This is a genomic window from Tenuifilum sp. (assembly GCF_037481895.1).
Lineage (GTDB): Bacteria > Bacteroidota > Bacteroidia > Bacteroidales > Tenuifilaceae > Tenuifilum > Tenuifilum osseticum.
Genome location: NZ_JBBFKU010000001.1, coordinates 36,330 through 147,653, shown reverse-complemented (window position 1 = coordinate 147,653; position 111,324 = coordinate 36,330). Strand labels below are relative to the sequence as shown.

The 111,324-nt window shown below is 41.2% G+C and carries 98 protein-coding genes, 1 tRNA gene and 1 riboswitch; of the genes, 46 read left to right on the top strand and 53 right to left on the bottom strand.

Annotation, left to right across the window (positions count from 1 at the left end; all coding sequences use genetic code 11):
- Positions 1 to 95 precede the first annotated feature (95 nt).
- The gene (locus tag WHS63_RS00645; protein WP_445203436.1) at positions 96 to 1,553 is read left to right on the top strand and encodes a lipopolysaccharide biosynthesis protein; all 1,458 of its coding nucleotides are present in this window, start codon (positions 96 to 98) and stop codon (positions 1,551 to 1,553) included.
- A gap of 17 nt (positions 1,554 to 1,570) precedes the next feature.
- Here WHS63_RS00645 and WHS63_RS00640 read toward each other — a convergent pair whose 3' ends face one another.
- The 11 genes from WHS63_RS00640 to WHS63_RS00590 form a co-directional block, all read right to left on the bottom strand.
- A complete protein-coding gene (locus WHS63_RS00640; protein WP_445203435.1) occupies positions 1,571 to 3,853 on the bottom strand; it encodes a PAS domain S-box protein in 2,283 nt (760 codons plus the stop codon).
- A 110-nt stretch (positions 3,854 to 3,963) separates the two neighbouring features.
- On the bottom strand, positions 3,964 to 5,049 hold the full coding sequence (locus tag WHS63_RS00635) for a protein-glutamate methylesterase/protein-glutamine glutaminase (RefSeq protein ID WP_445203434.1): 1,086 nt from the start codon (positions 5,047 to 5,049) through the stop codon (positions 3,964 to 3,966).
- 53 nt (positions 5,050 to 5,102) lie between these two features.
- On the bottom strand, positions 5,103 to 5,612 hold the full coding sequence (locus WHS63_RS00630; RefSeq protein ID WP_445203433.1) for a chemotaxis protein CheD: 510 nt from the start codon (positions 5,610 to 5,612) through the stop codon (positions 5,103 to 5,105).
- Between the two features lie 9 nt (positions 5,613 to 5,621).
- Positions 5,622 to 6,533, bottom strand: coding sequence for a sensor histidine kinase (locus tag WHS63_RS00625; RefSeq protein WP_445203432.1), 912 nt, complete (start codon positions 6,531 to 6,533; stop codon positions 5,622 to 5,624).
- 11 nt (positions 6,534 to 6,544) lie between these two features.
- Positions 6,545 to 7,399 (bottom strand): CheR family methyltransferase, encoded by an 855-nt coding sequence (locus WHS63_RS00620; RefSeq protein WP_445203431.1) that lies wholly within the window; start codon positions 7,397 to 7,399, stop codon positions 6,545 to 6,547.
- A gap of 11 nt (positions 7,400 to 7,410) precedes the next feature.
- Complete coding sequence (locus tag WHS63_RS00615) at positions 7,411 to 7,926, bottom strand: chemotaxis protein CheW (RefSeq protein WP_445203430.1); 516 nt, start codon at positions 7,924 to 7,926, stop codon at positions 7,411 to 7,413.
- A gap of 19 nt (positions 7,927 to 7,945) precedes the next feature.
- A complete protein-coding gene (locus tag WHS63_RS00610; protein WP_445203429.1) occupies positions 7,946 to 9,973 on the bottom strand; it encodes a chemotaxis protein CheA in 2,028 nt (675 codons plus the stop codon).
- The gene (locus WHS63_RS00605) at positions 9,973 to 10,338 is read right to left on the bottom strand and encodes a response regulator (protein ID WP_369488415.1); all 366 of its coding nucleotides are present in this window, start codon (positions 10,336 to 10,338) and stop codon (positions 9,973 to 9,975) included. The genes WHS63_RS00610 and WHS63_RS00605 overlap by 1 nt, the downstream gene beginning before the upstream one ends.
- A 21-nt stretch (positions 10,339 to 10,359) precedes the next feature.
- Positions 10,360 to 10,668 (bottom strand): hypothetical protein, encoded by a 309-nt coding sequence (locus WHS63_RS00600; RefSeq protein WP_445203428.1) that lies wholly within the window; start codon positions 10,666 to 10,668, stop codon positions 10,360 to 10,362.
- 13 nt (positions 10,669 to 10,681) lie between these two features.
- Positions 10,682 to 12,415 (bottom strand): hypothetical protein, encoded by a 1,734-nt coding sequence (locus WHS63_RS00595; RefSeq protein WP_445203427.1) that lies wholly within the window; start codon positions 12,413 to 12,415, stop codon positions 10,682 to 10,684.
- A gap of 11 nt (positions 12,416 to 12,426) precedes the next feature.
- The gene (locus WHS63_RS00590) at positions 12,427 to 12,804 is read right to left on the bottom strand and encodes a response regulator (protein WP_445203426.1); all 378 of its coding nucleotides are present in this window, start codon (positions 12,802 to 12,804) and stop codon (positions 12,427 to 12,429) included.
- 145 nt (positions 12,805 to 12,949) lie between these two features.
- Here WHS63_RS00590 and WHS63_RS00585 point away from each other — a divergent pair, with 145 nt between their 5' ends.
- The 4 genes from WHS63_RS00585 (at position 12,950) to WHS63_RS00570 (ending at position 16,007) form a co-directional block, all read left to right on the top strand.
- Positions 12,950 to 13,648, top strand: coding sequence for a Crp/Fnr family transcriptional regulator (locus WHS63_RS00585; RefSeq protein ID WP_445203425.1), 699 nt, complete (start codon positions 12,950 to 12,952; stop codon positions 13,646 to 13,648).
- A gap of 20 nt (positions 13,649 to 13,668) precedes the next feature.
- Positions 13,669 to 14,043: a response regulator gene (locus WHS63_RS00580; RefSeq protein ID WP_369488410.1), complete on the top strand. Its 375-nt coding sequence runs from the start codon at positions 13,669 to 13,671 to the stop codon at positions 14,041 to 14,043.
- Positions 14,044 to 14,112: 69 nt separating this feature from the next.
- Positions 14,113 to 15,297: an SPOR domain-containing protein gene (locus tag WHS63_RS00575; protein ID WP_445203424.1), complete on the top strand. Its 1,185-nt coding sequence runs from the start codon at positions 14,113 to 14,115 to the stop codon at positions 15,295 to 15,297.
- 2 nt (positions 15,298 to 15,299) lie between these two features.
- A complete protein-coding gene (locus tag WHS63_RS00570; RefSeq protein ID WP_445203423.1) occupies positions 15,300 to 16,007 on the top strand; it encodes a M48 family metallopeptidase in 708 nt (235 codons plus the stop codon).
- Positions 16,008 to 16,036: 29 nt separating this feature from the next.
- Here WHS63_RS00570 and WHS63_RS00565 read toward each other — a convergent pair whose 3' ends face one another.
- The 3 genes from WHS63_RS00565 to WHS63_RS00555 all read right to left on the bottom strand — a co-directional run bounded on the left by WHS63_RS00565 (position 16,037) and on the right by WHS63_RS00555 (position 19,784).
- Positions 16,037 to 16,318: a hypothetical protein gene (locus WHS63_RS00565; RefSeq protein ID WP_445203422.1), complete on the bottom strand. Its 282-nt coding sequence runs from the start codon at positions 16,316 to 16,318 to the stop codon at positions 16,037 to 16,039.
- A gap of 113 nt (positions 16,319 to 16,431) precedes the next feature.
- A complete protein-coding gene (locus WHS63_RS00560; RefSeq protein ID WP_445203421.1) occupies positions 16,432 to 16,896 on the bottom strand; it encodes a pyridoxamine 5'-phosphate oxidase family protein in 465 nt (154 codons plus the stop codon).
- A 71-nt stretch (positions 16,897 to 16,967) separates the two neighbouring features.
- Positions 16,968 to 19,784, bottom strand: coding sequence for a calcium-translocating P-type ATPase, PMCA-type (locus WHS63_RS00555; protein WP_445203420.1), 2,817 nt, complete (start codon positions 19,782 to 19,784; stop codon positions 16,968 to 16,970).
- 111 nt (positions 19,785 to 19,895) lie between these two features.
- Here WHS63_RS00555 and WHS63_RS00550 point away from each other — a divergent pair, with 111 nt between their 5' ends.
- A complete protein-coding gene (locus WHS63_RS00550) occupies positions 19,896 to 20,612 on the top strand; it encodes a YebC/PmpR family DNA-binding transcriptional regulator (RefSeq protein ID WP_445203419.1) in 717 nt (238 codons plus the stop codon).
- 47 nt (positions 20,613 to 20,659) lie between these two features.
- On the opposite strand, the gene WHS63_RS00545 is transcribed toward WHS63_RS00550, so the two are convergent.
- Positions 20,660 to 21,763 (bottom strand): universal stress protein, encoded by a 1,104-nt coding sequence (locus WHS63_RS00545; RefSeq protein WP_445203418.1) that lies wholly within the window; start codon positions 21,761 to 21,763, stop codon positions 20,660 to 20,662.
- 109 nt (positions 21,764 to 21,872) lie between these two features.
- Positions 21,873 to 22,958, bottom strand: coding sequence for a hypothetical protein (locus WHS63_RS00540; RefSeq protein WP_445203417.1), 1,086 nt, complete (start codon positions 22,956 to 22,958; stop codon positions 21,873 to 21,875).
- A gap of 217 nt (positions 22,959 to 23,175) precedes the next feature.
- Here WHS63_RS00540 and WHS63_RS00535 point away from each other — a divergent pair, with 217 nt between their 5' ends.
- Complete coding sequence (locus WHS63_RS00535; protein ID WP_445203416.1) at positions 23,176 to 24,918, top strand: dipeptidase; 1,743 nt, start codon at positions 23,176 to 23,178, stop codon at positions 24,916 to 24,918.
- 17 nt (positions 24,919 to 24,935) lie between these two features.
- Complete coding sequence (locus WHS63_RS00530) at positions 24,936 to 27,593, top strand: C10 family peptidase (protein ID WP_445203415.1); 2,658 nt, start codon at positions 24,936 to 24,938, stop codon at positions 27,591 to 27,593.
- Positions 27,594 to 27,652: 59 nt separating this feature from the next.
- Here the strand turns inward: WHS63_RS00530 and WHS63_RS00525 are convergent, their stop codons facing one another.
- The 3 genes from WHS63_RS00525 to WHS63_RS00515 all read right to left on the bottom strand — a co-directional run bounded on the left by WHS63_RS00525 (position 27,653) and on the right by WHS63_RS00515 (position 29,931).
- Positions 27,653 to 28,195, bottom strand: a complete 543-nt coding sequence (locus tag WHS63_RS00525; protein ID WP_445203414.1) for a nicotinamidase — start codon at positions 28,193 to 28,195, stop codon at positions 27,653 to 27,655.
- Positions 28,196 to 28,200: 5 nt separating this feature from the next.
- Positions 28,201 to 29,418, bottom strand: a complete 1,218-nt coding sequence (locus WHS63_RS00520; RefSeq protein ID WP_445203413.1) for a hypothetical protein — start codon at positions 29,416 to 29,418, stop codon at positions 28,201 to 28,203.
- Between the two features lie 66 nt (positions 29,419 to 29,484).
- A complete protein-coding gene (locus tag WHS63_RS00515) occupies positions 29,485 to 29,931 on the bottom strand; it encodes a DUF1573 domain-containing protein (RefSeq protein ID WP_445203412.1) in 447 nt (148 codons plus the stop codon).
- Between the two features lie 124 nt (positions 29,932 to 30,055).
- Here WHS63_RS00515 and WHS63_RS00510 point away from each other — a divergent pair, with 124 nt between their 5' ends.
- Both WHS63_RS00510 and WHS63_RS00505 read left to right on the top strand, forming a co-directional pair.
- Positions 30,056 to 30,700 carry an HAD family hydrolase gene (locus WHS63_RS00510; RefSeq protein WP_445203411.1) on the top strand — a complete coding sequence of 215 codons (645 nt, stop codon included), beginning with the start codon at positions 30,056 to 30,058 and terminating at the stop codon, positions 30,698 to 30,700.
- Between the two features lie 47 nt (positions 30,701 to 30,747).
- A complete protein-coding gene (locus tag WHS63_RS00505; RefSeq protein ID WP_445203410.1) occupies positions 30,748 to 32,721 on the top strand; it encodes a TonB-dependent receptor plug domain-containing protein in 1,974 nt (657 codons plus the stop codon).
- Positions 32,722 to 32,770: 49 nt separating this feature from the next.
- Here the strand turns inward: WHS63_RS00505 and WHS63_RS00500 are convergent, their stop codons facing one another.
- From WHS63_RS00500 to nusB, 8 genes are all read right to left on the bottom strand, one after another.
- Positions 32,771 to 33,202 (bottom strand): DUF5606 family protein, encoded by a 432-nt coding sequence (locus tag WHS63_RS00500; protein ID WP_445203409.1) that lies wholly within the window; start codon positions 33,200 to 33,202, stop codon positions 32,771 to 32,773.
- Positions 33,203 to 33,252: 50 nt separating this feature from the next.
- Entirely contained in the window at positions 33,253 to 33,549 is a 297-nt protein-coding gene (locus WHS63_RS00495; protein WP_445203408.1) for a PQ-loop domain-containing transporter, read from the bottom strand.
- 12 nt (positions 33,550 to 33,561) lie between these two features.
- Positions 33,562 to 34,278: a TerB family tellurite resistance protein gene (locus WHS63_RS00490; protein ID WP_445198441.1), complete on the bottom strand. Its 717-nt coding sequence runs from the start codon at positions 34,276 to 34,278 to the stop codon at positions 33,562 to 33,564.
- Positions 34,271 to 34,867 (bottom strand): dephospho-CoA kinase, encoded by a 597-nt coding sequence (gene coaE, locus WHS63_RS00485; protein WP_445203407.1) that lies wholly within the window; start codon positions 34,865 to 34,867, stop codon positions 34,271 to 34,273. Before coaE ends, WHS63_RS00490 begins: the two co-directional genes overlap by 8 nt.
- On the bottom strand, positions 34,867 to 35,799 hold the full coding sequence (locus WHS63_RS00480) for a CdaR family protein (RefSeq protein ID WP_445203406.1): 933 nt from the start codon (positions 35,797 to 35,799) through the stop codon (positions 34,867 to 34,869). Before WHS63_RS00480 ends, coaE begins: the two co-directional genes overlap by 1 nt.
- A 209-nt stretch (positions 35,800 to 36,008) precedes the next feature.
- Complete coding sequence (gene yajC / locus WHS63_RS00475; RefSeq protein ID WP_445198444.1) at positions 36,009 to 36,323, bottom strand: preprotein translocase subunit YajC; 315 nt, start codon at positions 36,321 to 36,323, stop codon at positions 36,009 to 36,011.
- A gap of 72 nt (positions 36,324 to 36,395) precedes the next feature.
- Positions 36,396 to 36,809, bottom strand: a complete 414-nt coding sequence (locus WHS63_RS00470) for a DUF1573 domain-containing protein (protein WP_445203405.1) — start codon at positions 36,807 to 36,809, stop codon at positions 36,396 to 36,398.
- The gene (nusB, locus tag WHS63_RS00465) at positions 36,796 to 37,794 is read right to left on the bottom strand and encodes a transcription antitermination factor NusB (protein ID WP_445203404.1); all 999 of its coding nucleotides are present in this window, start codon (positions 37,792 to 37,794) and stop codon (positions 36,796 to 36,798) included. Before nusB ends, WHS63_RS00470 begins: the two co-directional genes overlap by 14 nt.
- A gap of 199 nt (positions 37,795 to 37,993) precedes the next feature.
- Between nusB and WHS63_RS00460 the strand changes: the two genes are divergently transcribed.
- The 11 genes from WHS63_RS00460 to thiD all read left to right on the top strand — a co-directional run bounded on the left by WHS63_RS00460 (position 37,994) and on the right by thiD (position 48,286).
- Positions 37,994 to 38,365 carry a DUF3276 family protein gene (locus WHS63_RS00460; RefSeq protein ID WP_445203403.1) on the top strand — a complete coding sequence of 124 codons (372 nt, stop codon included), beginning with the start codon at positions 37,994 to 37,996 and terminating at the stop codon, positions 38,363 to 38,365.
- A 162-nt stretch (positions 38,366 to 38,527) separates the two neighbouring features.
- Positions 38,528 to 41,029, top strand: coding sequence for a ferrous iron transport protein B (gene feoB / locus WHS63_RS00455; protein WP_445203402.1), 2,502 nt, complete (start codon positions 38,528 to 38,530; stop codon positions 41,027 to 41,029).
- Position 41,030: 1 nt separating this feature from the next.
- Positions 41,031 to 41,198 carry a FeoB-associated Cys-rich membrane protein gene (locus WHS63_RS00450; protein ID WP_445203401.1) on the top strand — a complete coding sequence of 56 codons (168 nt, stop codon included), beginning with the start codon at positions 41,031 to 41,033 and terminating at the stop codon, positions 41,196 to 41,198.
- 46 nt (positions 41,199 to 41,244) lie between these two features.
- Positions 41,245 to 41,706, top strand: a complete 462-nt coding sequence (locus WHS63_RS00445; protein ID WP_445203400.1) for a hypothetical protein — start codon at positions 41,245 to 41,247, stop codon at positions 41,704 to 41,706.
- 98 nt (positions 41,707 to 41,804) lie between these two features.
- Entirely contained in the window at positions 41,805 to 44,009 is a 2,205-nt protein-coding gene (locus tag WHS63_RS00440; protein ID WP_445203399.1) for a TonB-dependent receptor, read from the top strand.
- Between the two features lie 23 nt (positions 44,010 to 44,032).
- Positions 44,033 to 44,248, top strand: a complete 216-nt coding sequence (locus WHS63_RS00435) for a heavy-metal-associated domain-containing protein (RefSeq protein WP_445203398.1) — start codon at positions 44,033 to 44,035, stop codon at positions 44,246 to 44,248.
- A gap of 15 nt (positions 44,249 to 44,263) precedes the next feature.
- Entirely contained in the window at positions 44,264 to 44,566 is a 303-nt protein-coding gene (locus WHS63_RS00430) for a heavy-metal-associated domain-containing protein (RefSeq protein WP_445203397.1), read from the top strand.
- Between the two features lie 69 nt (positions 44,567 to 44,635).
- A riboswitch (TPP riboswitch) is annotated at positions 44,636 to 44,728 on the top strand.
- A gap of 63 nt (positions 44,729 to 44,791) precedes the next feature.
- Positions 44,792 to 45,568, top strand: a complete 777-nt coding sequence (locus WHS63_RS00425) for a sulfide-dependent adenosine diphosphate thiazole synthase (RefSeq protein ID WP_445203396.1) — start codon at positions 44,792 to 44,794, stop codon at positions 45,566 to 45,568.
- 22 nt (positions 45,569 to 45,590) lie between these two features.
- Complete coding sequence (gene thiE, locus WHS63_RS00420) at positions 45,591 to 46,217, top strand: thiamine phosphate synthase (protein WP_445203395.1); 627 nt, start codon at positions 45,591 to 45,593, stop codon at positions 46,215 to 46,217.
- Positions 46,189 to 47,472, top strand: a complete 1,284-nt coding sequence (gene thiC, locus WHS63_RS00415; protein ID WP_445203394.1) for a phosphomethylpyrimidine synthase ThiC — start codon at positions 46,189 to 46,191, stop codon at positions 47,470 to 47,472. The genes thiE and thiC overlap by 29 nt, the downstream gene beginning before the upstream one ends.
- 61 nt (positions 47,473 to 47,533) lie before the next feature.
- A complete protein-coding gene (gene thiD, locus WHS63_RS00410; protein ID WP_445203393.1) occupies positions 47,534 to 48,286 on the top strand; it encodes a bifunctional hydroxymethylpyrimidine kinase/phosphomethylpyrimidine kinase in 753 nt (250 codons plus the stop codon).
- Between the two features lie 209 nt (positions 48,287 to 48,495).
- Here the strand turns inward: thiD and mgtE are convergent, their stop codons facing one another.
- The 7 genes from mgtE to crtD form a co-directional block, all read right to left on the bottom strand.
- Entirely contained in the window at positions 48,496 to 49,887 is a 1,392-nt protein-coding gene (gene mgtE / locus WHS63_RS00405; RefSeq protein ID WP_445203392.1) for a magnesium transporter, read from the bottom strand.
- A 314-nt stretch (positions 49,888 to 50,201) separates the two neighbouring features.
- A complete protein-coding gene (locus tag WHS63_RS00400; protein ID WP_445203391.1) occupies positions 50,202 to 51,242 on the bottom strand; it encodes a hypothetical protein in 1,041 nt (346 codons plus the stop codon).
- A 193-nt stretch (positions 51,243 to 51,435) separates the two neighbouring features.
- Positions 51,436 to 52,179 carry a tetratricopeptide repeat protein gene (locus tag WHS63_RS00395; protein WP_445203390.1) on the bottom strand — a complete coding sequence of 248 codons (744 nt, stop codon included), beginning with the start codon at positions 52,177 to 52,179 and terminating at the stop codon, positions 51,436 to 51,438.
- Positions 52,180 to 52,189: 10 nt separating this feature from the next.
- Positions 52,190 to 53,287 (bottom strand): glycosyltransferase, encoded by a 1,098-nt coding sequence (locus WHS63_RS00390; RefSeq protein WP_445203389.1) that lies wholly within the window; start codon positions 53,285 to 53,287, stop codon positions 52,190 to 52,192.
- On the bottom strand, positions 53,284 to 53,907 hold the full coding sequence (locus WHS63_RS00385) for a lysophospholipid acyltransferase family protein (RefSeq protein ID WP_445203388.1): 624 nt from the start codon (positions 53,905 to 53,907) through the stop codon (positions 53,284 to 53,286). Before WHS63_RS00385 ends, WHS63_RS00390 begins: the two co-directional genes overlap by 4 nt.
- Positions 53,908 to 53,921: 14 nt before the next feature.
- Positions 53,922 to 54,560: a carotenoid biosynthesis protein gene (locus tag WHS63_RS00380; RefSeq protein ID WP_445203387.1), complete on the bottom strand. Its 639-nt coding sequence runs from the start codon at positions 54,558 to 54,560 to the stop codon at positions 53,922 to 53,924.
- A 1-nt stretch (position 54,561) separates the two neighbouring features.
- Positions 54,562 to 56,016 (bottom strand): 1-hydroxycarotenoid 3,4-desaturase CrtD, encoded by a 1,455-nt coding sequence (gene crtD, locus WHS63_RS00375; RefSeq protein WP_445203386.1) that lies wholly within the window; start codon positions 56,014 to 56,016, stop codon positions 54,562 to 54,564.
- Positions 56,017 to 56,123: 107 nt separating this feature from the next.
- On the opposite strand from crtD, the gene WHS63_RS00370 reads away from it, so the two are divergent.
- The 6 genes from WHS63_RS00370 to WHS63_RS00345 all read left to right on the top strand — a co-directional run bounded on the left by WHS63_RS00370 (position 56,124) and on the right by WHS63_RS00345 (position 62,596).
- Complete coding sequence (locus tag WHS63_RS00370; protein ID WP_445203385.1) at positions 56,124 to 57,611, top strand: phytoene desaturase family protein; 1,488 nt, start codon at positions 56,124 to 56,126, stop codon at positions 57,609 to 57,611.
- Positions 57,592 to 58,440, top strand: coding sequence for a phytoene/squalene synthase family protein (locus WHS63_RS00365; RefSeq protein WP_445203384.1), 849 nt, complete (start codon positions 57,592 to 57,594; stop codon positions 58,438 to 58,440). Before WHS63_RS00370 ends, WHS63_RS00365 begins: the two co-directional genes overlap by 20 nt.
- Before the next feature lie 405 nt (positions 58,441 to 58,845).
- Positions 58,846 to 60,114 (top strand): KamA family radical SAM protein, encoded by a 1,269-nt coding sequence (locus tag WHS63_RS00360; RefSeq protein ID WP_445203383.1) that lies wholly within the window; start codon positions 58,846 to 58,848, stop codon positions 60,112 to 60,114.
- Between the two features lie 20 nt (positions 60,115 to 60,134).
- Entirely contained in the window at positions 60,135 to 61,121 is a 987-nt protein-coding gene (locus WHS63_RS00355) for a D-alanine--D-alanine ligase family protein (protein WP_445203382.1), read from the top strand.
- On the top strand, positions 61,118 to 62,107 hold the full coding sequence (locus WHS63_RS00350) for a D-alanine--D-alanine ligase family protein (RefSeq protein WP_445203381.1): 990 nt from the start codon (positions 61,118 to 61,120) through the stop codon (positions 62,105 to 62,107). The genes WHS63_RS00355 and WHS63_RS00350 overlap by 4 nt, the downstream gene beginning before the upstream one ends.
- A gap of 3 nt (positions 62,108 to 62,110) precedes the next feature.
- A complete protein-coding gene (locus WHS63_RS00345) occupies positions 62,111 to 62,596 on the top strand; it encodes a GNAT family N-acetyltransferase (RefSeq protein WP_445203380.1) in 486 nt (161 codons plus the stop codon).
- Positions 62,597 to 62,659: 63 nt separating this feature from the next.
- On the opposite strand, the gene WHS63_RS00340 is transcribed toward WHS63_RS00345, so the two are convergent.
- From WHS63_RS00340 to WHS63_RS00330, 3 genes are read right to left on the bottom strand one after another with little or no spacing between them, the layout of a single operon-like run.
- Positions 62,660 to 64,768, bottom strand: a complete 2,109-nt coding sequence (locus WHS63_RS00340) for a fibronectin type III domain-containing protein (RefSeq protein WP_445203379.1) — start codon at positions 64,766 to 64,768, stop codon at positions 62,660 to 62,662.
- A gap of 11 nt (positions 64,769 to 64,779) precedes the next feature.
- Positions 64,780 to 66,420, bottom strand: a complete 1,641-nt coding sequence (locus WHS63_RS00335; protein ID WP_445203378.1) for a hypothetical protein — start codon at positions 66,418 to 66,420, stop codon at positions 64,780 to 64,782.
- 20 nt (positions 66,421 to 66,440) lie between these two features.
- Entirely contained in the window at positions 66,441 to 73,376 is a 6,936-nt protein-coding gene (locus WHS63_RS00330; RefSeq protein WP_445203377.1) for a hypothetical protein, read from the bottom strand.
- A gap of 196 nt (positions 73,377 to 73,572) precedes the next feature.
- On the opposite strand from WHS63_RS00330, the gene WHS63_RS00325 reads away from it, so the two are divergent.
- Genes WHS63_RS00325 through WHS63_RS00315 form a run of 3 tightly spaced genes read left to right on the top strand, consistent with a single transcriptional unit; the run spans position 73,573 to position 79,049 of the window.
- A complete protein-coding gene (locus tag WHS63_RS00325) occupies positions 73,573 to 74,631 on the top strand; it encodes an efflux RND transporter periplasmic adaptor subunit (protein ID WP_445203376.1) in 1,059 nt (352 codons plus the stop codon).
- Between the two features lie 28 nt (positions 74,632 to 74,659).
- Positions 74,660 to 77,722 carry an efflux RND transporter permease subunit gene (locus WHS63_RS00320; RefSeq protein WP_445203375.1) on the top strand — a complete coding sequence of 1,021 codons (3,063 nt, stop codon included), beginning with the start codon at positions 74,660 to 74,662 and terminating at the stop codon, positions 77,720 to 77,722.
- Positions 77,709 to 79,049 carry a TolC family protein gene (locus WHS63_RS00315; RefSeq protein ID WP_445203374.1) on the top strand — a complete coding sequence of 447 codons (1,341 nt, stop codon included), beginning with the start codon at positions 77,709 to 77,711 and terminating at the stop codon, positions 79,047 to 79,049. The genes WHS63_RS00320 and WHS63_RS00315 overlap by 14 nt, the downstream gene beginning before the upstream one ends.
- Here WHS63_RS00315 and WHS63_RS00310 read toward each other — a convergent pair.
- The 4 genes from WHS63_RS00310 to WHS63_RS00295 are packed head-to-tail and all read right to left on the bottom strand — an operon-like array spanning position 79,046 to position 81,358.
- Positions 79,046 to 79,303, bottom strand: a complete 258-nt coding sequence (locus WHS63_RS00310) for a tetratricopeptide repeat protein (RefSeq protein ID WP_445203373.1) — start codon at positions 79,301 to 79,303, stop codon at positions 79,046 to 79,048. The two genes, WHS63_RS00315 and WHS63_RS00310, sit on opposite strands and share 4 nt — an antisense overlap.
- Before the next feature lies 1 nt (position 79,304).
- Positions 79,305 to 79,907, bottom strand: a complete 603-nt coding sequence (nadD, locus tag WHS63_RS00305) for a nicotinate (nicotinamide) nucleotide adenylyltransferase (RefSeq protein WP_445203372.1) — start codon at positions 79,905 to 79,907, stop codon at positions 79,305 to 79,307.
- Positions 79,904 to 80,476, bottom strand: a complete 573-nt coding sequence (gene gmk, locus WHS63_RS00300; protein ID WP_445199807.1) for a guanylate kinase — start codon at positions 80,474 to 80,476, stop codon at positions 79,904 to 79,906. The genes nadD and gmk overlap by 4 nt, the downstream gene beginning before the upstream one ends.
- A 3-nt stretch (positions 80,477 to 80,479) precedes the next feature.
- On the bottom strand, positions 80,480 to 81,358 hold the full coding sequence (locus WHS63_RS00295; protein ID WP_445203371.1) for a YicC/YloC family endoribonuclease: 879 nt from the start codon (positions 81,356 to 81,358) through the stop codon (positions 80,480 to 80,482).
- 151 nt (positions 81,359 to 81,509) lie between these two features.
- On the opposite strand from WHS63_RS00295, the gene WHS63_RS00290 reads away from it, so the two are divergent.
- Positions 81,510 to 81,881 (top strand): DMT family protein, encoded by a 372-nt coding sequence (locus tag WHS63_RS00290; RefSeq protein WP_445200816.1) that lies wholly within the window; start codon positions 81,510 to 81,512, stop codon positions 81,879 to 81,881.
- Positions 81,882 to 82,201: 320 nt separating this feature from the next.
- Complete coding sequence (locus tag WHS63_RS00285) at positions 82,202 to 82,597, top strand: DUF1987 domain-containing protein (RefSeq protein WP_369488355.1); 396 nt, start codon at positions 82,202 to 82,204, stop codon at positions 82,595 to 82,597.
- On the opposite strand, the gene WHS63_RS00280 is transcribed toward WHS63_RS00285, so the two are convergent.
- Entirely contained in the window at positions 82,594 to 83,286 is a 693-nt protein-coding gene (locus tag WHS63_RS00280) for a hypothetical protein (protein ID WP_445203370.1), read from the bottom strand. The two genes, WHS63_RS00285 and WHS63_RS00280, sit on opposite strands and share 4 nt — an antisense overlap.
- Before the next feature lie 81 nt (positions 83,287 to 83,367).
- Between WHS63_RS00280 and hydE the strand changes: the two genes are divergently transcribed.
- The 3 genes from hydE to WHS63_RS00265 all read left to right on the top strand — a co-directional run bounded on the left by hydE (position 83,368) and on the right by WHS63_RS00265 (position 85,159).
- Entirely contained in the window at positions 83,368 to 84,462 is a 1,095-nt protein-coding gene (gene hydE, locus WHS63_RS00275) for a [FeFe] hydrogenase H-cluster radical SAM maturase HydE (protein ID WP_445203369.1), read from the top strand.
- Between the two features lie 170 nt (positions 84,463 to 84,632).
- Entirely contained in the window at positions 84,633 to 85,001 is a 369-nt protein-coding gene (gene rplS / locus WHS63_RS00270; RefSeq protein WP_445203368.1) for a 50S ribosomal protein L19, read from the top strand.
- A gap of 84 nt (positions 85,002 to 85,085) precedes the next feature.
- A tRNA-Arg gene (locus tag WHS63_RS00265) sits at positions 85,086 to 85,159 on the top strand.
- A 235-nt stretch (positions 85,160 to 85,394) separates the two neighbouring features.
- Here WHS63_RS00265 and ndk read toward each other — a convergent pair.
- Positions 85,395 to 85,814, bottom strand: coding sequence for a nucleoside-diphosphate kinase (gene ndk / locus WHS63_RS00260; protein ID WP_445200815.1), 420 nt, complete (start codon positions 85,812 to 85,814; stop codon positions 85,395 to 85,397).
- Between the two features lie 90 nt (positions 85,815 to 85,904).
- Between ndk and WHS63_RS00255 the strand changes: the two genes are divergently transcribed.
- The 5 genes from WHS63_RS00255 to WHS63_RS00235 all read left to right on the top strand — a co-directional run bounded on the left by WHS63_RS00255 (position 85,905) and on the right by WHS63_RS00235 (position 90,350).
- On the top strand, positions 85,905 to 86,927 hold the full coding sequence (locus WHS63_RS00255) for a DHH family phosphoesterase (RefSeq protein WP_445203367.1): 1,023 nt from the start codon (positions 85,905 to 85,907) through the stop codon (positions 86,925 to 86,927).
- Between the two features lie 3 nt (positions 86,928 to 86,930).
- Positions 86,931 to 87,461, top strand: a complete 531-nt coding sequence (locus WHS63_RS00250; protein ID WP_445203366.1) for an FKBP-type peptidyl-prolyl cis-trans isomerase — start codon at positions 86,931 to 86,933, stop codon at positions 87,459 to 87,461.
- A gap of 61 nt (positions 87,462 to 87,522) precedes the next feature.
- Positions 87,523 to 88,413: an FKBP-type peptidyl-prolyl cis-trans isomerase gene (locus WHS63_RS00245; RefSeq protein ID WP_445203365.1), complete on the top strand. Its 891-nt coding sequence runs from the start codon at positions 87,523 to 87,525 to the stop codon at positions 88,411 to 88,413.
- Positions 88,410 to 89,306: an FKBP-type peptidyl-prolyl cis-trans isomerase gene (locus tag WHS63_RS00240; protein ID WP_445203364.1), complete on the top strand. Its 897-nt coding sequence runs from the start codon at positions 88,410 to 88,412 to the stop codon at positions 89,304 to 89,306. The genes WHS63_RS00245 and WHS63_RS00240 overlap by 4 nt, the downstream gene beginning before the upstream one ends.
- A 51-nt stretch (positions 89,307 to 89,357) precedes the next feature.
- The gene (locus tag WHS63_RS00235) at positions 89,358 to 90,350 is read left to right on the top strand and encodes an FKBP-type peptidyl-prolyl cis-trans isomerase (protein ID WP_445203363.1); all 993 of its coding nucleotides are present in this window, start codon (positions 89,358 to 89,360) and stop codon (positions 90,348 to 90,350) included.
- A gap of 2 nt (positions 90,351 to 90,352) precedes the next feature.
- On the opposite strand, the gene WHS63_RS00230 is transcribed toward WHS63_RS00235, so the two are convergent.
- Positions 90,353 to 91,069, bottom strand: a complete 717-nt coding sequence (locus WHS63_RS00230) for an SAM-dependent methyltransferase (protein ID WP_445203362.1) — start codon at positions 91,067 to 91,069, stop codon at positions 90,353 to 90,355.
- Positions 91,070 to 91,115: 46 nt separating this feature from the next.
- Between WHS63_RS00230 and WHS63_RS00225 the strand changes: the two genes are divergently transcribed.
- Complete coding sequence (locus WHS63_RS00225) at positions 91,116 to 92,033, top strand: bile acid:sodium symporter family protein (RefSeq protein ID WP_445203361.1); 918 nt, start codon at positions 91,116 to 91,118, stop codon at positions 92,031 to 92,033.
- Positions 92,034 to 92,795 carry an MBL fold metallo-hydrolase gene (locus WHS63_RS00220; RefSeq protein ID WP_445203360.1) on the top strand — a complete coding sequence of 254 codons (762 nt, stop codon included), beginning with the start codon at positions 92,034 to 92,036 and terminating at the stop codon, positions 92,793 to 92,795.
- Here the strand turns inward: WHS63_RS00220 and WHS63_RS00215 are convergent.
- The 7 genes from WHS63_RS00215 to WHS63_RS00185 form a co-directional block, all read right to left on the bottom strand.
- Positions 92,792 to 94,009 carry an MFS transporter gene (locus WHS63_RS00215; protein WP_445203359.1) on the bottom strand — a complete coding sequence of 406 codons (1,218 nt, stop codon included), beginning with the start codon at positions 94,007 to 94,009 and terminating at the stop codon, positions 92,792 to 92,794. The genes WHS63_RS00220 and WHS63_RS00215 overlap by 4 nt on opposite strands.
- Positions 94,010 to 94,054: 45 nt before the next feature.
- Positions 94,055 to 95,584, bottom strand: a complete 1,530-nt coding sequence (locus WHS63_RS00210; protein WP_445203358.1) for a KamA family radical SAM protein — start codon at positions 95,582 to 95,584, stop codon at positions 94,055 to 94,057.
- Between the two features lie 58 nt (positions 95,585 to 95,642).
- Entirely contained in the window at positions 95,643 to 96,893 is a 1,251-nt protein-coding gene (locus WHS63_RS00205; RefSeq protein WP_445203357.1) for an amidohydrolase family protein, read from the bottom strand.
- Between the two features lie 128 nt (positions 96,894 to 97,021).
- Positions 97,022 to 99,118: a M3 family metallopeptidase gene (locus WHS63_RS00200; RefSeq protein WP_445203356.1), complete on the bottom strand. Its 2,097-nt coding sequence runs from the start codon at positions 99,116 to 99,118 to the stop codon at positions 97,022 to 97,024.
- Positions 99,119 to 99,418: 300 nt separating this feature from the next.
- The gene (msrA, locus tag WHS63_RS00195; protein ID WP_445203355.1) at positions 99,419 to 100,048 is read right to left on the bottom strand and encodes a peptide-methionine (S)-S-oxide reductase MsrA; all 630 of its coding nucleotides are present in this window, start codon (positions 100,046 to 100,048) and stop codon (positions 99,419 to 99,421) included.
- Positions 100,049 to 100,365: 317 nt separating this feature from the next.
- Positions 100,366 to 103,011, bottom strand: coding sequence for a DUF5916 domain-containing protein (locus WHS63_RS00190; RefSeq protein WP_445203354.1), 2,646 nt, complete (start codon positions 103,009 to 103,011; stop codon positions 100,366 to 100,368).
- Positions 103,012 to 103,279: 268 nt separating this feature from the next.
- Positions 103,280 to 103,768 (bottom strand): PaaI family thioesterase, encoded by a 489-nt coding sequence (locus tag WHS63_RS00185; RefSeq protein ID WP_445203353.1) that lies wholly within the window; start codon positions 103,766 to 103,768, stop codon positions 103,280 to 103,282.
- Between the two features lie 113 nt (positions 103,769 to 103,881).
- Here WHS63_RS00185 and WHS63_RS00180 point away from each other — a divergent pair, with 113 nt between their 5' ends.
- Positions 103,882 to 104,493, top strand: a complete 612-nt coding sequence (locus tag WHS63_RS00180) for a TetR/AcrR family transcriptional regulator (protein WP_445203352.1) — start codon at positions 103,882 to 103,884, stop codon at positions 104,491 to 104,493.
- Between the two features lie 31 nt (positions 104,494 to 104,524).
- On the opposite strand, the gene WHS63_RS00175 is transcribed toward WHS63_RS00180, so the two are convergent.
- A complete protein-coding gene (locus WHS63_RS00175; RefSeq protein WP_369488333.1) occupies positions 104,525 to 104,815 on the bottom strand; it encodes a DUF721 domain-containing protein in 291 nt (96 codons plus the stop codon).
- Positions 104,816 to 104,817: 2 nt separating this feature from the next.
- A complete protein-coding gene (gene recF / locus WHS63_RS00170; protein WP_445203351.1) occupies positions 104,818 to 105,927 on the bottom strand; it encodes a DNA replication/repair protein RecF in 1,110 nt (369 codons plus the stop codon).
- A 121-nt stretch (positions 105,928 to 106,048) separates the two neighbouring features.
- Here recF and WHS63_RS00165 point away from each other — a divergent pair, with 121 nt between their 5' ends.
- The 3 genes from WHS63_RS00165 to WHS63_RS00155 all read left to right on the top strand — a co-directional run bounded on the left by WHS63_RS00165 (position 106,049) and on the right by WHS63_RS00155 (position 110,649).
- Positions 106,049 to 106,741: a tetratricopeptide repeat protein gene (locus tag WHS63_RS00165; protein ID WP_445203350.1), complete on the top strand. Its 693-nt coding sequence runs from the start codon at positions 106,049 to 106,051 to the stop codon at positions 106,739 to 106,741.
- Between the two features lie 84 nt (positions 106,742 to 106,825).
- Positions 106,826 to 107,329: a 6,7-dimethyl-8-ribityllumazine synthase gene (ribH, locus tag WHS63_RS00160; RefSeq protein ID WP_445203349.1), complete on the top strand. Its 504-nt coding sequence runs from the start codon at positions 106,826 to 106,828 to the stop codon at positions 107,327 to 107,329.
- A gap of 287 nt (positions 107,330 to 107,616) precedes the next feature.
- Positions 107,617 to 110,649, top strand: a complete 3,033-nt coding sequence (locus WHS63_RS00155) for a glycoside hydrolase family 3 N-terminal domain-containing protein (protein ID WP_445203348.1) — start codon at positions 107,617 to 107,619, stop codon at positions 110,647 to 110,649.
- The last annotated feature ends 675 nt before the right edge of the window (positions 110,650 to 111,324 follow it).

Below are 111,324 nucleotides of genomic sequence, written 5' to 3'. Positions count from 1 at the left end.
ATTGCTTTCTCATTCCCAAATAGTGAATAACTTCAGTGAAAACGAGAGATTTAGTAAATTAGAGCGAATAATTGAGGAGTATAAATATAAATAGAATGATATCAAAATCGTTCATAAAATCTTCAGTTACCTACACCATTATTGGTGCGCTTCCTTTTGCTTCGAGCATTCTCCTGCTTCCATTTTACGGTAACAAAAATTTACTTAGTACTGACGATTTTGGTTTATTAGCCATTTTTATCATATTAAGCGAACTTGCCCGAATACTTTTTTCATTTTCCGCCGAAAGCTTTCTGGGTAATACATATATCCATTACCGAAACGACAAGAAGAACGAGAAAAAATTTTTAGGAACATCGTTTCTTTTTTTGATACTTTACGGATCCCTATTCACTTTCATTCTGAGCATTGCCGGTAATTTACTGTTTGGGTTATTTTACCCTGCAAAATCGATTGAATTTATGCCCTATGGGCTCATTTCTGTTATTACAGGTTTTTTCAATGGTGTTTTTAAAGCTTACACCAGCCACCTAATTTTCCGGGAAAAACCAAAGCCTTACTTTTGGTCCAATATTTTACATTTCACATTAATAATTGTGGTCTCTGTTGGGGGATTATACCTTTTCCCCCTATCGCTTGCCGGTCCCATTTGGGGTCGATTCACAGGCGCATTTGCCACTTTTATTTGGGCCACGGTTTTCTTTGTAAGACATGGGAACTTAAGCTGGGACCGCAACGTATTTAAACACCTTGTCAGGTATAGTGCACCTATTTACTTCCATAATATCCTGTACTGGATTATATCAAACATTGATAGGTATATTATTCTGGGTTTGCTAAACCAATCGTCAGTGGCTGTTTTCGATTTCGCTATAAAAATAACCTTAGCTATTGAATTTCTTCAGAATGGTCTATCTGCGGCAATTTTACCAAAAGTTTTTGAGCTTTGGAAGAATAAAAACAACGAATCCTCTGGTAGCATTGAGGTAAACAAGTATTTTCACGTTTTCACTCTCATCAACCTAATCTTAATACCGCTATATTTAATCCTAATCCCATACCTTGTTCCAGTAGTAGTAAATAACAGCGATTTATACCAATCGTTTCCGCTATTACCACTACTATTTGCTGGCATGGTAGCGAGAATTTGGTACTACGTACTTGTGGCTCCTGTTTACTACTTTCAGAAGACCACTATTCTCCCAAAAGTTTTTGTAGTAACTGCAGTTTTTCAAATTACTGCAACATATTTAATGGTAAATCTAAACGGTGTAAATGGAGCAGTTGTAGCTAATTTTATTACAAAGATTTTGCAGGTTTCACTTATGTTCTTTTTTGTCAAAGGGTTTTACCAATTTAGGGCAAATAAAGCCAAACTTCTATATTATCCATTAACCATAATTGTATTGCTAATTCTTGCTACACTTTTAGTTGGCCAATATAGTACGATTGTGGTTTACTCCTTGATTTTTATTTTTTCTGTAGCCTTTGCTTTCCACACTTATCGAAAAGAAATAAGCATCTCCTGGATTAAAGAGATGCTTACCAAATAAAGAAGTTATTGATAATTTTAGAATAAATCCACTGAGATATTCTGAATAAATGCAGTATAGGTGATTTCCCTACCAACCTTAGCTTCTGTTATAAGCATAAGTACTGGTAGTTCTTTACCGCTTTTAGTGAGAATGGTTATTTCCTTGCGTTGTCCAGTAATTTTTTCCTTATTGGGGTCAAGGTAGGCATCAAGGAATTCATCATTTTCGGCTGCATTATCGGGGAAAAGAATTCTTACACTTTGTCCAATCACCTGTTCGCGTTTAACCTCAAAAAGCTCTTCGGCTGCCTTGTTGAAGAACTGAACAATACCATCGTGGTCGGTGGTTATGATGGCGTCCAGAAAACCCTCCAGGGTTTTCTCGTTCCGTATTTTTACCTTTTCAATTTCTTTAAATTGGTTGCGCACCTCCTCCTTAGCCTCCCGTAGCTTTTTATTAAGCTCAACTTCATTCTGGCGCAATTGCTCTTCCTGTTTCTTAAGCTGTTCTGTTTGACGTTGAGTTTCGAACTCCATGTTTTTCTCACGGGTAATGTCGTTGGCAATTAGGACAACCTTTGCCACCTCTTCGTACATATCGTTAACAGCAGTAAAGGTACAACGGAACCAACGCTCATCGCCATTGCTAGTAAGCATTCGGAATTGTCCCTCATATGGAATTCCATGTATCACATCGTCCCATACGCGCTCAATATTCTTCCGTTCCGATGAAGGTACAAACTCAAAAATTGATTTTTCCTTAGCAGCATTAAGGTTATATGAAAGGGTGAGCAGGAACTTCTCATTAGCTTCGGTCAAATCGCCTGTAGGCGAGAATTCTGCTTTAATTGATGAACGGTTAAGTGCACTAATTTGCCCTTCGTAGTCAAGGCTCAACTTCTTTTGGTCAGTTGTGTCAATTCCAAGGAATAGGATCTTATCCACACCTCCGGCCTCATTTCGTACACAGGTGAATGTAGCAATTGTCCAAAGGTCGTTGCCATTGCGGGTAAGCAACTTCATATCTCCCTCAAAGTGTTTACCACCCTTGCTTAGTGTGCTCCAGATATCGTCGAACCACGTCCTATCCTTCTTGTTAATAAACATGGAGATATGCTTACCTTCAACCTCGCTGTTGGAGGAATACTCCAATTTCTGTAAAAACTTGGTGTTTGCATACAGCAATGTTCCATCCACATCGAAATCGGCACGAATCATGGTGTGGTTTACGGAGTTGGAGAAGCTGATAAACTTTGCCGACTGGCGGCTTGCCTCTTCCTGTGTGGCCTGGAGCTCTTCCATGTTCTGGCGCATCTGTTCCTCCTTAAGCGCTAACTCCTCGGCCTGCTCACGCGATTCCTTTAAAAGCTTTGCAGTTCGTATATTTATTTTAACAGTAGCAATAGTTGTTGCCACGCTCTCAGAAACCTTATCGATAAACTCCTCCTGGTACTTTTCAAATGGATTAAACGATGCTAGCTCTATGACACCATGAACCACATCGTTCATTTTAAGGGGGATAAGCATTAAAAATTTGGGATTAGCTTTACCAAGGCCACTTGTAATATTCAAATACCCATCAGGTACTTTTTTCAGGATGATTTTTTCCTTTTCCAGAGCACATGCCCCCACAAGACCATCGCCCCAGGGTATAACTCTATCGGCATACTTTCTACGCTCATAGGCGTAACAGGCGGTCATTCGGAAATGAATATCGGACTCATCGTCATCCTCTAAAAGGTAAAAGGCGGCCTGATTTGCCCCAACGTAATTTACTAAATTGCGGATAACCTGAAAGGTTAACTCCTCTATGTTATCGTTGTTCTGACGTAGAATTTCACCAAAGAGAGCCATACCCTCTGCGGCCCAGCGCCGCTGCTCGTCCTCCTTTTTTCTTTTCTCCTCTTCTAACCTGCTCTGGCGAATATCGTTTCGTAAGCTGACTATTGCCTTCCCTAGTGCATCGGTATCATCGGGGGTGTATTCGGCTTCAACATCACCTTCACGTAACTTTTCCACAAACCTGTAAAGCTTACGCTCCCTACTTATGTTCTCCTGTAAAGTGGTTTCAAAATCGTTTATTCTAACCGAAATTTTCTGGTAAACAAAAAAACCAACGGCGCCAAGAATGATAGGTAAAAAATCAAATATATAGAACAATGGTATAATGCGATGTAGGTCCAGAATGCCTCCTGGGGTTAATGCAAGGTCGTTGGTTAGCACACCTATAACATATGCAATGGCAAGAAATACAAGCCCTACGGTAAGTCCAAGGAGACTCCCTTGAACAATGTATTTCAATGAGTACTTAGATTTCATGTACGACTCAATTTTTGATGCTTAAAAATAAGCATTTTTTCAACTTATATGCAAATCTATTGATTCGAATTCAAATGAAATAATAATGTTATTATAAAAGAACTGGTTTATCAGCTTAATCGTGTTTTTACTCTTTGGATAATATGATTCGCAATATCCTGTAAAGGCAGTATGGTAGATGCTGCATCAAGTTTTACGGCCTCACGGGGCATGCCGTAAACCACGCACGATTTTTCGTCCTGTGCTATTGTGTAAGCACCAGCGTCCTTCATTTCAAGTAGTCCTTTTGCTCCATCGTCGCCCATGCCGGTCATAATTACACCTATTGCGTTTTGCCCAGCAAAACGAGCAACGCTTCGGAAAAGAACATCAACCGAGGGTCTATGCCTGTTAACCAGAGGGCCTTGAACCACCTCAACAAAGTATCGAGCACCACTTCGCTTTAAAAGCATATGGTAATTACCGGGTGCAATCAACGCTTGACCCGGCAGAACAGCATCGCCATTCTGTGCTTCCTTAACCGTGATCTTACAAATATCGTTTAGGCGATTGGCAAACGAGGTTGTAAATTTTTCGGGCATATGCTGAACAATAACAATTCCAGGGCAATCAACAGGCATTGCTTGTAAGAATGTTGCAATGGCCTCTGTTCCACCTGTAGAGGCTCCCACGGCAATAATTTTCTCGGTAGTTGTAAGGGGTGTAGATGAAACAACCTGTTTTGGGATAATAACATCGGCTGAAAGTTTTGGCTCAACAATAGGAGGTGTGAGAATTTTACGCCTTGCTATTCTACTGCGAGCGGCTGCTTTAATTGCATCGCAAATGATAACCTTTGACTCTTCGAGAAAAGCTTTGGTGTTAACCTGGGGTTTAGTGATCAATTCAACGGCTCCAAGTTCAAGGGCACGCATACCCATTTCAGTTGCCCTGCTTGTGAGGCTCGAAATTATTACAACCGGAATGGGGTGCTGTGTCATTATTTTACGAAGAAAGGTTAGCCCATCCATCCGGGGCATTTCAATATCGAGGGTTATTACGTCGGGGGTTACCTCAGCCATCTTACGGGCTGCAAAGTATGGGTCAGCAGCAGTTCCAATAACCTCCAGCTCAGAATCGGATGAGATGATCTCCATCAACGTTTGCCTCACTAATGCAGAATCGTCAACAATTAGCACTTTTATTCTATTCAGCATATCAGCCATTTACATCAACTTTAAAATTAAGGACAATAAAAATATTCTGCAATTTACTCGGTCTTTTTTGTACTAATACTTTTTACCTCGTTGGGGTTTAATGTCTTTTGAATAAACTTATGGCGAACCTCTCCTGTAGCGGTATTATATTCAATCTTTCTTCCCTGGTTACCACCTACACTTTTAGCTATTATTGGTATTCCGTGTTCAGCCAATAGTTCTAAGGCAATTGCAATGTTACGTTGACCGATATGGAAGTTGTCCAGATTTGTTTCAAGCACCTCGCCTCCCCCAAATACCTTGGCCTTAAGGTTTTCCTTTTTTGAGCCAAGTGAAACCATTCTTTCAATCAATCGCTCAATGGCAATGTTACCATACCTTGGGCTTGCAAGCCCCTGTCCATTCCACAATGGCAACATGTAATGGTTAATTCCACCTTGATTTAATACCGAATCGTAAAGGCATACTGCCACACATGAGCCCAGAATTGTGGTAACAACATGAGGCTCCTTATCGGCAAATAGCGATGCAGGGTATAGGTAATGTGACTTAAGGTGGTCCATCAACCGGCTTTAAAAAATTTCTGCATCCTGATCAAAAAACATCTCGTTAGCATCGGTTGCTAAATCGTCAACGTCAACATTGGGCTCGGGTATTGAAATAGTAAAACAAGCACCTTTCCCAAGTTCACTTTCTATTTCAATACTACCATTGAGCATATCAATAATGGCCTTGTTTACCGATAATCCTAATCCATGACCCCTGTTTAAGGAATTTATTCCAGTATCGAGCCTTTTAAACCTATCAAAGATTATTTTGTGGTTTTCCTTTGAGATACCAATACCATGATCCTTAACACAAATAGATAACTTGTTAACGCCTCTATTGGCAATTATCTCAATTACTCCACCCTCAAAGCTAAAGTTTACAGCATTGCTGAGCAAATTTGCTATGATCAGCTTCAGCTTTTCAGGGTCGGTTTTAAAAATTTTTGGATTAACCAAATTGGTGCTGCTGTTATAGGAATATTCAACCTTTAAGTTCTTCTTGCGTAGCTCATACTTAAACGATTCTATAACGCTTTCAAGCAGGTTGTTAACATCAACCTGCATGATCTCGGGTTGTATTTCGCCAGCCTCAATCTTGGCAGCCACAAAGATATTCCGGAGCTGAAAATCGAGGTTGAATGCCTCGGAGTGGATTAGAGCCACCATGGAGATAACCTTTTTCCAGTTCTCCTTATCAACTGAGAGTATTGCCTTGGAAAGTCCTATTATTGATGTAAATGGGTTAATAATCTCATTGGTGATGTTTGAAATAAAGTGCGATTTGAGGGCTTCGGACTCCTCTAGCTTCTTGTTTACTTGCTTTAGTTCGGCGTTTAGAACTTTCAGTTCATCAAGCGCTTTTTTATTGAGTTCAAACCTGCGCTGCAATTCAGCAAGTAGCTCATTATCGGTAAGTTCTTCAGGCTTTTTAGTCATAGCAGAATGTATTATACTTTCCTGTATATTGTTGGTTTAACCTGTTTAAGCGGAACATCCATATTTAGTATTGATTCTGAATGCCCAAGTATTAGGTAGCCATTGGGCTTAATACGTTGGCATAGCTTATTAATAACGGCTTCCTGTGTGTTCCTATCAAAGTAAATAAGTACGTTGCGGCAAAAAACAATATCAAATAAATCCTTTGTATCATAGCTGGAATCCATCAGGTTTAAACGTGCAAATGTTACCTTGGAGCGAACATGTGGTGCCATTTTGATGGTAGGGTTAGTTCTATCCTTGCTCCTTAGCATGTATTTCCGCTTAAGGGTTAACGGTACACCCTCAACCTTCTCCTCCTTATACACTGCATCTATCGCCGTTTGAAGAATTCTGGTTGAAATATCGGTTGCATATATGGTAAAGTTAAAACCTGGGTGCGACTCAGCGAATTCAAAAAGCACCATGGCAAGGGTGTAAGGTTCCTCACCACTTGAACAACCTGCGCTCCAAACCTTAAGCGTTCCTGACTTATTGGCTCTATAATATTCAGGCAGTAATTCTTCGGTTAAGAACTCAAAATGGGCTGGCTCACGGAAAAAATCAGTTTTGTTGGTGCTAACTACATCCAACATATGAATAATCTCGCTATCAAAGCCTTCGCGGCTGAAAAGGTAATCGATGTAAGCCTTAAAAGAGCCAATGTTTAAGTGCTTTAACCTCTTTTGAAGGCGGCATTGGAGCATTACCTTTTTTATAGGCGGTAGTTTAATGCCGCTCTCCTTGTAGATTAATGCGCTAAGACGTTTAAACTCATCGTCGGTAAGCTGTAGCTTGTAGTAATCCACAAACTCATTAGCCTGCATAAAATATTCAATTACTGTTGTGCATCGGTTCCCTCGGCAACTGACTGGTTGGAATCAACAATCGAGGTGATTTCATCTACTGAGAAAATGGCATCCATGTTAAGTATGATGATAAAACGTTCCTCAACCTTTGCCATGCCAATTATAAACTCAGATTTATAACGGCTGCCAAGGGTGGGCAATGGCATTATCTGGCTATTATCAATCTCCAGAACCGCCTGCACGGAATCGACAATGGCACCAACATGCACCGATTCGCCATCAACGTCAATATCCAGAACTATGATACAGGTGTTATTGGTGTACTCGGTTTCAGGCATTCCAAACTTGGTACGTGTATCAATTACAGGCAATACAGCCCCCCTAAGGTTAATAACACCTTTCAGGTAATCAGGTGCCTTAGGAACCTTTGTTATTGGAGTCATCTCCAAAATATTCAACACCTTGCTTACATGTGCAGCAAACTCCTCGTTACCTAGCTTGAAGGTAAGATATGATTTAATTTGATTTTTGTTCTCGGTATCCATTGTAAAACATTTTTGGTTGTTACTTACTTGTTGCAAACATTTTGATAATCTTATTGGTGTCCATTACAAGGGCAACTGTTCCGTCGCCTAGTATTGTCGCACCTGAGAAAATATCGTGGCTCTTGTAGTGTTTCCCTAAAGGTTTAAGTACTGCCTGGTATTCACCAATTACATAGTCAACCACTAGGCCAACCCTGTTGTCCTCAAAGTTTACTACTACAACCTGTTCTAGTTCCTCGTTACTTGGCTGCAGGTTAAACTCTTTCCGTAAGCTAAAGAATGGGATTTGAGTTCCATCGAGGGTTACAAGATTGTTGAAAGAGCTATAGATGCTTTCCTTGTCCACCGCATAAATCTTGTCGATTGATGAAAGAGGGATAACAAAAGGAGAACTATCAATGCTAACCAGCAAGCCATCGATAATTGAAAGGGTTAAGGGCAGTTTTATTGTAATAGTTGTTCCCTTGCCAACTTCCGATTCAACCTCAACCTCGCCTCTGATATCGGAAATTTTCTTTTTAACCACATCCATACCCACTCCCCTGCCCGACACATCGGTTACCTTTTTGGCTGTAGAGAATCCGGGCAAAAAGATAAGGTCAAGAATCTCCTTTTTGCTCATCTTTTTATCGGATGGTACCAAACCCTTTGAAATTGCCTTGGCATGTATGATCTCAGGATCAATACCAGCACCATCATCGCTAACCTGGATTATTACACTTGCCCCGGAGTAGAATGCTTTCAGGTGAATTTTTCCCTTTGCCGGCTTTCCGTTTGCAATACGAACCCGAGTATCCTCAATTCCATGATCCATGCTGTTCCTGATAATGTGCATCAGGGGGTCGGACAGGTTTTCGATGATGGTTTTATCAAGCTCCGTATCGGCTCCCTCTACAATGAAATCGACCTCCTTATGCAGTTCAGCCGATAAATCCCTGACAAGCCTCTGAAAACGACCAAAAAGGTTTTCAATGGGTATCAGAACGATACTGAAGGCAATATCGCGAAGCTGGCGGGTTAACTTGTGAACGTTTTCAACTATGGGCGCCAAACCTGGCACATTGGTTTGCTCGGCAAATAGGCTTAAACGGGCTTGTGTGGTCACTAGCTCTGACACAAGGTTCATTAGGTGGTCAAGCTTGTCGGACGACACGCGAATGCTTGCAGCCGCTTTGTCCTTTGTGGCTATTCGCTCTTTAGTGAACTGCTTTGCCTTTTCCTTATTGATTCGAGCAGCAGCTTTTGTTGCCAGGCGTTGTATGGTTACCAATCCAACATCCTTCTGAATCTCTGCCAATTGAGATACTTCTTCAACAAATAATTTGTCGGCTAGCAAGTTTTCCTCTGCCAACTTTTGTATTTCAAGCTTTGAATCGGTTTCAACAAAGATGAACACGTCATGAATGGCATTTACATCCTGGTCGGTTGTCAGCAACACTTCCCAGTAGGTATAGCAAAGGTTTGGGGTAATTTCCTTTATTCCAGGCAGCCTGTTGAAATGCGCAAAAACCTTGTGCTCACCTAATGAGCAAAGCTCATCAAGAAGGTAAAGGGGGTTTGTTCCGTTCTTAAAAATATTCTCATTGGGTTCAAAAAGAATGTAGTAGGTAGATAGTGATTCCGATTTTTCCTTACTTGTTTTAGTAATTTCGGCTTCTGTTTCAGCATTACTTGGGTTAATTATTCTGTTAATTTTCCCCATTAAGCCATTGTGAACCGTTTTAAAGTCGGGATCCTCATAGTTTTGCTCATCGAGCATCGCCTTGAGGTGATCCACCGATGAAAAGGTTATATTCAATATATCCTTGCTTACCTCGAGCTGTCCATTACGAATCATGTCGTAAATGGTCTCAAGGTTGTGCGTAAAGCTATCGATAAGGTCAAACCCAAACATGGCGCTGTTACCCTTAAGGGTGTGCATGACCCTAAAGACCTGTTGAATCAGAGCCTCATCGTTAGGGCTTTTTTCAAGCTCTAAAAGCGACACTTCAAGCTTATCAATTAGCTCCGCAGCTTCCTCTACAAACTTTTTCCTAAAGCTATCCATTACCTAATCACTTTATTGATTGCCGAAATTAGCTTAGCTGGAACAAACGGTTTAATAATCCACCCCGTAGCACCGGCATCTTTAGCTTCCATTTTTTTTGAGGTTTGCGATTCGGTAGTCAGAAATAGGATTGGAATACGTTCGTACTCCGGCATAGCCCTAATATGCTTAATAAGCTCAATGCCATCCATTTCAGGCATATGAAGATCGGTGATCACCAAATCGATTGTTTTACCGTCAAGGTGTTTTAAGGCATCTTTGCCATCAACACCAACAAGCACATTGTACCCTTCGTTCTCAAGGGTAAATCGAACAACTTCGCGAATACTATCGGAATCGTCTACAATTAGTATTGTTTTTGCCATAGTAACGGATAATTTATTTTGTTAATATTCTAATTTTATGCCTGAACGTTCAAGGATTGTGCTCTGGTCAGCAGTTAATTCAAACTTAACTGTCGATTTTATGCCTCGTTCTTTCATGGAGAAGTTAAAAGAGCGTACGAGTTGTATAAAGCCAAGGTCAATTACCTCAGCGTTTTTAATTAGCAAGTCAGCAGGTTTAGCCTCATTAAACAGCTTAATCAGTTCACTTTTGATATCACTGATATTATTAAGGCTTAAATCGCCACTCAGGATGACCAGCGATGAACCCTTCTGCCTTTCGATGGAAAAATTTTTTTCTTGCTTTGACATATTCTTGGTTTGTTTAAAAGAACTCAATGTTTGACTCATCCTGATCGGTTTCTGACAGGTCATCGAAACCCGCATTTCCTTTAATTACCATGTTGTGTATCCTATGTTCCGATTCCATGGTATATAGTCTTCGCATAAACTCCAAATCATCTCTATCAAACTGGCTCTCCTCCTTGCCAGTTAACGTGGAATATATGTGGTTTAGTAGTTTTATTACCTCAAGAATTTTAAGCTCAAAAACTTCATAGTACTTAACCTGGCTTACAGCCCTATGGATGATATCACCTAAATCATTACTAGCTTGCAGCTTTTCCCTGAGTAAAATGCTTACCTTCTCGTCACATTCAAGCAGGTTGCTAGCAATCTCCTTAAGGGTTGTTGGAATTGACTCCCATTCCTGCGATTTAGTATTTTCTGAAATTAACTCCGATAATCGCTCAATTTCAGTTATTTTGGATTCAAGGTGCATGTACAGCGTACCAATTTGGTTTCGGGAGGTAATTATGTCAAAGGTTACTGTTTCAATCTGTTGAATTAGATTCGACTGAAGCATTAGTTCCGGCTGTTTGATTCTTTTCAACAACAATTCGCCAAATCGGTTAGCCTCATCATCAATAGCAGAGGTTTCAACCATTAAGTTAACGTTATGCTTAATTGATTGAAGCAGATTGTTTACCCTTGCCAGTAACGAAAGAAATTTGCTAACAGGTAACGTAGTATTGGTAAGCTTATGTGCAACACTTGTAAAAGGTTGCTCCAAATCCGATTCCTGTATTCTTTTTAAATCCTTGCACTGGTTTAGTATGCTTTGCGCAATGTTTCCAATAATCTTGAACTTGTCAATTATCTGCTCAATGGCTCTTTGATACTCCTTGTTTGCCCTAACAAGTAGCGCCGACTGAATGTTAACAAGTTCTCCTATCTGATTTAAATAGTTTTTCTGCTCACTTTCATCTTCAGAGGATAGATTATTTAGTATTTCCTTATGCGATACCTGTACGTGTTCAATTTTTTGGCGAATAATATCGTGGTACTGGAGGTTAGTAATAATGCTGTCAATTGAATCGCGGAGTTTTGCGTTATTTTCTTGTAGTTTTGGTATATTGAGGCTAAGGTCTTGCTTTTTTTCAGAAAAAATTTGAATGGATTCGTTAATAATATCAATGGCAATCCCTATTTGTTGGTTGGCATTTCGCATGTTCTTTTTAACCCTATCAACACCTTCGCGTAAAAGTTTCATGTTGCCATGGAGCGACTTAGCAAGCTCAAGTTCAGCTAGCTTTGACTTGTTTACTAACCTGTTAAACTCAATAAAAAGTTCATCCTTTTCCTCGGTAACTTCAACTGAGTGGGACTCAATGCCTGTTATCTTAAGGTTGGCTAGTAAAAATTTGAGGGTTAGGAGATTTTGGTTAATGTTTTTGCTATGTAGGTCAATGGAATCGAGAATATCATAAACCTCATCAATGCTTTTTACAATGGAATCGGCGTATTTATTGGTTTCTTTTTTGGCCTGACTGAACTTTTTAAAAAGGAGCTTGAGGTTCAGTAACGATTCACTAGTATAGCTGGAAGCATATACGGTAAACACCTCTTCTGCATTTGCTGAAATTGAGGTTGACTTTGAGTATGCTTCCTTGAACCTTTCGTTAAGACCTAAAAAATCCTCAGCGGCGCAATTTAGTATCTCAACTATAAGACTATCAATTACAGCAAACTGTTCAGATATCTCCTTGAATTTTTTCATAATAATTTATGTTACAACCCAGCTAAAACCTCTTTCACCCTCTTAACCAGTAATGGTATATCAACTGGTTTTGGAAAGAATTCCTGTACTCCTAGCACTTCGCATTGATGACGGTAAAACTCAGTATTAGCAGCGGTTACTATGAAAACTGGAATGGTATTTACGCGCTCATTCTGCTTGATGGTTTTAAGAAAATCAATTCCAGTAATATTAGGCATAAGTAAATCCAAGAGAATTAGGCTTGGTGGTTCTCTATCAATCAGCCTATAGGCGTCAGCGGCATTGCTTACTGTTACCACCCTAATTCCCTCTTCGCCAAGCAGAGCTTCCACTAGTACCTGATTCGTAACCGAATCGTCAATTACTAGAACATATCCTTTAAAATCCATAGTATTTCTAAATCTTTTCAAATCTATAAAAACGAAACCACAGAACAACAAACCGTATGATGATATAAATTACCGGAACAAGTGATTTATATCACTTTTTTATTTGATAGAAATTATTTATCTTTAAGAGTGTTTAAATGAAATTATGGCCGATGTAATAACCATATCGTTTGAAAAGACATTTGAAAAATGCAAATTGCCTGTTAACCAGCTTCTAACAGCAGAACAGCAGGCTATCATTATGGATAGTATCAATATTGTAAACTATAACCGGAAGGATATTATTGTTAAACAGTTCTCGGCATCAAGCCATGTTTACTATATTATTAAAGGTATTATTAAGGTAAGTAGCGAACAAAGGAAAGGCAAGAATTTGGTCATGAAGATTGATACCACCGGAAGTTTAGTAGGCCTAATCTCGCTTCTTGGTGGTGATTCATACAATTTTACGGTAACAGCAATTGAAAATTGCACCTTGGCTCAAATCCCAATTTCTACACTGAAATCGGTTATGCTTCAAAATGCACAATTTGCTTTAGAAATTAGCCAGCTAATAAGCAGACACAGTTTATTTCTTATAAACAGGCTAGCCGGATTGCTTTACAAGCAGCTACCCGGCCGAGTAGCCGATTTGATTCTTTACTTTGCCGATGATATATTCTGCAACAACCAGTTTGAATTTCCCGTAAACAGAACAGAGCTAGCAGAGCTTTGTGGAACAACTAAAGAAAGTTTGATTAGAACCTTATCGGAATTTAACCACGATAGAATAATTGAACTGGAACGGAATAGAATCAGAATTATTAGTTACGATATATTAAAAACATTGAGCAGATTCGGTTAACGTAATAAAAGTAAAAATATATGCCAAAAATTCTTATTGTCGATGACATTTTTGTTAACAGGCTTCTTCTAAAAGAAGTGATGAAAAACTTAAATGTCACTTGCCTTGAGGCCCAAAACGGTAAGGAAGCTATTGATATTATTACTAAGGAGAAAGTTGACCTGGTTTTCATGGACATTGAAATGCCTGTGATGAATGGGCTGGAAACCACCAAGTACGTTCGAGAAAAACTACCTTCGCCCAAAAAGTACACCCCCATTGTAGCGTTAACCGCACATAATCCGGCAAACTTTTTTGAAGATTTCAGGGATGCTGGCTTTGATTTTCTGATGACTAAACCATACTCTATTGAAAAAATTAAACAGGCCATTGAAAAGGTTCTAACTCCCACATAAAAAGGTACAACTAATAGGATAATAATTTACCTTTGCTGGTATTGAGCTAACCATAAAACATCTCGCGCGATGGACAGGTCAATTCTGGCAGAGCTAATTCGCAAAAACAAACGACTAATAATACCTAACGTGGGTGCCTTCCTTCATCGTGATACTGAAAGCAACACCCAGCTTAGCATTACTTTTAGCCCATTCCTAAAGTATAACGATGGGCAACTCGAAGATTTACTGATAAGTAATTATGGGCTTTCAAAGATTGAGGCAGCCGAGCAAATAAAAAAAATATCGATTGAAATTATTGAAGAAATAAAAGAAAGTGGTTCATACGCAATACCCGGTATCGGAATACTAATAAATGATTCAAAGGGTTCCATTAGTTTGACATCGGAGGAATTATCAAGCCAAAGAAAGTCAACCGACCCTAGCGATGGTAAAAATATTCAAACCACCAACATTGATTCCCCCCTTGAGGTAGACGTGAGTACCAGTGACAAAAACCAAACCACCAATGATTCAGCTGTAAAAGAAGAGATAGTTCAAGAAGAGAACACCATTACAAAACATTACACTGAGGTTAGCCCGGGGGTTGAGCGTGTTAACACCAATGCCCTCGATAGCATAATAGTTGAAAAGTCGTCAACGGAAAATAGCAATCAATTTGAATTCAATGATTTGGAACAAGTCAACATGAAAAGCTCTAGTAAAAAAAAGTCACCATCACTCCTACGTGTTTTTGTTTTTATAGCAGTGTCGCTAATTGTAATACTTACATTTGCATTCATTTTGAGGGAGTTAGCCTTTGCCCCCGATGAGGCCGACTGGGAAAACATTAAAAACAAACCGGAAAAGGTAGAACCTATTAAGTTACCAACCGACAATGCTTCAAAATCCGATGATTTTGACAAGAAATTTGAAGCCACAAACCCTGCCGACGAGGAGAGCGAAACCGTAACAGGTAATGAGCAACCAGCACAAACAACGGAAGAAGTAATTGAAAAATCATTAACCCAAAGTACTCCTGTAAGCAACCCATCAACAATTTACAGCCTTGTGGTTGGAAGTTTTGCCGAAAAGGCAAATGCCCAAAAGTTCGTGAACGATCTTAAGGCAAAGGGGTTTAGCGCTGAGGTTTATAGCAAACCTAACGGGAAGTATCTTGCTGTAATTGGCCGATATAGTAAAAAAGACGAAGCCAATCAACAGAAGGAAAAGCTCAAGAACCAATTTCAGGGAATATGGATTATTAGCCGATAGCGATGAACAGAACTAAGCAATGCACCTACCCGCACATTGGAACTGTAACCTACACGTATAGAACCGGAAGTAAACGAATCACTTTAAGAGTAAAAAAAGATAGTTCAATCCATGTTACCATCCCCTACTTTGTAAGATTCTCATTGGCAGAGGATTTTGTGCTATCAAAAACAGACTGGATAAGAAAGAAAATCCAAGAAAATGCGGAGCGTATAAAGCCTATTACTGAGTTTAAAAGTAAGTATCACTTAGTTCGCCTGCAAGCCGAAAATAGCCTATCTAAATGTAAGGTTTTAAAAAAAGGAACTGATGTGCTGTTACTTTATCCGTCAACCGCTGACCCGGCAAGTTACAATATACAGTCGCTAACAAAAAAAGTTATAACCGAAGTATTACGCGCCGAGGCTAAATATTATCTGCCCCAAAAGCTAAAGGAATTAGCCACTAAGCATAATTTCAACTATGGTAAGGTTTCCATTCGTAACTCAAAATCGCGATGGGGAAGTTGTAGCGGGAAGAACAATATTAGCCTTAGTCTAAGGTTAATGTATTTGCCTGAGCATCTTATTGACTATGTACTGCTCCATGAGCTTTGTCACACGAAGGAAAAGAATCATGGCCCTAAATTTTGGCAAATGTTGGACTCGGTTTGCCAAGGAAATTCAAAAATGTTCTCAAAAGAGCTTAAGAAATTTCTTATCCCTTTCTAACTTTAACCTAATAACCCACAAACAGGGAATTACTCATCCAGGGAGTTAATGCGTTCAGCCAGTTCAACCACTTCGTCGTAAAAATCATTGGCTATTTTCTGGTAATCAACTTTGGTTGATTCGCCCCTTTTGTATGTTTTTTTTGAGATTTTTGAAATAGTTTCCTGTTCTAAAACCATTATATCGGAAATGATGTCAAGAATCCGCTCCTTAGATATTGGCTCAGAATAAGTTAATTGGGTATAGCACTCGTCAAGCAAATGTTTTGTCATTTGCTTGATGTCCTTTTTAAGATCTTTTACGCTGGCCATATCAAAATATTAACTACAATTTTCCCATATAAATATAAACCATTTCTTAAAAAACAAGTAATAATTGATATTTTTTTTGATGAAAAGTGGTTTCAAAATTTTGCTTGATTTCACTAGTATCCGTAAGCCTTACCTTCAATCCTCTCAGGGATAACTCTAAAAACTTTTACATTTTTAATGGCTGGCATACTATACTCAAAATTATCGCGGCCAGAATATTTTTTCATAATAATATTCATACATTTCCGCTTTTCATCTAAGTTGGTTATTTCCTCAACCTTACCGTAAATAAGAACGCTACGGTACTTCATTGACCATGAGCAAGCAACATCCTCATGCTGGTAGCGTAAATGGTAGTCGGAACTAAAAGCTACGCATACGCTTGGATTCTGTTTCCAAATATCTATTTTTCTACCTTCAGGACCTGAATGAAAGTAAAGAATACCTTGATCATATCCAAAGTTAAAGGGTAAAACGTAAGGGTTTCCCTCCAAATCGACCATACCAATGTGGCAAACATCAACCGAATTGATAACCTGTTCAATTTCTGCTTGTTGAGTAATAGTCCGAGATTTCATTGCAATTACTTTTATTGTTTAATACAAATTAAGTAAAAAATGATATCGCACGCTACTTGCTATGTACCATTTTAAATTTTTATGATCTTTTTTGCTAGGTAACCAAAAATCAGCACAGGCATGGTAGCAATAATATGAATTAGCCATTCCTTTCCGGTTAGTGGAACTGTTCTAAAAACTTCGCCACCAAACTGTACTATTGCAAATTGTCCTAACAAAATTATTGTGGCAATTGCAACAAATAGTTTATTGGACGAAAAGCTAAACACACCAACACCACCGAACAACCTCCGTGCGTTAAAAAGGTTCCAGAACTGCATTAAAACAAATACATTAAAGAAGCCTGTGAGTTCCCTATCACTAAAACCTGCATCATGCTTTAAGTAAAATAGTAAGCCAACAAGAACTAAGTAAAATAAAACTGCTGTAGTTATTAGATACCTTAAAATACCAGAACTCAAAATAAACTCATGTGGTGACCGGGGTTTCTTTTTCATTACCTCAGAATGTGGTGGTTCAGTGGCTAGTGCAAGCGCTGCAAAGGTGTCCATAATCAGGTTAACCCAAAGCATTTGGGTAACGGTTAGTGGTAAATCGATTCCGGTAAATGGCCCGGTTAGCACAATTGCAACAGCAACAAGATTTATGGTAAGCTGGAAGTACAGGAATTTCTGAATGTTTTGGTAAAGAGCCCTACCCCAGCGGGTTGCATTTACAATGCTTGAGAACGAATCGTCCAAAAGGATAATATCGGAGGCATCTTTGGCTACCTGGGTTCCTGAACCCATTGCTAAACCAACATCGGCCTGGTTAAGGGCCGGGGCATCATTAGTACCATCACCTGTAACGGCAACAACATTATGTAACCTTTGGAGTAGCGATACCATCCGCAGCTTGTCAGTAGGTCGAGCCCTATACATCACTTTTATACCGGGTAACACCTTTAAAGCCTCATCGTCGGGTAGTTTTTCAAAATCGGGGCCCGAAATGGATGCATGTTCAGCATTGCTGGCCAGTAATCCTGCATTTTTACCAATAGCAATAGCAGTATCCTGGTTATCGCCTGTAACCATCTTAACATCGATACCAGCCATATGGCACTCACTTATTGCAGTAGGAACATCGTCGCGCAATGGGTCAGCAATACCAACTATTCCCAGGAATGTTAAGCCCTGAGGCGTATCAGTATCGGTAATGCTATCAACTTCACTCTTGGAATAGGCAAATGCAATAGTTCGCAATGCCTTTACCTGAAATTCCTTTAGTTTTTCCAGTACACTGCTACTAACCGATTGGGGATCGCACATGGACAGAACCTTTTCGGGTGCGCCTTTAACCAAAAGTAACTTTCCCTCAAAGTCAGTAGATTGCCCCAGTGTTAACATGTACTTTTTTTCCGATGAAAAAGGATGCTGAGCTAAAGTTGTAAAACCATCGCGAAGCACACGATAATCGACACCATTCTGGTAAAGCCAAAGTAAAAGGGCTCCATCGGTAGGATTTCCAACAATGGTATATGGTTCATGGGAGAAATCGATATGAGCCGTAGAATTTACAGCCAACGATAATTTTACAAGAATCGGAAGTTCATTGCTACCCGTATCACCCTGAAAATCCCACTCAATTACCTGCATACGGTTCTGGGTTAGTGTTCCAGTTTTATCGGTACATATTACCGTGGCAGCCCCCATGGTTTCAGTTGCTTGAAGTTTTCGTACCAGGTTGTTCTCAGCGGTCATTTTGCGCATGCTGTAGGCAAGGCTTAAGGTAACGCTCATTGAGAGACCTTCAGGAACTGCAACAACTATTAGGGTCATGGATACCATAAAATAGCTAAGCAGGTGACTTAACAGATTACTATCAAGCGCCACCGATGCATTAAAAATATCGATGTTAAATAAAACGGCTATTACCAATCCCATTAAAACCAGTAACATTGCCGATGCTAGTAGCACAAGCATCTGTCGCCTCGTATTATTGGGGTAAGGTAGATGAATTTTAGCAGACAACTTTATCCAGCTAAGAATTGCATTTACTGAAGGAACCCAGTACTTGGCAAGTATAATGATAATGGCAATTACTGTTACAGCCAGAATATACTCCTGCTCAAGGGTATAGCTGTTAGCTGGATTTATCAAATCAAAAACAGTGAGTATTACAAATGCCAGGATAGCTATAAAAAATGCAGCTGAACTAATGTACTCGCTCAGCTTTTGAAGTTGCTTTGTTAAAGGGGTTGGGTTATTTACCTCAACGGTGGCCGCTCGAGCTGTTTTACCAATTTCAGTACTATCACCTACGGCAGTTGTACGGTATATGCCATGACCATCGGTAACCGTAGTGCCCTTAAGAACCTGGTTGGGCGAATATGTTGTTTTAAAGCTATCAGTTGTTATTGAGGTTTTGTTTGTGGATGGCTCACCGGTAAGAGATGACTCGTTCACTATTAGCGAAACTGATTCCAAAAGAACCCCATCCGAGGGAATTTCATCACCACGATCAACAATAACAATATCGCCAACTACCACATCGCGCTTAGGAACCGATGTAACCCCACCGTTCCGAATAACCTTTACCGGAAGCTCATCGTTTACATTATTAAGCAGTTCAAACTCTTTTGATGCTTTGTACTCATTTATAAATGCCATGATCGTGGCCAATAAAATAGCCACAATAATCCCAACGCCTTCCAAGTAATGGCCATTTGTTATGCCAATAGCAATTGCAATAATGGCGGCTACAATGAGAATCTTAATAATAGGATCTTCAAACTTTTCAAGTAATAGTTTCCACCATGGAGTTTGAGGCGGCGGTGTAATGATATTCACACCATGCAAATCCCTACTTTGGATAACCTCACTATCAGTTAAACCCTTGTAACTACTCATATCTGTAAAAAATACGCAACACAAAGAAAACAAAAAGATTTAAGAATGGTTGGTCGAATAGCCAAAAAAATATACGTTTGCAGTTAAATTGAACTAACAACTTTTCACAAAATGGGAAGAGCATTTGAATACCGAAAAGCACGCAAGCTGAAGCGCTGGGGAAACATGGCAAGGGTGTTCACCAGGCTTGGAAAAGAAATAACCATGGCCGCAAAAGCCGGCGGACCCGATCCGGAAACTAACCCTAAACTCCGGCTTTTAATCCAGAATGCAAAGGCCGAGAACATGCCTAAGGAAAATGTTGAGCGTGCCATTAAAAGAGCAACCGATAAAGACACCAAGGATTACAAGGAAGTTGTTTATGAGGGTTATGGACCCCATGGCATAGCCATTTTGGTTGAAACGGCAACAGATAACCCTACAAGAACTGTGGCTAATGTTCGTAGCTACTTTAACAAGTACGGAGGTTCGCTTGGAACTACTGGTATGCTCGATTTCATCTTTGAACGAAAGTGCTCATTCAAGGTTGCCAAAAACCCAAATATATCAATGGAGGATTTAGAACTTGAACTCATTGACTTTGGAGTTGAGGAGGTATTTGCTGAGGATGAAACCATTATGCTATTTGCTGAGTTCACCCAGTTTGGACCTATACAGAAATTTCTCGAAGAAAAAGGATTAAGCATTATTAGCTTCCAATTTGAGCGAATCCCTAACGATACCAAAAAACTCACTCCCGAACAGCAGGCAGAGGTTGAAAAACTCATTGAGAAAATTGAAGAAGATGAGGACGTAACCAATGTATTTCACAATATGGTTATTGAGTAAATGTCCATTACAATAATTAAATGGCCACCCTAAAGTGGCCATTTTTTTTATGCGTGAAAAAGAAGTACCGGTACATCCGATTGGTAAATCATCCGTTTAGCCAACGAAGGATTAAAGAGTTTGTAGATCAGATTCCTTTTAACCGAAGTAAGAGCAACGAGGTTAATACTATTCTTATTGATGTATTCAAGAACACTCTTATCCGTTTCCTTACCAACAATAATATCACATTTTATTGATACATTAGATGTAACACTTGCCAGATATTCACGGGTAGTGGCCATAAGAGCATTTATTCCGGGCGATTCCGATTTGTCCGTTACATGAATGCAGTGTAGTTCAACCTGGAATGGTGAAACAATTTTAAGGAGTTTACGAATAGAAACATTATCGTTACTATCGAAATTGGTAATGTAAAGCACCCTTTTAACCTCGTCAACCCCCTTAAGAACAGCCTTTTCGGGAATAACAAGCAGGGGAATATGGGTCTCGTCCGAAACCTCGGCAGCCACGCTACCTACAAGTTCAGTACTCCTGTACCCTTCGCCCTTAGTACCCATAACTATTATTCCGGGCTTATAGCGTTTACTTGCCTCAATAATGCCGTAGGCGGCATATCCCTCACGTAAAGTGTACCCTATTTGCACGTCGGCAAACCCCATTTGGTTTGCAAATTCTAAAAGATTTTCATAGAACTTGACCAAGCGCTCCTTTGCTGAGTTATAAAGCACATGGTAGTTCATGTCAAAATCAATTTGAATACTTGCCACATCGGTAAATGGAATCATATCAACCACAGGCGAGTTGAATACATGCAGCAGTTTAATTTGAGCATTATACCTTGAGGCAAGCATGACCGCGTATCGCGCAGCGTTTTGCGATGGCTCTGAAAAATCGACTGGCACAAGAATTTTACGGAGCTGTTGATCTGCCTTTTTAATTTCCTCATCGTGGTGCATTGCCGATAGTAATTTCAAAGCTTTTTCAGCATCTGATTCCCTGATTAGCACCTTTACTCCTTCAGCTATGGCTCCCTGGAGTACATTCACACTTCTTAGAAAGCACTCCACACCATTTGCCTCGAGGTACGATTTTAGCACCAAAGCTTTTGAATTGGTTTCGGTTGCAATAACTATTAACTTATCTTCCATAGGATTTTAGTTTTCAATAAATATAGGGCATTGGTAAAGAAATGTCAAGTAAAATATGAAAAAAAAGGCTGCAAAAAATGCAGCCTTTTAATTATTTCTTATTAATAATTTATTTTGCGTAAAGATTACTAAATAAATCATCAATGAATGAGTTAAACCTTTCAGCTACCAAAGGCATGAGTGTTTCGGCCTTAACCTGTTCACCGTTATTGAACTTAAAGTAAAGAACCCAATCTTCGCCCTCCAATACCCATACAAAATCACCTACCTTATCGCCGCTGGTTGTGTAAAGCGAAAGCGAAGCCAAATCGTTAGGGTTGCCTGTTTCTAATTCACTAGTGTTGGCTTCAATTTTTAGTCTAAACTCCAAATTACCAATAATCTGTTTGGCAGTAATTGATACGTTAGCAGTAGAATCGGTTGTAAAAGTAGATGTCAAATCTGCTATCTCACCATAGAATAGTTTGCCACTCTTTTTAAACTCGAAATCCTTACCGTAATAAAATTTATTGTTTATGGATAAATCTAAAGACTCTTGGGCAGTTAATGTGAAAGCACCAAAAGCAATCTCAACTTTTGTAGAATGCTTTAATAAATTAGTGATTGTTGCAGAATACGAAAGACTAAATACCTGATTACCATCCTTTTCAATTTTAACCTTAATACCTGTTGGAACAGTTTCACTGTAAACCAGCGTGGTTGTAAAGTCATAGTAGGTAATGGTTACGTTGTTCGTAGCATTATTTGCCGGGTAAGGAAATTTAACAATAACCTTGTCGGTTGGAGTAGATTCATGTGTCCACCCATCAGGAGCCCAGGTCCAGGTTCCTTTAACATCATTGAAAAACTCAATTAGAAAATAATCAAAATAGAATTCAATTTCTGGGTTCTCTAGCAGTAGGTTCTGACGAGTCAACTCGTAAGCCTTTTGAAAGCGCGAGGGTACAACACTTTTTGAAACATCCGATTTTACGTAAAATGGCGAAGGCAACTGGGTAGCAAAATACTCCTGAACCTTGTACCCATCGGTAGCAACAATTTCACCACTCTTGGTTAGTAACTCTTGCTCAGCATTGGTAATTTGCTGCTGTGCTTCATCCTTGTTCAAATCTTTTGTATCATCCTTTTCGCAGGCAACAAAAGATACCATTCCTGCCAAAAACAGGGCAAATAAAGTGAACCTTTTCATTTTCATAGCTTTAAATTTTATAGTTATTAAATTAAACATACAAGCAAGTTAATGCAAATGGCATGCCAAAGCAATTTTTTCAGCTGTTTTATGTCAATCGATACTTGAATTTAGTCAACACTTATGGTGAAATTGTCTACAAAAAATGATTTTAAGAAATTGCTCCTTAGTTCATAAATATATTTTTCTATTTTTGTTGGTTAACATAAATTAAGGATTGGAGATGAAACAGTTTCTTTCATATATTTTATTAAGTCTGAATGTTATAGTTTGGGCTGATGCTAATGCTTGTACCAACTACTTGATAACCAGGGGCGCAAGTGCCGATGGTTCAACCATGGTGAGCTATGCTGCCGATTCCCACATAAGGTATGGGGAATTATACTTTAAACCACGTGGCATTTGGCCTGCAGGTACAATGATTACCCTTTACGATAGGGGAACAAACAAGCCCCTTGGGCAGATCCCTCAGGCCCCCGAAACCTACCAGGTTATAGGGTTTATGAATGAGTATCAGGTTGCTATAGGTGAAACTACTTTTGGAGGAATAGAGGAGTTGATGGACTCAACCGCCATTGTTGACTATGGTAGTTTAATGTTTCTTGCACTCCAAAGGGCAAAAACTGCTCGTGAAGCCATTAAGGTGATGGTTGAACTTGTAGATCAATATGGTTATGCTAGTAGCGGAGAGTCTTTTTCAATTGGCGATCCCAATGAGGTTTGGATCCTGGAAATGATTGCTAAGAAAACCAACCTCAAGTATGATAAAAAAACAAAGCAAAACGTTAATATTGATAAGGGTGCTGTTTGGGTGGCCATTCGCATCCCCGATGGTTACATCTCAGCCCATGCAAACCAGGCAAGAATTCAACAATTTCCTCTCGAAAACCTTAAAAGTTCCATTAGCAGCAAAAACTTAAACCTTATTTTCAACCCAGAGGTTGAAACAGTTTACTCGCACGATGTTATTAGCTATGCCCGTAACCATGGTTACTTTAACGGCACCGACAGTGAATTCAGCTTTAGCGATGTATATAACCCAATAACTTTTGATGGTGCCCGTTTTTGCGATGCCCGGGTTTGGGCTTTCTTTAACCATGCTAGCAATGGAATGGATAAGTATTGGGACTACGCAAAGGGTGAAAACCTAAAGAATAGAATGCCCCTATACATAAAACCTAACCGAAAACTCTCCCCACGGGATTTGATGAACTTTAAGCGCGACCATCTGGAAGGTACAGAACTTGACATGAGCAAGGATGCTGGAGCAGGTCCCCATGGACTGCCTTACCGCTGGCGACCTCTAACATGGAAAGTTGATGGTGTAACCTACTTTCATGAACGCGTAACGGCCACTCAACAGACAGGCTTTTCGTTTATTGCGCAAATGCGCAACTGGCTTCCCAACCCAATAGGTGGAATTTTTTGGTTTGGAGTTGACGATGCCGCCTCAACCGTTTACGTTCCAATCTATTGTGGAATAAGCAGAGTTCCCGAAAGCTACTCTGAGGGTAATGGCGATATGCTAACCTACTCACCCACTTCGGCTTTCTGGGTGTTTAACCGTGTAGCACACTTTGCATACCTGCGCTACGACTTAATAATGAAGGATGTGAAAAAGTTACAGGATGAACTAGAAAGAAAGTTTGAGGCCTACACCCCAGCAATTGATGCAGCAGCCCTAAAACTTTGGGAAAACAACTCTAAACTTGCCATTGAATTTTTGACCGATTATTCTGTAAACACTGCCAATAGCACGGTACAAAAATGGAGCGAACTAAGCAACTGGCTGTTAGTAAAATACATTGATGGTAATGTAAAAAAGGAAACAAATGGCGAATTCTTACGAAACCCATGGGGCTATCCTGTAAGCCCCTCGCAACCCGGATACCGTGAGGAATGGTTGAAAACTATATTAAAAGATACAGGCGATAAGTTTAAAGAACCAAACCAAAATAAACAGTAACACAAAAATCAATTCCAATGAAAAAAATCTACACACTACTACTACTTGCGCTTTCAGGATTACTTGTTATTGCAAATCCTGTTGATGTAAAATTGGCCCGAAAGGTTGCCATTAACTACCTTAGCGCAAAAAAGGGGGCAGGTATTGATACCTTCGATTTAAAACTGATAAACACGCATCAGTTTGATGGTAAAGATGCCCTTTACATTTTTGCTATGAGCAAAGGTGGATTCATTATCGTATCGTCCGATGATGAGGCAAAGCCAATTATAGGGTGGTCGTTAACCAACCTTATGCCCAAAAAGATTGATAACCCTGTGGTTTTAGAACGGTTTAATTGGTATGCCATGCAGGTAAACTATTCAGCAAAATCAAATATTGGGGATAAGTCGGTTAAGCAGGAATGGCAGGACATACTTGATGGAAAAATTGCTAAAGGCGTTAAAGGCGGTGGACCACTTTTGGCAACCATTTGGAATCAATCGCCCTACTATAATATGCTTTGCCCTACGGGAACTCCTACAGGCTGTGTAGCCACGGCAATGTCGCAGATAATGCGTTACCACCAATGGCCCCAAAACGGAAAGGGATGGCATAAATACGTACACTCCACCTACGGAACTCAGTATGCCAACTTTGAAGCAACTACATACACATGGGCCAGTATGCCAAATGAGCTAACCGCAGGTAGTACATACGAAGAGAAAGTTGCTATTGCAACTCTATGCTACCATGCCGGTGTTGCAGTAAACATGAACTACGCAACCGATGGTTCAGGTGCGTTTAGCAGAGATGTTTTGTACGCCCTTACAAACTACTTTAACTACGACCCAACCACTATTCAAATCTACACCTTTAACCCTAACAACCAAACCGAATGGATAAATATGGTAAAAACAGAAATTGATGCTGGTAGGCCAATTTACTATTCGGGTAGTAGTAAAGCTAGTGGAGGCCATGCATGGGTTTGCGATGGGTATAACGACAACAGCGAACTACATATTAACTGGGGATGGGGTGGATCTGCAAATGGATACTATGCTGCATCGGCAATGAAACCCAATGGAACTAGTTACGATTTCAGCGAAAGCAATCAGATGATTATTGGTATCAAACCAAACCAGTCAGACTTCAAACACCTTTGGGTACAGCAAGCCAGCGGCTTTGGGAGCCCATCTCGAGTTATTCAATACATATCGGCAGTAAGTAATAGAGTGGCTTGGGCTGTAGCATACGATGCATCTCGCTCCACCCTCAAGGGAACCAGAGAATTTACTGTAACTAGCGACGGAGGAGCTACTTGGAAAGCAGGTTTAATTAACCCTGCTAACTCTTCGGGTCATGTTGCTGGAATGATATGTGCTATTGATGATAAAACGGCTTGGGCGCCTCTATTTGATAGTATAAATGGAGGTGGGATGATTGCCAAAACCACCGATGGCGGAAAAACCTGGACACAGCAAACATCCGCTACTTTCACTAAGCCTAACGGTTTTCCAAACGTTGTTCATTTCTGGGATGCCAATAACGGCTTCTGCATGGGCGATCCTAACGGAGGATACTTTGAAATATACACCACAACCAACGGAGGAGCAAACTGGACAAGAGTATCCCAAGCCAACATTCCAGCACCCCTAGATGGTGAATACGGCGTAATTGGCTACTATGATGTTATTGGCGATAATGTTTGGTTTGCCACAAATAAAGGTAGGATATATAAGTCAACCAATAAAGGCGTAAGCTGGCAGGTATACCAAACCCCATTAACTTCAACCGCTTTTGAAATTGCATTCAAGAATAGCAATGAAGGTGTTATTTATGGAGTGGAAAATAAAATAGATAAGTATTATAGAACCACTGACGGTGGAGCTACTTGGACTGAATTTACACCAAGTGGAAGTGTATACACTGCTGATTTATGCTGGATACCAGGTACCGATACTTTAATATCGACTGGTTCCAACTACTCTGCCAATAAAATGGGCGTATCCTTTAGCGTTGACGGCGGTAATACGTTTACCGATTATGCACCCTTTTACAAGAATTTCCAGTTTACAAATATGGGTGCCTCGCCAAATGGCACAGTTTGGGCTGGAAGTTTTAACTCAAGTGCTAACTATGGCGGAATGTGGAAGAAAGGGGCATCGGTGCTTTCGGCTAATTTTACCGTAAATAAAACTACTGCCTATCGCAACGACAGTACGGTTGTATTTACCGATATGACCTATGGCTCGCCAGAATCGTGGGAGTGGAACTTTGGCGAGGGTGCTGAACCTGCTACAAAAACAGGTAAAGGTCCTTATACCGTTAAATACACCACTTATGGGGATAAAACAGTAACCTTAACCGTTCAGAAAGGTAACGATATTCATGTATATGTTAAAGAGAAAGTCTTAAACGTTACTTGGCCCTCAGGGGTTGATACTCACAATAATGATAATAAGCTTACTGTTTATCCAAACCCAACCAATTCATCGGTTTTTGTTAACATTGCCGGGTTTACAAAAGGTATAATTGATGTTTACAACATTACTGGAGCACTGGTATGGACCTCGGGAACAGAAACAACGGAAGGGAAAATTGATGTTTCAAATCTTTCTACCGGTGTTTATCTTATCAAAATTAAGGACGATAATGGTACGGTTACAACCCGTAAGCTAACTGTTACTCGTTAAAAAAGAACTAATGGAGTTAATGAAGGGGGCTTGTAAATGCCCCCTTTTCTTTTTTACTTTCAAGCTATTTGAACCCCTAAACTTTTCATTTCGTTAATGGCCGTTTCACCATCAATTGGATTGACATTAACTGCCTTAATAGCATTTAGGGCTAACGTTACCTTAAATCCAAGTTTTATAGCATCAATTACTGTATTTTTCACACAATAATCGGTGGCTAAACCGGCAACAACCAACTCGTCAACGTCTATTTGACGTAACCACGATGCTAAACCAGTTCCCTGAAAACCTGAATATGCCTCCATATCGGGCTCGGTGGCTTTAGATACAAGAAAAGCAACAGAGGGAAAGTATAAGTTGGGGTGAAAAGCAGCACCTGGAGTTCCTGCAATGCAATGCGGAGGCCAAATCCCCCCATTCTCTTTGAATGACAAATGGTTAGCTGGATGCCAATCGCGGGTAAAAATGATTGGTAATCCATCGGCCTCAAATTGTTTGCTAAGCTCGTTAATGGGGTCAACCACTTTATCGCCATCGGTTACTGCCAAGGCACCGCCTGGGCAAAAGTCGTTTTGAACATCGACCACTATTAATGCTTTCATAGAATTCACTCGTTTGGATTATACCTTTGCAAACGTGGGTTTGGCATGAAATACCTGCCGACCTTAGCCATGGGTTTACCATTAACTTGAACAATATCGGCAGTAAAATCGTAACTTCCCTGCATGAGATAACTGCCAACACCATAGGCATCAACCGGAACACCCATTCCCTCGAATTGCCTTATACGGTCAGGGTTAAAACCTCCTGAAACCACAATCTTTACATTTGAAAATCCTTCGCGGTCAAGGGCTGAACGCACAAGTTCTACCAACTTGGGGTTAACCCCGGTAGGTTTGTAAGTACCCATTAATGGGAATACGCTTTTATCGACAAGATTCTCAGAGGTGTCGAGCCTAACACCCCATAGCTTGTCGCCCATGGCGCGAGCACACTCCAAAGCGGTATTTACGCAATCGTTATCAAAATCAACCAAAGCTATAAGGGTTGCATTAGGGTATGTTTCATGGAAAAACTGAACCGCTTTAACGGTATTGCCACCAACGGCGGCTATTAATGCATGAGGAATGGTTCCGGAAGCACCAGCTCCCCACCATTCGCCCTGTGCATCGGTGGAAACGCCCGATGCACCGCCAATATGAGCAGCATAACCATCGCCACCCTGAACAGCCCAATGGTCGAACCGGGCGGGAAAGTACAAAACTGTTTTACCGTTTGCCGCTTCAACAACCCTTCTGACATTGGTAGCAATTTTGGTACGGCGTGCAAGAATACCCAAGTATATAGTTTCAAGATGTGCAAATAACGAGGCATCGCCATGGATATGCATAACTGATTCATAGGGTGATATGGAATCGCCATCCCATAGGGCATCAATCTCTATTTCCGAGAAACCATCAATCCATAGGTTATCCAACTCCTGCGATACCCTAATACGCTCCTCCTCAATTTGCAGATACCTGTTTTTATCGGTTAAAAACTGTTTTCTGGCAAGTTTCTTTAAATCGATTAGTTTATCGAAAAGCTGGTATGCTTTTGAGTAATCGGAATATCGGCCACTTGCCACTTTGAGAACAGCAATGGCCTCATCAATACCACAAAGTATGGCGTTATTCTTTTGAAAAACCTGCATGGTTACCCTAGGGTGAAGGTCATGGTTTTCCAGAACAACTTTTTCGCGCCAAAAATACACATCGCTGCGGTAACCCCGGCGGAGTTCCTGCACCGGAAGATCGAATATGGTTGTGTTTAAACGTTTTTTCATATCTTGCTAAATTTAGTAAAAAAGGGGATTGACATCAATCCCCCTTCATCAATATTTAACAAATTTCTATAGAACAAGTTCATTGGCCTGCCTGCGTTGCATTACCAAGCCAATAATGTGTAGCTTAATTATTGGCTTGCCCAATGCGTTCGACTCTAGGGTAACCGTTCTACTTATTCGCTGAGGTTTAGGCTCAATACGAAATTCAACCCTAATTTCCGATTGCTTACCCGGCAATACAGGTGCTTTTGACCATGTCTTAATATTTGTTCCGCAGCAACCTGTAACATTTCTAATGAGCAAGGGTTTCCTACCCGAATTGGTTAAATTAATAAGTAAAACACCATGCTCACTGGATAAATCGTCGAGGTAAATCTCCCCCATATTAAGCGTATCGGCTGAAACTGTTATTAAATCGCCTTTACCATTTTTAACGGAATAAACGCTAACTTCCTGTGCTCTAAGAGCAAAGGAAAACAGAACCAAAGCGGTAAATACAAATAAGGTTCTCATATGCATCAATTTTAGTAAACATATCGAACTTTATGCCAAAAATAGTAAAACTTTATTCTATTCAACACAAATATTGATTAGGCCAATGCTAACTTTGCAAAGCTTAACTTAAAAATCCATAAAAATGGGAATTGATTTGAAAGGTTTCAATGGGTTTATTTTCGATATGGATGGCGTTATTGTTGATAACTACCTATACCATATTGATGCCTGGGGAGAATTTTGTAAACGGCATGGATTGAACTTTGAAGTTGAAGACTTTACAAGGAAATACTTTGGAAAGAATAATACCGATATTCTGCAAGCCTTATTTGGGAAAAGCCTTTCTATTACTGAAATTGATATGCTTGGCGAAGAAAAAGAGGCAATTTACAGGGAGTTATACCAGCCCTATATCAAACCCTTGGAGGGGCTTTTAGATTTTATGAGGGAATTAAAAATACAAGGTGGGAAAATTGCTATTGCCAGTTCTGCTCCACAAAGTAACATCAACTTTGTTGTTGAGAAAACATGTATAAAGGAATATATTGATGTTTCAGTAAATGGCAACATGGTTAGGCTTGGTAAGCCCAATCCTGATATATTCCTTAAAGCTGCAGAACTTTTACGTATTCAACCTGGAAAATGTCTTGTATTTGAGGATTCATTTTCCGGAATTCAAGCTGCAATAAATGCCGGTATGCAAGTTGTAGCCTTAGCTACTACACATAAAAAGGAGGAGCACGATCCTACTATAACCACAATTAACAATTTCAAAGAATTACTCTAGGGATATTGACTTTTACTGGATGTATTCATATATTGCAAGAAAAAACTATGAGGTTTCTTGCATTTATTGCAATTTTACTAGCATATAGCACAATAACAGCGCAGGAAAAGGAGATTGATCTCTACTCCCTCTCATTAGAAGATTTGATAAATATTGAAGTGTCAATTTCCACCAAAACTAAAGTTGGGCTTAGGGAAACCCCGGGTATTGTAACAATCATTACTAAAGAGGAAATTAAGAGAAGTGGAGCCAGAGATATAATCGAGCTGTTTCATCTTTTTGTACCAGGATTTGATTTTGGTGTTGATGTTGAGGGTGTAGTAGGAATGGGAATACGAGGAATTTGGGCGCATGAAGGCAAATACCTTTTCATGGTAAATGGCTTTACCATGAATGACGGAATGTTTGCATGTGTTCCATTTGGAAATCACTTTGCGCTTGATAATGTTGAAAAAATCGAAATTATACGTGGCCCAGGATCAGCCATATATGGTGGATTTGCCGGACTTGGGGTTGTAAACATAATCACCCGCGATACTTATGAGTATGGCGGCAAAGTGACCTACACCGCCACCCATACCGGAAAACAGTTTAGCCATAACCAGCTCAGCGTTGGCCATACCATTCATGACAACGATTTGTTGATAAATATTTCAGCCACCTATGGTGCAGGCTCCCGAAGCGATAGAGCCTACACTGATTACTACCGGAATAGCAGAAATCTACTAAAAGCAAGCGACACCTATACAAAGCAACTAGCATTAAAACTTGACTACAAAGGCTTCACAATTCAAACTTTTTTAGATGATTACCTTTACTACCAAATAGATTTGTGGGATGAACTATATAGGGGCACACCAGTTCATGAGAGTTTTAAAAGCAACTTTGTTGATTTATCGTATAAATTTCAGAGGGCAAATTTTAACGTAATACCTCATATTACCTACGAATGGCAAAAGCCATGGCAAGTAAACATTCCAGAAATAAACTACAGCAACAATAAGATATTCCAAAGTCTTACACCAGGCATTAGCGCTTACTACAACAAAAAGGCCTTACAGGTTGTTAGTGGCGTTGAACTTAAAACTGACAGGCTAAGGCTGCCTAGCATGGTTGATACTCTTTATGAAGAAACCTTCAAGAATGGAAAAGACTTGCTATCATACACCAATTTTTCGGCATACAGCCAGTTGCTTTGGAACTCAAAATATGTAAACCTAAATATTGGGGCTCGATACGATTACTCAAGTGAATTTGGAGATGCTTTAACTCCACGAATTGGATTAACAAAATTGTTTAAGCGATATCACATTAAGCTGATGGGGAGTAAATCGTTTAGAACACCTGGGGGAATATTGCCCAACCGTATTCCAAACGATTATCCCAAATTATATCCCGAGTCAGGTATTACCTTTGAGTTTGAGAATGGTTTCCTAATTTCAAATAATTCGATGTTAACCCTAAACCTTTATGACATCACCTTTGAGGATATTATCATATATGGAAAAGATGCTCAATCGGGAGTAGGATACTACAAAAATCAGGGTAAAATTGGAACAAGAGGAGTGGAAATGGGTTTTAAAATGAATACAAGCAAGGTATTGAGCACCATAAACCTTGCTTACTATTCCAGGAAAAACTCTGATTCCGACAGCCTATTCATGGTACCCAATAAAACAAATCAGTATTTAGCGCTTTCACCATTAAGGATTAATGGATTAATAAGCTACAAGATTTCAAACATAACATCCTTTTCAGTAACAGCATCGTACTTTGGGGAGAGGTATTCATACAACTATATTGCTAATAATAACGATATACTTGTTAAGCAAAAGACAAATCTACTGGTAGGGATTAATATGATAGTTTCCGATTTCCCATTTAAAAATTTTGAAACCCAACTAATTGCCACAAATCTGTTGGGTTCAGATTTTTACTATTTACAACCCTACAAAGGGGCCCATGGGCCACTGCCTGGTCTAGACAGGAGTTTTGGATTTAGAGTGATTTATGAATACTAAGAAAGCGACTCAGTGAGTCGCTTCCCCGGTAATAATATTTACTTTCAAATTATTTTTCACCTTCAGGTTTAACTTCTTCATCGGTTTGGTTTAGAACCTCTAGAAGCCCTTTGCTTTGGAGCAGGTTATACCAACCAATAATCTTTTTAATGTCACTTGTGTAAACCTTGTCCCTGTCAAACTCAGGTAAAACCTTTTCAAAGTAGCTTCGAATTTCCTTATCGGCCGATTTGTTATTAATGGCTGGGCCTCCGTTTTCAAGCACTTCAATCTTTTTCAGAACATCTTTCAAGGGTATTTCCTCGGTTTGGGTGAATACAGCAATGTCAGCAATTGCACTAACCCTAGCTGATGCGGGGATAAGGGTACGTTTGCCGTCGGTAAGCGATTCAACAATTACCCCTTGGCGACCCTGAGAAATAAACCTGAATAACCCTGAATATCCAGATATTGCTAGTAGTTCTTTAAGTTTTACTTCCATACTAAAACGAGTTGTTTGTTAATGCGAAGTTAATTAAAAAATTTGGTAATCTAACTTTTTTTCAACCTACCATAGTAATACTTTGCCCAAACCAAGTAGAATGTAGCAATAATATTTACCAGATAATTTAACCATAAAGGCCATTGATACTTACCTACAACCATATCGTTGTAGGCAATATATACAAAAGTAAATAGTACTCCAAATGCCCACATCAGGAGAAAAAGCCAGTTAAAACTTTGGACATCATGTGTCCGCCAAGTTTGAACCACTTGAGGTAGTACGCCTATACTCAGTATGATATTACCAAACCAGCCCACCGCTTCAATAAAATCAGTTGTATTCACTGTAGTGTAGATTTAGTTAAACCCTCGTTCTTTTTTAATCTTCTCGTAAGCCTCATTAACCATCTTAAATTTTTGCTCGGCAGCCTGCCTGATATCCTCGCCTAGGTGTTGTACTTTATCGGGATGATACTTAATGGCCATTTGCCTGTATGCCTTTTTGATTTCCTCGTTGGTAGCATCGGGCGAAACCTCAAGTATTTTGAAATACTTATCGGTATCGGGTATAAACATTGCCTTAATGGAACTGAAATCGGCATCGGAAATATCGAGATAGCCAGCAATTTCAATAATTACCTTTAGCTCCTCAGAGCTAACAACACCATCGGCCTGCGCTATTCCAAAAAGGAAATGCAACAGCTGTAAGCGTGAATGGTAGTCGACATTCTCCTTAATCTGTAAACAGACATCGCGAAGCGGAACAGCCTGCTTAAGGATATCGCGAAGCAGAAGAATTGCCTCACGAGCAGCCGCTGGTCCAAAATTGGTATAGAAGTAACTCTTAACATACTCCAGTTCCGATTTAAGCACCTTGCCATCGGCTTTCATAACTGCCGAGACCAATACAAGTAGGCTTACAATAAAACCATTACGACTAGTTTCGCCGGTATAAATCTTAGTGGTTTCCATACTATCGAATATGGAACCAATAGCAAAACCCAGAATGGCACCAATTGGCCCAAAAAGTGCCCATCCTAGCCCACCGGTTATCCACTTACCGTACTTACCCATTTTTAATTGACGTTAAAATTTGAACAATGCCTAATACCTGTGGTAAAACGAGTTGATTTGAGCTGTTATCAACTATGAAATCGGCTAATTTTTTCTTCTGCTCCTCGGGCATTTGTTTTGCCATTCGCGCTCTGACTTCCGATTCTGAAACTCCATCGCGCTCAACTACGCGTTTAATTCTGAGTTCCTCAGGTGCTGTTACAAGTATAGTTTTGTGAAGTTCACGGAAAATTCCGGTTTCAAATAGTATAGCCGATTCCTTAAAGACTAACCCACTTTTAGCGTTTTGCAAGCACCATTGCTCAAAACTAAGTGCTACAGCTGGATGAATAATACTGTTAAGTTCTTTCAGCAAAGTGTCGTTGGCAAACACTAGCTCGGCAACCTTCTTGCGGTTTAGCTTGCCGTTGGGGTAAATGTCGTTACCAAAAAGCCCCTTGACCTTTTCTATAACTTCGGGATCGGTATCAGTAATGGATTTAGCCACTAAATCGGAATAAAATACAGGATAACCCAAAACCTCAAGGATTTTACAAACCAGTGTTTTACCACCTCCAATACCACCGGTAACACCGACCCTAAGCAACATTACTGTTTCTTTTTTATAATAATAAAATCGACCTTGCGGGGATCTATTTGAATATTTCCAATAAAATCAGGGTACCTAACAAGCTTCACAATAGCTTTGCCAGATTTTTCCATTACAAGGTCATTGTAATCGCAAATGATTGAAAAATGATCGGGTTTTAAAGCAAAATACTTGCTAACTGCCACGTTACAGGTAACGGAAACAGTTTTTGGCGAGAGCATAACCTCATATCCATAAGGGGTATTGATGCAAGAGATTGGCACATTAACCCGCGCCTCGGTAAATTTCTCCACAGGAATTGAAATACTTACCTCTGAAGGCTTAAAACTTAAGCCCTTTATCGGTTTAATTGGGATGGTTGTATTGATATTATCGTAGATATCCTCGAGGGTCAGGGGTTGTGTATAAACACAGCTAAGTGTATCGATGATTGAGGCGGGCCCAGTAACCTTTACTACCTTAGGAACAACAGTATAGCTGCCAGCCTGCATATGCTGTTTGGAATACGTAATATTCAAATCGGGTTTAACGGGAACTCTTTTTTGAACAACATCGCTCAGGTGGAAGTAAAGTGTATCAGGGCTGACTTCAAGTAAAGTAAATTCGGTCCCTAGCTGCGAGGTAAAGTTATCCAGTTGTCCTGAAAGAACAACATAGTAATTCCCTTTCACAAAGTCAGCACCTTGAGCAGATACTGATAGTGGCTTGTAATATTTAAAAAGCTTATACCTTAACAAATTATACCCCAAAGCCTTAACTCTTAGGGTTACCGTTAGGCTATCGGATGTTAAAGCTACCTTAGTTTCTGGCAACTCGGATAAATTTACTTTATAGGTAATGGTTGATACGTACTCATACCTTAACTTAATAAGTAACCAAAGGATTATGGATATAACCAGAAAGAAAAGAAACATGTATACACGCTTGTTCAAGCGGATTTTATCGGGCTGGAGAAATTGATTGTAATTTTTTAGGGATTGTTGATTCACAGGGAAAAATTCAATTGATTTTGGAAACCAAAAGTAAATTATCTTGGCAAAAAAACCTAAGGTTGTACTAAAATTATTAGGGGTTATCGAGTTGAAATAAAAAAGGATTCAAAGTTTAGTAAAAAACTTTGAATCCTTTGGAAAGAGAATATTTATCGAGTTTGCATATCGGTCACATCACGAATAATAGTGCTCTTGGCAACCTTTACTTCAACATTATCGGCAATTTCAACCAAAACATACTCATCTTTAACCTCGGTAACCTTACCGTAAACACCACCGGCAATAATCACCTTATCGCCTTTCTTAAGAGACTCCTGAAACTTACGAAGTTCCTTTTGGCGCTTCATTTGAGGCCTAATCATAAAGAAATAAAAAACAACAATGATGAGACCAAACATCAAGAAGGTCATCAATGGGTTAGCACCCTGCTGGGTTGCTTGAAGTGTAATAAAACTTGTAATCATAACTTTATCAACTTTAATTAATTAACAATTTCAGGTTTATAAACATACAAAGTTACTAAAATGTTTCGAAACTTAAGGTACTACATTTGCCTTGAGGGTTACTGACTTTTCACGAATAACCCCATTGGTTCTAAGAGTAACCGATTTATACTGGGAACCAAACCAGCCCTTACTATCAAAAACCACCTCCACGGATGCCTCATCGCCGGGTTTAAGAATTCTGCTGGTAACATCAACCTTTGTACATCCGCACGATGGGATTATATCCTTAACTACGAGAGGCGCATTGCCAGTATTTCTGAAGCGGAACGAGTGCCTAACAACTTCACCGCTGTGTATTGTTCCTACATCATAAAAGTCCTCAACATAGGTGAGCTCAGCTAGTTGGGTTGAGTCAGCCTCCTGTGTTGAACCCTGATTGTTATTACTACCACACGATATTGCAAATAAAGCGGTAAAACCAAAAAGCAAGCTAGTTATCCTCATCTTCAAATGAATTAATATTTTCGGGTGAAAGACTTTCGTCGTTTTCGCCAATCAAGCCCCTACCCTGCTTCTGGATTTGTCCATTCTCCTTCAGGTGAGCGATTACCTTATCGAGCACACCATTTACAAACGAGTTGCTTTGCTCTGTACTATAGAACTTGGCTATATCAATATACTCATTCATGCTAACCTTTACAGGGATGGTAGGAAATTCAAGAATTTCAGTGATAGCCATTTCCATAATTGCAATATCCATTGCGGCTATTCGGTCAAGCTCCCAGTTAACAGTGAATTTATCAATAAGCTCCAGGTTTTCCTTATGCCTTAAAACCGTTTTACGAAGCAAACGTTTAGCAAACTCCTCGTCGTCGGCATTGCTAAATAGCGACATCACTGGAACCGATGCTGTATTTTCATCAATCTTCTTTATTGTTTTGGCAGCCATGCTGGAAACAAACTCGAGGTCATCGTTCCAGTATATGCTTTGCTCCTCAAGAAAAGCCTCAAAATCGTCATTAGCATTTAATATCTTGCTGAGTAGATTAACCAGAACTGCTTTATCGTCAGCAAAAGAGTTTTGCTCGGCATTCATGTAATCGGAAAAGAAATCCGATGCCACAAAGTGGTTGAAAAGCGATTTGGTTACCTCAGGGAAATGGTTCCAATTCAAGCGATTTTCGTTTGCTTTGGTTTGTAGTTCTTTGCAGGCAGCCAATGCAGCAACTGCTCTGTTCTGAACAAACCGCAGGTTGGGATTCAACTCCTCAGGCGATGGGCGGAACTTTTGCTTACCCAGCTCAATTTTTGCCTGGGCATGCTCAACCATATTCTCTGGCAAAAGCAATAAAAGCAGGTAAAGATGGTACGATTTTTCAATGCTATGAAACAGCTCGCGCTCTAATGCGCTAAGAGAGTCACCTTCGTTACGGAAGAAGGCAAAAAGAACCTGTAAGGCCTTGATTCTAATTAAACGACGGTTAATCATTAGTAAGAACGATTTTTTTCACTCCTGCAAAGATAGAAAGATTAATCCAGTGCAGTGGAATAAATAAGGTTAATATTTCAAAACAAAACCTTTTGGGTGTTTTTTAATATTTTTTTTAAGTCAATGAACCATGATATGAAGATTTTTTTAATTTTGAGCAGTGCAAAAGTGAAACCCTAACCTAAAAATACTAAGAGCAATGATTGAGGAATTTGATAACACTAACGATTTAGACAAGAACACGAGAGAAGAGGTTTTTTCTCAGGTAGTGAAGGCCGGAAAAAGAACATATTTCTTTGATGTAAAGGCAACACGCGGCAATGAGTATTACCTTACCATTACAGAGAGTAAAAAACGTATGGGTAAGGATGGCAAGATGTACTACGAAAAACATAAAATCTTCCTATACAAAGAGGATTTTGAAAAGTTTATCGAAAGCCTGAATAGTGTTTTTGACTACATTAAAGCTAACCAGGAAATTGTTCCACGTACTGAGCATACCGATGAGATGGAACTTACTGAGGTTGAATCCGATTACTCATCAGTTGACTTTGACGACTTAGGAAAATAGCTTTTTATAACGATTTTCGCAACAATACAGCCATTCAGTAATGAATGGCTTTTTTACTTAAAATCGATCTAAATAACAGAAAACTCTTACATTTGTAAAATTTTAGTAATTCCAAAACTTTTTTGAAACATTGAGGTTTTACTGTTACTGATTTTAAACTAGATGCTACTATCGGAGTTACAGAACGGGGAATACGGCATAATAGCAAAAGTAAAAGGACGCGGGGCGTTTAGGAAGCGTATTACCGAAATGGGTTTTGTGAAAGGGAAAAAAGTAACTGTAGTTAAAAACGCTCCCTTAAGGGATCCTATTGAATACTCAATAATGGGTTACGAGGTATCGCTCCGTCGGAGCGAGGCTTCGCTAATAGAGGTTATTACACCCAGTGAGGCTAAACAAATTTTAAACTATCATCCTGATAACCATCAACTTGTCACCTATACCGAACCTGAAATTATTGACACCGGGGTAAAGGAGCTTAGCAAAACTATAAATATTGCGTTGGTTGGAAATCCCAATGCTGGGAAAACCAGTATTTTTAATCACCTTGCAGGAGCAAGGGAGCATGTTGGAAATTACAGCGGGGTTACAGTCGATTCAAAAAACGCAAAGTTTAAGTATAAGGGATATACAATTAACATTACCGATTTACCTGGTACCTACTCACTTACCGCCTATACACCCGAGGAAGTATTTGTACGGCGATTTATCCACGAGCAAAACCCTGACATTGTCATTAATGTAATTGACTCATCAAACCTTGAGCGAAACCTATACCTAACCACCCAGCTTATTGATATGGATATCAGGGTGATTGTTGCCCTTAACATGTATGATGAACTACTTGAAAAGGGCGACAGGTTCGATTACACCATGATGGGCAAACTACTTGGTATTCCATTTGTACCTACGGTGGGTAGCAAAGGTAAGGGGCTCGACAGGCTTTTAGATACAACTATAAATGTTTATGCAGAAAAGGATAAAGTTACCCGCCACATCCATGTTAACTACGGTGAAGAGATTGAAAAATCGATACTATCCATTCAAAATGAGATTAAGAAAAATACAGCTATAACCATCAACTATTCCAGCCGATACCTTGCCATTAAGCTGTTGGAAAAAGACAAGGTAGCAGATAAAATGCTGCGAAATGAACCAAACTACCAGGAAATCAGGAACCAAACCGATCGTGAGGTAAGCAGGCTCGAAAGCCTTTTCCACGAGGATACGGAAACCCTAATAACCGATGCCAAATATGGCTTTATAGCAGGTGCACTAAAGGAAACATTCAAGGAGAGCAGCCACAAGAAGCGTCTGGTTACAGAACAAATCGACGCAATACTTACCCACCGTTTACTGGGATTCCCCATATTTATTTTCCTGATATGGCTCACGTTTTACACCACATTCACCCTGGGGCAATACCCCATGGAGTGGATTGAACTGGGAGTGGAATGGATTAGTAATACCATTAGTACATATATGGCCAGTGGCCCTTTAAAAGACCTTTTGGTAAACGGGATTATAAGCGGTGTAGGAAGTGTAATTGTTTTTCTACCCAATATTTTGATCCTTTTCCTATTCATATCGCTACTTGAGGATACTGGGTATATGGCACGTGCTGCATTTATCATGGATAAGCTGATGCACAAAATTGGGCTCCATGGTAAATCGTTCATACCTCTTGTGATGGGGTTTGGATGCAATGTTCCAGCCATAATGGCCTCGCGAACCATTGAAAACCGCAATAACCGTTTAGTAACCATGCTCATTACGCCTTTCATGAGCTGTAGCGCCAGATTGCCGGTTTACATACTTATTCTGGGTGCATTTTTCTCGGAAAACGCAGGAAACCTTCTGTTTGCTATATACTTTACGGGTATACTGCTTGCCATTGGAACAGCCCTAGCATTCAAGAAAACCATTTTCAAAGCGGAGGATTTGCCCTTTGTAATGGAACTTCCACCCTACCGTATGCCAACTTTACGATCGACCCTATTGCACATGTGGCACAAGGGGTCGCAATACCTAAAAAAGATGGGGGGAGTAATCCTGGTAGCAGTAATCTTTGTATGGGCATTGGGCTATTACCCTCGCAAAGTGAACTACACAAGGGATTACAATGCCGAAATTGAAGCTATTACGCAAAAGATTTCGGAAGAAAAGCTCTCCCAACCCTCTATGGATAGCCTAAACCAGACAATACATCAGCTTGAGCTGGAAATGGAGGCCGAAAGGCAAGCCAATTCGTATCTTGGACGGATAGGCAAATTTATTGAACCAGCCATTCGCCCTCTCGGGTTCGATTGGAAAATGGGTGTAAGTCTTCTTTCAGGAGTTGCTGCCAAGGAGATTGTAGTTAGTACGCTGGGCGTACTTTACCAAACCGATCCCGATTCCGACAGCGGTGGACTTGCTCAAAAACTCCGAAACGAAACCCACCAATCAGGGAAATTAAGCGGACAGGTGGTTTTTACAAAAGTTACTGCACTCGCATTCCTTATCTTTATTCTAGTTTACTTCCCCTGCGTGGCTGTAATCTCTGCTATCAAGAACGAGTCGGGTTCGTGGAAGTGGGCTCTCTTTACAATAGTTTTTACTACCACGCTGGCGTGGGTTTTAGCATTTCTGGTTTACCAAATTGGTAATTTAATAACTGGTTGATATGGTTCAGGAAATAGCAGTATTAATAATAGTATTAGGAGCAGTGGGATATACTGCATACAATGTGTATCAAATTTTCAACCCAAAACGTATAAATTCGGGTAAATGTGCCGGATGTTCATCGGCTTCATGCACATTAAATAATTTGCATCAACCCTCAAAAAAATGAACTTTTTGCTCCTTTGTATGTTTAGCTTTATGAGGTGAAATGTAAGATGAAAAGGGTTACCCAAAAAATAGTATCAATTACTATAGCAGCTATAGTGCTACTATCCACTAGTGGGTTTAACCTTTTCATACATCATTGCCAGTGCGAGGGTGAAATTCACCTATCAATTTTTAATGAAGTTGGATGCAACCACACACACACCAAAACACATGCACACTGCTGTAATGTTCATTTTGATGAAACGCTGAAATTTGACGAAAAGCAATCGTGTGGATGCTGGAACGAGGTGTTAAAGGTTAAAACCGATAGCTACTCAAACCTTCAAAAGGTTGAAACCGGAAATCTTTTTTCAAAGTACATAGCAGTAAACCACCACAAAGGGCTAAATACATCAATTCAAAAGTTAATCACAACTTACAAAACCAATTGGGATAAAGCCCCACCCTGCAGTACGGGGAAAAAAATCTGCATTGAAAATCATCAGCTAAAAATAGCCCATACAATTTAACTATTACAGGGAGTTTTTTCTCTGTAACTCTTAATTGCGCTCAATTTTTGCTTGTAGCGCTCATATTTGATTTCAACAACAATTTAAGAATTTCTATTATGAAACGCATATTAACATTACTGTTATTATGGTTTTCAGCTCAACATATCATTAAAGCACAGAGTAAAGATTTTGTTTACGGTTATGTTTACGAGCTGAACGAGAATGGCGACACTATTCCGCTCCAAGGAGCTGCCGTAATTTGGCTGAACAGCCAAGTTGGTACAACCACCGATGAAAATGGTTACTTTTCTTTAAATAAGGTGCAAGGCAACCGGATAGCTATAAGTTTCGTTGGTTTTAAAACCGATACCATTAGTATTGAGAATGTAGATTTTCCGCTACGCCATGTCCTGAAATCAACTATAAGTATCGATGCCGTAACGGTAAAAGCTGACAGGGCAAATACCTTTATACAGCAGCTAAACCCAATACAAACAGTTGTACTTACATCCGGAGAACTTACCCGCGCTGCATGCTGCAACCTATCGGAAAGCTTTGAAACGAATGCTTCCGTTGATGTGTCGTATAGCGATGCCATTACCGGTGCAAAGCAAATTCAGCTGCTGGGGTTAGCAGGAATGTACACCCAGATGCAGTATGAAAATATACCCACAATGCGAGGGTTGGCATCAACCTTTGGTTTAAGTTATGTTCCTGGGCCATGGATGGAATCAATTCAAGTATCAAAGGGAACTGCATCAGTCAGCAACGGGTACGAAAGCATAACCGGACAAATCAATATTGAGTACAAGAAACCCTGGGCTGAGGAAAAGTCGTACCTGAACCTTTACACCAACTCGCTTGGTATGGCTGAACTTAATGCTAACTACGCATTCGATGTTACCCCCACCGTATCGTCAATGGTGCTGGTGCATGGAAGTATGCTAAGCAACCGGGTTGACCACAACCACGACCAATTCCTTGACCACCCGCTTACCCAACAGTACCACCTGTTTAACCGATGGAAGTACCAAGGGAAGAAGTGGGAATCGCAAGTTGGGCTGAAGTTTATGAATGAGGACAGGCTGGCCGGACAGGTTAAGTTTTATACCAATACGCAGCCCCTGATTGGCAACCCCTACGGGGTAAAGTACTCAACCCAGTTACTTGAGGCCTTTAACAAAACTGGATATATTTCCCAAAGGCCAAACACAAGTATTGGGCTTATCAACGCAGTATCACTCCACAACCAGGATGCAACCATAGGTGTTAGAATGCATAACGCCAAACAGCTTAGCTACTACGGCAACCTGGTTGCAATAACCTATATTGGCAATACAAACCACAACATTAAAGGAGGCGCAACCCTCAGGTACGATAGGTACGATGAAACGTTCAATAACACCCCTTACAATCGCACCGAGTGGGTTAAAGGTATTTACGGCGAATATACCTATAAACATCTGGAAATGCTTACGCTAATGGCCGGCATAAGGGTTGACCAAAATAGTAGGTTTGGTACTCTTGTGACACCCCGTTTCCACGGAATGGTAAAACCAGTTTCAACCTTAACCATTAGGTTCAGCGCAGGTAAAGGTTACAGATCGCCAAATTTCATTGCTGAGAACTCAAACCTATTGGTGAGTTCACGGAACCTGGTAGTAGAGGAAAATCCAAGAATTGAAGAAGCCTGGAATGCCGGGATTAGCATGAATCAGAAATTCAAATTTTTGGATCAAAACTATAGTTTAACTGCCGATTATTACTATGTATGGTTCGAAAATCAGTTTATTGCCGATATCGACAGGGATAACAGTACGGTTTACTTCTACAATCTGAAAGGTAAATCGTACTCAAATACCCTACAGATAGAACTCTCGGGAGAGCCAATTAGAAACCTACAGTTTACCTTAGCATATAGAATAAACGACGTGAAACAAACCATTAACGATACGTTAAAGCAAAAGCCACTTGTAAGCCGCAACAAAGGTTTGTTTACTGCTGGTTACAAAACCCCATCGCGTAAGTGGCAGTTCGACTATACCATTCAGTATAACGGCAGCGGAAGACTCACTAAAGGATTTGGTCTATATCAAGAAACCGTTTACAACCCCTACATTACCATGAATATTCAGGTAACCAAGCTGTTTCGTAAATTTGATTTCTACATAGGCGTTGAGAACCTTACAGGCTTCACGCAGAAAGATCCTATTGTATCGTGGGAAAATCCGTGGAGCTCAACATTTGACGCCTCGCAAATTTGGGGCCCCTTAACAGGTCAAAAATTTTATGCCGGATTTAGAATGTCCATCTGGAAATAGTGTAAACCTTAATATAAACTACTATGATGACAGTAAAACTTAAAGTGAAAAACATGAAATGTATGGGTTGTGTTAACACCATACTGGGAAATCTACCTGCATCCATTAAAGGGATTGCAAATGTGAAAGCCGATTTGGTTACCCAAACGGTAACCTTTGACTATGATAACGATAACGACTTAGAACTTGCGCTGGCAAAGCTAAATGAACTTGGCTATCCGGCTGAGAAATGGGATTAACTAATAAAAATTGATATGAAGAAAATTATTACAATGGTTGTAATACTGCTTGGACTAGCAGTGTTAACCACTCAAGCTCAGAAAGTTGAGATTAAGACAGTTACCTTCGAGGTAAATATGCATTGCCAATCGTGCAAAGCAAAAATTGAGCGCGATATTGTTTTTGAGAAAGGGGTAAAAGAGGTTGAAGCAACACTCGACAAGAAGTTGGTGACCATCAAATACGATGCAACCAAAACCGACCCCGAAAAAATTGCCAAAGCAATTGAGAAACTTGGTTACACCGCAAAGGTAGTGGAAACCAAGCAAAAAGGTTAATTACCATTCTTGTTGAAAAATTTTAAACGGAAACCAAACAACGTTTTCCGTTTTTTTCTACATTTGCATATACAAAACTAGGGGTGCCTGAGTAAGGCTGAGATAATACCCTTACAACCTGAACAGGATAATACCTGCGTAGGGAAGTTTTGAGGTTCGCTCATTACAGCTATTACCCAAGTTGCATCTCCTAGTTTATAATGTTTAACTAAAAACTTATAAGCTATGGAGTATCAAATTTCAAGTGGAATTGTGGATTCGTACTTCCACAAATTCAAAAAAATCCTTAATGTAGATGTTGCCATTGTGGGAGGAGGCCCTTCGGGCCTACTTGCAGCTTACTACCTTGCAAAAAACGGCCAGAATGTAGTGCTGTTTGAACGCAAGTTAGCCCCTGGCGGGGGAATGTGGGGCGGTGCTATGATGTTTAACGAAATTGTAATACAGCACGAAGCCCTTCATATAGCTAAAGAATTAGGAATTGACCATAAGATTTACACCGAGGGACTATATGTAGTTGATTCCCTTCAAGCCACTTCTGCCTTAATTTACCACGCCAGCAAAGCCGGAGCAACTCTAATGAACTGCATATCAGTTGAAGATGTTGTGATTCAGGATAAACGAGTGGGCGGTGTTGTAATCAATTGGGCACCAGTACATCGTGAAAAGTTACACGTTGACCCGATAATTGTAGTCTCGAAAGCAGTGCTCGATGCAACTGGGCACGATTGCGAAGTAGCGAAAATCCTAGAACGAAAAAACGGTATCCGCTTGAACACTCCAACAGGAGGAGTTGTTGGTGAACGCAGCATGAGTGTTGATGAAGCTGAACGAACAACCCTTGAAAATACAAAAGAGATATATCCGGGACTATTTGTGTCGGGTATGGCTGCCAATGGAGTGAGCGGGAGTTTCCGGATGGGACCCATTTTTGGAGGTATGCTACTTTCGGGTAAGAAAATCTCCGAAATCATTTTAAAATCAATTCACACATTGGTATAGTATGAGTAAAACGCCTTTGGGAATGGGGCTGTATGTAATAATTACACGCCCCACCCTTCCCTATTCGCATATTGCAGAGCAGTGTGTTAAGTTAGGCATCAAAATGCTACAGCTGCGTGAAAAACATTTGGACGACAAGGAGTTGCTTCGTGTTGCCCGTGAAATCAGAAACATTACTCGAGGCACCTGCACCCATCTGGTCATAAACGATCGCCCCGATATTGCAGCACTTTGCGATGCCGACTACCTACATTTAGGGCAAGATGATATTTCAATTGAAGACGCCCGGAAGATTGTGGGTAATATGAAGATTGGTCTATCAACCCATTCCATTGAGCAAGCCAAAGAAGCTATAAAGAAAAAACCTGACTATATTGGGTTTGGCCCCATTTTCCCAACAAATGCCAAAGCCAAACCCGATCCTCCCGTGGGTACTACTCAATTGAAACAGGTGGTTGACTTTTCAACCGTACCAGTTGTAGCCATAGGCGGAATCTTTCCTGAAAATCTCGACCTCGTTCTACAAACTGGTGTTACAAGCGTTGCCATGGTACGACACCTAATGCAAACTGAATTTTTTAATGAATGTGCTAAAATGACAATTGAAAAAATCAATGCTTATGTACACGCAGCTACAATATGCCAATAGAGGGGTTGTTACCCCTGAAATGGAACAAGCCGCCCTTCACGATGGAGTATCACCAAACTGGTTATGCTCACAAATATCATCGGGGAGGTGCGTATTACCCAAGAATATAAACCGAACCTTTAAGGCTCGCGCAATAGGCGAAGGCTTATCAACAAAAGTAAATGCTAACATCGGAACTTCCGGTAAACGTTGCCACATTGACGAGGAACTTGATAAACTAAATGTGGCGGTAAAATACGGTGCCGACTCAGTTATGGACTTATCAACAGGGGGCGACCTCCATCAAATATTACAAAAAGTACTTAAGCATTCACCCGTGATGGTTGGAACAGTACCCATATATACTGTAGTGGCTCGAAAAGATATTGCTCCTGACTCCGACAAAGCACTCTTTGATCCTGAAGAAATATTCACCGAAATTGAGACCCAAGCCAAAATGGGCGTAGATTTTATGACATTGCATTGCGCTATTACCAAAAGCAGTATTCGGTTTTTTGATACATTCAAACGCACAACCGGTATAGTTAGCCGGGGAGGTTCATTGATATACAAGTATATCAAAACAACCGGATTAGAGAATCCCCTTTACGAACATTACGATAGAATTCTGGAAATCTGTCAAAAATATGATGTTACCATTAGTTTAGGGGATGGCTTACGCCCGGGTTGCGGTGCCGACGCTAACGACCCGATTCAAATTGAGGAACTCTTGGTTCAAGGCGAACTAGTTCAACGGGCAAGGGCAAAAGGAGTTCAGGTTATGGTTGAAGGGCCTGGGCATATGCCGCTAAACCAAATTGAAATGAACATGAAATTGATGAAACGCGTTTGCGATGGCGCCCCACTTTACGTGCTAGGCCCTTTAACCACCGATGCTGCAGCAGGATATGACCATATTGCCGGAGCAATTGGAGGTGCAATTGCCGCAACACATGGTGCAAACTTCCTTTGCTATGTTACCCCAGCCGAACACCTTTGTCTTCCAACTACCGAAGATGTAAAGCAGGGTGTAGTTGCCAGCCGTATTGCAGCCCATTCGGCCGATGTGGCAAATGGATTACCTTTAGCGGTAATAAACGACCTTAAACTTTCGCAGGCCCGTTATAGTTTGAACTGGGGAAAGATGTTTGACTTCATGCTCGAACCCGAACTTGCCCGTAAACGAAAGGACGAATCGGAAAGCAAAACTGACGACTACTGCACCATGTGCGGCGAACTTTGTGCCATGAAAACATACAAGGAAACCCACAACTAATTTGTTTAACCCCAAGTTAGCCCTGTAATATTTACAGGGCTAACTAAAAATCGCTTTTATTATGGTTAATATTTGTTGTATTGCAGCACACGATTCCAGCAATGGTGCTGGTATTACTAGAGACTGTATAGTTGCTCACGATTTTGGTATTTGGGCACACCCTGCCATTACTGCCATTACAGCACAATCGTTTGAGCATGTGGAACAGATATGGCCTTTACCCCCTAATCAACTCGGCAATCAACTTGAAAGTATAGCGAAAAATTTTTCCCTTTCGGCCATCAAAATCGGAATGCTTTATTCACCTGAAAATGTAAATGTTACAGCCAATTTCCTCAGAAACCAAATAAATGTGCCCATAATAGTTGACCCTGTAATTGTTTCGAGCGGAGGTGAACCCCTGATTACTGACCAAGCGCTTAATTTGATAACCGAAAAAATTTTACCCTTAGCCAGTCTGATTACGCCCAACCGATATGAACTTGAAACTTTAACCAATCGAAAGGTAATGAACTTTAACGATGCCTTTAATGCAGCACAAGCATTGGCTGAAAAGTATAAATGCAGGATTCTATTAAAGGGTGGTCATTTTGAAGGAACTATTCTTAACGACTTTATTATTGGGGGAGGCGAAACTATTGAGGTATCTCATGAACGGAGAAAATACGAATACAGCCATGGGAGTGGCTGCGTTCTTTCTACGGCTTTGACGTGCTCTCTAGCCTTAGGATATGACAACAAGCAAGCGCTTAGCCATGCGGTGAACTATACCATTAAATATTTCGACAGTATAAATATCTCAATGATACATTAAACCCGAATTAGATATATGAAACACCCATGTAAGGCAGCTTACACAAACGAGCTTGCGAGTTCACCGAAGGTAAACACAGATGAACAAACTATGGATGTTCCATCCGCTCAATAAAGATTGTTAAAAGCAAAATAGTAACGTGTTAGTAATTAATAATATAAATATTTTGTACGGATGAAAATGTGTAAGATGCGTTCATAGAATTCAGACTATAAGCCCAACATTAGCACTGCTGTCCCAAAATAAATTAGCAGTCCGGTAATATCGACAATGGTAGTAATTGCTGGGCTAGCAGCAACAGCGGGGTCACCACCAAAGGCTTTGACGCCTAATGGAATAAGAGCCCCAATTATTGTGGCTGTTACCACTTGCAGCATAAGCGCAATGGTTATGGTTATTGCTATTGCGAGTAATGAAAACTGGCTTGGAATTGTGGTTTCCCAAGAGAGGAAAAGAATTTTCAGAAAAGCAATTATTCCTAAACACACCGCAATAAGAACTGATACCCTAAATTCTTTCCATATTACTTTAAACCAGTCGCGAACGCTCAATTGTCCCAAAGCCAATGCACGTACAACAACAGTTGCCGCTTGGCTACCTGCATTGCCACCGGTGTCGGCAACCATTGGCATATAGAGCGCCAGGATAATCAGTTTTTCCATTGCCGATTCAAACCGATGCACTATCATACCCGAAATAACACCAACAGCAGCTAACGAAGTAATCCAAACCACTCTTTTTTTGAAGTGTGTCCATACGCTTGTTTCTTCATAGTTCAAATCCTCCTCCTGGGGAATAATGCCCATGAATTTCTCCATATCCTCGGTATGCTCGGCACGAATAACCTCAATGGCATCATCGTGGCTTACAATACCAAGCAATTGGCCTTGCTGGTTAACAACCGGTATGGCCACCAAATCGTATTTCTCAATTTTAAAAGCAACGCTTTCCCTATCCTCATCAACATAAGCCACAACAAAATCGCGATAAACAATATCCACTATTTTGGTTCCGGGTTCTGCCATTATAAGGCGCTTTAGTGATACAAAACCCTGAAGCACCATGTTTGAGTCAACCACATAAACATAGTAGATCATTTTTTTGGAAGGCGCATCCTTACGGATTTTAGCCATGGCTTGCTCTACTGTCATGTCGATGCGTACCGTAGCAAAATCGGTACTCATGATACCTCCGGCGGTATCTTCGGGGTATGCGCTCAAACGAATTACCTCCTCGCGGCTTGCCTTATCAAGAAAGGGTAAGATAAGAGTTTGCTGTTCGGGTTCAAGTTTGCGATAAAAATCGATCCTATCCTGAGAGTTCATCCCGCTGAAAATCTTGGCAAAATGTTTCAGCGAAAGCTTTTGGAATATCTCCATTTGCAGCTCGTAGGGAAAATCGGCAAAAATCAAACCCTGCTCTTCGGGGCTGAACTGCTTAAAAAGTTCAATGAGTTCATCAACAGGTTTGCTTTTTAGGTAAGCCGCAACATCAACAACCGGCATCTTTTCGAGCCTATCGACTAATTGTTCAGCCGGAACGTTCTTTAATCTTTCTTCAACTGTCTGTTCGATCTCTTCAAAATAGGTTTCCTTTGTCATACCTCTAAACTTTTTTATGCCCCACCAATGAGCCAAGGCATGGTTAAACAAATGCAGCTTGTTAACCGCAATTTTCTATTGGTTCTATGAACAAAGGAAAGATTTGTGTATTTGGAACTTTTCCTCTGCCCTACTGAACCGCCATGCAAATCCTGCATAGGCGTTATCCAATAAAGCAGGGATTGACGCGCTATGCTATGGGATTATCATTAAACATAATCTACTCGCGTCAGGATCCATATATTTTTCGGATTGGTTTGCGTGCAAAAGTAAAAACATTTTACATTCAATGAACCTTAGATGATTTAAAAAAATTAAAAATTCGCTCCAAAGCTAACGTACAGCATAGTCTTTTCGGGTGCGGTAAAATGACGAAGATTTACGGAGCAACTCAGATTCTTTATAGGGCTATAGTGTATTCCGGCTAGTATGAAATGAGAGCGACTAAGGTTAAGCGGTGCTGAATGGTTTATGTAATCGTATCGGGTTAAAACATCAACTTTTGATGTAACCGAATAGCTAAAAAACGACGAAATGCCCCAATAATCGGAATTCTGTGTAAAACCATAATTTTTAACGCCATTATACTCTGCAGCCAAGCGGTAACGCTTGCCTTTAAAGCCTGCAAAAACAGAGAGGGCGCTCCTGTTGTAATCACCGGAAGCGTTTTTGGGTGCAGCCGAAAAATCGGAGTAAACCTTTACTATTGCTCCGTTAATAGGATAGTATTCCACATTGAGGGAGTAAAGGAATTTTGAATCGCTATCCTGCTGCTTAAAAGGGCCATCGCCATTGGTAACTGATAGTTGAGCCAGAAACTTGCTTTGATACTTTAAATCGACCTGAGCCCCAAAATCGGCAGGGTTTCCGTAACGATGAACCTCCTGAAAGGTGAAGTAGATATACCTGTAACCCCAAAACCTGTCCTGCGTGGTTAAGTACTGGGTGTTTAGCAGTTGCCCAACACGCAAATCGATAAACGATATTGGCGAATACTTAATCTCCGCCATTTTAAGAAATGCGGTATATCGACTTCCCTCATTGTAGCTAACATTCAATGGCTCCCCCAGGCTATCGGTTACGGAAATATTATTTGTTGTTCGGGTTACATCGTAAACTAATGTGGCCTTGAACCTGTCGTTAAGCGTAGCAGAGTATCCCAAAAGCGCCGTGGGCATTTCAAAAGCGCTGCTAGGCTTGTTACTACCAGTAAGCGTGCTGTAGAACGATGTAAAAATATTTGCCCAAACCTTTTGCTTTAACTCGCTTTCAGATGGCTTTACCTTTAATGAGTCCTGTGCAAGGGAATTTACCGTTACTAATGCAGATGCAAAAAACAATACTAATGGTCGCATACCAAAATTTTTCCTACGAAGGTAGGAATTTATGCAGTTAATCTAAAATGTGCTAGTTATATATTATTATGGAACGCTGATAAACACTGATAAGATGATAAACACAGATAAGTACAACCCATTAGTTCAACGTTGTGTGGGTCAATCAAATTAAAAATATGATTTTATGCAAAACACCTAGTATTTCCTTTCCTTACACCTTTGGTAACAGTTCCTCCCTTACCCACTTGTAGTTAGGCTCCATGCCGAGAATCGTTAGGTAGATTTTTTTAGCTAAATCTTTATTTCCGGCCTTTTGTGCAGCTAGTCCCATTTGGGTATATGTGTTTATATACCACCATTTCTGGGGCTTACTCACCGGGTTTTCTTTTTCAATTAGCTCAATTGCTTTACGGTAAAGCTCAACCGCCTCGGTTGGGTTGCCTCCCACAATTGAGGGTGCGTAGTGCCGTGCGTTTCCCTTTTCGATAAGCGCAAAGTAATTGGTGGGGTTTAACGCCAACGCCTCGTCGATTAGCGATGCGCTTTTAGGCCCAAGAAAAGGCGCTTTGTAGGGGCTTATTGAAATCCGATAAGCCAACAGGGCTGCCTGCATGGCTTTGGCAGTTGATTGGTAGGTAGGTATGCTGGCTAAAATATTGGCCTGCTTTTCGGCTTTATCAATAAGTTGCTTTGCTATGCTTGTTTGGTTTACACCCAGCAGGTATCCAATATAGCCATACTGTGCATGTAAAAGTCGAAATCGATTTGATGCAGAAGGATTTTTTGAAACTATAGCCTCAAGTTCACTTAACACCTTACCCCAATCGGCCATGTTACCGGAAATAAAAGCAACATAGAGCCGGTGGTCGAAATCATCGTTAATACTTGCCATTAACGGTTGCTGATTAAGCAACAAAATGGAAAAGATGGCAACTAACAAAAATCCTTTAGCCATAGAAATGCTATTATATTTTTCTTCCCTTCCATATCAGAGTTCCCCGTTTACGATTTTTTTCCCAGCGTATCACCATTTGCAGGAATGAAATCTGTTGATATGGAAAAAGTATAACAGCTTTAAAAACATTTTGTTTGGATAAGTCAGCAATAAACAAACGCGCCATTATGACCGAAAAAAAGTAAGTAAAAACCAACGGGAAAGGCATGAAAAACATAACCAGGAAAGGCCCTAATGTGGTAATGGCAGCAAAGCTGAACATTACATTCCTATTGCCGCCAAAAAATTCACAAACGTTTTTTGAGAAACCCTCAATGGCATCGCTACCGCTAGCATACATCCTACAGCGTATATCGCCTGGTGTACCAAGCAGTGTGGAAATACGATACCTCAATCGTTTCATTTCTCTGGCAATTAGGATATCCTCTACCGGATTGCTTCTATATATTTCATGGAAACGATGTTTACGGTAGGTTTCTGCCTTAAACATCATCATTTGACCATTGGCAGCCGAAAGTGACCGACGACGGCTCCACAAAACGAGCTTTAAGGGCAATAACGACAGTAATATCCACTGCATTACAGGAACAGTGATGGCCTCACCAAATGAGCCTAGCACCTGGTATGGGAAAAACGATAGTAGATGAAGTTTCTTATGCTGCATGTAAGCCAAGGCTTGCCCCACAAAACTTTTCTCCACCCTAACATCGGCGTCAAGGAATAAAAGGTAATTACCATTTGCCTGTAAGGCAAGCTGATGACAGGCATTATTTTTCCCCAGCCAACCCTCTGGCAAACCACTGCCGTTTATCAACCTAAATCGGTTATCGGCCTTCACAAACTGCTCAACAATTTTACCGGTGGCATCGGTTGATAAATCGTTGTAAACAATTACCTCAATATTGGTATAGCTTTGCGATTGCAAATCGGCAAGCAGGTTTTGAATATTTGCCTCCTCATTGCGTGCAGGAATAAGCACTGAAACGGTTTCGGACGATATTATCGGATAGCTCTGCAGGTAGGGTTGAGTAAAGTAGTTGAAAAGCGCAACCAAAAACCGAATAATTGCAAAAATTACAATAGGAAGCACTAGGTAAAACAGTATCATTGTCTGTGTATTTTGTCCTGTTTGTGAATGCTCTGTTTTAGGAATAGATTATAGGTAAGCTGGAATTGAGTTAAGCTAAAATCCTGTAGCCGCTCATATTCTTGTATATATATGGTTAGCGATGGTTTTGGGTAGGCGTAGTAGTCAATAAGATTGGCGCACATCAGCAGCCTGAAGTTGTCCGATTGCTCCACTATACGTTCAATACCCTTTTGGAACTCAAGTGCCATGTGATGCTGGCTATACAGTTTGCCTTGAGGATAAAAAACTAATAGGTTATTGGGTTGTTTTATAACCTCAGTGGCAAACCTTAAGCTCTCAAGCATTCCTTTTGATGTGGGAGCAATGGAAAAAGCACCCAGTTTTGCAAAAAAACGATGCCTGCTAAGCTCACTTTCGAGCATCATCAGGTAAAACTTTTTGTGTAGCAGCATGGTATTAAGCTTCCATGCAAAAAAACCATCCCACCAGCTAAAATGGTTTGGTACAAGTAAAATTGGGCGATTATCAGGAACAAAATCGCCCTCAATTCGGATTTCCCTGAAATTACGTCTCAGAATATAGTTAAAGTAAGCATTGAAGGATCTCTCATACAATGCGTTATGTGCCGGTTTAATCACTTCAATACCAAATTTTAAATCAACCTAAAAATAAGGTTTAGAACGATAAAAAACAAACCATGCATTACCGTAAAAGTATTCGCAAGCGGGTTATGCAATTTTGTTGCAAACCGGTAAAAGATGCTAAATACTATGAACGAGAATAAAAACCAACCGATATAGTTATGAAGGGGAGGTGTTTGTAAATCCCACCGCCACATATCGAGCCGGATGGCTACCGGCTCAAGCACCCAGTCAAACAACGTTAGGATGATAGCTGATATCCCCGATTTTAGGATAGGGTTGACACTCCATTTCTGCAAAACAAAGGTAACAAGGTAAACAAGCATCATCCAGTTAATGGCCATATTCAGGGGTGTTCCAAATACTCCAAAACCCAAAGAACTGCCATACATGTACTGGCCAAAAATCAGCCCCGTGTTAGTTCCAATGGCCTCAACTAAAAAACCCAGTAAGCCAATCGATGCCAAAGTAATCCAAAACCTTAAACTATGAGGTTTGTGGAATAACATTAGTATCAAAAACGATACTGGAACAAAAATGGAAGTAACTTTAAAGTATTGTGGATTATCTATCTTTATTGAGATACCCAAAACGCCAATAAGGTAAGCTATGGGGATTATCACCCTAAAATATCCAGCAAGCCGATTCATGCTACAAGGGTTTGAAATAGCTATCAACAATCTTGGCCGAAGCTAGGCAAAGCGGAATTCCTCCGCCTGGGTGAACGCTTCCGCCAACAAAGTAAAGACCTTTAACATTTTTACTTCTGTTTGGATGGCGGTTGAACGCTGCCATTCTGTTATTGGAACTAATTCCATAAAGCGAACCGCGGAACGACCCGGTACGTTTCTCAATCCGAACGGGATCCAAATAGTCCTCGGCTACAATTAAACTAGCCAAATCAATGCCTAGCATACGTTTAATCTTTACTAGTATGGCCTCGCGGGCTTTGAGCCTTAGTTCATCCCAGTCCTGCCCAGTATTTGGAGGTACATTTATCATCACAAACCAGTTCTCATGTCCATCGGGAGCATCAGCGGCAATACGTTTTGAGGTGATAAATATGTAAACGGTTGGGTCAATGAAAATTGAACCTTGCCCCATGGCCTTAAATTCCGAGTAGTAATCGGACGTAAAGAGGATATTATGGACATCGAGCTTAGGGTGTATCCCCTTAACCCCAAAGTAAAAGATTAATGCAGATGATGATGGCTGCTGTGCAGCCAATCGGCTGGCTAAAGGAACCTCGTGTAAAAGCGTTTGGTATGCCGTGAAAATATCGGTGTTATTGACCACATAGTTGCATTCAGCACTGCTTCCATTTACCTTAATGCCTACCACTCGGCCATTTCGGATATCAACCTTATCCACATGAGTGTTATATTCAAATTCAACACCCAGGTTTTGGGCAATTTTAACCAGTTCGGTGGTTATGGCATACATCCCTGAAGTAGGAAAGTAAGCTCCAATATTATGCTCAAGGTGGGGTATCATGGTAAGCGTTCCGGGTGCAAGGTATGGGTTTGAGCCATTGTATGTGGCATACCTATCAAAGAGTTGGATTGTTCGGTGGTCAGAAAAGTACTTACAGTTTACCTCATGCATGGTCTCGAACGCTTTCAGCTTTTTTGGATTCATGGCAAGCTTAAGCGATTGCAGGGTAAAAAAGTTTTTTAGCTGAGGGAAAGGACTATATACAAAAGTATTGGCTGTAAGTTCGTAAAGCTCTCTACTCTCCTTTAAGTAACGGAGAACTGCCGTATGCTTATCGTAGAACTTTTGGGCTACCTCGTCGGCAAAACGTTCAGGCTCAGCCCATGCATCAAGGACAGTGCCATCGGGAAAAAAGTAACGGGTGATTAGCTCAAGTTTTTGGTAACTCAAAATGGAATCGCCCCTGTTTCTAATAAGTTCATCCACCAGCTGTGGTAAAGTAAATAACGATGGCCCCGCATCGAACCGAAAACCTGAAAGTCTTAGCTCATTCAATTTACCTCCTGCATTGGGTTGCTGCTCAAATACTTTAACCCTATACCCCTTGCGTGCCAATCGGATTGCTGTGGCAATTCCGCCAATTCCCGCCCCTACCGTTGAAACCGTTTGCATACTTTTTTAAACAAAATAAGGCATTTCTGGTTAATACTCATGGTAAATTTAATTAAAATTGTATATTTAATGTGTGTTAATGTGTTTTAAATAGTAAATAAGCATTTATGGCAAAGAAAGTTGTAATTGTTGGGACTGGGCTTGGTGGTTTATCAGCTGCACTTAGGCTAACAACGCTTGGCTTTGAAGTGGAAATGATTGAAAAGTACCATCAACCGGGAGGCCGTTTAAATAAGCTGCAACACAATGGCTACACCTGGGATATGGCGCCAACTTTCTTTTCCATGAGCTATGAATTTAAGGAACTTATTGATTTTTGTGGAATAGAAAGACCTTTCGACTTTTTTGAGCTCGACCCGCTCTACAAGGTAAATTTTAGCAATTCCAATAAGTTTTTTACAATACATAAAGATATTCACAAGCTGGCCAGGGAGTTTGAAGGAATTGAAGACGATTTTGCAGAAAAAATGTACCAATACCTGGAAAAAACGGGTAAGCTATTCCACGATGTGGAAAACAGAATTGTGCGCCGCAACTTTAACAGCTTGCTTTCATACGCATTAGGGCTAGCATCGGTACCGTGGGGGCATGCTCCTCTAATGGTTAAATCGATGTGGGATGAGCTTAACCGAAGGTTTACCAGCTACGAGGTGAAAGTGATTTTCTCATTGGTGGCATTTTTCCTTGGGGCAACACCATTCGATACCCCTGCGGTTTACTCCATTCTTACCTATACTGAGCTGAAGCACGATGGATACCATAACGTTCGCGGTGGTATGTATAAGATTGTTGATGGCATTGTTGATATTCTTTCAAAGCGGGGTGTAAAATTCCACTACAATACCGAGATAGTTGATTTTAAATACACCAACAGAAAACTAACCGGTGTTATTGACCAGAATGGCAACATATGGAGTGCTGACATTTTTGTTGTAAATGCCGATGCAGCATGGTTTAGGGGTGCAGTACTTAAGCGTAAAGCCTACAGCGAGAACAAGCTCGATAGAATGAAATGGACTCTTGCCCCTTTTACTGTTTACCTGGGAGTAAAAGGTAAAATTGATGGTTTAAGTGTTCACAACTACTTTTTGGGAACTAACTTTAAGGAATACAGCTCCAAGATTTTTAAGAATCAGGTAAGTTTAGAAAAACCTTACTACTACGTTAATGTCCCATCGAAAGCAAACCCTGAGTTTGCCCCTGGTGGAAACGAAAGCCTTTTCATTCTTTGCCCTGTTCCCGACTTACGCTATAAACCCGATTGGACCGATAGCCATGAGTTAGCCCAAAACATCATAGTTGACCTCAGTGAGAGGGTTAATTACGATATTGCAGGAAATGTTGAAACACAAATTATTTACAACCCGGCGCACTGGCAAAAAATGTTTAACCTATACAAGGGTAGCGGTCTTGGCCTTGCCCACGATTTAAACCAAATAGCTTACATGCGACCCCACAATACCGATGAATTGTTCAAAAACCTATTCTATGTGGGTTCAAGCACCATTCCCGGAACAGGGCTACCAATGGCAGTTATTAGTTCAAAATTAACAGTTGAGCAAATTGTAAAACGGTATGATGACCGAAAGAATTGAACTATACAATAATGTTTGCCTTGAGTGTAGCAAAATAACAACCAAACGCTACAGCACAAGTTTTTCCTTGGGCACACGACTTTTTGATAAACCTACCCGCGATGCCATTTATGCCATATACGGATTTGTTCGTTTTGCCGATGAGATTGTGGACTCATTCCACCCCTACAATAAGGCCGAACTCCTTAATCGCTTTAAGGCCGATACCTACAAAGCAATCGAGGAAGGTATCTCATTAAACCCAATACTACAAAGCTTTCAGTTAGTGGTCAATAAATACAACATTGACCAACACCTGATAGATGCCTTTTTGCAAAGCATGGAAATGGACCTTAGTCCAGACACCTACGATAGGGATAAAATTAGTAAGTATATTTATGGTTCAGCCGAAGTGGTAGGACTTATGTGCTTAAAAGTTTTTTGCAGGGGCAACCAGCAGAAGTATGAAAAGCTTTACCAACCAGCCCAGAGGCTTGGCGCTGCATTCCAAAAAATCAACTTTCTGCGCGACATGGGCGAGGATTTTAACGATCTGGGTAGGGTTTACTTCCCCAATGTTGATTTCAACAACTTTACACCTGAAAAAAAACTAGAAATTGAAACCGATATCCAATCGGATTTTGATGCTGCTCTTGAAGGAATCAAAGAGCTTGAAAGCAATTCCAAGCTAGGTGTTTACGTAGCTTACCGATACTACCTTTCGCTCTTCCATAAGATCAAACGGATTCCTCCTCACAAGCTTCTTGGTAAACGTTACCGTATTAGCAACACAAAAAAGGCATTACTCATGGCAAGCAGCTGGGCAGGAGTTAAAATTGGGCTGATTTAATGAACTGCTTTCACTAATCCCATGGGGCTTTATGTGCTTTTTTTAATTTTTACAATTTTGAAGTATAGTCATAGTCTATAGGTCTTGCACAAAAATAGGTTTGAATCACTTAAGTAACCTTTTAGCTATCTAAAAATTTAATGTCACCCCAAGTATTCGCCAACTGTTCATAAATCCTTTAGGCCTGTTAATATTTTTTTACCAACAAACCAAATACACAACTATCTGTTTATTATCACTTTAGCATAAGCCTTACGTTTAAAATAACATTTTTTATTACTGACATTTACATAAGAGCCTTCAAGGGCAAACATCGTATTTAACTAATTCCAATATTTGAATATAATTTGGCTATAGGAAATCAAAGCTAAGCAATTCGATAACAACACTTTAAAGACTAAAGCTATGAATGGTGAACTAGAATTTGAGCCGATTGGGCAAGCAGAATACTGCGACGATGAAGAACCTCCAAGTGGTGGTAAATATGACAGGTATGTAGATTCTGCTAATTATTTAGAGGTCAAAAATCATTCTGCCAAAGCGTTCCCTATAAATGATAACACTCAAAGTTTTATTAAAAAATTTTATCCTGGAGTAACTAACGAGGAATGGAATAGCTGGCGATGGCAGCTTAAAAATAGCATAACATCGATAAAGCATCTAAGCAACTTTATAGAGCTAACACCGCAAGAAATAGAAGCTATTGATAATCCGCATCACTCATTACCTTTAAGGATAACCCCATACTATGCAAGTTTAATAGGTAGAGATAACGAAACGGATCCTATTAGGCGATGTATGGTTCCAACCATAAACGAACTATTACTTTCCAAGGGTGAATCATCGGATCCGCTGGAAGAACAACACTATAGCCCTGTGCCAAATCTGGTACATCGCTATCCCGATAGGGTCTTATTCCTAACCACTGGCTTTTGCTCTGCTTACTGCCGATACTGCACCCGTTCGCATATGGTTGCAAAGGACAAGTGCCATGTTGGGGTTGATGCATGGCAACCTGCCCTTGAGTATATCAGAAACCATAGCGAGGTAAGAGATGTTCTAGTATCGGGTGGCGATCCTTTAACCATGAGCGATTCCCACATCGAATACCTATTGCAGAACCTTAGGGCAATTAAGCATGTTGAGATCATCAGAATTGGCACCAAAGTGCCCGTAGTTTTGCCCCAGCGAATAACACATAACTTACTGCGGATACTCAAGCAATACCATCCTCTTTACATCAGTATCCACTTTACGCACCCAGCCGAACTTACCCCCGAAACAGCTGAGGCATGTGCACGCTTAGCAAATATTGGAATACCCTTGGGAAGTCAAACCGTATTACTAAAAGGTATTAACGACAACGTTGATACCATGAAACGATTAATGCAGGGGCTTCTTAAAATTAGGGTCCGTCCTTACTACATTTACCAGTGCGACCCCATTCACGGATCGAATCACTTTAGAACAAAAGTCTCAAAAGGGATTGAAATAATTAAAGGTTTGCGTGGATTCACAACTGGCTATGCAGTGCCGACCTTTGTTATTGATGCCCCCGGTGGTGGTGGAAAAATTCCTTTGTTACCGGAATACTTCCAGGGCGAAATTGATGGAAGGGTGATTTTGAAGAACTATGAGGACAAAACCTTCTACTATCCCAACCCAATTGATTAAAAACTGATTAATCTGGCATTATGTTAAAAGTGGGATTAACCTACGATTTGCGTAGCGATTACCTCAAACTTGGCTATTCCGATGAAGAAACCGCTGAATTTGACTCGGAAGAAACAATTGAAGCAATAGACAATACACTAACCACACTGGGGTATAAAACTCAACGAATTGGCAATATTTTTTCTCTTATCGATAGGATAAATAAAGGCGAGCGGTGGGATTTAGTATTTAATATTTGTGAGGGTATGCATGGAATTGGTCGTGAGGCACAAGTTCCGGCATTGCTCGACGCCTATAATATTCCTTACGTTTTTTCCGATCCGTTAGTTCTGTCGCTCACACTTCATAAGGGACAAACAAAACGCGTTGTAAGGGATTGTAACATTCCAACTGCCGATTTTGCTATTGTTGAATCAATTCAGGATATTAAGCATATCAATTTACCCTACCCTCTTTTTGCCAAACCTGTTGCCGAGGGAACGGGTAAAGGTATTGATGGTAGGTCAATTATTACCTCAAATTCCGATTTGCAACTGGTTTGCCAAAATCTTTTAGCAAGATTTCAACAACCGGTGCTGGTGGAAACATACTTACCCGGAAGGGAATTTACTGTAGGGATTGTAGGCACTGGAAACAGTGCAAAATCAATTGGAGTAATGGAAATAACCATTACTTCAAAAGCCAAGGAACAAACCTACTCGTTTCATACCAAGGAGAACTGGAAGGGCGTAGTTGAATACACCATGGCTTCGGGTGAAATTGAAAAGGCATGTGCGGATACAGCACTAAAAGCATGGCGCTGCTTAGGGTGCAGGGATGGTGGACGGGTTGACCTGAAAATGGATGCTTCAGGTATTCCAAATTTTATTGAGGTTAACCCTTTGGCGGGGTTAAACCCATCACACTCCGATTTACCTATGCTCGCCCGTAATAATGGAATTGACTATAGGCAACTCATCAAGCTTGTAGTTGATTCTGCATTGATAAGATTAAATGGTAGTGTATGAATCTTAAAGATCTTAAAGCAGTTATCCTATACAACGAGCTTTCGGCAAACGCTGGCCCCGATGAAGCTGATGTCCTAGACCAAGTAAATGTAGTTTCCAATGCTCTTACCACCTTGGGTATTATGCATTCTACGCTAGAGTTTTCACTTAACCTTGAAAAAGTTCAGGAAAAGCTAATAGCGTTGAAGCCCGATTTTGTGTTTAACCTTGTAGAATCCGTTAACAATAAAGGGAATCTTATTTTTCTTGCCCCAGCCCTATTAAATTCACTTTCAATACCATTTACAGGGGGCTCTCTGGAAACCATTTTTCTGACTACCTCAAAAACCCTTACCAAGGAACTAATGAGCAAGGCAAGCCTACCAACACCTGCTTGGTTTCATGGCAAAGGAAAGTTTACGGCAGAAAAAGGGAAAAAATATATTGTAAAACCAATTTGGGAGGATGGTTCGCTTGGCCTTGATGAAAATTGCGTTTTTGATGCAACCGATCCTAATTTATTAAAACACGTTGAAACACTAAACTTTAACACACACTTTGTTGAGGAGTATATCGATGGGCGTGAGTTTAACATTTCCATTCTGGCAGGCCCCAAGGGCCCTACCGTTCTACCCCCCGCCGAAATTATCTTCGAGAGCTATGAGCCAACTAAACCTAAAGTAGTTGGTTATAAAGCCAAATGGGACGAAAGTAGCTATGAATACCTTCACACCTTTAGGACATTCGATTTTAATCCCAGCGATGATGAGCTAATTAAGAAACTACAAAAAATATGTATTGATTGCTGGAGTGCCTTTAATGTTAATGGATATGCCCGTGTGGATTTCAGGGTTGACCAAAATGGAAATCCTTACATCCTTGAAATCAATGTAAACCCATGCATTTCGCCCGATAGTGGATTTTATGCAGCATGCCAAAAGGCATCAATACCATTTAACGAAGCAATAAATAGAATAATACATGATATTCCATCGTTTAAGCCGTAAGCCATGCAAGGATTAACTATCAGAACTGAGCCGGTCCCCAAGGATATTGAATCCATCAGAAACATTGTCAATTCCTCCGGATTTTTTCAGGAATATGAGATTCCTGTTGCTGTTGAGTTAGTGGAGGAACGATTAGAAAAAGGTGAAGCAAGTGGTTACTTCTTTGTTTTTGCCGAGGTGAATGGTGAAACAATTTCGTATGCCTGCTTTGGTCCAATTCCCTGCACAAAAAACAGCTACGACCTTTACTGGATTGCAACCAGAAACGATTTTCGAGGGAATGGGGTTGGCAAAGTAGTTCTGAAGGAAGCCGAAAAGGAAATCAAAAGACTTGGCGGAAGAGCCATATATATTGAAACTTCCTCGAAGCCACTTTATAAACCAACCCAAAAATTCTACCTTGACAACGGATACAGGATTGAAGCCATACTAAAGGATTTCTACGATTTAAACGACGATAAGCTAATTTTCACAAAGCAGCTTGACTGATTTTGTTAGCCATTAAAACAAATGAAAAGCCCCGCAGAAAGCGGGGCTTAGTATTCAAACCCTTTAATCCGGAACCACAACTTTCTGTACTACCATTTCCGATTGACCACCGTCGCTGGTCATCACTACAATCCCGTACGTGTTTGAACCCTTTAAAGGTGATGTATCAGTAAACTCAAGGATATTGGGTTTTAACCCTTTCAGTTCAACAAAATCTTTATCGCCATTTGCTCTATATACTACAAACCAATAGTTTGTTGTAGTAGTACCCGGATATTGCCATTTCAGTGTAACCGATTTACTTTGCCTATTATACTGAGCGGTTAGCTGTTTTATAGGTTCACGCTTGCCCGTATCGTATGGGCGAACCGAAACGGCATTAGCCATTTTTGATACATTTCCTGAACTATCAACACTCGCAATGGTGTAATAGTAAGTTGTTTTTGGCACAACCTTGAAATCAACATATTTATTTATGCCCGGTTTAAGGCTATCGACAATAACCCATTGCGAGTCGTTATCAGCTCTACGGTATAATCGTTGAATTGCCACATCGGTGCTTGGACTACAATGCCAGTGTAAAGTAACCGATTTTTCAGTAACAGTAACATCATTAATTACAGCGGGAGCAGGAGGATTAGAATCGGGACGTCGGAGTTTGAGGATTGGTGACAGTTCAGAATACTGATACCTGCTATTCACAGCAGCAACCCTGTAAAAAATATTCTTTGACAAAGTGTTAAGCGAAATGGAGTCGATAAATACCGTATCGGGATGTATTAAGCCATTAACGGCAATAAACTCGTGCGAAGGGTCATTTGACCTGTAAATCCTATAGCCAGTAATATTTTTAGAGTTAACGGGTTTCCACGTTAGGGTTACATAACCATTTTTATCGATTTTACCCTTTACATCCTGTGGCACTTTTGGAGAAGGAGTTTCAGAAAGAGTTGCTAAAATTGGAAGCGAAAAACCCAAATTTCCTGCAGTATCTACAGAGGCTACCATGAAGTATGCCTCAAAATCATCGCCCATATCAACTACATACTCCCGGGTGTTTTTGGAAAGCGGTTTATTAGTAATAAATCTGTATCCGTTATTGGCATTATCGCTTTGCGAAATAACAAAACCTTTTAAATCGGCAGGTTGCGATTTATAATCCCATGAAAGTTTAATCTTTCCTGAGGCTATTTGAACTGTTTTTTTCAGTATTGGGGCAGCAGGTGGTGTCAGATCGCGGGAAAATGCTTTTATCTCAGCGGGTGCACTTAACTCTCCAAATGGAGTTACACCAACTAAACGGTAGCTGTAAACCTTGTAGTTTACGGTTGCAGTATCGATATAGAGTATATTTTCCGTAGCAACCTGGTTAGCACTTTGAGCATGTACGATTGGCATTTGGTTTTTAGCGTAAAATGTCTTGCCACCATCATCGGAACGATAGAGGTAATACCCAATATACTCAGAGTTAAGGGCATTAGGCCATAGAAGTTGGATAGAACCATCGCCGCTCCGATAGTTGAAACCAACAGGGGAAGTCAAAGCCTTGGCTGGTTGGGTTTCAACCATTATGTATGCTGTATCAAAAGTCATCGCCTTTGTAGTTTCAACCAACATTACCCGATAGATATATCGGGAGTTGGGAATAACCTCTCTATCAACAAACCTTAACCCCAAAGCATTTGCGGTAATCAAATCGTTATCGGCAGCAAAAAGTGCAAATGAGTATCGGTTTGTTAACTCATCGGCGGCATTCCTTAGATTAATCAGACTGTCCGATTTAAGGGGATTTGGAATAAACGAATTACCATACAATGCCTGGGCGGCTATAGCCGAAAATTTATTGTTTGCGCCGGCATATTTCATCCACGCTTCGAGTTGCATGGGTTTTATGGGCTCCTGGGTAATGGGCTTGTAACCATTACTGGCTATCTCTTTCCCCTCCTCCATCATAAATCGTTCAACACGATAACCAACCGTATTGGCAATAAGCCATCCACCTGGTGTTGTTGGTGCCCAACGCAGGACTACTGAATCAGATGTTGCCCGAGCAATCATCTTTATGGAAGTATGGTTTGCCCCCGACTTATCAATTTGTTGTGGCAGAACCTTTGCTGGTAACAACAGAATTACAATGGAAATGGAGCTAAATATATTTAGAATAGTTCTCATTGCTAATGAATTTAAAAGTTGATATTATACTGTAAGTTGCCATATATCTCGCTGTAGTTTTGCGATATTACGCCATAGCCCCGATAGCTGTTGTTGGTAATGAAAAAACTCAAACTACCATATTTTTTTAAGCTATAGGTAGCATTCACCCTGAATACCAATTGTGTGCTTTTATCGGTTACCTCAACCCAGTTTACTCCTATACTTGCTGAAGTATTTAACCTATCCTTGAAAAAACGCTTTCCAACTGTTTCGCTCACATGCGTTATTGTGGAGGTGTATAAATCCATCGCGGTTTTATTGTAGAGTAAGGTGGTACTTAACGATAATGAACTTGGGAAGGTCAGAATATGAATCACATTTACCCCACTTGTTTTCATATTATTGAGATTTTGTGTGTATGCGTTTTTATCGGAAGAATTCTGATAGCTGAAGGTAAGCATAACGTTATTATTACCCCCCAATGCCTGGAACGATAATCGAGGAGTGAGGGTGTATGAGTCAAACACATTTGATATGCGTAGGGTATCAATCTTATGCCCTGACTCTATTTGGTTCTTACTATAGTTTCCGTCAATACCAAACATGCGGGTAATTTGATATGTAGCACTTAGCATTCCAGTAAACCTGCTTGTGGTGGCCATGCGATTATCGCGTAGGTTATTGTAGCGCAACCCAATGCGTGAGCGTAAGATCAATTTATTTCCAAATAGGCGCAATCTGGGCGAAAGGGAATATTCCAACAAATCGTTTGGCATAAGTGCATACCCAAGGGTATTAAACCCTGGGCCAACCCATCGGGCACCTAACGATACAGACCAATATGCTGAAGGATTGATATCGAGGCTTAACATACCAGCGCCATCGATACGAGAAGAGGCATTGGGAGTAAAAAGAAACCCAGGAACATCAACCTTAACATTATCGAGTTTTTCAGAATTAAGGTTTGATGAGTAAGCTGATAAGGCTCCTTCCCCCCTAAGCGTTACATATTCACCGAAACGCATGCCAAAATCAACCGATGTAACAAGATTTTCAGCAGGCATAACTCTGACTGAATCGCTTTTTACCGATGTGGAATCGTCTTTTGCGTGGAACAGGTTAATATTAAAGTATGATTTGGAAAGATTTCCATACCCTAACGATACGGCATAAGCGGTTTGGCTATACACTCCCGGTGCAAAACTTACCTTATCGGGTTCAATAGCCTGTCGGCTTCGGCCATAAACCGCTTTTAACCTGAAATTACCTGGCGTTAACTCAAAACCGCCACCCAGCAAACGTAAATCGCCAAAGGTAAGATCGGAGAAACGGGTTGAGAAATAGCCTGCATGCAACGTAAGCCAGTTCGATATCTTTGGGCTTACACCAAACTGATTAAATGGTTGCTGGAATCGGGTTTGACCGGTAGTAAAGTAAAGCTCAAAGGGGAGCTCTACCATATCCCAAAGCATAACGCTAGCACGAACAATACCGTACTGCATATTTCCTGGCTGGCGGGGATCAATTCCGCTTGAGGAATAGAAGTTGCTGGTTAGAGTTGCAGATGCTTTAACATCTACTCTCGACTTCTTTGTTTCATCCTGAGCCTGAGATACCATAAGACAAGTAACCAAACAGGCTGTTATACTAATTTGCAGATACCTTTTCATAGTATTCAAGTATTTGCTTTTTAGTAAATAAATGGTTTACTTATGGTAACAGGCTCAGTGTCAATAATCCTACAACCAAAGTAATCGTAATAGAAATTAATTGGGTAGGATCCCCTGAACATTCGCTGGTAATTCCTATTTACTATGGAATTTAATCTACTTCGTTTTGCTGCATTAAGGGTAACAAGGGGATTCGATAGCGTTGCCATCGCCCGATTTCTGAGGCTCATAAAATCGGCAGGGACAATAATGCCATGGTTATAGGTTAGCTTGAGGTAAGGAGTTGAAGACGACTGGAACAAATTTAAATTTTGCGGTTGCGACGAGGTAGAAAACCCACTTTGAACAACAGCAGCCGCACCAGTAGCTGATTGTCCAGTGCCACCAGTTCCTCCTATTCCAAATGGTTGACCAAGTGAATTCACTGAAACTGGCATTCCTGTATTGAAATCGATATCAACAAAATTTAAAGAAGGATCGCTCATATACTGGTTATACCTAATCGGGCCACTCCAGTATCCATTGCTTTTCATCCATTCAATTTCATTGTAAACCAATGGGTTGGCAAACTGGTTATGCCATTGGGAATTGCGCTCCGATGCATTAATCTTAACAAGCGGGCCAAATCTATTAACAGTTCCTGAAGAAACCCAGGTAATTGGAGTAAAATCAAACTTATCGAAACACTCACTCCCCTGGTAATTTGCGGTAAGCCGTTCAAAATTCCCATTTACCTCAGCCGATGTTGAAACATGATTAAATGTTGCCAACTTTTGGCTCAGAGTATTAAACCTGCTAGTAGAGAACCATATTGCATAGAGCAACCTCTCACCCGATGTAAGATTTGAATTTTGGTTAATAGTTCTCCTCACCAAATTTACCTGGGATCCACCTCTATTATAGATGCTTGTTTCGTTTACTGATAAAGCCGAGGTTATTCCACCGCTATTCAAATATTGCTGACCTAACTCAAGCATTCGAGCCAGGTTTGGATCGTTTGGAATCTCCTTCCTAATAAACTGAATGTAGTATGATTTACTGTTGATCAGATTAGGAATATCAAAGAGCAAAGTGTTGGTTGAAGCATTATAGGTAAGCGGCACATCAACTAGTATTAATGCAATATCGGTAGGCATAAAACGGGCAATAAATTGCACATCGTAACCCTCACGGGGTTGGAACAAGTAACTTTGCCCCGATTTTAGCTGAACCCTCCCGGCTCGGCATTCGTCCTGTAAGAAATATTGGTGTCCCATAACCGGGTAGCTGTAGGCAACATTCTGCTCAGTAATTCGGTCGGGTCTAGAGCCAGTTTTGAAGGTTGTTACAACCTGCTGTTTTATAACCTGTCCGTTTTGGTTTGTAGCTGGCCGCCATGCTCCATTAACAAGCTCTTCGCCGTAAACTGAGGCCATCACCTTAAAATTGGTATGTCCTTCAAGCATTTCGAATGGTTTGTAGTATGCAGAAAATCCTTCGGAATCAATGCTTAACCTTCCAGGTATAGAGTCGTTACTGGTAGCTTTAGTAATTTTAAACCTGTCCAGTTTAACTCTAAAGGTTCGTATGCGGTTTTGACCATTATTGGTCATCTCCTTAACCTGGAAAGGTTCATTTAGCTTGAAGTTCAAAGCCAACTGGGCTTCGGTTGAAACATCCACCCCATTTTGTCCGCTTACTGGACTTATATCGGAAATCAGGTCGATACGAGTTAAGGGATTATCACCTAGCATTTGGCATTCATCGCCCATACTAAAACGGTAATTGCAATAACCCTTAACGGCACCACCAAGAATGCTGTAATTTCCACCAATTGCTCCTTTCATCCAGGTTGGGTTTGGCAATCCAGCCTCGAGCATGGCTGCAGAGTTCAAACTGAGGATTTCATAATCGCCACTGGTAAACCATACATCAACGTGCATACCTATTGAAGCGTTAAGGTAGGCATAAACCTGTCCGGTTGCATACCAACCGTTGATACCCAGTTCACCACTTCGGCCATCGCACGAAATACCATTATACTTAAGCATTGCCATATCGTATCCGGCCTGGGCAGCCACATCGCCGTAAAAAATCATATACTGTTGACGCCCTGTGCTAAACCCGGTGCTAGCACCTAATGCAATACCATTCCCCGTTTCAATCATGGGGCTACGACTTTGAGAATAACCCGGAAATGCTTGCTGTATTTCATCTGGTAATGCGGGTGGTGGCGGAAGTTGCTGTCCCACCATTAGGTAAGCATCGCTCCTAAGCCAGTCGGCAAAGGTTAATCGCATACGTTTATTGGGTTCTCCAAACTTAACATACCATAAATCGGGTGCAAAATGCATAACCATTTGCCCTGAACCAGTAAGGGGTTGGTAATTTACATTTGCGTTAAAAACACCATGAAGGGTTTGTTCAGGAACACTATAGGTAATATCGGCATCAGCAGTAATTTTTGCTTTACTCCTATCGGCAATGCTGCAAAGCATGTATCCGTTCCCAAGCAGGGAAACAGTACCCAAACCACCGCCACTCTGGAACTGTGCCTGCAAGGTAAAATCGCCGTTAAAGGTTTCGGCTGAGGGGTGTGTTCCCATTACAACCTGCGCCGATAACCCTAACGAAGCTGAGTTGTCAGGAACATAGGTGAATCCTGAGTTGGTTTTTGAAGGATTTTTACTGCTATCGGGTGTAGCAGCCTGTTCGGCCAGGTTTGTTGTGCCGGAACGGCGCATCTTATACCAAGCACCTCCGCCAAAACCATACACAGCAAAATTTGAAAATACTGGCAGCCCTGTAGGTAATATGGTTTTGGCATCGATATACCAGTATCTGAAATTGTTAACCATTCCAAACTGGGCAGTTGCCGAGGCCGTAATTTTATCGATAAAACTTGCTGTTACAACCCCTCGGTATCCATCGCCATAGGTGGCATCGGATTGGAAAAGGTTCAAACCCCCGCGCACCTTAACAGCACCCAAATCGGCGTTTACGCCAATTGAATCGAGTTCAACCCCATCAAAAACAAAGCGCTGCCGCCCTTGTTCATTTAGCAACTTGCTCCACAAAGTTAAAGTTGTAGTGCCATTCACCGCATTACTTCCTGGTTGTAAACCAATATTCAGGTTGAAACGAATTCCTGGTCCAAAAGCACCATCGCTAAAACGCGTTACTGAACTTACGCCATCAATATTAACTGGAAATCCGGCCAAGGAGTGCTGTGGGCTGGCAAAATCCCAATTACCATTCTCAACGTATGGTTCAGTGGTTTTAAACTTAAGCCCCTCAACCTTTATACCCTTAAAATCTAATTTCGACAAAATATCGTTAGAACCCTCAAACGATAAAGTCGCATTGATATTTGCCTCGGCTTTAACATCTTTTTTATCGTAGGTTATTTTGATGGAAGTTGCGGGGTCAATTTTCATTTTGGTCGGAAGCCATGATATGGGTATTTCCCGCTCATAACCATGTTCAGTGTTTACAACTAGCTCGAGATTATAGTCTTTACTAATGGTGTTATTGTCCTGGTTCACGCTACGGTTGTAGAGTCCATTGTAAACAAACAGGGTGTCGGTAAACGAGGTTTTAATCCTACCCCTCATTCGCCAATTGATAGGAGTGTTATTAATCATCTCCGCCCTGAGAGTATCAATACTTCCTCCCCAACCCCCAAAGTCACCATCAAATTCCTGGAATAGATTCTCAGCATATAGCTTGCCCGTAACACCATTGCGGTCGATAATCAGGTTTGAAACCTGTATTTTAGGGTTTGCATCGTCAAATGTTTTTAAATTATCGGGAAGTGTAACCTCGGCATTCTTAATGTAAAAACCTTTCCAGGCATTTGTCTTATCGCCTGTATAGCCTGTAGGGAATGTAATGCCTTCAGGATTTCGGATGGTTGTATAATCGAACACCATGCTATTTACCTTCATCTTAAACCCTGGTAGTTGAGTAAACTCGCACTCATCCATATTCGCGTTTAGTATCCATCCCCATGAATTTCCGTTCTTTTCTGCCCTTCCGGCAAAGTAAGCCTTAACGTTTCGCAACGAGTCGTCGGTGTTGGCCATCTTTAGCCAGGTTTTGGGGAACTCAACCTCTGCTTTTACCTCAATGTGATGTAACCCCTTGCAGTCCCATTTTGCATAGGTTCCTGAATCGGTAGGGGTTGGCGATTTGAATAGGAAACTCCAACTTTCACCCGATTGATAACCAAAGTCGCGTACAAGGTAAAGCTCAGCACGTTTCATACCGGCAAGTCCATCCTTGTGGAAACAAAGGTTTTTAGCACCAAAACCAAAGCCCACATCGGGTCCTAATGCTGGGAGTTCTACCCAGGTGGCAGCATTTAACACAGCCTGGGTTGGAGTAAATTTCATTGCTATAATGGCTACAATCGATTTGTACCCATCAAAATCGCGGTCAAGTCCAAGCGGAAGGCTAACGGGGTTTGTATTTACAAGGGCACTAACCAGTCGCCCAGCGCTTGCTGACAGGTTGTAAGTACTTTGCAACAAATTATCGCTCCAACCAAGAACTTTTCCTTCAAAGTCATTTCCATCGGCTTTTGAGTAAGGTGCTGCAGGATCTATTTTGGCGAACACCTCGCCTTGGTATACCTTATTATCGCTATTAACTTTAATATTTGAAAACTCAACCAGAATTGGAGCTCGTAGATATGGAACTTCGATTGAACCCTCACCTGTAAGCGAAGCGGGGGTGCCGCTTACACTAATCAATTTCATGGTGAAATTTCCAATGGTAACAGAGCTATCCTTAGCAAGTGTTTGGGTGCCAGGCGTAGTATTGGTAGGTGCTTCGGCAAAGCAATTGCCAGGGCAAGTGTTCTCATCCTTTGCCGATGTTTTAATCTGAAATACGCCTTGATTCGATATTACCGAATCGGCTTTGCACTTGCAACCATCGGTTCTAATTGAATCTTTGTTGTAGTTCAACCGGAAGTTCCATGTGTAGTAAGTATTATCATCACCCTTGAACTCCTTAGAATTTGAGTCGCCATTCACAAAAGGTAAATCCCAACGGGTATAGCCGTTCAAGTCGGTTGAAAGTTCAACTATTTTGCTGTTCTCATTGCCTGTAAAGCTTTCATCAAAAACGGGCTTCTCCTTTTTGGCATCAGCAATGCTTTGCGATTCTGATGTCATTTTCCATACTCTCAATCGTCCGCCTGTAATATAATTCTTTTTGATACCAGGTTTAATATTTACTGCAAAAGTTGGCTTGTCACCTTCTGTCCATGTTCCATTATTTGTTGGCTTATCAACATTCATGGTAAAACACAAAATTAAACTATCGGCAACTAACCTAAAACTTGAAGGCTGTGAAGTGTAGTAAGCATCGTCAATAGGATCAAGAAACTTTACTCGCCAGTAGTACTTTCCTGTATCCGATAGCTGGCTAATCCTGTGGTTTACTCTTTGGTAAAATTCTGAACAATCGCTGCCTGTTGAATAGTGCCCCGTTGCTGGAAGTGTAATGCTGGATTGGTAAACTAACGAATCGAACGATTGCTTTTTAGATACTTCATATAAAATTTTTGCTGTAGCCCTAGTGGTGGCATAAGCACCGTTGAAAAATGGAACGTTAAAAAGGGTGTAATTTGGATAGTTTAGTTGCTTGGGTTTATCAACCTCAAATGATAGCTCTACACCCTTGCCAATTTCCATTAAAGTATCGGCCGCTGGTTTTAAACTCTTTGCTTTTCCTAAGCCTACTGTAAAAGATGTTTCCCTTGAATGAACGGTTGTGGTTTTACCGTCGGCGGTTGTGATTGTTGCATCAACCTTCCAGTGATACTTTTTCCCTTGCTTTAATGCAGCCATGAATGGTGCAATAGCACCACCTGAATAGTTACACACAACCACTCCTGCCAATTCGGGAGTAATAGGGCTTTCGAACTGTCGCGATGAATAGGAAATAACCTTGGGGTACGAGTACGTTGTGGGTGAACCATCTTCCCTGACAGTTAGCTGAAGGGCAACCTGTGTAACGTTTGTACCAAACGGAGATATGTTAGCAATAAGCTGAGGATGTGCCCAAGGCAAAGTATCGCCAGCAACTGGATAAATGTTATCAATAGTAAATCCTTGCTCATCGCTTCCTATCCTAAAAGTGGCAACTTCACTCCTACCCTGGTTCCCTCCTATTGGTTTACCATACGAATCGAATGCCTGCACTATCCAGGCGTATTGTGTTACCTGCGGGTAGAAATCAAAAGGTAAATCTCCCGGAATTGACTGATAAAATGTTGTTGTAATATCGTTCTTTTCAAAAAGAACAGGATTAGCTTCAATTGCTGTTCGGGGAGTTTGCCCTTTAAATACCGGGCAAACTTTAATTTTATATCGAGGCTGAACCGTTCGGGGATTATAGTTTGTAACTGGCATCCAGCGGAAAATAGGAATATTGGTCAATAAAATCTCATTATCCGATGGTGAAATAATTGTGGGAGGTTCAGGAATTTGTGTGATAATACTCATACAGTATTCCCCCCCAATGGTAATATTGTTGCCACGGTAATCGTATATACTAACACATAATTGATTGTTCCCTTCGGGTAAAGCATTAGTGTTTAGTGCAACCTGCTCTATGCTCTTATCGTACTCAATGGCATTCATATTGAGTACCTGTGGCCCATTAAGTACTAAAACCGATGGCGGTTTCAAAATGGTAAACCTTGGCAAATACCTGCTGCCTGTTTTTGTACTAGCTATCACCTTCCCTTTTTCATTGGTTAGGGTAAAACCAGCTGTACAGTTGGGGTACTCATCGTTGCCCATGTTTGTTATTACCAGCTGGAAAATGGAAGGGTCATTTACCCATTCGCTAATCTCCGATGGAATTGGATTACGGAGAATCATCTTTACATCAACCTGTGAATTTGAGTAATAACTCGCTAATACCAATAGCCCACAGATTGTTGAATTAATGAAGCTTTTCATCTGCTGAGATACTTAGGTTAATTTTTTATTTATTTAGATAAATCGTAAATATCTGTTTAACAATCCTTTTCAATTTTATAAAGTAAATTTAAACAAAAGTAAAATATGAGTCAAGTTGAAAATTTTGATACATTTTTTTTTGGTTAATCCTTTTAGATAAAAATTAGTCATAAATTTCAGAAATAAATAAACGGAAATGAAAAGAAAAATTTTTACATACCATCTACTTTTGCTTGTATTACTTACAGTGGCAAGCATATCGTGCAGTAAATCGGATAAGGGGAAAAAGCATAATGATGGTCGCAGCAGGCAGGCAATAGTAGTTGATGGAATTATAGTTGGATACTCTGAATATGAAAGGACTATCACGGTTCCTGGCACCATTCTCCCAAACGAGTGGGTTGAACTACGCTCCGAAATGGCAGGAAAAATTGTTGAGCTAAACATAACTGAGGGAGCAACGGTACGCAAAGGGCAACTACTTGCACGGATTAACGATGCCGATATTAAAGCGCTACTCCAACGAAGGGTAATTGAGGAGAAGCTTGCCGCCGACGATGAGCAACGCAAAAAGCGCATGCTCGAGATAAATGCCATAAGTGTTCAGGAGTATGAAACATCGCTTAATAAGCTTGAAGCCATCCGGGCCGATATAGCCCAATCGAAAGCGATGTTGGAAAAAGCTGAAGTGCGTGCTCCCTTCGAAGGACGAATAGGCTTGCGCTACGTTAGTCCGGGTGCATTTGTATCGGTAAACACAACCATTGCCACACTGGTTCAGGATAACCCATTGAAGTTGGAATTTGCCATACCAGAGCGGTACGCCAGTTTAGTAACCAATAACATGGAGGTGAAGTTTACAGCCGGTGATGGACAAACACAATACCCTGCAAAGGTTTACGCTACCGATGCCCAAATAGACCCTGAAACTCGCTCGCTTAAGGTTAGGGCAATTGCCGAAAATAAGAGTAATCAGATAATTCCTGGCTCCTACGTGAGAGCAACCCTGGTTTTTGAAAAAAGTCCTCGTTCAATACTTATACCGCCTAGGGCAATTGTTCCCGACATGGATATCCAAAATGTTTTTATTTACTCTCAGGGTAAAGCTAAGCGTGTTCAGGTAAGGTTGGGCGAACGAACGGGTACTACAGTTGAGGTAATTGATGGCATAAATGCCGGCGATAGCTTAATAATATCGGGTTTGACCTCTGTGCGAAACGGTATGCCTGTTAGCATTAACATCAAGCAAAACTAAAAAGTTTTAACTAAACAAGGTTACCAAAGTGAACATCTCAACAGTAAGCATAAATAGGCCAGTTCTGGCATCGGTGGTTTCAATAGTAATTATTCTTTTTGGTGTAATTGGCTTTACTTACCTCGGTGTTAGGGAATACCCCAGTGTGGACCCGCCCGTGGTTACGGTTTCCACATCGTATGTTGGGGCTAACTCAGCAGTTATTGAGGCACAAATCACTGAGCCTCTTGAGGCTCAAATAAATGGGATTGACGGTATAAAAAACATTACATCATCAAGCTCCGATGGTCGTAGCAGTATCACCGTTGAGTTTGAACTGGGGATTGATATGGATAATGCCGCCAACGATGTGCGCGACCGTGTTTCGCGTGCCATTCGTAACCTTCCCCCCGACGCTGACCCACCCATTATAAGCAAAGCTGACGCCAATGCGGAAACCATTCTGACCGTTACGGTTCAAAGCACCAAACGCGATTTACTTGAACTAACTGACATTGCCAATAATGTTGTTAAGGAACGATTACAAACCATTCAGGGCGTCAGTCTGGTAAATATATGGGGCGAAAAACGCTACGCCATGCGATTATACCTCGACCCGAAAAAGCTGGCTGCGTTTAATGTAACACCTTCCGATATTCGCAATGCGCTTTCGCGCGAGAACGTTGAACTTCCTACCGGTATGATTGAGGGTTACCAAACCACTCTCTCAATCCGAACCCTCGGTCGACTCGAAACACCCGAGGAGTTTAACAACCTGATCATTAAATACACCAATAACGTGCCCGTTAGGGTTAAGGATGTAGGCAAAGCCGATTATGCCCCAGAGAATGAACGAACGCTACTCCGTGGTAATGGACTAATCCCTATGGTTGGTGTTGCGCTAACCCCACAGCCCGGTGCAAACTACATAAACATTGCCGATGAGGCTTACAAGCGTGTTGAGCAGCTCCGTAAGGAATTGCCCGAAGATATCACACTAAATTACGCTTACGATTCAACAATAAATATCCGCAAGGCAATCTCTGAGGTTGAGGAAACCATTCTTCTGGCGTTTATGCTTGTTGTTCTTGTTATTTTTATTTTTCTGCGAAACTGGCGCACTACCTTAATTCCAATTATTGCCATTCCCATTTCGTTAATAGGAACCTTTTTTGTGATGTACCTTTTTGGCTTTACCATAAATATTCTAACTCTATTAGGTGTAGTTCTTGCCACTGGTATTGTAGTTGACGATGCCATTGTTGTTATGGAGAACATCTACTCCAAAATTGAGCATGGCATGGACAACTATAAAGCTGGATACACAGGTAGTAAGGAAATTTTCTTTGCCATTATATCCACAACTATCACTCTGGTTGCGGTATTCATGCCAATTGTATTTCTACAAGGCATCACAGGTCGTCTTTTCCGCGAGTTTGGAGTAGTTGTGGCAGCCGCTGTACTAATTTCGTCAATTGTATCGCTTACCCTTACCCCAATGATGAGCACTCGCCTTTTGACAAGAACGCAAAAGGAAGGAAAAATAATGGCTGCCATTGGCCAGGGAATCAGCTGGCTATCGGAGTACTACGGAAGATCGTTACAATCATTCATAAACCGCAGGTGGTTGGCATTTGTGGTTATGGGCATCTCACTATTCATTATTTTTATTATAGGCAGCCGTATTCCTTCGGAGTTGGCTCCAATGGAGGACAAAGGCAGACTATCGATAAATGTTACTGCACCTGAGGGTACTTCGTTTGAGGCTATTGACGAGTACATTTACGATATCGCCTCGTATGTTGATACAATCCCTGAGAAAAAGGCCATGATTGCTCTATCGGCTCCCGGTTGGGGAGGTGGCACAAATAGAGGATTTGTTCGGTTACTGCTTACTCAGCCCAATGAACGTGAACGTTCACAGGCGCAACTTGCCGATCAAATATCATCATACGTCCGCACTAAAACCTTTGCCCAGTCTTATGTAATACAGGATCAAACCATCAGCACCGGAAGGGGTGGTGGTTTACCGGTTCAGTTTGTTGTGCAGGCACCAAACTTTGAAAAGCTAAAGCAGGTTGTACCCGAATTTTTAGCCCGGGCACAAGCCGATGAACGCTTCCAGGTGGTTGATGTCAACCTTAAGTTTAATAAACCTGAACTTGTTATTGAAATTGACCGCGATAAGGCAAGAGCCTCAGGTGTTACCGTAAGGGATGTTGCCGATGCCCTTCAGCTTTACTTCAGCGGACAGCGCTACGGTTTCTTTATTCGGAATGGGAAGCAGTATTACGTAATAGGCCAAGCCGACAGGCCATTCCGCGATGATCCCGATGACTTAAAAAACATATACGTGCGGAGCACTAAGGGAAACCTTGTCGATTTAGGTTCGCTAATCAGAACCAGCGAGCAGAGTATTCCTCCCCAGCGCTACAGGTATAACCGTTACATTTCGGCTACATTCAGCGCATCGCCTGCACCTGGTTATACATTAGGGCAAGGCATTGATGCCATGCGTGAGATTTCCAAGGAAGTACTCGACGATAGTTTTTCCACTACTTTAACCGGTATCTCGCAGCAGTTTGAGGAAAGCTCCAACAGCCTATACTTTGCGTTTCTGCTTGCGCTAATTCTTGTTTACCTGGTTTTGGCAGCACAGTTCGAAAGTTTTCGTGACCCACTTATCATTATGTTTACAGTTCCACTCGCTTTGGCTGGGGCAGTTCTGTCGTTGTGGATGTTAGGACACACCCTTAACATTTTCAGCCAGATTGGAATAATTGTGCTGGTTGGAATTGTTACCAAAAATGGTATTCTGATTGTTGAATTCGCCAACCAGAAAAAGATTGCGGGCATGAATAAATTTGAAGCAGTTACCTTTGCCGCTAAGCAGAGGCTACGTCCCATTCTGATGACCAGCCTTGCCACCATTTTCGGAACATTGCCCATTGCCTTGGCATTAGGAGCCGCATCAACCAGCCGCATCCCAATGGGGGTTACAATTATTGGAGGATTACTCTTTGCTCTTATTCTAACGCTATACGTAATACCAGCACTTTACACCTATGTTTCAACCAAAAAACCAAATGTTATCCGCCATGATGAGGAGTAAAACAAAAAACAGATTTCAAATAATACCGGTATTACTTTTGCTTATAACAAGCTCATTTTCAGCCTCACATGCGCAATCAGCTGATACGCTCAGAATCTCCGATGCCATTAAGATTGGGTTGGAGAACAACTTCTCCCTTAGAATAGCCCGAAACGAGGAACTAGTTGCTCGAAACAACAATACCATAGGATCAGCGGGATTCCTTCCTAAATTAGATATTAGTTCCTCGGCCAGCGGAAGCAACTACAATATTCGCCAGGAACTGGCAACCGGCGAGGTTAAAGAAACAAAAAACTATCCAACCACTTCAGTTTACGGAGGGGTTCAGCTATCATGGACACTCTTTGATGGTTTTGCCATGTTTGCCAACCGCCAGCGACTAAGCACACTGGAGGGAATAAACAGCATCGCTTATCAGCTTAAGGTTGAGGATGTAGTATCGGATATTATTGTTAACTACTATACCCTTTCGGCCGAAAAGCAGCTGCTCGATATTTATAGAGAGATTTTGCGCCTCTCAGCCGATAGGCTTAATATTGCCCGGGAAAAAGCAGCCATTGGTACCAGCTACCTGCTTGCCGTTATGCAAGCTGAGGTTGATTACAGAACCGATTCAACTCAAGTGTTAAGGCAAATTAACAGGATTAAAGATCTTACCATTACCCTGAACAAGCTGCTTGGGCGCGATCCATCAATTCAATTTGAAATTGAAAGTAAAATCCCTGAAGTCAAGCTTTACAATCAGGATTCAGTAATTACCATGCTCAAAAGCAATAACAAGGAGTTGCTTATTTCACGGTTAAATTTACGTTTAAAGCAAATTGCCATAAAGGAAGCTCAAGCCTCACGATACCCTCGTCTTACTCTCTCATCCGCTTATAGTTTTAGTCAAAGCAACACACCTGATGGGTCAACCACCCTTTCCCGGAACATAGGACCTTCGTACGGTGTTACGCTTGGCGTTCCACTATTCAACGGGTTCAATGTAAACAGGAACATTGCCAATGCCCGCATCTACATGGAGAATCAGGAATTTTATCTACAGGCATTGGAGAATGATTTAACCGCCGAAGCCGTAAGACTTACAAACAATCTGATGCTGGCAACAAACCTGGTAGAGATTGAAAAAAAATCGGCACTACTTGCAAAGCAAAACTCCGATATCTCCATTGAGAAGTATCGTGTTGGGCTAATAAGTGACCTTGAGCTACGCGACGCCCAAATCCGTTACCTTAATGCTGAGTTTAGGTATCAAAATGCCTTAATACAGGCCAAATCGGCTGAAATTGCAATTCAAGTCCTAATAGGGAATTTGCAGATGCCCTAATGGTTGTATAGGTTTGGATCGCGAAACGAGAATATTTCTCTTGCAATCTCGAGTCTTACCCTGGCCTCCTCGTTATTGGGGTTAATCTCTAATGCTTTAGCGTAGTACGAGATAGCCTTTGCTTCATCGCCTTTTCTGGAATACAAGCGGCCCCAGCTATACAAAACGATATCGTCAACTTGATCCAGTGTTAAAAGTAACTCCTCGGCCTCAGCAAGCCTTCCTTCCTGAAGCAAATCCTCAAACTCTTTCATTCTATAAATTTGAAATCTTTATCCCCTTGTAACCGTATAGTCCATGCCGCTCAATGTAGTCCCATACATCATCGGGTACATACCCCAAAACATCCTTGCCTTTTGCAATAATTGAACGTATGTGTGTGGAGGAAATACCGATAATTGGTGCATCAACCAGGCTAAACCTTTCAGTAGGAAAATCTTGCTTGTAAGCGTTACATTCACGGGGATACACCAAGAAGTCATAGTTGGATACCAATTCCTTGTAACTTTTCCATTGCGGCAGGGTCTGAAGCGTATCGGAGCCAATAATCAAAGCAAACTCATTTCCCGGGTAAAGTTCGCCAAGTTTTTTGAGGGTATCGATGGTGTATGACGGGCGGGGCATGGACATTTCAATATCGCAAACCTTAAGCCTTTTATTGTTCTCGTGCACAGCTAAACGAGCCATGTTTAACCTATGCTCATCCTTTTCCAAATCGTCAGGGCTTTTTAGCGGATTTTGTGGGCTAACCACAAACCATATCTCCGATAAATCGGAAAACTCAAGTATATATTCGGCTATTACCAGATGCCCCGTGTGTATTGGGTTAAACGACCCAAAGAATAGTCCTACTTTCATAATTTTTTCAATAAAAAATTTTCAACTATACGCTCAGCCTCGGCAAATGCAGTTTCTACCTGATTATTGGTTAATACATAATCGAACTGATTTGCATAGGTCATTTCCTCCTGTGCTTTACCAATACGCACCTTTAGCGACTCCTCGGTTTCTGTTCCCCTTTTAAGGAGTCGTTCACGCAGTTCGTCAATAGAAGGAGGCATCACAAATACGGCCAACGAGTTATTCGGAAACTTCCGCTTGAGGTTAACACCTCCTTTAACATCAACATCGAACATCACATGGTGTCCTTTGTCCCAAATACGTTTAACTTCAGACCACAGCGTTCCGTAGTATGACCCTGGATAAACCTCTTCCCATTCCACAAATTCGCCTTTCTCAATCCTATTCCGGAATTCATCAACAGTAAGGAAGTAGTAATCCTTACCGTTAACCTCTCCGTCGCGCGGCATTCGGCTGCAAGCCGATACCGAAAATTCAAGCTGCGGAAATTTTTCCAGCAAATGCCTTACAATGGTAGTTTTACCTGCACCCGAAGGGGCTGAAAATATTAATAGCTTGCCTTCCATTACCTACAAGATGTTTAGCGATTGCTCCTTGATTTTCTCAAGTTCATCCTTCATCATCACCACAATTTTTTGGATTTCGGCATTGTTTGCCTTTGAGCCCAGAGTGTTTATTTCGCGTCCCATTTCCTGAGCTATAAACCCAAGCTTACGTCCAACCGATTCAGGCTGGTTAACTGTTTCCGTAAAGTAGCTGCAATGCTGACGCAAACGTACTTTCTCCTCCGTAATGTCAAGCTTTTCAAGGTAGTAAATAACCTCCTGCTCAAAACGGTTGTCGTCAACCTTAATATTGGCATCAATCTGCTTTAAGCTATCCGAAATCCGTTTACGCACATCGTGAATGCGCTGCTTTTCAAAAGGTTCAACCCTTTGCAAGTAATCAAGTATCAGGTTAACACGGCTCAGTAAATCCTTTTCAAGAATTGCGCCCTCCTGCTTTCGGAACTGAACTAACGCGTTCAACGCTTCAGCGCATGCCTGCAAAACTGCGTCCAGCTCTTCGGGGGCAATCTCTTCCTTCTGTGCCCTAATAACCTCAGGCAATCGGAGAATGGCCGGAACAACCTCGGCAGGGTTGAAGCTAATGCTATTTTTTGAAGCAATATCGCTTAGCTGCCGGTAGTAAGCCATAAAAACGGAATCGTTTATGGGTATGGCCTGCGACTCGGCAGTCTCCTCAATGCTAATGGACATATCAACTTTTCCTCGCTCTAATTCCTTGGCGGCTTTAGTTCTGATCTCCATCTCCAGTTCACGGTAAATGGCTGGCAGGCGGAGGTTAAAATCGAGCTGCTTTGAGTTAAGTGAACGAACCTCAACAACAATTTTTTTGTTTCCAAAAACCCTTTCGGCTTTTCCATAGCCGGTCATCGATACTAGCATGCAAGTGTATTTAAATATCACCACAAAAGTATCGAAAAATTGATAGACTATTAACAAGAATTAGCTTAAAATTATAGGATAAAAAGAGTTTATACTCAATGCATTTTAAAACAACCTATAATTTTGCATACAATTTTTTAGTATAAATCGTATGACTAGAGGCTTGATTACCATACTGCTACTCGTGCTGTCAAACACATTTATGACATTAGCATGGTATGGGCACCTGAAGTTCAAGGATATGAAATGGTTTGAGAACTTAAGCTTAGTGGGGATAGTTCTTATTAGCTGGGGCATAGCCCTGTTCGAATACTTTTTTCAGGTTCCCGCTAACCGCTTAGGTTTCAGAGAGAATGGTGGCCCCTTTTCGCTTGTTGAGCTTAAGGTGATTCAGGAGGCTATTACACTGGTAGTATTTATGGGCTTTACCCTTTTTGCTTTTAAAACAGAGACAATTCGCACAAACCACATAATAGGATTTGGGTTTCTGATACTAGCGGTTTACTTCATTTTCAAGAAGTAATTAATGAAATGAAGGAGGTCAAGTTGACCTCCTTCGCCCCAAACACTCCGATTTTACCCGAAAATCGAAAGCTTCCTTGAACTAACTAACCAACTCTCCATGAAAGTGCCGGAAGCTAATGTGTATACTACAAATATAAAACCAAAATTAATTTTAACTACCACCAAATAGTTAAAAAGTGTTTTATTATTGATGATATTTTACCCAAAAGGTTTATAGCTTCACCCATTTATTTTTTATTTTCATCAAAGATATTGTTAAATCTTTGCTTTTAATAACGGTAAAGGTTTAATTTTACGTTGTTAATTGAAAAAGGAGCAATGAAAGCTTTAAGAATAGAGGCTGAGATTGATTCACCCGAAATATACTTCAACCCTGACACCAAAGTATTTTCCATTTCCGGCATTTCGCACCCGGAGAATGCCAAAGAATTTTACCAGCAAATACTCGATTGGCTCGATGAATACTATGAGTTCATCAAAAACCAAGAGCCATCGAAAATCATTGTTGACCTTAACTTTAGGTATATCAACTCTACTTCATACAAGTATCTCCGCGACGTTTTAAGAAAAATATCGTCGTTTCGAAGCGCAAACTTTGAAGTTGAGGTTATATGGAACTACCATGAGGAGGATGAGGAACTGCTCCATGAGGGTGTAGTTCTGTTTGAACTACCCGATATCAACCTGCCCTACAAATGTATCCCCTATAACTAATCGGTATACTGACGTAAGTTCTCGATTCTTGCCACAATACTCCGCAAAAGCTTAAGCAACACATCCATATCCTCGGCTTTTACTACAGATGTTAATCGGCCATTCTCCTCATCAAACCTAAGCAGCTGTTTCAGTTCGCCTGCATTATACCCGGTCATCGCGGCAAAACTCCTGCAAATATCATCAATGGGAACCGCACCCGAGATGATATTGAAGTTGTATAGCATGGCAATAAGCATAGCTACCGATTCAATGGAGAGAACTATGGTGTTAGGGCCAAGAATTGGTTTTGATAGTTGTTCCCTATCGACACGAGCATCAAATTCGGCTTCAAGTGCCTCCAGCTGCAACTCCTTTAAAACATCAATTAGCTCCGGGTAAAACCTTTGCTTGATATATAGCACCTCAGCATACTTCTCGGTGTGCTCACCGCGCTCAATGGCAACTAGTTTCATTTTTAGTATTCTAATCCATGAGTCCAGCTCAATGGGTAAATACTCATCCAACGGCAACGAACGAATATCGGCTTTAACCTTTTTTAAAAACGGATTGAAAAGTTGCTGGAAATACTCCTCTATAAGCAATTCCGAATGGTTAATTATATTCTCAGGTACAAATAGTTCATCCGTTTCCTTTTTGAGCTGTTTTATAACAGCTATTATTTGTCCTATTGCCTTAGCTCGTTCCATGGGAATTAAATTATTTTTGCAAAGGATTACCAACCACCATTTTAGTTGGTAAACTTAGGAAAAAATACAAACTAATTTACAATGATTATCGATAATCTTTTAAATAAAGATAATTTAAATAAGGAAGAACTCGTATACCTCTTGGGTTGCGAGGGCGAAGAAAAAACAAAGCTTTTCACAAAGGCTGCTGAGGTAAAAGCTAAGTATATTGGACGCAAGGTCTACTTCAGAGGTCTAATTGAAATGTCGAATATTTGCCGTAAAAACTGTTTGTACTGCGGCATCCGTTCTGGCAATACCAATGTTCATCGGTATAATTTAACCGACGATGAGGTAATTGAGGCAGCCAAATTTGCCTGGGAAAACCGTTACGGTAGCATTGCCATTCAAACTGGCGAAGTAAGCACTAAAGAGTTTGTTGATAGAATAGAAAACCTACTGGATAAAATCAACAAAGCCACAAACCATGAGCTGGGAATTACACTTTCGCTTGGTGAGCAGACCGAGGAAACATACAGGCGATGGTTTAACAAAGGAGCCATGCGTTACCTGCTCCGCATTGAGGCCTCGAACCGTGAACTCTATGCAAAACTTCATCCCAACGACAAGCATCACGATTTTGACGAACGGCTGGAATGCCTGAAGGCCCTCCGACGTGTAGGATACCAGGTTGGAACAGGGGTAATGATTGGACTGCCTTTTCAGACCCTAGAGCACCTTGCCGACGACCTGCTTTGGATGCAGGAAATGGATGTGGACATGGTTGGCATGGGACCTTACGTTGAACACCCCGATACCCCTCTTTACCAGTATCGAGATAAACTTCTTCCGCTTACCGAACGCTTTAACCTGGCCCTTAAAATGACAGCCTTGCTTCGAATCCTCATGAAGGATATCAACATTGCTGCGCCAACCGCACTTCAGGCTATTGACCCTCTTGGTAGAGAAAAGGCCATAAAAGTGGGAGCTAATATCGTTATGCCAAACATAACTCCCGGCGCCTACCGTAACGATTACAAGCTATACGAGAACAAACCCTGCACCGACGATGCTGCCGATGATTGCAAGAATTGCCTCGAAGCACGTATTCAGCTAACCGGCGATGAAATTGGATATGGTGAGCATGGAAACTCAAGACACTTTTACCGGAGAAGAAACGATACGACTATACAGTAAGGATAATCCAATTGGATTTTACCTAAAATTTTTCAATTAATTGCTTCTATTTTTGGTAGTTTCCCAAAAAGTAAATAATTTTGCGGCCGAATTGGTGTGTAATCTCTTATCAGGACTTAGGAGCCGGTAATATTCCACACCTTAGTGTTAATCAAATAAAACAGTATAAAATGGATCTCATTAAGATTGCCGAACAAGCATTTGTTGAGAAAAAGAATCACCCCGATTTCAAGAGTGGCGACACAGTGGTTGTTCACTACAAGATTAAGGAAGGTAACAAGGAGCGTATTCAGAACTTCAGGGGTGTTGTAATTCAGCGTAAGGGAACCGGCGCTACTGAAACCTTTACCGTTCGTAAAATTTCAGGTGGTGTTGGCGTAGAAAGGATTTTCCCTTTACACTCACCATTCATTGAACAGATTGAAGTTGCCAAAGAAGGTAGAGTGCGTAGGGCTCGTATTTACTACCTGCGCAACCTTACCGGTAAGAAAGCACGCATCAAAGAAAAGAAACGCGGTGTTGAAGGCGAAGATATGTAAAAAAATCCCCGTTTGGGGATTTTTTTTTTGACCACCCTTTGCAGGAAAAAAAATTATATCTATCTTTGCACACGCAAAACAAACGACTCCGTAGCTCAACTGAATAGAGCATCTGACTACGGATCAGAAGGTTGGGGGTTTGAATCCCTCCGGGGTCACTTAGAAAAGCCAATCCTTACCGATTGGCTTTCTTGCTTTTATAAAAACAATCATTAACCCATTAGCCCGGAGGGATCATGAAGCGAAGCGGAACTAATCCCTCCGGGGTCACTAAAAAAGCCAGTCAATACAGACTGGCTTTTTTAGTTGATGGTTGTTAGTTGTTCGTGTTTTTATGCAACAAGTGAGCAGTTCCACTTATTAATGTTGGCGTTAAAAGATTAACTATTCTCGCTAATAAATTTCTCTCTTGGAGAAGAAGAAACTCCACTCGCGCTCGGCATTTTCGTAACTATCGGCTGCATGAACGGCATTATGGGTTGTGTCGGACCCGAACTTTTTCCGGATTGTTCCCTCGTCAGCCTGGGCTGGGTCGGTTTTACCAATCAGCTTCCGCAGCGATTCAACCGCATCGGGACGTTCCAAAACCATTGCCATTACAGGCCCGGAACTCATAAAGGTTGTAAGCCTATCAAAAAACTCCTTTCCCTGATGTATATCGTAAAACTGCTCAGCCTTTGACTTGGTGAGCATGGTAATCTTAATCCCTCGGATCTTAAAGCCAGCTTTAAGGATATCGAGCAAGATATCGCTAACCGTGTCGCTTTTAAAGGCGTCGGGTTTTATCATACAAAAAGTAAACCGTGTATTCATATGGCTGTTAATTTATTTTCCCAAAATAGTAAATGTAAAGTAAAACTCAAAACATATCTTTGTAAACAGTTTATAAATATAACCTAAAGGATGCTTCAAATAGATAAAAGTCAACTTAACGAGCTGAAAAAGGCGCTAAGCAGTTCTAAAAACATAGTAATAACCACACATCACAACCCCGATGGCGATGCTATTGGCTCAGTTCTTGGCCTATACCATGCATTTAGGGAAAAGGGTATCGACTCACGTATGGTTACCCCCAATGGTTTTCCTGACTTTTTAGGTTGGCTGCCCGATGCCGATAAGATTGTGCACTACTCAAGGGATAAAAAGGGTGTAGAGGATTTGCTTTCAAATGCCGACCTGCTATTCTGTTTGGACTTTAACGGATTCAAGCGGGTAGAGGATATGGCCGAAGTATTGGAAAAATCGCCCGCCAAACGGGTTCTTATCGACCATCACCCTGAACCCGAAAGCCCTTTCCATATATCAATTTCATACACTGAGGTCAGCTCAACCGCCGAGCTGGTCTATGAGGTTATTGAGCAAGTTTATGGCGAGAGTATTATTAACTATGAATCTGCAGTAAGCCTCTACACTGGTATTATGACCGATACAGGTTCGTTCAGCTACGCATGCTCGCGCGAGCGGACATTTGCCATTGCAGGAAAGCTAATAGCCAAAGGAGTAATTGTTGAGGATGTTCAAGGTTTGGTTTACAATAACTTTTCGGAAAACCGAATGCGCCTGCTTGGCTTCTCTCTTGCCGAACGCATGAAGGTTTACCCTGAGCATCGTGCAGCTTGCATTTGGCTTAGCCGAAACGACCTAAATACGTTCAAACATCAGATTGGCGATACCGAGGGTTTTGTTAACTATCCTTTATCAATTAAAGGCATCGTTTTTTCAGTTCTTTTCACTGAAAACGAAGGTTTCGTGAAAGTTTCGTTGCGTTCAAGGGGTAATTTCCCTGTAAACACTTTCTCAAAGCTATACTACCAGGGTGGAGGACATAAAAACGCTGCCGGTGGAAAAGCATTCATGGGTATGGATGAGGCTGTGAAACAGTTTGAGGAGCTAATTGCCAAGCATTCCATAGAGCTTAACTCATAGTGTATGGTAAATAAAATAAATACCCTTTGGATTTTTTTTCTTTTGCTGAGCGCCTGCAATCCTTCAACACAAAATGTTGCGGAACAGCCAAAATCAATTCCAGACACCAAGCAAAAGCTTTTGGGTATTAACTATCAGCTTACCGAGAAGGATAGGGAGCTAATAAAAGCCTATATCGATAGGCATAGGTTAACCATGAAAGAAAACCCAAGCGGACTATTTGTATATGTTTATGGTACGGGTTACGGTGAATACCCCAAAAAAGGTAATTTGGTCAATTACTACTACCGCATTTCGCTCCTTGATGGAACTGAATGCTACAAATCAGAACCAGGCAAACCTAAAAGCATGGTAGTGGGGCATGGAGGAGTTGAAGCGGGACTGGAGGAGGGCATTATGCTTATGCGGAAAGGGCAAAAAGCACTTTTTATTCTACCACCACACCTAGCACATGGTTTAATAGGCGATATGGATAAAATTCCCCCCAGGGCTTCAATAGTTTATGAGGTTGAACTGGTTGATGTTCAGCATTGAAATATTTTCTATTTTTACAATGAAATTTATAACCTTAAACAAATCTAAAACCCTGCACTCCATGGCAATGAATCGCTTATTTGTCCCCGCCGTTATGGTACTTTTAACCCTTGCGGCATGTTCAAATAAATCCAAACTATTCCCCGGTTACAGCGTAACCGATAGTGGAATTCATTACAAACTCATTACGCTTGGCGAAAGCGACACCCCTGCATCGATAAGTAATTACGTAACAGCAGTAATTGCATACCGCACCATAAACGACTCCCTTTTCTTCCAGGGTGTTCGTCAGTTTCAATTAACCGCGCCTGAGTATGAAGGCTCCATTGACGAATGCTTTCTGATGCTAAATACTGGCGATAGTGCATCGTTCTACATTCAAGCTGAGCCATTCTTTACCAAAACCCTTGAAACATCGCTTCCAAGGTTTATCAACCCCGGTGAATTCATGAGGGTTGACATCAAACTACTTGAGGTTAAAACTGCCGAGGAGTTCCAAAAAGAGATGGAAGCATTCATGAGCTGGATAAACGACTTTGGCGAATACGAAAAGGTAATACTTAAGCAATACCTCGATGGGCAAAAAGTTGATGCACAGCCAACTGAATCGGGACTTTACATAATTCATCAAGTAAAAACTCAACGCAGTAGCGTTGAAATTGGCGATACCGTAACCATACACTACGAGGGGCGTTTCCTAAACGGAAAACTTTTCGACTCCACCCGCAAGCGGGGCGAACCATTCCAGTTTGTTTACGGTCAAAAGTGGCAAGTGATTCAGGGCCTGGAGGAGGCCATTGGTAAAATGCGCGAGGGCGAAAAGGCCATGCTTATTGTGCCATCGCACCTTGCTTTTGGGCAACAGGGTAATTCAAACGGTATGATACCCGCATTTACATCGGTAATTTTTGAACTTGAAATACTGGAGGTTAAGAAAGGATTAGCACAATGAGATTAACGCATTTTATTTTTCTTTTGAGCTTTTTGACCATTGTGGCTTCGTGCGACAACTCACTGGAAACCGATAAACGATACGCTGAGGAAAAAAGTATCGAAAGCTACATTAGCAGTAAAAAATGGAGTTACACAAAAAGTAATGGGGTTTACTGCTCACCCCAATCACAATCGTATGGTTACGAAGTAAACTTTGGCGATACCATTCTTTTTTGGTATAAGGGCTACACCATTACTTCACCCATTTTAGTTTTTGACTCCAATATTAAATCGGTTGCCATTGAAGCTAAGTTGGATACCATGGTTCGCAAGTTTGAACCGCTAAGGGCTGTTATAGGCTCAACTCCCCTACTCGATGGCTTGAAGTACGGCTTGCTACTTTGTAGGGAAAACCAAAAGGCAACAATCCTTTTTCCATCGAACCTTGGATTTGGCGATAGCTATGTTGGCCCGGTAATGCCATGGTCACCATTAGCTTTCGATGTTGAGATTATCTACTTGAATGGCCCCGGAAAGGTAAACGAGCAAAATCTTTTTAGAACTATCAATCTTTCAGAATATACGCTTCACTCCAGCGGCCTCTACTACCAGCAAGTGGTTGATACCGGTTTAGTGCGGCCAACAGAAACCGGCAAGGTGTTTGGCAGCTATACAGTTAAACTAACTGGCGGACAGGAAATTGAAAGTTTTGCTACCACAACCGAGCCAATTACGCTCAGCAACCTAACTCCTCATGCTGTTCGTATTGGGTTTACCCTGTCATCGGTGGGTGGAACAGTAAAAATAATTGCTCCATCGCCTTTAGCGTATGGGAAAAAGGGAACCCCAAAGGTTTCACCCTACACCCCGGTGGAAGTAACTGTTAAACTTGATAGTATTAAAACCAATTAACTTTGAATTGAATTGGTAAATAGTATATTTGCAGGAAATTGAATAGAAACTATGAATAGAAATTTGCTTTTGATTATTGCAGGCCTTTCACTTTCAGCCATTTCGTGCGATAAGGATTTTAAAGACCCCGAAGGTGATGAGATGGCTCGTTTTAATGCATGGATCCAGGTTAACAATATCCCCGCCGATGCTAAAAAACCAAGTGGTTTATATTTTGTAAGCCAAGCCGAAGGTAATGGCCTTACACCGCAAAAAGGCGATTGGATTCTGTACTCCTATACTGAAAAAACACTTGATGGATTAGTTTGGTATACCGATAACAGTGAGCTTATAAAACAATACGACAGGTTTGATATCAACTATCATTACACCCCTGTATTTGTAAAGTATGAAAAAGCACCCGTGCAAATAACCGGATACAGCCGAACACTACTCAAAGGGGTTTATGAGGGGTTGGGTTATCTAAAGGAAGGGGGCAAAGCCACCCTTTACATTCCGTATAACCTTGGCTACGGAACCTCAAGTGCAACCAACGGATTGGGATACCAGTCGCTAATTTACGATATTGAACTCCATAAGGTAATCAAAGATCCAAGAGCATACGAAAAAAGTTTGATTAATGATTATGTAGCGCAGAATTACCCTGGACTTGAACCCATAAACGATAGCATTTACTACATTCAGCTAACCCCTCCTACCGTTGATACAGTAACACTTGCAAAGGATTCTATTGCCTATGTTTACTACAAGGGAATGTTTCTCGATGGATTTGTTTTTGACACCAACATTGATAGCGTGGCCCAAAAGCTTGGCAGAAAGTTTAGCTCAACCGACTCGCTAAAAGTTACTGTGGGAGGCAATGATGTTATAAAAGGGTTTAGCCAAGCGCTTTTAGGCATGAAAAAAGGCGAATGGGGACGAGCAATAATCCCATCGTTTTGCGGTTACGATTCCATTGGCAACAGTAACATACCGCCATTCACACCACTTATCTTTGACATTTATTTCAGCAGCAAGGGCAAAGCACCAACTAAGCCCAAATAGCCTTAAGCCAGTAAAGCAAATACAGTGTTTTTCTTGTTGATATCGGGGAGTGGGATATTTTTCCACTCCCTTACTGTTTTGGTAACAATAAATTCATCAGTTGAGGTTACCTCCGTAGCAATAGTGATAGTTGTTTGTTCACTGCAAACACTAATTAAATCCTTTAGGAGCTGAATATTACGGTAAGGAGCCTCAATAAAAAGTTGTGTTTGCCCCTCAGACCGCGAGCGCTGTTCAAGCATCCTGATTCGCTTGCGTCGTTCGTCGGGTTTTACTGGAAGATAGCCCACAAAGGCAAAGTTTTGTCCGTTAAGGCCGCTTGCCACTAGGGTTAGCAGGATTGAACTTGGCCCAACAAGTGGAATCACTTGTATTCCCTTACGGTGAGCAGCAGCAACAAGTATAGCACCAGGATCGGCAATAGCGGGAACACCTGCTTCTGACATAAGCCCTACATCGTAACCCTGTAGTAAGGGTGTAAGCATAGCCTCAACCGCCTCGGGCTGGGAATGCTCATTCAGTTCAAAAAAGACAAGCTCATCAATCGGTTTTTGAACCTTTATACGCGACAAATACCGGCGTGCAGTTCTTAGCTCCTCAACCACAAAGTAACCCAAGTGTCTGGTTATGTCAATAACACGCTGGGGTAAAACATTTTCGGGTTCGCTACCGCTGATGGGTGTAGGAATTAGGTATAGTTTTCCTTTAACTTCAGCCATTTTTTCAATCCTTCTATCTATATTTACTAAAATTTTTACGAAGGTAATGCAAATGTTCCGATATCTAAAGCTTATAGTATTGAACCGGAATGCAATCTTGGTTTTTGCTGTAATTGCAGGGATTATTGTGGGTGAGCATGCAAGTTCCTTAAAGTTTCTGACATTCCCTGCACTAGCATTAACCATGACATTCTCCATGACGGGTATGAGCCTTGTGCAGCTAAGGAGCGAACCACATATATTCAAACCAATGCTAACCGGTATCGCTTTAAATTACGTTGCATTCTCAGCTGTTATGCTACCACTGGCATACTGGCTGATGCCTACCAAAGAACTTTTTTACGGATTTGTAATCATTGCAGCCACCCCTCCGGGTGTAGCCATAATCCCTTTCTCATTTATTCTGAGAGGTAACGTGGTTTACGCCATTATTTCGGTTACAGGCGCATTTCTGGGTTCAATCCTAATTGCGCCCTTAATGGTAAAACTCTTTGCTACCTCATCGGGAATCAGCCCTACTGACTTACTTTTGCTAATGCTTCAGCTTGTGGTTGCTCCGTTGGTAGTGTCACGCTTTTTGCTTTGGAAACCCATTAAGCCATTTATTGAAAAGGTTAGGGGTAAAGTTGTGGATTGGGGGTTTGCAATACTAATTTTTGTGGCAGTGGGGTTAAACAGACAGGTTTTCTTTTCATCCCCTGCCATACTTCTTAGCATTACCGGAATTTTGATTGTTACCATCTTTGGACTTGGGCATTTTACCAATATCCTGGCACGACACCTGAAAATCTCTCAAGAAAAAAGAATACCAATGGTCATGCTTGTTGGAATTAAGAGCTCTGGTTTCTCGGTGTTCACTGCACTTACCCTTTTTGGTAAAGAAGCGGCAATACCTTCCGCTGTGATGGCAGTGGTTGTTTTACTCTATTTAATATTTTTGTCATTCAAATTAAAAGCATTGTAGGTGAAGATAACTTTTCTTGGCACAGGAACATCGCAAGGCATGCCCGTTATAGCATGCCCGTGTCCGGTTTGCCAATCAACCGACCCACGCGACTGGCGACTTAGAACATCTGCAGTCATTGAACATCAAGGAATAAACATAGTGATTGATGCCGGCCCCGATTTCCGGCAGCAAATGCTCCGGGCTAAGGTAAAAACCCTTCAAGCCATACTGCTTACCCATGAACACCGCGATCATATTTCCGGCCTTGACGATGTTAGGGCCTACAACTGGCTTCAGAAACGTCCCATGGATATTTGGGGCGAAGCAAGGGTGCTTACTGAACTGAAAAGGGAATATAGCTATGTTTTTGCTGAACATAAATACCCGGGAATCCCTGAATTTGACCTGCATAGCATCGATGGTCAACCATTTGAGGTAATGGGCATTAACATCATCCCAATAAGGGTTTACCACTATAAATTACCCATATATGGGTTTAGATTTGGCGATTTAACATACATTACCGATGCAAACTTTATTCCCGAGGATGAGAAGGAAAAGATTATTGGCTCAAAGTATCTGGTAATAAATGCCCTAAGGACGCAAAAACACATCTCGCACTTTTCGCTGCCTGAGGCTCTTGAACTGATTGCTCAGCTCAGCCCCCGAAAAGCTTTCATCACACACATTGGCCATCAAATGGGATTTCACAACGAAGTGGCAAAAACATTACCCGAAAATGTATGCCTTGCCTACGATGGGCTTGAGCTAGAGTTTTAATCTTCCCTTTCAACTTTGAAAAGTGCAATAAATGTAAGGGTTGAGAGGATAATAAAAATAAATCCTGCGGCTGTTAAGGCTACTGTTAAACTCCACCTATCGGTAAGCCAACCGTAAAAGGGTCCCCAAACCGAAAATATTATTCGAATAATAAAATTTCGAACCGATAGTATTGTTGCCCTCATTGGAGCAGGAGCAATTCTGTTAATGCTATCTTTTAGTATAGGGGTAGCCACTCCCCTAGCCAGGTAGAAAATCACAATAAATGGCATTGCCCAGTAACTCCTAATAAAACCCGCCATTACAAAGCCAAGAAATAGAAAAAGTATTAAAACCCCTGTGGTTCTATTCCTTTCCAATTTGAGTTCAACCCTATAGGCAAACATGGCAGCAACACCCACTAGCAGATTTAGGGCTGTCCAAATGGCGCCGTAGGCCTCCACTGGCGTATCAGCACGTATCAACCAAGGCTGAACAAACCAGGCCATGGTTAAAGTTGATGCTCCCACCACCGATGATAGCACTATGCTCCAGCGCAAGCGCAAGTTCTTAACAAGAGCAAACCTTACAACATCAACTATTTGCTTCCAGCCCAGTTCCAATCGGTTATGCTCGGTTTTGGGTTCAATAAGCGTAAAGGCAGCCGGAACAGCTAAAAGGGCAACAAGGGTTTGACCGTAGTATGGGTAACGTATGCTAACGGCCGCAAGCAATCCGCCAAGAATTCCTGCTGAAGCTTCAGCAAAATTACCTATTGAGGTCATCCTACCTTCGTGCTTTATATACCTATCTTGCTGCTTAGCGTCAACAAGGCTGTCGTAAAGCAGAGCCGAATCGGCACCCGAAATCATACTTTGCCCAAAACCAAGCACAACCTCAGCCATTAAGAATCCCCAAAAACCATAGGAAATTGAATAGATTGCAAAGCCAACAAAGCCCAAAACCGCCCCAATGAAAATGGTGTTTTTTCGCCCTAGTGCATCGGCAAAGTAACCCGATGGGATTTCGAGCAATACAATGGAAAGTGAATAAACACTTTGAAGGATAAATACTTGACTTACGCTAAGCCCATTCTCCTTGTAAAATAGAACAACTATGGGCATAACCAGCATAAACCAATGCGAGACCTTGAGAATGTAAAGGCGGATTAGATTATGGCTTAACACATTATTCTTCATTGCAGTAAAAATGCAAATATAAAGAAAAGAGGCCATGCTGAAAATTCAGCTTGACCTATAGTGCGGAGGAAACTATCAGATTTATTTTTTTGAAAAAGTAGATTTTTGATAAAGCTCATCGAGCTTTTTACTAATTTTTGCAGGATTTGTAATGGGCATGCCTGATGGGTTAACCTCATAACCAAGCAGTACAGCCTTTTTTTGCCTTTCAAATGTTGGCAGTTTAGTACGATTGGTTGTTTTTAGGTAAATCCCATTGTTATCGATGAGAATTATTTTAGGTACAAAAACCCCCTTTCTACCAATAAACTTATCCATAATTCTTAATGCATTGTTATACTCATCGGGTGTTGCACGCCCTAGCGCCTCGTAATCAACTATTTCCTTATCATCCCAAGTGTAAACCTTTGCTTTACTCTCCGAAATTTTATCATCAACTTTCAGGTCAATGTTAAGATTATCATAGTTTAAGGGCATTAATAGGACTTTACCGCCTCCTCCTTCAATATTTACAGCATAATTTGGTCTAACAATACCCGATAACCATCCCTGCATATGTTTCATATAAATTTGACCAACCTGTATGGGTGAAATAAAATGAACAATCCCTTTCTCTTTATGGCACTGTAGCAGGTAATACGGATGAACCCCAACCCAAAACATACGGCGAAAGGTTTTGGCAAGGGTAACAAAATAGTCGTTAACATGATTCAAGAAAACGGTTTGGTTACGAACAGTAAAGCCATAACTATTTATACGCTTAATGGCCGCTGCAAAATCAGCAGTAACTTCTTTATAGTGATTTACATGGGTCATGAAGTAAACGTATTTCTCCGGACCCTTTGTGTAACGATTGGCCGATTCTTTAATTAATGTTAGAATCTCGTCAGTTACAGCCATAGGCAAAACCACCGGAACTCTTGTAGCAATTCTTATGACACGAATATGCTCCATTTTACTCAATTCCTCTAAAACGTATTGCAAGCGTTTCTTGCTAACCCGCAAAGCATCGCCACCAGTAACCAATACCTCATCAATATTTTTATTGAAGTTGATATAAAATAAGCCCTTGTTAATAAGTTCAATATTCACATCACACGTAGCATCAAGCGATTTTGCCCTTTGACAATGAACGCAATAGGATGCGCAACTTGTGTTTTGCGCAATAAAAAGTGCCACTCTATTGGGGTAACGCTGGTAGGCTGCACCGTAACTTCTTGCCCCCTCATTCATTGATGCCTCTCTCCCAGTATTGGGAAATAAAAGATTGGCCGGAGTAGGAACACTTTGCCAAAAAATTGGATCGAGCCTTTTGTTTCCTTTTTCATCTAAAGGAATATCGGGGTGGAAAGGATCATCGGCCATTAGCGATGCATAGTAAGGAGTGATTCTAAGCGGGTCTTTACCTTGCCGTTCCAGCTCATCAACAACACGTCGTATCTCTTGCTCCTGATAATTGTTTAATTTAATGACATGTTTTAGCTGATCTACACTCCGGATTGAATTTTTTAGCTGCCAATCAGGATTGTACCACTCTTCATCTTTAACATTCTTCCAAAGGTCTATTGTACGAAAATCTCTTGGGTGGTAAATGAATTCTTTGTGCACCATTGTTAGTTGAAATTTGACGTTCTTTATACCAAACGTCAATTTCTACTGTATATTGCCCTTACTTCATTTTTTCAGCCCTTCCGCCTTTAATCACCCTTTTTATCTTAGTGAAATCGAAGGTATTCCCGGTATCATTTTTTTGAAATACCACAAGGTCGGCGGTGTAGCCTATGGCTATTTTACCTTTTTTCCCATGAATGGCAAAGGCCTTAGCAGCATTAAACGATGATATTTTACCAATTTCGTTTATTGGGAAACCCGACTCTAGTAAAAGGTTCTGTTCATTTGCAAAGGCAGAGCCGTCAAATGGCATGTTATAGCCAATGCGTAGCTCAACCCCCTTTGTGTGTAGTGCTTTTACATATTCCATTAGGTGAGCAAACCCATACTTTAAGCGTTGCTTAATTGCCTCGGTTGGCTCAATACCGCAAGTGGTAAAGCCAGAATCCACAAAATGTTTTATCCGGTAAAGTCCTGTGGAAACCGAAGCGTTGTTTGACCCAAGAATATTGGCAACGGAATCGAGTAAGGCAGGGCTATTTTCAGCCAAATACGATATCCCCTCAATGGCCAACAGCTCACCGGGTATATTTTGCCTAATGCCATAAATATTAGTTATCCTGTTTAACACTATATCGGATGAGCCAGTTACCAGGAGTAAGGAATTCATTATTGATTGTATTCCCTCGATATTTTTAGGATAGTTCAAAGCATTTTGAACTCCTGTAAGAATCCAAAAGCAATTATTATCCGCGTGTTCCTGGTTTTTGCTATCGTAAATACCCTTAATGAAAACTTGTGGTGATTGGTTGGGATTGCATGCAGATTTTCCCATTTCAACCGACCGTGCAACCATAACATCGGTAAGTTTTGGGTTTGGCTTCCAGCTTACGATTTGAGGAACCCAGGCGGAATCGGGTTCAGCATCAATAATAGTGGTTACCCCATGGGGTAAAAAATGCTTGGATACAATACTTCGGTAAAAGGTTGTCAGGCTTTTAGGGTGAGTATCAAAAGCTTTGCCGTTCGATTTGAAAAAACAGGCAATTGATGTATGGCTATCAATAAAACCGGGCATAACTATGCCACCATCGGCATCAACCACCTTGCGGGTGCGAACAGGCTCGCCGGCATCTATTATTCCAGCAATGGTATCGCCCATCACTAAAATGGTTTTTCCATCAACTAAACCGCTATCGGTAAGAATGGTGGCGTTTTCCACAATCAAATCGTATCGTTTGGGCTTTTTACAACCGCTTATAACAATTAAAAGGTTAAGGCTAAGAACAAGTAAAAAAAATCGATTCATCGCTTTTTAAAGATTACATGGTTTAGAAACACTGATAAACGGGCAAACACTTTAAACGCCTTGTAAATATAGGAATAAACACTTAAAGAAAAAAATTAGGGGTTGCGTTTGCAACCCCTATTCATATTCTACTTAAATCCCCGGTTTCGTAAAAGCGGATCAATTGATGGCGCTTTACCACGGAATTTCAGATACTGAACCATACCATCGTTGTTACCACCCTCGGCAAGCACATACTTACGGAACTTGGCAGCAACATCCTTGTTGAAGATATCGCCCGTTTCAACAAATGCATTAAAGGCATCGGAATCGAGCACCTCAGCCCATAGGTAAACGTAATACCCCGATGCGTATCCGCCAACAATATGGTTAAAGTATGAGGTGCGGTAACGGGGGTATATCTCTGGGATTAGCTTGATACGACTCATCGATTGGTTTTCGAATTCAAGCACATCAACCTGTTTAGGCTCTGTAAAACTATGCCAATCCAAATCGAGAATGGCCGCTGCAATATACTCCACGGTAGCAAAACCCTGGTTGAATTTTGAGCTGCGTTGCAACTTTTCAATCAGCGCATCGGGCATAACCTCGCCGGTTTGGTAATGCTTAGCGTAGAACTTCAGGACTTGCGGCTCACCTGCCCAGTGCTCCATAATTTGCGAGGGGAGCTCAACCATATCGCGTGGAACACTGCCGGCTATTCTATCGTAAGGCCCATCGGTGAACAGGCCGTGCAGGGCATGCCCAAACTCATGGAACAGGGTCTCAACCTCGTCCCAGGTAAGTAGAGCTGGCGTGGTTTCCGTAGGACGCGTAAAGTTTGTTACAATATTTACTATTGGGGCAACCTTTTTGCCGTTCTCATAGGTTTGCTGACGGAAACGCCCACACCATGCACCAACACGTTTACCCGGACGTGGATGGTAATCGAGGTATAGTAATCCCACGTGTTGACCTTTATCATCCTTAACCTCAAAAGCCTCAACCTCAGGATGGTAAATGGGCAAATCGGTACGCTTGGTGAATGTTATACCGTAAAGCTTATTGGCAACGTAGAACATACCATCGCGAACATTCTCGAGCTTAAAGTAGGGTTTAAGCTCAGCCTCATCCAAATCGTACTTTTCCTTTTTAAGTTTCTCGGCATAGTACCACCAATCCCAAGGAGCAAGCTTGAAGTTGCCACCCTCGCGGTCAATTATTGCCTGCATGGCATCCCTATCGCGAATGGCAGCATTCAATGCTGGTTCCATTACCTGGTTCAGAAAGCTGTAAACAGCATCGGGTGTCTTGGCCATATTATTGCTAATAACGTAATGGTTAAAGGTTTCATAGCCTAACAGCTTTGCTTTTTGAGCCCTTAGGTTTGCAATCTCAAGTAGTATGGCCTTGTTATCAAACTTATCGTTGTTATTGCAGCGCATCACATAGCCCATGTAAAGCTTTTCCCTAAGCTCACGTTTTTTGGAGTACTGTAGGAACGGTATCATGCTGGGTTTTTGAAGTGTGAATACCCACTTCCCCTCATGGCCAAACTGCTTGGCGGTAATGGCTGCTGCATCAATAATATCCTTTGAAAGACCCTCAAGGTCTTCGGGTTTATCGATAACCAGAATGAAATTCTTGTTGGTCTCATCGAGCAGATTCTCCCCAAATTTCAATCCCAGCTGCGAAAGTTTCTGGTTTATCTCGCGCAGTTTAGCTTTATCGTCGTCGTTCAGGTTTGCACCATTACGAACAAAATCGTCGTAATACCTTTCTACGGTTCGTAGCTGAAGGCTGTCGAGCTTAAGGTTCATACGGTTATCGTAAACCGCCTTTATTCTCTTGAACAGCTTATCGTTTAGGCTTATATTGTCGCGATGTGCCGTAACCTTTGGGGCAACCTGGCGGGCTATAGCCTGCATCTCAGGCGATGTTTCGGCACTGTTTAAGCTGTAAAAAACCGTGCTCACCTTTGTTAGCAACCTACCCGACTTGTCCAGAGCAAGAATGGTATTTTTAAAATTGGGTGTTTCAGGATTGTTAACAATGGCGTCAATCTCCTTTTGCTGCTCTTCAATACCCTTTTCAAAAGCGGGAACGTAGTGCTCCAGCTTTATCTCGTTAAAGGGCGGTACCTTAAATGGTGTTTTGTACTCGGTAAAGAATGGGTTTTCGGTTTTAACCAACGCAAACCCGCAAACTATTGCTGCTAATGGCATAAGGAAAAGTATTTTTCTCATAGTTTTTAGTTTTTGGTTTTATAATCCTTGGATGAGAAATAGAAAGTAAGGTTTAATAAGGATAAAGGGTAAAGGGTGACCCGTGACCCGTCCTGAAAAATGTCAACACAAACATATGTGTATGGACAAAAATAATTTTGTTACAAAACACTACAGCGAGGGTGATTCAAAGTTCAATGTTTCCATGTGTTGCTCCCTTCCCCATTTCCCTCTAACTCACCCGAACTCCCATTAACCCATATTGTTCCGAATAATTCAGAATCTTCACCGCCTAAGGGTTATTTATTAACGGATATCGTTCTACTTCTTCAAGTAATCAGAAAAAACCTTTTCGAACTTTTCCAGTTTGGGTGTTATTACCATTCGGCAGTAGGGTTGGTTTTTGTTGCCCTCGTAGTAGTTCTGGTGATAATTTTCGGCCTTGTAAAAGTTTTTAAATGGCTCAATGGCAGTTACTATTGGCGAGTTCCAGATGCCAGCGGCATCGAGCTGGTTTTTTATTTCAATGGCTGTAGCCTTTTGGTCCTCAGCATGGTAAAAAATTACCGACCTATACTGCGTTCCAATATCGGCGCCCTGTCGGTTCAACGTGGTTGGGTCGTGGGTTTTAAAGTAGATTTCAAGTATTTTAGCAAAGGGTATAATATCGGGATTAAAGGTTACCTGAACCACTTCTGCATGGCCAGTGTTGCCAGTACAAACCTCCTGATAGGTAGGGTTTACTACGTGACCACCAGAATAACCCGATTCTACCTTAACAACACCATTCACCCTACTAAAAATTGCCTCAACACACCAGAAGCATCCAGCTCCTAAGGTTACGGTTTCGGTTTTAGCACTCATAGTTTCAACTGGTTTTTGTGCCTTACAGCCCAACATTAAGGTTAGGGCTAAGGCCGAAAGGGTTAACACATACGTTAGCTTTTTCATTTCAAAGTCAATTTAATCATTGACCAAGATATTAACGAATTTGTTAGGGTGTTGTTCAAAGTCACCTAAAAATATTGCATGCCAACGTAGGAGGAATGGGAGGAAGTTAGAAGAAGTTGGAGCACGTGAACCGTGAACCGTGAACTGTTAAACGTGAACTGTGAGACTTGAGGCGGGAATGAGTAGGAATAAGAATGAATATTGGGAATGGGAGGAAGTTAGAAGAAGTTAGAGGAAAAGAGAACAGTTAAACCGATGTGGGAAAAAATAAAAAAAGCCGGATACAAATTCCGGCTGTACATTGCGGTATCTTTGCTTTAATTAAATCGATACGAAAACTTAACCAAGAATATGTTGTGCGGGTGCGAGTCCCAAAGGTTATCAATATCGTTGCCAATGGAATTGCTGTAAACCGATTCAAAATTTTCTTTCCCATGGGTCCATACAAAGTAAACTGTGGAACCGGGGCGGTATTCCCACCGAACAATCAGGTTTGACTGTAGGTTCAAGTAATTGAAATTCCTATTGTCAAATGAGTAATCGGTTGCGCCATCGGTGTTTTCATCTACCAGATATACCTCATTGTCGGCGTCATAACTTATCTGTGAATCGGTATATGTCAAAAACCTATCGGTATACTTTTGGGCCCTGGGTTGAGCAATATACTTGAACCGGGAATACTTACCGCTTGTAAAATATGGCCTACCATAGTATTGAACTGACAGCTCTGGGTTTATGCTATACTCCACCCGTAACGACATCACCCAGGTGTTCCTATTCAGATGTCCCCTTATATACCTTGTATCGCTCACAGTACTTATGTTATCCACATAGGAAAGTTCACTTTTACTGAACGAGTACGATGGGCTAACCCTTAGCAGTAAGCTTTTTAGAGGTTTGTATGTCAATGACAATGAGTAATTATGGCTTACAGAGCTATTGTAATTGCCTATATAGGCACTATTGCTTACACCAACAATTAATTTTTTCCGTCCATCGGAGTTAAGGCTTAGCCAGTAGTTCCATCCGCCGGGTAATTTAAGAGCAGGGCCACCTCTAAGTTCCGATACACTAAGGTTTTCGCCATTCCAGTTAATACCTCCCCCAACATACCAGTAGTTGGGTAGTTGAAGGTTCAGGTTTATGTTTCCGCCCTTATAGGTTGATTCGCCACCAAAATTCCAGCCTGTCCATTGGTTAATATTTACATTCAACGACCTGTAAACCTTAGTAGGTTCCCAGTATCGCAACCCAACCCAGATAACCTGGAATATATCATCAACATTTTGAACATAACCAATATCATTTATTTCCAGCTGAGGCGAACGCCAGGCAACCGCAGCCATGTAGCGTATATGTCCCTCGCCCACTTTGCCGAATTGAAGCACGCCCCCAGTTCCCGTAAGCGATGTTCTGGATGAATCTATCTTCACATGTTTAATATCGGGGCGTTGAAAATAGTGGGATGAGTTGGTTTGGGTTAGCAGAATAGCATCCTTGCTTCCATTAACGTGACTCCCGTATAGCTTGGCTTCAACCATGTACTTTTTATTTGCCCATAAATGCATTAAATCCACTCCCCCCGAGAAAGCATTACGGTGGTACTCATCGGCCATTATTCCCGATAAAGCTCTATTGGTTGAGGTAACCATTCCCGAAACTATTGTATTACCCTCATTGTATTCCTGCTTTGCGGAAACAACGGTATAGTTTGTGAGCGGTTCAACCATTTCATGGCTGCGGTTACCAGCAGAATCGATATTTGCCCATGCATTACCCGTAACACTTTGCAGCAGACCAACCGATAAACCACTACTTGATCGGCCGGTTAGCTTGGCAGCCCCAAGAATAGTTGAGTTTGAAGGTACCCGTGCGTATTCGTTATCGCCCAAATCGGGGTAATGCTGGGGTGCTCTACCAATTCTTCGGGAGTAAAACAGATTATTTGTAGCCAGGTCGCCATCGCCAAACATTAACGGAAAGTTAAGTAGGTTGCTCCCCTCAATGAAAAAGGGACGTTTCTCCTCAAAGTAGGTCTCAAATTCAGTAAGATTTATCACAGCGGGATCGGCCTCAACCTGACCAAAATCGGGATTTACCGTTAAATCAAGGGTAAAGTTATTGGTTAAGCCAATTTTGGCATCAACTCCGGCATTCAAACCATTGCGCCTTCCGGTCATGAAAGGGTTCCTTTCTTCGGGTTTAAAACTCTCTGTTTTGGTTACAACATAGGGTGCAATCTCAACCTGGCGTTTGGGTGTTAAGCCTTTCAGGCCATGTAGCTCGCCAAAAAGATGCACGAAACCCGGTGCATCCTTAGGAACATGCTGCCAGAAATCGGTTTCCTGATTCCTATAAAGGTGACGCCCCACCTGAATACCCCAGGTTTGAACATCGGCTGCTGAGAATCGAAGCTGGTTCAGGGGAATTTTCATTTCGGCAGTCCAACCGTACGGGTTCCGTGCAGTCTTAGCCCACCAAATTGGATCCCAGTTAGGGTCTTCCCTATCGCCATTCTCGGTCATTACCATATCCATTTTTGTACCGGAAGCTGAAACGCAGAAAATAAATGCGGTGCGTTTGTCAAAGTAGGAATCAATACCTATTGCAACATAATCGCCTTCAATATCATCGCGACGGGTAACGCGTGCTACAATTTTATCGGGCTCTGTATCGTGCAACCGGAAAGCAGCATATAGGTAATCGTTATCGTACGTAATCATAAACTCCGTTTGCTGCGATGGTTCAGCACCATTATGGGGTTCATGCTGGGTAAATCCACTACACCAATTATCTTTTTGCCAAACCTCATCGTTCAATACCCCATCAATTATGGGGGGATGGGGGTTAACATGCAACGCTGTGCATGTGTTTTTTGACATTTCCTGGGCCAACAATGTATTGAATGAAAAAGTAATCATTGCTGCCATCAACATTGAGCATGCGGTAAGGTTATGCTTCATAGGTAAAAATAGTTTTTTAAACCAAATGACGTATATATGACGCCTAATGCTGCTCAAAGGCTACTTTAGAAATGTTAATAATTGTAAAAAGCGCGTGGGCGTTAGCTTTGCAAAAGAGTTCCGTTGAGTATAGTTGATAGTTGACGGTTGATAGTTGATAGTTGATAATATACTGAAATACTATTTTGGAAACATAGTAAACGCTTAATACCAAAACGTTTAACGGTTTACAGCTAACGGTTCTTGAACCTTTGCTAATTTTTTGCCACTACTCACCTCCGCCCAAAAATGCATCCCTGCCGGGATATCCATACTTTGACCTGGCGATTTCGGTTGGAAAAACAAAGTATTTTATTTTACCGGAAGTGCAAAGGTTGCCTTCGCCATCAAAAAGTTCAACATGCACGGTTACCATACGTTTTTCACGATTATCAATTCGACCACGAACTACCACTTGGCCCTTACCAATTAGCATCGGCTTACTGTAAAAGATCTCCATGCTGTGGGTAACTCCCGCTGTACCTTCAAGTATGTATATGCACCAGCTTGCTACCTCGTCCATTAGGGTCGATTGAATGCCACCATGCAAAACACCGTGGTAACCCTGATAATTTAGTTCAGGTAACCAACGGGTTTCAACGGTTTGATTAGTTTCATCGTACCAAAAGCTGAGCTTCAAACCAATAGGATTCTTACTGGAGCAGCAAAAACAGCCGTGCTCTGGCAAACCCTCGTATGGATTTTTTATTGCAACCATTTCAATTCAATTATTTACCTTGACAATTTTAAAACAATTTTAAAAAACTTAAACCTAAAACATATGTTTATTTTAAACAGATTTTAATAATTTTGAGAAAAACTTAAAAGAGTATGGATACCAAACACGGAAACGCAACCCGTTTAAAGTTGATGGAAACAGCTCGGGAGTTGTTTATTGCAAAGGGAGTCGATAGAGTTGGCGTACGTGAAATTGCATCCAAAGCCGGCGTTAACCTATCGCTCATGAACTACTACTTTCAGAGTAAGGAGAACTTACTTGAGCAAATCTTTGAGCAATCCATTAAGGATAACGGACAGAAAATCAGGCAAATACTTAACGCCGACATGCCACTTGAAGAAAAGATTAAGGTTTATATCAATACATACATCGATATATTAACTGAAGATCCCTTGCTTGTTCCCTTTGTACTTTCAATTATTCATAGGAATGCCGAACAGGCATCAAGACTAAAAGCGGTTCATACCCTTTACAACACCGAAACTTTTTCAAACCAGCTTAAACACGAGGCTGAGCTGGGCAATATTCGAAAGGTTGACCCGGAACAGTTCTTCGTCAGCATGATCTCGTTAATCCTCTTCCCGTTTGCCATTAAGTGGCTAATTGGCTATAGAATGACATTGAGCAATGAGCAAATGGCTCAATTCCTTGAGGATAGGCGCGAACATGTTTACGACTTGCTGATGAGTGCACTCCGCCCTTAGAACAACAAACCCCACAGCCTTTGTGGGGTTTTTACTTCACCCTAATCTCTTTTACCACTTCGCTCCCAAAGTACTCATTGATATGGGTAAGCAAATTCTTTCTGCGCATATGCAGTTCCTGCCTTAAAGCGGCTGAATTTAGGCTTAGGGTCAAAACCCCTTCCTTAAACTGGATATCGGTTGTATGCATGGCTATATCGCGGCCTACAATTCTTTCCCAGTCGGAACGGATTGATGCCTGATTAAAGTTATCGTTCCACTTCATGGCATCAATGAAAGCCTTTATGGCTTCGCCCAACGATTTTGTGTTGTGATCGCTCATGATTACCTCGACTCAACCAGTTCAAACTCAGAATTATCAACCCTAAAAAAACGATACCCCGACATTACCTTTGCCAAAACCTCCTCGAGCCTATTCTTGTTAGTATCAGTGATAAATATTTGGCCAAATCCATCATTTGCCACCATATCAATTAACCTATGCACCCTGCCGGTATCGAGTTTATCAAAAATATCGTCGAGTAGCAAAAGGGGTTTAATGCTTGCAACCTTAGAAATGAAATCGAACTGAGCAAGCTTAAGTGCAATCAGGTAAGTTTTTTGTTGCCCCTGAGAGCCCTCGTTGCGAATGGGGTATCCATCAATTAAAAGCGTAAGGTCGTCGCGGTGAATTCCAACCGAAGTGTACTGCAGAACCCTGTCCTTTTCGATATTCTCCAGAAAAAGTGTCTCGGCAGGGGTATCGTTCAGGTGCGACTTGTAGTTCAACGAAACCTTTTCCTGTCCGCCCGACACCTTGTTATAGTACTCCTGGAGGATTCCAATAAGCTGCTCCACAAACGCCTTGCGTTTTGAGTGGATTACCGAAGCATACTCTGCAAGCTGTATATCAATAGCCTCAATCAAATCGTAGCTAAAAGCGGTACGAGAATAGGTTTTTAAAAGGCTGTTGCGTTGGGCAAGCAATCGGTTATAGCGCAAAACCTCATCGAGGTAAATATGGTCAATTTGTGAAATAACTCCATTCATATACTTGCGACGCTCCTCGCCACTTCCCTCAACCAACTCATTATCGGCAGGCGAAACCATAACCACCGGAAGAAAGCCAATGTGATCGGCCAGCCTTTCGTAGGCTTTGCCGTTACGCTTAAAAATTTTTCCTTCGCCCTGCTTTAACCCGCAATATATGCTCTCATCAACACCTTGGCGCGAATAAAAACCCTGCAGTACAAAAAAATCCTGTCCGTGACGTATCACCTGTAAATCAGTTGACGAAAGCGAACTCTTGCACATGGAAAGGAAGTATATTGCATCGAGCAGGTTTGTCTTACCCTGACCATTGTTCCCTACAAAGCAGTTTATCTTGTTATCAAACTCGATATCAAGTTGATTTATTGACTTAAAGTTTATGGCTGTTAGCCTTTTAAGATACATAGTAGCTAAAAATGAATATTTGCAAAGGTAATTAAACCGAAAATGTTTGCCTAAAATTTTCAGATATTACAAAAACAATTACTTTTGCGATTGCTTTGTTAAAAATAAATATTCATTAGTTATGGCAGATAAAAAGAAACAGCAGACAACCGATACTGTAGAATCAATTGACAACGCTTTAACCCGTACTGAGCAGTTCATTGAGCAAAACCAGAAGAGCCTTACCATTATTGTAGCAGCAATTTTAGCTATTGTGGCTATCTATTTTGGTTACAAAAAACTTTACTTACAGCCCAAGGAGAACGAGGCCAGCTCTCAAATTTTCCAGGCTCAGTATTACTTTGAGCAGGATTCGTTTCGCCTGGCACTATATGGTAACGAGAACGATTTAGGCTTTGCAACCATAGCTGATAGGTACGGAATGACCCGCACCGGGAACCTTGCAAATTACTATGCAGGCATTTGCCTTAGGGAACTTGGTGAATACCAAAAGGCCATTGATTACCTTAAAAAGTTTGATGCCGGCGACCAAATGGTTACCCCAATTGCTTATGGCGCTATTGGCGATTGCTATGTGGAACTCAACATGCTAAAGGATGCTGCCAAGTTTTATGTTAAGGCCGCCAATTACGAGAAGAATGATTTTACCACGCCAATTTTCCTGAAAAAGGCTGGAATGGTTTACGAGGAACTCAAACAGTACGATAAGGCCCTTGACCTTTACAATATCATCAAGAATGATTTTACAAAGAGCATTGAGGCTCGCGATATTGAAAAGGATATTGCTCGTATAAACACACTGATGGGTAAGTAAAGACTAAACAGAGATAGATATTTAAGGGGTGCTTTTAAACACCCCTTATTTTTTACAAATTCGTATCTTTGAAAAAAAAATCCTATGGCAACATATCTGAAAAACCTATCGAGCTATGACCCTAACATGGTGCCTAGCGCCAAGAACATGAAGTTTGGCATTGTGGTTTCGGATTGGAACGATTCTGTAACCCATAAGCTACTTGAGGGTGCCTATAGCACCCTAATTGAGCATGGCGCAACCGACGAAAACATTCTTGTAAAGCACGTTCCGGGCGCTTTTGAGTTAACCCTTGGCGGACAGTTCATGGCCGAGTATGCCGATTTGGATGCTGTTATTTGCCTTGGCTGTGTTATTCAGGGCGAAACCCGCCATTTCGATTTTATTTGCCAGGGTGTAACATACGGAATCACCGAACTCAACATGAACTATAATATTCCTTTCATTTTTGGAGTGCTAACTACCAATAACCTTGAACAAGCACTCGACCGCGCTGGAGGGAAACACGGCAACAAGGGAGTTGAAGCAGCAATCACTGCCATTAAAATGGCTGCGCTCCAAAAAGAAATGGAGGAATTGGAAGGATAGTGGATTCGTTGTTCGTTGATGGTTGTTCGTTGTTCGTGATATTACTCAACAGTTGGCCCAATTTCGTTGATAGTAAAAGAAATCTTGATAAAAAAAACTGAATTCCCCAACCATTTAACGGTTCACGGTTCACGGTTAACGGATAACCTTTAACGGTTCACGGTTCACGAACCTCTTTTAACTTTTCACTTTTAACTCCGCCCCCCTCTAAACAAAATCAGCTTAAAAAATGGCACAATTCCCAGCTAATACTATATTTGCATTACCGGAGCCTTAACCAATTAAAAATGAAACGTGTTTTTTGGGTATTTTTTCCTTTGATATTTGCTCAAACAATTAGCGCACAGCAAAGCAACCCATTGATAAGCAAAGCTGATTCAGCCAGCCAAATGCGCTGGGTCGATTCCGTTTTCAACAGCCTAAGCTTAAGGGAACGTATTGCACAGCTTTTTATGGTGGCTGCATACTCCAACAAGGACGATTCCCATGTAATGGAGATTTCGCAACTTGTATCAAAACAAGGAATTGGTGGGTTGATATTCTTTCAGGGTGGGCCTGTCCGTCAAGCACGGCAAACTAATTACTACCAATCGCTTGCAAAGGTTCCCCTTCTTATTGGCATCGATGCCGAATGGGGATTAGGAATGCGGTTGGATAGCACCATCTCGTATCCCCGGCAAATGGCGCTTGGCGCCACTAACGATACCCTGCTAACCTACCAAATGGCAGCCGATATTGCCCATCAGCTCAAACGAATGGGTATCCATATCAACTTTGCACCGGTTATCGATATTAACTCCAATCCGCTCAACCCCGTTATTGGCTCCAGAGCTTTTGGTCAGGACATGGAAATGGTAACCAGGCATGGCATGGCTTACACCAAAGGATTACAAGAAAATGGCATTCTGGCTTGTGCCAAGCATTTTCCCGGCCATGGTGACACCTACGACGATTCACACCTAACCCTACCCCTGGTACCACATAGCACAAACCGAATCGATTCCATAGAACTCTACCCTTTCAAAAAGCTTTTTGCTGCTGGTGTAGCCAGTGTTATGGTTGCACACCTTAAAATTCCCTCCCTTGAACCCGATACCCTCCTGCCAGCCAGCCTATCGCCCCGCATTGTTGGCCAAAAACTTTTTGGCGAACTTGGATTTAACGGCCTTGCATTTACCGATGCCATGAATATGAAAGGTGTTGCAGGATACTATAATCCGGTTGACGCAAATATTCGCTCCCTGATGGCTGGCAACGACATTCTGCTCTTTCCAAGCGAGATTGAGAATACTATTAAAAAAGTTGAACAGCTTATTAAAAGCGAACAAATCCCCGAAGAACTTATTAACATTAAATGCAAAAAGGTTCTTATGGCCAAGTATCTGGTTGGTTTAAATAAATACCGCCCAATTAATGTTGATAGGCTTTATAACGATTTAAACAGTCCTTACTCGCAGGTACTCCGCCGTAAAATTATACGAAACGCAATTACTGTAATACACAATGCAAATAATATCCTTCCCCTTAGAGGGCTCGATACTCTTAGGATTGCTTATATTGAAATTGGTGAAAGTAAAGGCGATGCATTCCGGGAGCAGCTTGAGCTTTACACTGCCGTGCATACTTTCTCTATCAACCCCGAAGCCGAGCAGGCAGAGTACGATACCCTACTTACCAATCTAGAGCCATACAACCTAATTATTGTTGGTTACCACACTATTGAAAGCAAGCCTGCAAAGGGTTTTGGGGTAAGCCAACAATCATCAAATTTCCTGTTCGACCTATCGTTCCGTAAAAAGGTGATTCTTAATTTGTTTGGCAACCCCTACTCCATTAGCAGATTTGCTAATCCTTTAGCATTTGCTGCCATAATCGTATCGTACGATAACTCAACCGACAGCCAAAACCTTACAGCCCAAACCATTTTTGGTGGTATTCCGTTCTCAGGTAGGTTAAGCGTAACGGCAAGCGATCTTTTTAGCATTAATACCGGTTACGCATCAAACCAAAGAATTAGACTTGGATACAGCATCCCCGAAGAACTTGGAATATGGTCGGAGCAGCTCTCGGAGGTTGACTCCCTTGCAATGGAAATAATAAGAACAGGGGCTGCTCCAGGCATGCAAATCCTTGCAGCAAAGGATGGGGTTGTATTCTATAACAAGGCCTTTGGGAAACCCACCTACGTTTCGGAGTTTAGCAACGATATCAGAATGCTTTACGATATTGCATCGGTTACCAAGGTTGCTGCAACGTTGCCATCTATTATGAACCTGTATAACCGAGGTGTGCTGTCGTTCGATTCAAAACTTGGCCAGTTTATCGATTTAAAAAACTTCCCTGATAAGTCGAAACTACTTTTAGGTGATATCTTGAGGCATCAATCGGGTTTACAGGCCTGGATTCCATTTTATATGAACACATTAACATCGTTGGAACCTAACATACCGTTGTGGACTGAAACATTCAGCCAAACTCATCCCTATAAATTTAACGGGAAACGATACGCCAGCCGGTTTGCCTACCCAAGCCCTAAGTTCTACCGAACCGATTCAATCAGCAACTTCCCAAATAATGTTGCATACCGCATATACTCTTTGGCAAGCATCAACGATTCCATTTACCGGTGGATTAACCAATCGCCAATTTCCGATGCGGGTAAATACCGATATAGCGATTTGGGTTTCCTATACCTGCAAAAGGTTATTGAAACAGTTGAACAGAAAAGATTAGACAAGGTAGTTGAACCGCTATACAGCAAGTTAGGGATGAACTACACCTGTTTTAATCCGCTACTACGTTTCGACACCGAAAGGATTGCCCCAACTGAACACGACCCCGTTTTCCGCAAGCAGCTGATATGGGGGCATGTACACGATCCGGCAGCTGCTATGCTTGGCGGAGTTGCTGGCCATGCAGGCCTTTTTGCCAACGCCAACGATTTGGCTAAGCTTATGCAGCTGTACCTGAACGATGGAGAATACGGTGGCGAACGCTTTTTTGCTCCCTCAACAGTAAAAAGTTTTGCCAACCCAGCTACAACAAATGGCAACCGAAGGGCTTACGGCTTCGATAAGCCCAATGCCAGCGGTTCATCGCCTGCGGGAACAATGGCTTCGCCCGAAAGCTTTGGCCACACAGGTTTTACAGGAACAATGGTATGGGCCGACCCACAAAACGGATTGGTATTCATTTTCCTATCGAACCGTGTTCACCCCGATGCTGAAAATACTAAACTTTCAGCATTGAATTACCGCACACGAATTCACGATGTATTTTACCGTGCCATTCAAAGCATAAGCAAGCCTAGTGGGCAATAATTGAGAAGAGGCACAACAGCTGCATTCCACAAGGTGTAGAAAATTTTCTACACCTTTTTGCTTTTTTTATTGGAATTCATTTCAAAAACAAATTATATAAACCTGATTCTCTTATAGTTGTGATTTTTTTTCTTAACTATTAATTCTATTCTATAATTCTGGCATGGTTTTGTTATTACTTATGACGTCCCAAACACCATAAATACATAAATTGCTGTTGCCACCAGCAGCCAGGTTGTCCGGATCACCGCATTTACTGTCGGCCATGCATCGAATCCACCATTAGTCCCAGATCTAAAAGACAGTATAACCCGGACAACTTTTTTTATCCAAGATTCAATGTCGTTAAGATTACAAAAATATACATGCCTGTCATCCTGAGCGGAGCGAAGGATCACTAATCGACCCCATAAGACGTTTCGCTTAGTTCAACATGGCAATAGTTTCACGAACAACAAACAACGCTTCCAGCCCCGTAGGGGCGAAACATTTGTAACCCCATGGCTACTCCCACATGTATAGCGATGCACGAAATGCCTTTACCAAAGAGCAAAGGTGAAACTTTGCATCGCAAAAGAAAAATCATTACAAAGAATTATTTACACGTTCTTTCTTGTCTTGATACAAGAAAGAACCAAAGAAAATCAAGGCTGAAAAGCCCGACCCGATGGGTGC

Bases quoted from the DNA above. Each gene is read 5' to 3' on its own strand.
- WHS63_RS00645 (WP_445203436.1), top strand. From the start codon at position 96: ATGATATCAAAATCGTTCATAAAATCTTCAGTTACCTACACCATTATT.
- WHS63_RS00640 (WP_445203435.1), bottom strand. From the start codon at position 3,853: ATGAAATCTAAGTACTCATTGAAATACATTGTTCAAGGGAGTCTCCTT.
- WHS63_RS00635 (WP_445203434.1), bottom strand. From the start codon at position 5,049: ATGCTGAATAGAATAAAAGTGCTAATTGTTGACGATTCTGCATTAGTG.
- WHS63_RS00630 (WP_445203433.1), bottom strand. From the start codon at position 5,612: ATGGACCACCTTAAGTCACATTACCTATACCCTGCATCGCTATTTGCC.
- WHS63_RS00625 (WP_445203432.1), bottom strand. From the start codon at position 6,533: ATGACTAAAAAGCCTGAAGAACTTACCGATAATGAGCTACTTGCTGAA.
- WHS63_RS00620 (WP_445203431.1), bottom strand. From the start codon at position 7,399: ATGCAGGCTAATGAGTTTGTGGATTACTACAAGCTACAGCTTACCGAC.
- WHS63_RS00615 (WP_445203430.1), bottom strand. From the start codon at position 7,926: ATGGATACCGAGAACAAAAATCAAATTAAATCATATCTTACCTTCAAG.
- WHS63_RS00610 (WP_445203429.1), bottom strand. From the start codon at position 9,973: ATGGATAGCTTTAGGAAAAAGTTTGTAGAGGAAGCTGCGGAGCTAATT.
- WHS63_RS00605 (WP_369488415.1), bottom strand. From the start codon at position 10,338: ATGGCAAAAACAATACTAATTGTAGACGATTCCGATAGTATTCGCGAA.
- WHS63_RS00600 (WP_445203428.1), bottom strand. From the start codon at position 10,668: ATGTCAAAGCAAGAAAAAAATTTTTCCATCGAAAGGCAGAAGGGTTCA.
- WHS63_RS00595 (WP_445203427.1), bottom strand. From the start codon at position 12,415: ATGAAAAAATTCAAGGAGATATCTGAACAGTTTGCTGTAATTGATAGT.
- WHS63_RS00590 (WP_445203426.1), bottom strand. From the start codon at position 12,804: ATGGATTTTAAAGGATATGTTCTAGTAATTGACGATTCGGTTACGAAT.
- WHS63_RS00585 (WP_445203425.1), top strand. From the start codon at position 12,950: ATGGCCGATGTAATAACCATATCGTTTGAAAAGACATTTGAAAAATGC.
- WHS63_RS00580 (WP_369488410.1), top strand. From the start codon at position 13,669: ATGCCAAAAATTCTTATTGTCGATGACATTTTTGTTAACAGGCTTCTT.
- WHS63_RS00575 (WP_445203424.1), top strand. From the start codon at position 14,113: ATGGACAGGTCAATTCTGGCAGAGCTAATTCGCAAAAACAAACGACTA.
- WHS63_RS00570 (WP_445203423.1), top strand. From the start codon at position 15,300: ATGAACAGAACTAAGCAATGCACCTACCCGCACATTGGAACTGTAACC.
- WHS63_RS00565 (WP_445203422.1), bottom strand. From the start codon at position 16,318: ATGGCCAGCGTAAAAGATCTTAAAAAGGACATCAAGCAAATGACAAAA.
- WHS63_RS00560 (WP_445203421.1), bottom strand. From the start codon at position 16,896: ATGAAATCTCGGACTATTACTCAACAAGCAGAAATTGAACAGGTTATC.
- WHS63_RS00555 (WP_445203420.1), bottom strand. From the start codon at position 19,784: ATGAGTAGTTACAAGGGTTTAACTGATAGTGAGGTTATCCAAAGTAGG.
- WHS63_RS00550 (WP_445203419.1), top strand. From the start codon at position 19,896: ATGGGAAGAGCATTTGAATACCGAAAAGCACGCAAGCTGAAGCGCTGG.
- WHS63_RS00545 (WP_445203418.1), bottom strand. From the start codon at position 21,763: ATGGAAGATAAGTTAATAGTTATTGCAACCGAAACCAATTCAAAAGCT.
- WHS63_RS00540 (WP_445203417.1), bottom strand. From the start codon at position 22,958: ATGAAAATGAAAAGGTTCACTTTATTTGCCCTGTTTTTGGCAGGAATG.
- WHS63_RS00535 (WP_445203416.1), top strand. From the start codon at position 23,176: ATGAAACAGTTTCTTTCATATATTTTATTAAGTCTGAATGTTATAGTT.
- WHS63_RS00530 (WP_445203415.1), top strand. From the start codon at position 24,936: ATGAAAAAAATCTACACACTACTACTACTTGCGCTTTCAGGATTACTT.
- WHS63_RS00525 (WP_445203414.1), bottom strand. From the start codon at position 28,195: ATGAAAGCATTAATAGTGGTCGATGTTCAAAACGACTTTTGCCCAGGC.
- WHS63_RS00520 (WP_445203413.1), bottom strand. From the start codon at position 29,418: ATGAAAAAACGTTTAAACACAACCATATTCGATCTTCCGGTGCAGGAA.
- WHS63_RS00515 (WP_445203412.1), bottom strand. From the start codon at position 29,931: ATGAGAACCTTATTTGTATTTACCGCTTTGGTTCTGTTTTCCTTTGCT.
- WHS63_RS00510 (WP_445203411.1), top strand. From the start codon at position 30,056: ATGGGAATTGATTTGAAAGGTTTCAATGGGTTTATTTTCGATATGGAT.
- WHS63_RS00505 (WP_445203410.1), top strand. From the start codon at position 30,748: ATGAGGTTTCTTGCATTTATTGCAATTTTACTAGCATATAGCACAATA.
- WHS63_RS00500 (WP_445203409.1), bottom strand. From the start codon at position 33,202: ATGGAAGTAAAACTTAAAGAACTACTAGCAATATCTGGATATTCAGGG.
- WHS63_RS00490 (WP_445198441.1), bottom strand. From the start codon at position 34,278: ATGGGTAAGTACGGTAAGTGGATAACCGGTGGGCTAGGATGGGCACTT.
- coaE (WP_445203407.1), bottom strand. From the start codon at position 34,867: ATGTTGCTTAGGGTCGGTGTTACCGGTGGTATTGGAGGTGGTAAAACA.
- yajC (WP_445198444.1), bottom strand. From the start codon at position 36,323: ATGATTACAAGTTTTATTACACTTCAAGCAACCCAGCAGGGTGCTAAC.
- WHS63_RS00470 (WP_445203405.1), bottom strand. From the start codon at position 36,809: ATGAGGATAACTAGCTTGCTTTTTGGTTTTACCGCTTTATTTGCAATA.
- nusB (WP_445203404.1), bottom strand. From the start codon at position 37,794: ATGATTAACCGTCGTTTAATTAGAATCAAGGCCTTACAGGTTCTTTTT.
- WHS63_RS00460 (WP_445203403.1), top strand. From the start codon at position 37,994: ATGATTGAGGAATTTGATAACACTAACGATTTAGACAAGAACACGAGA.
- feoB (WP_445203402.1), top strand. From the start codon at position 38,528: ATGCTACTATCGGAGTTACAGAACGGGGAATACGGCATAATAGCAAAA.
- WHS63_RS00450 (WP_445203401.1), top strand. From the start codon at position 41,031: ATGGTTCAGGAAATAGCAGTATTAATAATAGTATTAGGAGCAGTGGGA.
- WHS63_RS00445 (WP_445203400.1), top strand. From the start codon at position 41,245: ATGAAAAGGGTTACCCAAAAAATAGTATCAATTACTATAGCAGCTATA.
- WHS63_RS00440 (WP_445203399.1), top strand. From the start codon at position 41,805: ATGAAACGCATATTAACATTACTGTTATTATGGTTTTCAGCTCAACAT.
- WHS63_RS00435 (WP_445203398.1), top strand. From the start codon at position 44,033: ATGATGACAGTAAAACTTAAAGTGAAAAACATGAAATGTATGGGTTGT.
- WHS63_RS00430 (WP_445203397.1), top strand. From the start codon at position 44,264: ATGAAGAAAATTATTACAATGGTTGTAATACTGCTTGGACTAGCAGTG.
- WHS63_RS00425 (WP_445203396.1), top strand. From the start codon at position 44,792: ATGGAGTATCAAATTTCAAGTGGAATTGTGGATTCGTACTTCCACAAA.
- thiE (WP_445203395.1), top strand. From the start codon at position 45,591: ATGGGGCTGTATGTAATAATTACACGCCCCACCCTTCCCTATTCGCAT.
- thiC (WP_445203394.1), top strand. From the start codon at position 46,189: ATGTACACGCAGCTACAATATGCCAATAGAGGGGTTGTTACCCCTGAA.
- thiD (WP_445203393.1), top strand. From the start codon at position 47,534: ATGGTTAATATTTGTTGTATTGCAGCACACGATTCCAGCAATGGTGCT.
- mgtE (WP_445203392.1), bottom strand. From the start codon at position 49,887: ATGACAAAGGAAACCTATTTTGAAGAGATCGAACAGACAGTTGAAGAA.
- WHS63_RS00400 (WP_445203391.1), bottom strand. From the start codon at position 51,242: ATGCGACCATTAGTATTGTTTTTTGCATCTGCATTAGTAACGGTAAAT.
- WHS63_RS00395 (WP_445203390.1), bottom strand. From the start codon at position 52,179: ATGGCTAAAGGATTTTTGTTAGTTGCCATCTTTTCCATTTTGTTGCTT.
- WHS63_RS00390 (WP_445203389.1), bottom strand. From the start codon at position 53,287: ATGATACTGTTTTACCTAGTGCTTCCTATTGTAATTTTTGCAATTATT.
- WHS63_RS00380 (WP_445203387.1), bottom strand. From the start codon at position 54,560: ATGAATCGGCTTGCTGGATATTTTAGGGTGATAATCCCCATAGCTTAC.
- crtD (WP_445203386.1), bottom strand. From the start codon at position 56,016: ATGCAAACGGTTTCAACGGTAGGGGCGGGAATTGGCGGAATTGCCACA.
- WHS63_RS00370 (WP_445203385.1), top strand. From the start codon at position 56,124: ATGGCAAAGAAAGTTGTAATTGTTGGGACTGGGCTTGGTGGTTTATCA.
- WHS63_RS00365 (WP_445203384.1), top strand. From the start codon at position 57,592: ATGATGACCGAAAGAATTGAACTATACAATAATGTTTGCCTTGAGTGT.
- WHS63_RS00360 (WP_445203383.1), top strand. From the start codon at position 58,846: ATGAATGGTGAACTAGAATTTGAGCCGATTGGGCAAGCAGAATACTGC.
- WHS63_RS00355 (WP_445203382.1), top strand. From the start codon at position 60,135: ATGTTAAAAGTGGGATTAACCTACGATTTGCGTAGCGATTACCTCAAA.
- WHS63_RS00350 (WP_445203381.1), top strand. From the start codon at position 61,118: ATGAATCTTAAAGATCTTAAAGCAGTTATCCTATACAACGAGCTTTCG.
- WHS63_RS00345 (WP_445203380.1), top strand. From the start codon at position 62,111: ATGCAAGGATTAACTATCAGAACTGAGCCGGTCCCCAAGGATATTGAA.
- WHS63_RS00340 (WP_445203379.1), bottom strand. From the start codon at position 64,768: ATGAGAACTATTCTAAATATATTTAGCTCCATTTCCATTGTAATTCTG.
- WHS63_RS00335 (WP_445203378.1), bottom strand. From the start codon at position 66,420: ATGAAAAGGTATCTGCAAATTAGTATAACAGCCTGTTTGGTTACTTGT.
- WHS63_RS00330 (WP_445203377.1), bottom strand. From the start codon at position 73,376: ATGAAAAGCTTCATTAATTCAACAATCTGTGGGCTATTGGTATTAGCG.
- WHS63_RS00325 (WP_445203376.1), top strand. From the start codon at position 73,573: ATGAAAAGAAAAATTTTTACATACCATCTACTTTTGCTTGTATTACTT.
- WHS63_RS00315 (WP_445203374.1), top strand. From the start codon at position 77,709: ATGATGAGGAGTAAAACAAAAAACAGATTTCAAATAATACCGGTATTA.
- WHS63_RS00310 (WP_445203373.1), bottom strand. From the start codon at position 79,303: ATGAAAGAGTTTGAGGATTTGCTTCAGGAAGGAAGGCTTGCTGAGGCC.
- nadD (WP_445203372.1), bottom strand. From the start codon at position 79,907: ATGAAAGTAGGACTATTCTTTGGGTCGTTTAACCCAATACACACGGGG.
- gmk (WP_445199807.1), bottom strand. From the start codon at position 80,476: ATGGAAGGCAAGCTATTAATATTTTCAGCCCCTTCGGGTGCAGGTAAA.
- WHS63_RS00295 (WP_445203371.1), bottom strand. From the start codon at position 81,358: ATGCTAGTATCGATGACCGGCTATGGAAAAGCCGAAAGGGTTTTTGGA.
- WHS63_RS00290 (WP_445200816.1), top strand. From the start codon at position 81,510: ATGACTAGAGGCTTGATTACCATACTGCTACTCGTGCTGTCAAACACA.
- WHS63_RS00285 (WP_369488355.1), top strand. From the start codon at position 82,202: ATGAAAGCTTTAAGAATAGAGGCTGAGATTGATTCACCCGAAATATAC.
- WHS63_RS00280 (WP_445203370.1), bottom strand. From the start codon at position 83,286: ATGGAACGAGCTAAGGCAATAGGACAAATAATAGCTGTTATAAAACAG.
- hydE (WP_445203369.1), top strand. From the start codon at position 83,368: ATGATTATCGATAATCTTTTAAATAAAGATAATTTAAATAAGGAAGAA.
- rplS (WP_445203368.1), top strand. From the start codon at position 84,633: ATGGATCTCATTAAGATTGCCGAACAAGCATTTGTTGAGAAAAAGAAT.
- ndk (WP_445200815.1), bottom strand. From the start codon at position 85,814: ATGAATACACGGTTTACTTTTTGTATGATAAAACCCGACGCCTTTAAA.
- WHS63_RS00255 (WP_445203367.1), top strand. From the start codon at position 85,905: ATGCTTCAAATAGATAAAAGTCAACTTAACGAGCTGAAAAAGGCGCTA.
- WHS63_RS00250 (WP_445203366.1), top strand. From the start codon at position 86,931: ATGGTAAATAAAATAAATACCCTTTGGATTTTTTTTCTTTTGCTGAGC.
- WHS63_RS00245 (WP_445203365.1), top strand. From the start codon at position 87,523: ATGGCAATGAATCGCTTATTTGTCCCCGCCGTTATGGTACTTTTAACC.
- WHS63_RS00240 (WP_445203364.1), top strand. From the start codon at position 88,410: ATGAGATTAACGCATTTTATTTTTCTTTTGAGCTTTTTGACCATTGTG.
- WHS63_RS00235 (WP_445203363.1), top strand. From the start codon at position 89,358: ATGAATAGAAATTTGCTTTTGATTATTGCAGGCCTTTCACTTTCAGCC.
- WHS63_RS00230 (WP_445203362.1), bottom strand. From the start codon at position 91,069: ATGGCTGAAGTTAAAGGAAAACTATACCTAATTCCTACACCCATCAGC.
- WHS63_RS00225 (WP_445203361.1), top strand. From the start codon at position 91,116: ATGCAAATGTTCCGATATCTAAAGCTTATAGTATTGAACCGGAATGCA.
- WHS63_RS00215 (WP_445203359.1), bottom strand. From the start codon at position 94,009: ATGGCCTCTTTTCTTTATATTTGCATTTTTACTGCAATGAAGAATAAT.
- WHS63_RS00210 (WP_445203358.1), bottom strand. From the start codon at position 95,584: ATGGTGCACAAAGAATTCATTTACCACCCAAGAGATTTTCGTACAATA.
- WHS63_RS00205 (WP_445203357.1), bottom strand. From the start codon at position 96,893: ATGAATCGATTTTTTTTACTTGTTCTTAGCCTTAACCTTTTAATTGTT.
- WHS63_RS00200 (WP_445203356.1), bottom strand. From the start codon at position 99,118: ATGAGAAAAATACTTTTCCTTATGCCATTAGCAGCAATAGTTTGCGGG.
- msrA (WP_445203355.1), bottom strand. From the start codon at position 100,048: ATGAAAAAGCTAACGTATGTGTTAACCCTTTCGGCCTTAGCCCTAACC.
- WHS63_RS00190 (WP_445203354.1), bottom strand. From the start codon at position 103,011: ATGAAGCATAACCTTACCGCATGCTCAATGTTGATGGCAGCAATGATT.
- WHS63_RS00185 (WP_445203353.1), bottom strand. From the start codon at position 103,768: ATGGTTGCAATAAAAAATCCATACGAGGGTTTGCCAGAGCACGGCTGT.
- WHS63_RS00180 (WP_445203352.1), top strand. From the start codon at position 103,882: ATGGATACCAAACACGGAAACGCAACCCGTTTAAAGTTGATGGAAACA.
- WHS63_RS00175 (WP_369488333.1), bottom strand. From the start codon at position 104,815: ATGAGCGATCACAACACAAAATCGTTGGGCGAAGCCATAAAGGCTTTC.
- recF (WP_445203351.1), bottom strand. From the start codon at position 105,927: ATGTATCTTAAAAGGCTAACAGCCATAAACTTTAAGTCAATAAATCAA.
- WHS63_RS00165 (WP_445203350.1), top strand. From the start codon at position 106,049: ATGGCAGATAAAAAGAAACAGCAGACAACCGATACTGTAGAATCAATT.
- ribH (WP_445203349.1), top strand. From the start codon at position 106,826: ATGGCAACATATCTGAAAAACCTATCGAGCTATGACCCTAACATGGTG.
- WHS63_RS00155 (WP_445203348.1), top strand. From the start codon at position 107,617: ATGAAACGTGTTTTTTGGGTATTTTTTCCTTTGATATTTGCTCAAACA.